The 108,972-nt window shown below is 44.6% G+C and carries 88 protein-coding genes, 4 tRNA genes, 3 rRNA genes and 5 pseudogenes (1 of these 100 running past the window's edge); 72 read left to right on the top strand and 28 right to left on the bottom strand.

Annotation, left to right across the window (positions count from 1 at the left end):
• From ATG66_RS17135 to ATG66_RS17090, 10 genes are all read left to right on the top strand, one after another.
• Positions 1–383, top strand: a 16S ribosomal RNA gene (locus ATG66_RS17135); the annotation flags it as partial.
• A 68-nt stretch (positions 384–451) separates the two neighbouring features.
• Positions 452–528 (top strand) — tRNA-Ile (locus tag ATG66_RS17130).
• A 42-nt stretch (positions 529–570) separates the two neighbouring features.
• A tRNA-Ala gene (locus ATG66_RS17125) sits at positions 571–646 on the top strand.
• A 293-nt stretch (positions 647–939) separates the two neighbouring features.
• Positions 940–3,829, top strand: a 23S ribosomal RNA gene (locus ATG66_RS17120).
• Positions 3,830–3,943: 114 nt separating this feature from the next.
• Positions 3,944–4,060, top strand: a 5S ribosomal RNA gene (gene rrf / locus ATG66_RS17115).
• A 44-nt stretch (positions 4,061–4,104) separates the two neighbouring features.
• Positions 4,105–4,181 (top strand) — tRNA-Asp (locus ATG66_RS17110).
• Positions 4,182–4,216: 35 nt separating this feature from the next.
• Positions 4,217–4,293 (top strand) — tRNA-Trp (locus ATG66_RS17105).
• A gap of 227 nt (positions 4,294–4,520) precedes the next feature.
• A complete protein-coding gene (locus tag ATG66_RS17100) occupies positions 4,521–4,853 on the top strand; it encodes a DUF1904 domain-containing protein (RefSeq protein ID WP_098416423.1) in 333 nt (110 codons plus the stop codon).
• Positions 4,854–4,865: 12 nt separating this feature from the next.
• Positions 4,866–5,702 (top strand): penicillin-insensitive murein endopeptidase, encoded by an 837-nt coding sequence (mepA, locus tag ATG66_RS17095; RefSeq protein WP_098416422.1) that lies wholly within the window; start codon positions 4,866–4,868, stop codon positions 5,700–5,702.
• Between the two features lie 288 nt (positions 5,703–5,990).
• On the top strand, positions 5,991–6,299 hold the full coding sequence (locus ATG66_RS17090) for a hypothetical protein (protein ID WP_098416421.1): 309 nt from the start codon (positions 5,991–5,993) through the stop codon (positions 6,297–6,299).
• 36 nt (positions 6,300–6,335) lie between these two features.
• Here the strand turns inward: ATG66_RS17090 and ATG66_RS17085 are convergent, their stop codons facing one another.
• The 3 genes from ATG66_RS17085 to rdgC form a co-directional block, all read right to left on the bottom strand.
• The gene (locus ATG66_RS17085; RefSeq protein ID WP_098416420.1) at positions 6,336–6,590 is read right to left on the bottom strand and encodes a YfhL family 4Fe-4S dicluster ferredoxin; all 255 of its coding nucleotides are present in this window, start codon (positions 6,588–6,590) and stop codon (positions 6,336–6,338) included.
• A 2-nt stretch (positions 6,591–6,592) separates the two neighbouring features.
• Positions 6,593–7,993 carry a prephenate-dependent tRNA uridine(34) hydroxylase TrhP gene (gene trhP, locus ATG66_RS17080; protein WP_098416419.1) on the bottom strand — a complete coding sequence of 467 codons (1,401 nt, stop codon included), beginning with the start codon at positions 7,991–7,993 and terminating at the stop codon, positions 6,593–6,595.
• Positions 7,994–8,158: 165 nt separating this feature from the next.
• Positions 8,159–9,073 carry a recombination-associated protein RdgC gene (gene rdgC / locus ATG66_RS17075; RefSeq protein ID WP_098416418.1) on the bottom strand — a complete coding sequence of 305 codons (915 nt, stop codon included), beginning with the start codon at positions 9,071–9,073 and terminating at the stop codon, positions 8,159–8,161.
• Positions 9,074–9,297: 224 nt separating this feature from the next.
• Between rdgC and phoB the strand changes: the two genes are divergently transcribed.
• The 3 genes from phoB to ATG66_RS17055 are packed head-to-tail and all read left to right on the top strand — an operon-like array spanning position 9,298 to position 12,285.
• Positions 9,298–9,987: a phosphate regulon transcriptional regulator PhoB gene (phoB, locus tag ATG66_RS17065; RefSeq protein WP_098416417.1), complete on the top strand. Its 690-nt coding sequence runs from the start codon at positions 9,298–9,300 to the stop codon at positions 9,985–9,987.
• 40 nt (positions 9,988–10,027) lie between these two features.
• Complete coding sequence (gene phoR / locus ATG66_RS17060) at positions 10,028–11,326, top strand: phosphate regulon sensor histidine kinase PhoR (RefSeq protein WP_098416416.1); 1,299 nt, start codon at positions 10,028–10,030, stop codon at positions 11,324–11,326.
• Positions 11,326–12,285 (top strand): PstS family phosphate ABC transporter substrate-binding protein, encoded by a 960-nt coding sequence (locus ATG66_RS17055; RefSeq protein WP_098416415.1) that lies wholly within the window; start codon positions 11,326–11,328, stop codon positions 12,283–12,285. Before phoR ends, ATG66_RS17055 begins: the two co-directional genes overlap by 1 nt.
• A 35-nt stretch (positions 12,286–12,320) precedes the next feature.
• On the opposite strand, the gene ppx is transcribed toward ATG66_RS17055, so the two are convergent.
• Together ppx and ppk1 are read right to left on the bottom strand one after the other, a co-directional pair.
• Entirely contained in the window at positions 12,321–13,826 is a 1,506-nt protein-coding gene (gene ppx / locus ATG66_RS17050) for an exopolyphosphatase (protein ID WP_098416414.1), read from the bottom strand.
• Positions 13,810–15,900 carry a polyphosphate kinase 1 gene (gene ppk1 / locus ATG66_RS17045; RefSeq protein ID WP_098416413.1) on the bottom strand — a complete coding sequence of 697 codons (2,091 nt, stop codon included), beginning with the start codon at positions 15,898–15,900 and terminating at the stop codon, positions 13,810–13,812. The genes ppx and ppk1 overlap by 17 nt, the downstream gene beginning before the upstream one ends.
• Positions 15,901–16,108: 208 nt before the next feature.
• Between ppk1 and ATG66_RS17040 the strand changes: the two genes are divergently transcribed.
• From ATG66_RS17040 to phoU, 5 genes and pseudogenes are all read left to right on the top strand, one after another.
• Positions 16,109–18,313, top strand: a complete 2,205-nt coding sequence (locus ATG66_RS17040) for an ABC transporter permease subunit (RefSeq protein WP_098416412.1) — start codon at positions 16,109–16,111, stop codon at positions 18,311–18,313.
• Positions 18,314–18,343: 30 nt separating this feature from the next.
• A pseudogene (locus tag ATG66_RS21215) lies at positions 18,344–18,788 on the top strand (phosphate ABC transporter permease PstA); the annotation flags it as partial.
• A 260-nt stretch (positions 18,789–19,048) separates the two neighbouring features.
• Positions 19,049–20,017: pseudogene (gene pstA, locus ATG66_RS21210) on the top strand (phosphate ABC transporter permease PstA); the annotation flags it as partial.
• Positions 20,018–20,019: 2 nt separating this feature from the next.
• Positions 20,020–20,838, top strand: coding sequence for a phosphate ABC transporter ATP-binding protein PstB (gene pstB, locus ATG66_RS17030; RefSeq protein ID WP_098416410.1), 819 nt, complete (start codon positions 20,020–20,022; stop codon positions 20,836–20,838).
• 30 nt (positions 20,839–20,868) lie between these two features.
• Positions 20,869–21,567, top strand: coding sequence for a phosphate signaling complex protein PhoU (gene phoU, locus ATG66_RS17025; protein ID WP_098416409.1), 699 nt, complete (start codon positions 20,869–20,871; stop codon positions 21,565–21,567).
• Positions 21,568–21,631: 64 nt separating this feature from the next.
• On the opposite strand, the gene ppk2 is transcribed toward phoU, so the two are convergent.
• From ppk2 to ATG66_RS17010, 3 genes are all read right to left on the bottom strand, one after another.
• Positions 21,632–22,408, bottom strand: coding sequence for a polyphosphate kinase 2 (gene ppk2 / locus ATG66_RS17020; RefSeq protein WP_098416408.1), 777 nt, complete (start codon positions 22,406–22,408; stop codon positions 21,632–21,634).
• Positions 22,409–22,478: 70 nt separating this feature from the next.
• The gene (locus tag ATG66_RS17015) at positions 22,479–23,222 is read right to left on the bottom strand and encodes a copper homeostasis protein CutC (protein ID WP_098416407.1); all 744 of its coding nucleotides are present in this window, start codon (positions 23,220–23,222) and stop codon (positions 22,479–22,481) included.
• Between the two features lie 282 nt (positions 23,223–23,504).
• The gene (locus ATG66_RS17010) at positions 23,505–24,116 is read right to left on the bottom strand and encodes a peroxiredoxin C (RefSeq protein ID WP_098416406.1); all 612 of its coding nucleotides are present in this window, start codon (positions 24,114–24,116) and stop codon (positions 23,505–23,507) included.
• A 199-nt stretch (positions 24,117–24,315) separates the two neighbouring features.
• On the opposite strand from ATG66_RS17010, the gene ATG66_RS17005 reads away from it, so the two are divergent.
• The 3 genes from ATG66_RS17005 (at position 24,316) to aceA (ending at position 28,882) form a co-directional block, all read left to right on the top strand.
• Positions 24,316–25,221, top strand: coding sequence for a hydrogen peroxide-inducible genes activator (locus ATG66_RS17005; RefSeq protein WP_098416405.1), 906 nt, complete (start codon positions 24,316–24,318; stop codon positions 25,219–25,221).
• A 603-nt stretch (positions 25,222–25,824) separates the two neighbouring features.
• On the top strand, positions 25,825–27,453 hold the full coding sequence (gene aceB / locus ATG66_RS16995) for a malate synthase A (protein ID WP_179885713.1): 1,629 nt from the start codon (positions 25,825–25,827) through the stop codon (positions 27,451–27,453).
• A gap of 121 nt (positions 27,454–27,574) precedes the next feature.
• Complete coding sequence (gene aceA, locus ATG66_RS16990; protein ID WP_098416402.1) at positions 27,575–28,882, top strand: isocitrate lyase; 1,308 nt, start codon at positions 27,575–27,577, stop codon at positions 28,880–28,882.
• Positions 28,883–29,012: 130 nt separating this feature from the next.
• Here aceA and ATG66_RS16985 read toward each other — a convergent pair whose 3' ends face one another.
• Complete coding sequence (locus ATG66_RS16985) at positions 29,013–29,462, bottom strand: CBS domain-containing protein (RefSeq protein WP_098416401.1); 450 nt, start codon at positions 29,460–29,462, stop codon at positions 29,013–29,015.
• 319 nt (positions 29,463–29,781) lie between these two features.
• Here ATG66_RS16985 and ATG66_RS16980 point away from each other — a divergent pair, with 319 nt between their 5' ends.
• From ATG66_RS16980 to secF, 6 genes are all read left to right on the top strand, one after another.
• Positions 29,782–30,954, top strand: a complete 1,173-nt coding sequence (locus tag ATG66_RS16980; RefSeq protein WP_098416400.1) for a trypsin-like serine protease — start codon at positions 29,782–29,784, stop codon at positions 30,952–30,954.
• Between the two features lie 233 nt (positions 30,955–31,187).
• Complete coding sequence (gene queA / locus ATG66_RS16975) at positions 31,188–32,240, top strand: tRNA preQ1(34) S-adenosylmethionine ribosyltransferase-isomerase QueA (RefSeq protein WP_098416399.1); 1,053 nt, start codon at positions 31,188–31,190, stop codon at positions 32,238–32,240.
• A gap of 150 nt (positions 32,241–32,390) precedes the next feature.
• Positions 32,391–33,524 (top strand): tRNA guanosine(34) transglycosylase Tgt, encoded by a 1,134-nt coding sequence (tgt, locus tag ATG66_RS16970; RefSeq protein WP_098416398.1) that lies wholly within the window; start codon positions 32,391–32,393, stop codon positions 33,522–33,524.
• Positions 33,525–33,690: 166 nt separating this feature from the next.
• Complete coding sequence (gene yajC, locus ATG66_RS16965) at positions 33,691–34,020, top strand: preprotein translocase subunit YajC (protein WP_098416397.1); 330 nt, start codon at positions 33,691–33,693, stop codon at positions 34,018–34,020.
• A 21-nt stretch (positions 34,021–34,041) separates the two neighbouring features.
• Positions 34,042–35,898, top strand: a complete 1,857-nt coding sequence (gene secD / locus ATG66_RS16960; protein ID WP_098416396.1) for a protein translocase subunit SecD — start codon at positions 34,042–34,044, stop codon at positions 35,896–35,898.
• Positions 35,899–35,912: 14 nt separating this feature from the next.
• Entirely contained in the window at positions 35,913–36,860 is a 948-nt protein-coding gene (secF, locus tag ATG66_RS16955) for a protein translocase subunit SecF (protein WP_098416395.1), read from the top strand.
• Positions 36,861–37,146: 286 nt separating this feature from the next.
• On the opposite strand, the gene suhB is transcribed toward secF, so the two are convergent.
• A complete protein-coding gene (gene suhB / locus ATG66_RS16950) occupies positions 37,147–37,950 on the bottom strand; it encodes an inositol-1-monophosphatase (RefSeq protein WP_098416445.1) in 804 nt (267 codons plus the stop codon).
• Between the two features lie 231 nt (positions 37,951–38,181).
• Between suhB and trmJ the strand changes: the two genes are divergently transcribed.
• The 20 genes from trmJ (at position 38,182) to ATG66_RS16850 (ending at position 56,892) form a co-directional block, all read left to right on the top strand.
• Entirely contained in the window at positions 38,182–38,910 is a 729-nt protein-coding gene (gene trmJ, locus ATG66_RS16945) for a tRNA (cytosine(32)/uridine(32)-2'-O)-methyltransferase TrmJ (RefSeq protein WP_098416394.1), read from the top strand.
• A gap of 114 nt (positions 38,911–39,024) precedes the next feature.
• Complete coding sequence (gene iscR, locus ATG66_RS16940; protein WP_098416393.1) at positions 39,025–39,531, top strand: Fe-S cluster assembly transcriptional regulator IscR; 507 nt, start codon at positions 39,025–39,027, stop codon at positions 39,529–39,531.
• A gap of 28 nt (positions 39,532–39,559) precedes the next feature.
• A complete protein-coding gene (locus ATG66_RS16935) occupies positions 39,560–40,774 on the top strand; it encodes an IscS subfamily cysteine desulfurase (protein WP_098416392.1) in 1,215 nt (404 codons plus the stop codon).
• Between the two features lie 38 nt (positions 40,775–40,812).
• On the top strand, positions 40,813–41,196 hold the full coding sequence (iscU, locus tag ATG66_RS16930) for a Fe-S cluster assembly scaffold IscU (RefSeq protein ID WP_098416391.1): 384 nt from the start codon (positions 40,813–40,815) through the stop codon (positions 41,194–41,196).
• A gap of 71 nt (positions 41,197–41,267) precedes the next feature.
• Positions 41,268–41,591, top strand: a complete 324-nt coding sequence (iscA, locus tag ATG66_RS16925; RefSeq protein WP_098416390.1) for an iron-sulfur cluster assembly protein IscA — start codon at positions 41,268–41,270, stop codon at positions 41,589–41,591.
• A gap of 55 nt (positions 41,592–41,646) precedes the next feature.
• On the top strand, positions 41,647–42,162 hold the full coding sequence (gene hscB / locus ATG66_RS16920) for a co-chaperone HscB (RefSeq protein ID WP_098416389.1): 516 nt from the start codon (positions 41,647–41,649) through the stop codon (positions 42,160–42,162).
• Between the two features lie 21 nt (positions 42,163–42,183).
• Entirely contained in the window at positions 42,184–44,037 is a 1,854-nt protein-coding gene (hscA, locus tag ATG66_RS16915; RefSeq protein ID WP_098416388.1) for a Fe-S protein assembly chaperone HscA, read from the top strand.
• Positions 44,038–44,050: 13 nt separating this feature from the next.
• Entirely contained in the window at positions 44,051–44,389 is a 339-nt protein-coding gene (gene fdx / locus ATG66_RS16910; protein WP_098416387.1) for an ISC system 2Fe-2S type ferredoxin, read from the top strand.
• Positions 44,390–44,434: 45 nt separating this feature from the next.
• Entirely contained in the window at positions 44,435–44,629 is a 195-nt protein-coding gene (gene iscX / locus ATG66_RS16905; RefSeq protein WP_098416386.1) for a Fe-S cluster assembly protein IscX, read from the top strand.
• Positions 44,630–44,790: 161 nt separating this feature from the next.
• Positions 44,791–46,089 carry an aminopeptidase PepB gene (gene pepB / locus ATG66_RS16900; protein ID WP_098416385.1) on the top strand — a complete coding sequence of 433 codons (1,299 nt, stop codon included), beginning with the start codon at positions 44,791–44,793 and terminating at the stop codon, positions 46,087–46,089.
• A gap of 93 nt (positions 46,090–46,182) precedes the next feature.
• Positions 46,183–46,608 (top strand): nucleoside-diphosphate kinase, encoded by a 426-nt coding sequence (gene ndk / locus ATG66_RS16895; RefSeq protein ID WP_098416384.1) that lies wholly within the window; start codon positions 46,183–46,185, stop codon positions 46,606–46,608.
• A 246-nt stretch (positions 46,609–46,854) separates the two neighbouring features.
• Entirely contained in the window at positions 46,855–47,982 is a 1,128-nt protein-coding gene (locus tag ATG66_RS16890) for a bifunctional tRNA (adenosine(37)-C2)-methyltransferase TrmG/ribosomal RNA large subunit methyltransferase RlmN (RefSeq protein ID WP_098416383.1), read from the top strand.
• A gap of 435 nt (positions 47,983–48,417) precedes the next feature.
• Entirely contained in the window at positions 48,418–49,368 is a 951-nt protein-coding gene (gene rodZ, locus ATG66_RS16885; RefSeq protein WP_098416382.1) for a cytoskeleton protein RodZ, read from the top strand.
• 6 nt (positions 49,369–49,374) lie between these two features.
• Positions 49,375–50,493 (top strand): flavodoxin-dependent (E)-4-hydroxy-3-methylbut-2-enyl-diphosphate synthase, encoded by a 1,119-nt coding sequence (gene ispG / locus ATG66_RS16880; protein WP_098416381.1) that lies wholly within the window; start codon positions 49,375–49,377, stop codon positions 50,491–50,493.
• A gap of 26 nt (positions 50,494–50,519) precedes the next feature.
• Positions 50,520–51,788 (top strand): histidine--tRNA ligase, encoded by a 1,269-nt coding sequence (gene hisS / locus ATG66_RS16875; protein ID WP_098416380.1) that lies wholly within the window; start codon positions 50,520–50,522, stop codon positions 51,786–51,788.
• A gap of 127 nt (positions 51,789–51,915) precedes the next feature.
• Positions 51,916–52,530 (top strand): YfgM family protein, encoded by a 615-nt coding sequence (locus ATG66_RS16870; RefSeq protein WP_098416379.1) that lies wholly within the window; start codon positions 51,916–51,918, stop codon positions 52,528–52,530.
• Between the two features lie 12 nt (positions 52,531–52,542).
• Positions 52,543–53,703, top strand: coding sequence for an outer membrane protein assembly factor BamB (gene bamB, locus ATG66_RS16865; protein WP_098416378.1), 1,161 nt, complete (start codon positions 52,543–52,545; stop codon positions 53,701–53,703).
• Between the two features lie 167 nt (positions 53,704–53,870).
• Positions 53,871–55,367: a ribosome biogenesis GTPase Der gene (gene der, locus ATG66_RS16860; RefSeq protein ID WP_098416377.1), complete on the top strand. Its 1,497-nt coding sequence runs from the start codon at positions 53,871–53,873 to the stop codon at positions 55,365–55,367.
• A 52-nt stretch (positions 55,368–55,419) separates the two neighbouring features.
• Positions 55,420–56,304, top strand: a complete 885-nt coding sequence (locus ATG66_RS16855; RefSeq protein WP_179885711.1) for an alanyl-tRNA editing protein — start codon at positions 55,420–55,422, stop codon at positions 56,302–56,304.
• Positions 56,305–56,667: 363 nt separating this feature from the next.
• Positions 56,668–56,892 carry a zinc ribbon domain-containing protein gene (locus ATG66_RS16850; RefSeq protein WP_098416376.1) on the top strand — a complete coding sequence of 75 codons (225 nt, stop codon included), beginning with the start codon at positions 56,668–56,670 and terminating at the stop codon, positions 56,890–56,892.
• A gap of 11 nt (positions 56,893–56,903) precedes the next feature.
• Here ATG66_RS16850 and xseA read toward each other — a convergent pair whose 3' ends face one another.
• Complete coding sequence (gene xseA / locus ATG66_RS16845; protein WP_098416375.1) at positions 56,904–58,235, bottom strand: exodeoxyribonuclease VII large subunit; 1,332 nt, start codon at positions 58,233–58,235, stop codon at positions 56,904–56,906.
• A 233-nt stretch (positions 58,236–58,468) separates the two neighbouring features.
• Between xseA and guaB the strand changes: the two genes are divergently transcribed.
• The 5 genes from guaB (at position 58,469) to ATG66_RS16820 (ending at position 65,940) form a co-directional block, all read left to right on the top strand.
• Positions 58,469–59,935: an IMP dehydrogenase gene (gene guaB, locus ATG66_RS16840; protein WP_098416374.1), complete on the top strand. Its 1,467-nt coding sequence runs from the start codon at positions 58,469–58,471 to the stop codon at positions 59,933–59,935.
• A gap of 105 nt (positions 59,936–60,040) precedes the next feature.
• Entirely contained in the window at positions 60,041–61,594 is a 1,554-nt protein-coding gene (gene guaA, locus ATG66_RS16835; RefSeq protein ID WP_098416373.1) for a glutamine-hydrolyzing GMP synthase, read from the top strand.
• A gap of 162 nt (positions 61,595–61,756) precedes the next feature.
• Positions 61,757–63,280 (top strand): Na+/H+ antiporter NhaC family protein, encoded by a 1,524-nt coding sequence (locus ATG66_RS16830; RefSeq protein WP_098416372.1) that lies wholly within the window; start codon positions 61,757–61,759, stop codon positions 63,278–63,280.
• Positions 63,281–63,482: 202 nt separating this feature from the next.
• On the top strand, positions 63,483–65,165 hold the full coding sequence (locus ATG66_RS16825; RefSeq protein ID WP_098416371.1) for a chitinase: 1,683 nt from the start codon (positions 63,483–63,485) through the stop codon (positions 65,163–65,165).
• A gap of 181 nt (positions 65,166–65,346) precedes the next feature.
• Entirely contained in the window at positions 65,347–65,940 is a 594-nt protein-coding gene (locus tag ATG66_RS16820; protein ID WP_098416370.1) for an acetate uptake transporter, read from the top strand.
• Positions 65,941–66,035: 95 nt separating this feature from the next.
• Here ATG66_RS16820 and ATG66_RS16815 read toward each other — a convergent pair whose 3' ends face one another.
• Positions 66,036–67,583 (bottom strand): alanine/glycine:cation symporter family protein, encoded by a 1,548-nt coding sequence (locus tag ATG66_RS16815; RefSeq protein ID WP_098416369.1) that lies wholly within the window; start codon positions 67,581–67,583, stop codon positions 66,036–66,038.
• A gap of 306 nt (positions 67,584–67,889) precedes the next feature.
• Complete coding sequence (locus tag ATG66_RS16810) at positions 67,890–69,146, bottom strand: D-amino acid dehydrogenase (RefSeq protein ID WP_098416368.1); 1,257 nt, start codon at positions 69,144–69,146, stop codon at positions 67,890–67,892.
• Positions 69,147–69,253: 107 nt separating this feature from the next.
• Between ATG66_RS16810 and ATG66_RS16805 the strand changes: the two genes are divergently transcribed.
• From ATG66_RS16805 to ATG66_RS16790, 4 genes and pseudogenes are all read left to right on the top strand, one after another.
• On the top strand, positions 69,254–70,165 hold the full coding sequence (locus tag ATG66_RS16805; protein WP_098416367.1) for a LysR substrate-binding domain-containing protein: 912 nt from the start codon (positions 69,254–69,256) through the stop codon (positions 70,163–70,165).
• Between the two features lie 153 nt (positions 70,166–70,318).
• Positions 70,319–71,587 (top strand): O-acetylhomoserine aminocarboxypropyltransferase/cysteine synthase family protein, encoded by a 1,269-nt coding sequence (locus tag ATG66_RS16800; protein WP_098416366.1) that lies wholly within the window; start codon positions 70,319–70,321, stop codon positions 71,585–71,587.
• A 195-nt stretch (positions 71,588–71,782) separates the two neighbouring features.
• Positions 71,783–73,114 (top strand): aspartate aminotransferase family protein, encoded by a 1,332-nt coding sequence (locus tag ATG66_RS16795; protein WP_098416365.1) that lies wholly within the window; start codon positions 71,783–71,785, stop codon positions 73,112–73,114.
• Positions 73,105–73,982 (top strand): annotated as a pseudogene (locus tag ATG66_RS16790) (3-keto-5-aminohexanoate cleavage protein). Before ATG66_RS16795 ends, ATG66_RS16790 begins: the two are co-directional and overlap by 10 nt.
• Before the next feature lie 43 nt (positions 73,983–74,025).
• Here ATG66_RS16790 and ATG66_RS16785 read toward each other — a convergent pair.
• The 5 genes from ATG66_RS16785 to ATG66_RS16765 form a co-directional block, all read right to left on the bottom strand.
• Complete coding sequence (locus ATG66_RS16785) at positions 74,026–75,393, bottom strand: Na+/H+ antiporter NhaC family protein (protein WP_179885710.1); 1,368 nt, start codon at positions 75,391–75,393, stop codon at positions 74,026–74,028.
• A 161-nt stretch (positions 75,394–75,554) separates the two neighbouring features.
• Positions 75,555–76,148, bottom strand: coding sequence for a DedA family protein (locus ATG66_RS16780; RefSeq protein WP_179885716.1), 594 nt, complete (start codon positions 76,146–76,148; stop codon positions 75,555–75,557).
• Between the two features lie 205 nt (positions 76,149–76,353).
• Positions 76,354–77,886, bottom strand: a complete 1,533-nt coding sequence (locus tag ATG66_RS16775) for a bifunctional GNAT family N-acetyltransferase/carbon-nitrogen hydrolase family protein (protein ID WP_098416362.1) — start codon at positions 77,884–77,886, stop codon at positions 76,354–76,356.
• Between the two features lie 108 nt (positions 77,887–77,994).
• Positions 77,995–78,894, bottom strand: coding sequence for a LysR family transcriptional regulator (locus tag ATG66_RS16770; protein ID WP_098416361.1), 900 nt, complete (start codon positions 78,892–78,894; stop codon positions 77,995–77,997).
• 636 nt (positions 78,895–79,530) lie between these two features.
• Positions 79,531–80,511, bottom strand: a complete 981-nt coding sequence (locus ATG66_RS16765) for a hypothetical protein (RefSeq protein WP_098416360.1) — start codon at positions 80,509–80,511, stop codon at positions 79,531–79,533.
• Between the two features lie 390 nt (positions 80,512–80,901).
• On the opposite strand from ATG66_RS16765, the gene ATG66_RS16760 reads away from it, so the two are divergent.
• Both ATG66_RS16760 and ATG66_RS16755 read left to right on the top strand, forming a co-directional pair.
• Positions 80,902–81,570 (top strand): inovirus Gp2 family protein, encoded by a 669-nt coding sequence (locus ATG66_RS16760; RefSeq protein ID WP_179885709.1) that lies wholly within the window; start codon positions 80,902–80,904, stop codon positions 81,568–81,570.
• Between the two features lie 145 nt (positions 81,571–81,715).
• A complete protein-coding gene (locus ATG66_RS16755; RefSeq protein WP_095661319.1) occupies positions 81,716–82,918 on the top strand; it encodes an IS256 family transposase in 1,203 nt (400 codons plus the stop codon).
• Between the two features lie 60 nt (positions 82,919–82,978).
• Here the strand turns inward: ATG66_RS16755 and ATG66_RS16750 are convergent, their stop codons facing one another.
• The 4 genes from ATG66_RS16750 to radC form a co-directional block, all read right to left on the bottom strand.
• Positions 82,979–84,139: a hypothetical protein gene (locus ATG66_RS16750; RefSeq protein ID WP_098416358.1), complete on the bottom strand. Its 1,161-nt coding sequence runs from the start codon at positions 84,137–84,139 to the stop codon at positions 82,979–82,981.
• Between the two features lie 29 nt (positions 84,140–84,168).
• Positions 84,169–84,960 carry a helix-turn-helix transcriptional regulator gene (locus ATG66_RS16745; RefSeq protein WP_098416443.1) on the bottom strand — a complete coding sequence of 264 codons (792 nt, stop codon included), beginning with the start codon at positions 84,958–84,960 and terminating at the stop codon, positions 84,169–84,171.
• Between the two features lie 113 nt (positions 84,961–85,073).
• The gene (locus tag ATG66_RS16740; protein WP_179885708.1) at positions 85,074–85,505 is read right to left on the bottom strand and encodes a DUF2787 domain-containing protein; all 432 of its coding nucleotides are present in this window, start codon (positions 85,503–85,505) and stop codon (positions 85,074–85,076) included.
• Positions 85,502–85,975 (bottom strand): RadC family protein, encoded by a 474-nt coding sequence (gene radC, locus ATG66_RS16735; protein WP_098416356.1) that lies wholly within the window; start codon positions 85,973–85,975, stop codon positions 85,502–85,504. The genes ATG66_RS16740 and radC overlap by 4 nt, the downstream gene beginning before the upstream one ends.
• A 133-nt stretch (positions 85,976–86,108) precedes the next feature.
• Here radC and ATG66_RS16730 point away from each other — a divergent pair, with 133 nt between their 5' ends.
• The 3 genes and pseudogenes from ATG66_RS16730 to ATG66_RS16720 all read left to right on the top strand — a co-directional run bounded on the left by ATG66_RS16730 (position 86,109) and on the right by ATG66_RS16720 (position 88,035).
• Positions 86,109–86,285 carry an AlpA family transcriptional regulator gene (locus ATG66_RS16730; protein WP_098416355.1) on the top strand — a complete coding sequence of 59 codons (177 nt, stop codon included), beginning with the start codon at positions 86,109–86,111 and terminating at the stop codon, positions 86,283–86,285.
• Between the two features lie 144 nt (positions 86,286–86,429).
• Positions 86,430–86,645 carry a hypothetical protein gene (locus tag ATG66_RS16725; RefSeq protein ID WP_098416354.1) on the top strand — a complete coding sequence of 72 codons (216 nt, stop codon included), beginning with the start codon at positions 86,430–86,432 and terminating at the stop codon, positions 86,643–86,645.
• Between the two features lie 372 nt (positions 86,646–87,017).
• Positions 87,018–88,035, top strand: a pseudogene (locus ATG66_RS16720) (IS110 family transposase).
• Between the two features lie 179 nt (positions 88,036–88,214).
• Here the strand turns inward: ATG66_RS16720 and ATG66_RS16715 are convergent.
• Positions 88,215–89,429, bottom strand: a pseudogene (locus ATG66_RS16715) (IS3 family transposase).
• Positions 89,430–89,795: 366 nt separating this feature from the next.
• Complete coding sequence (locus ATG66_RS16710; protein ID WP_179885707.1) at positions 89,796–90,410, bottom strand: LysR family substrate-binding domain-containing protein; 615 nt, start codon at positions 90,408–90,410, stop codon at positions 89,796–89,798.
• 565 nt (positions 90,411–90,975) lie between these two features.
• Between ATG66_RS16710 and ATG66_RS16705 the strand changes: the two genes are divergently transcribed.
• The 4 genes from ATG66_RS16705 to ATG66_RS16690 all read left to right on the top strand — a co-directional run bounded on the left by ATG66_RS16705 (position 90,976) and on the right by ATG66_RS16690 (position 97,126).
• Positions 90,976–92,025: a TRAP transporter substrate-binding protein gene (locus tag ATG66_RS16705; protein WP_098416351.1), complete on the top strand. Its 1,050-nt coding sequence runs from the start codon at positions 90,976–90,978 to the stop codon at positions 92,023–92,025.
• Between the two features lie 222 nt (positions 92,026–92,247).
• On the top strand, positions 92,248–94,254 hold the full coding sequence (locus ATG66_RS16700) for an alpha-glucosidase (protein WP_098416350.1): 2,007 nt from the start codon (positions 92,248–92,250) through the stop codon (positions 94,252–94,254).
• Positions 94,255–94,347: 93 nt separating this feature from the next.
• Positions 94,348–95,970: a dihydroxyacetone kinase subunit DhaK gene (locus tag ATG66_RS16695; RefSeq protein WP_098416349.1), complete on the top strand. Its 1,623-nt coding sequence runs from the start codon at positions 94,348–94,350 to the stop codon at positions 95,968–95,970.
• Positions 95,971–96,040: 70 nt separating this feature from the next.
• Positions 96,041–97,126, top strand: a complete 1,086-nt coding sequence (locus ATG66_RS16690) for a glycerol dehydrogenase (protein ID WP_098416348.1) — start codon at positions 96,041–96,043, stop codon at positions 97,124–97,126.
• A gap of 64 nt (positions 97,127–97,190) precedes the next feature.
• Here ATG66_RS16690 and ATG66_RS16685 read toward each other — a convergent pair whose 3' ends face one another.
• Positions 97,191–97,943 (bottom strand): hypothetical protein, encoded by a 753-nt coding sequence (locus ATG66_RS16685; RefSeq protein WP_098416347.1) that lies wholly within the window; start codon positions 97,941–97,943, stop codon positions 97,191–97,193.
• Positions 97,944–98,243: 300 nt separating this feature from the next.
• A complete protein-coding gene (locus ATG66_RS16680; RefSeq protein ID WP_098416346.1) occupies positions 98,244–98,984 on the bottom strand; it encodes a sulfite exporter TauE/SafE family protein in 741 nt (246 codons plus the stop codon).
• Between the two features lie 250 nt (positions 98,985–99,234).
• Between ATG66_RS16680 and hpfG the strand changes: the two genes are divergently transcribed.
• From hpfG to ATG66_RS16665, 3 genes are all read left to right on the top strand, one after another.
• Positions 99,235–101,766 carry a (2S)-3-sulfopropanediol dehydratase gene (gene hpfG / locus ATG66_RS16675; RefSeq protein ID WP_098416345.1) on the top strand — a complete coding sequence of 844 codons (2,532 nt, stop codon included), beginning with the start codon at positions 99,235–99,237 and terminating at the stop codon, positions 101,764–101,766.
• A 70-nt stretch (positions 101,767–101,836) separates the two neighbouring features.
• Complete coding sequence (gene hpfH / locus ATG66_RS16670; RefSeq protein WP_257145764.1) at positions 101,837–102,832, top strand: (2S)-3-sulfopropanediol dehydratase activating enzyme; 996 nt, start codon at positions 101,837–101,839, stop codon at positions 102,830–102,832.
• Positions 102,829–103,890 (top strand): aldose epimerase family protein, encoded by a 1,062-nt coding sequence (locus ATG66_RS16665; RefSeq protein ID WP_098416343.1) that lies wholly within the window; start codon positions 102,829–102,831, stop codon positions 103,888–103,890. Before hpfH ends, ATG66_RS16665 begins: the two co-directional genes overlap by 4 nt.
• Positions 103,891–103,972: 82 nt before the next feature.
• Here the strand turns inward: ATG66_RS16665 and ATG66_RS16660 are convergent, their stop codons facing one another.
• The gene (locus ATG66_RS16660; protein ID WP_098416342.1) at positions 103,973–104,731 is read right to left on the bottom strand and encodes a DeoR/GlpR family DNA-binding transcription regulator; all 759 of its coding nucleotides are present in this window, start codon (positions 104,729–104,731) and stop codon (positions 103,973–103,975) included.
• A gap of 24 nt (positions 104,732–104,755) precedes the next feature.
• Positions 104,756–105,637, bottom strand: a complete 882-nt coding sequence (locus tag ATG66_RS16655) for a PfkB family carbohydrate kinase (RefSeq protein ID WP_098416341.1) — start codon at positions 105,635–105,637, stop codon at positions 104,756–104,758.
• 115 nt (positions 105,638–105,752) lie between these two features.
• Here ATG66_RS16655 and yihU point away from each other — a divergent pair, with 115 nt between their 5' ends.
• The 4 genes from yihU to ATG66_RS16635 form a co-directional block, all read left to right on the top strand.
• A complete protein-coding gene (gene yihU / locus ATG66_RS16650) occupies positions 105,753–106,745 on the top strand; it encodes a sulfolactaldehyde 3-reductase (RefSeq protein WP_257145763.1) in 993 nt (330 codons plus the stop codon).
• A gap of 514 nt (positions 106,746–107,259) precedes the next feature.
• On the top strand, positions 107,260–108,123 hold the full coding sequence (locus ATG66_RS16645; protein WP_098416339.1) for a class II fructose-bisphosphate aldolase: 864 nt from the start codon (positions 107,260–107,262) through the stop codon (positions 108,121–108,123).
• Positions 108,124–108,197: 74 nt separating this feature from the next.
• Positions 108,198–108,818, top strand: a complete 621-nt coding sequence (locus ATG66_RS16640) for a TRAP transporter small permease (protein ID WP_098416338.1) — start codon at positions 108,198–108,200, stop codon at positions 108,816–108,818.
• A 12-nt stretch (positions 108,819–108,830) separates the two neighbouring features.
• Positions 108,831–108,972, top strand: partial view of a TRAP transporter large permease gene (locus ATG66_RS16635; RefSeq protein ID WP_098416337.1) — the start only. The gene runs 1,148 nt beyond the window's last position; the window shows 142 of its 1,290 coding nt (coding positions 1–142); its start codon is at positions 108,831–108,833; the stop codon falls past the right edge of the window.

Genomic DNA, 108,972 nt, shown 5'->3' with positions numbered 1-108,972 from the left:
GCCGGTGATAAACCGGAGGAAGGTGGGGACGACGTCAAGTCATCATGGCCCTTACGAGTAGGGCTACACACGTGCTACAATGGCGCATACAGAGGGCGGCGAGCCAGCGATGGTGAGCGAATCCCAAAAAGTGCGTCGTAGTCCGGATTGGAGTCTGCAACTCGACTCCATGAAGTCGGAATCGCTAGTAATCGTGGATCAGAATGCCACGGTGAATACGTTCCCGGGCCTTGTACACACCGCCCGTCACACCATGGGAGTGGGCTGCAAAAGAAGTAGGTAGTTTAACCTTCGGGGGGACGCTTACCACTTTGTGGTTCATGACTGGGGTGAAGTCGTAACAAGGTAGCGCTAGGGGAACCTGGCGCTGGATCACCTCCTTATACGAAAGATTATTGCGATGAGTGTTCACACAGATTGATACGGTTTATAAAGTTTAAGAGACGATACTGGGTCTGTAGCTCAGGTGGTTAGAGCGTTCGCCTGATAAGCGAGAGGTCGGTGGTTCGAGTCCACTCAGACCCACCAATTTCCTTCCCAGAAAATTGGCATACAGTATCGACACCTGATGGGGCTATAGCTCAGCTGGGAGAGCGCCTGCCTTGCACGCAGGAGGTCTGCGGTTCGATCCCGCATAGCTCCACCATCTTTAAGCGCATTCAATGAGTGTGTTTAAACATGGTTTTCATCAGAAAACTTTGCTCTTTAACAATTTGGAAAGCTGACTGATAACAACAACGTTGTTATCAAATAAAGTTCTCAATGTTTATCGTAAAGATAAACACCAAAACAACACATTCAAGTGTTCTTGGGAATGTCACTATTGCAGTGATTATTCGAAATTGAGTCCGGCAAAATCGAAATGTCTCTCGCTCATTCAAATAATGAGAGACAACTTTGGTGATTTGAACATCAACTCGAAACTCCTTCGGGTTGTATGGTTAAGTGACTAAGCGTACACGGTGGATGCCTTGGCAGTCAGAGGCGATGAAGGACGTATTAACTTGCGATAAGCCCAGATTAGGCAGTAAAAGCCACTTGAGTCTGGGATTTCCGAATGGGGAAACCCACTTACATAAGTAAGTATCGCTATGTGAATACATAGCATAGCGAGGCGAACCGGGGGAACTGAAACATCTAAGTACCCCGAGGAAAAGAAATCAACCGAGATTCCGAAAGTAGCGGCGAGCGAAATTGGACTAGCCCTTAAGCTTTATAGGCGTCAGGTGAACAAGCTGGAAAGCTTGGCGATACAGGGTGATAGCCCCGTAACTGACGACGCATATGCAGTGAAATCGAGTAGGGCGGGACACGTGATATCCTGTCTGAATATGGGGGGACCATCCTCCAAGGCTAAATACTACTGACTGACCGATAGTGAACCAGTACCGTGAGGGAAAGGCGAAAAGAACCCCTGTGAGGGGAGTGAAATAGAACCTGAAACCGTGTACGTACAAGCAGTAGGAGCACCTTCGTGGTGTGACTGCGTACCTTTTGTATAATGGGTCAGCGACTTATATTCAGTGGCAAGGTTAACCATCTAGGGGAGCCGTAGCGAAAGCGAGTGTTAACTGCGCGACTTAGTCTCTGGATATAGACCCGAAACCAGGTGATCTAGCCATGGGCAGGTTGAAGATTGAGTAACATCAATTGGAGGACCGAACCGACTAATGTTGAAAAATTAGCGGATGACTTGTGGCTAGGGGTGAAAGGCCAATCAAACCTGGAGATAGCTGGTTCTCCCCGAAAGCTATTTAGGTAGCGCCTCGGACGAATACTACTGGGGGTAGAGCACTGTTAAGGCTAGGGGGTCATCCCGACTTACCAACCCTTTGCAAACTCCGAATACCAGTAAGTACTATCCGGGAGACACACGGCGGGTGCTAACGTCCGTCGTGGAGAGGGAAACAACCCAGACCGCCAGCTAAGGTCCCAAATTACTACTAAGTGGGAAACGATGTGGGAAGGCTCAGACAGCCAGGATGTTGGCTTAGAAGCAGCCATCATTTAAAGAAAGCGTAATAGCTCACTGGTCGAGTCGGCCTGCGCGGAAGATGTAACGGGGCTAAGTAGTAAACCGAAGCTGCGGCAATACTCTTTGAGTATTGGGTAGGGGAGCGTTCTGTAAGCGGTTGAAGGTGTGCCGTAAGGCATGCTGGACGTATCAGAAGTGCGAATGCTGACATGAGTAACGATAATGGGGGTGAAAAACCTCCACGCCGGAAGACCAAGGGTTCCTGTCCAACGTTAATCGGGGCAGGGTGAGTCGACCCCTAAGGCGAGGCCGAAAGGCGTAGTCGATGGGAAACGGGTTAATATTCCCGTACTCAATCAAATTGCGATGGGGGGACGGAGAAGGCTAGGTGGGCCTGGCGACGGTTGTCCAGGTTCAAGTGCGTAGGCTGAAGAGTTAGGTAAATCCGGCTCTTTTTAAGGCTGAGACACGACGTCGAGCATCTACGGATGTGAAGTCATTGATGCCATGCTTCCAGGAAAAGCCTCTAAGCTTCAGATTTGATGGAATCGTACCCCAAACCGACACAGGTGGTCGGGTAGAGAATACCAAGGCGCTTGAGAGAACTCGGGTGAAGGAACTAGGCAAAATGGTACCGTAACTTCGGGAGAAGGTACGCTCTTGGCGGTGAAGTCCCTTGCGGATGGAGCTACTAGGAGTCGCAGATACCAGGTGGCTGCAACTGTTTATTAAAAACACAGCACTGTGCAAAATCGTAAGATGACGTATACGGTGTGACGCCTGCCCGGTGCCGGAAGGTTAATTGATGGGGTTAGACTTCGGTCGACGCTCTTGATCGAAGCCCCGGTAAACGGCGGCCGTAACTATAACGGTCCTAAGGTAGCGAAATTCCTTGTCGGGTAAGTTCCGACCTGCACGAATGGCGTAATGATGGCCACGCTGTCTCCACCCGAGACTCAGTGAAATTGAAATCGCTGTGAAGATGCAGTGTACCCGCGGCTAGACGGAAAGACCCCGTGAACCTTTACTACAGCTTGGCACTGAACATTGACCCTACATGTGTAGGATAGGTGGGAGCCTTTGAAGCACGTACGCCAGTATGTGTGGAGGCAACCTTGAAATACCACCCTTGTAGTGTTGATGTTCTAACTTAGCCCCCTCATCGGGGGTGAGGACAGTGCCTGGTGGGTAGTTTGACTGGGGCGGTCTCCTCCCAAAGCGTAACGGAGGAGCACGAAGGTGGGCTAAACACGGTTGGACATCGTGTGGTTAGTGCAATGGCATAAGCCCGCTTGACTGCGAGAATGACAATTCGAGCAGGTGCGAAAGCAGGTCATAGTGATCCGGTGGTTCTGAATGGAAGGGCCATCGCTCAACGGATAAAAGGTACTCCGGGGATAACAGGCTGATACCGCCCAAGAGTTCATATCGACGGCGGTGTTTGGCACCTCGATGTCGGCTCATCACATCCTGGGGCTGAAGTCGGTCCCAAGGGTATGGCTGTTCGCCATTTAAAGTGGTACGCGAGCTGGGTTTAGAACGTCGTGAGACAGTTCGGTCCCTATCTGCCGTGGGCGTTGGAGAATTGAAAGGGGCTGCTCCTAGTACGAGAGGACCGGAGTGGACGAACCTCTGGTGTTCGGGTTGTGTCGCCAGACGCATTGCCCGGTAGCTAAGTTCGGGATCGATAACCGCTGAAAGCATCTAAGCGGGAAGCGAGCCTTGAGATGAGTTCTCCCTGATACTTTAAGTATCCTAAAGGGTTGTCGTAGACTACGACGTTGATAGGCAGGGTGTGTAAGTGCTGCGAGGCATTGAGCTAACCTGTACTAATTGCCCGTGAGGCTTAACCATACAACACCCAAGGGGTTTTGATGGACTCAATACAAGAAAACTTGATTGTGTTAAGAACTGAAACAGCTTTCCAGATTATTAATTACTGCGTTGGCGGTAGTTAAAAAGAATTTGCTTGGCGACCATAGCGTTTTGGCCCCACCTGACTTCCATGCCGAACTCAGAAGTGAAACGAAATAGCGCCGATGGTAGTGTGGGGTTTCCCCATGTGAGAGTAGGACATCGCCAGGCTTTACATTATGGACATTCGTTTTTACAACGGGTGATACCACTGCGGAGTGGTAGTTCAGTTGGTTAGAATACCGGCCTGTCACGCCGGGGGTCGCGGGTTCGAGTCCCGTCCACTCCGCCATTTATTTGAGAGTCGTCTCGTTAAATACGTACTAAAGGGGTGTAGCTCCAATTGGCAGAGCAGCGGATTCCAAATCCGCGTGTTGGGAGTTCGAATCTCTCCACCCCTGCCATATTTAGAGCCTCAGCAGAAATGCTGAGGCTTTTTTGTATTTATCAAATTTACTTTAACTTCCTCATTTTTAAATCATGTCAGACTCAATTTTTCTAGAAAAACTCCTGAGTATTTAAATTCAACGTTGTTGGATTCAGCCTAGTTGCCGCTTTAAGTGGCGTAGATGATTACAGGTTAAGTTCCTGTTATCATCATGCTTTAATGCTAACAATTAGGAATAAGTTTATGCCACATTTTAGATTGCGTGCTGTAGAGCCACAAACTGTTCAAGCACTATCAAAACCACTCACGGATGAACTTTTGTCTTTAATGGATTGCCCACGTGAAGATTTTACTTTTGAGTATATCTACACTACGTTTTTCAGTGAAGATGAGGTAAGTGCTGCATACCCTTTTATAGAAGTGCTTTGGTTTGACCGTGGTCAGGAAGCACAAGATAAAGTCGCTAAGATCATTACACAACAAGTTCGCGGTATCGAGGGTGCTGATATTGATGTAGCGGTTATCTTTTCAGCTCTGTCTCCTAAAGCTTATTATGATAACGGTGAGCATTACTAAAGGTTAAGAGTTATGAAGCTGAGTTTCGTTTTATCTTTAGTTTTATGTTTCTCAGCTCCTATCCATGCAACTCCTTGGGAACAGGTCTCAGTCCCTACCCAAAACTCATCCTCCTCTATTGGCAGTTATGCGAATGGCTGTTTAGATGGGGCATTATCTCTCCCTCTTGATGGCGTCGGTTATCAAGTTTTGCGCCATAAAGCGAAACGCTACTATGGGCATCCTAATACGATAAGATTTCTTGAAAAGCTAGCACTTAAAGCTCATCAAGAGCTAAATACTACGCTACTGATTGGGGACTTATCTTTACCTCGTGGCGGACGTTTCTCTTCTGGTCACAAAAGTCATCAAACTGGTTTGGATATAGATATATGGCTACGGCTTGCTGATGAGCCGCTCTCTGATACTGAATTACGATTTCTTAAACCTATGAGTGTAGTGGATCTCAAGGGCTACGTGATATTAGATAACTACTGGGAAGGTCGACATTTTGAACTGATTCGCTACGCCTCACAAAGTGAAGATGTTGCACGGATATTTGTTCACCCCGTGATCAAAGAGAAACTTTGTGCGCAGGAAACGGGGAATAATCGGTCATGGTTACGTAAAGTGCGTCCTTGGTGGGGGCATCATTACCATTTTCATGTGAGATTATCTTGTCCTAACTCTAGCCGTTATTGTGTTGATCAAGCTCCTCCTCCTTCTGGCGATGGGTGTGGATTTGAATTGGCGAGCTGGAAACCTAAAGTTATACCTCAATCTAAGACTTCTTCTAGGAAAACAGTTTCTAAACCAAAACGTGTAAAAGAAATTCCGCCGCAATGCCAACCTATTATCAACGCGAATTGAATTTGAGTATCTCTTTTATGAAACTGGAGAAACATCATACTTTTGTCTACAGTGAATAATACTAATACAAAAACTAATCTAATTGGTTCGGTGGCATGCTTATAGAAATCTAAAATACACAGAGTTGCATTTATTCATAGGTCGCAATGACACCGTTATAATAGCCCTTTCATCACAATACTCTGATTTCTTAACAATATGGCTGTCAGTTGGTCAAAAAAGAGAAATAACAACGCAGACGAGGGTAGTTGTATTTACCTGCCGAAAGAGTAAATCAAGGATAAAACCATGACTATGATTTGTGCAAAAGAGTTTGCAGAGTGGTTAAGACACAGATTCAGCAGTGAAACTAAAGGGGTATTGTTGACTCGGGTAGATGTGAACCACCTGACAGGACGTCAGCGTCTTGATCCGGGCTTTATTAATGATGTGCATTACGAACTGATGCAACACGGCATGGCTTTTGTTACGGATACGTGCCGAGAAAATTTTTATTTAGTACCAGTATCTCAGGCTGAAAACTGGCGGGATAGGTTGGAATATCACTTCGAAAAAGAGTTGTTCTGTAATATCTACCCTATTGAAAAATCAGGTTGAAAAAAGGTTCAACTTTGAAAGTTGAACCTTTTCTTTTTATGCGAACCCTTGAATAATTACGAATTTCTCAAGTAATTGCTCTTCTGTTTCAACATTGTTTGGATCGGTGATAATGCATTTTGTAATTGGGCAAACGGATTGGCAGGTTGGCTTTTCGTAATGTCCCTTACACTCTGTACATAGAGCTGGGTCAATCTCGAAAATGCTCTCTCCCATGCTGATTGCCCCATTGGGGCATTCGGGGTCGCACATGTCGCAGTTAATGCATTTGTCAGTAATGAGCAAAGCCATGATTACTTACCAGTCGGGTTACGGGTGTCCTGACCAACATTAAGGTTACGCATTAACAAGCCGTATTCTAAGTTCATATCTTCTGGAACTGGGATGAAGACAAAGTGACCGTTACCTTTTGCATCTTCAACTGGCTCAGACTTGCGGTTTTCCATTGCTTCCAGAGTGAACACAACGTTACCTTTAGGTGTCATCAACTCAAGACTGTCACCTACCAAGAATTTGTTCTTCACTTCTACTTCTGCCATGTCACCACGGCGTTTACCAGTGAACTCACCAACGAACTGCTGTGCATCTGATACAGAATAGCCGTAATCGTAGTTTTGATACGTGTCATGCGTATGGCGACGTAAGAAGCCCTCGGTGTAGCCACGATGAGCCAAGCTCTCTAATGTGCTCATTAGGCTTTCATCAAACGGGCGACCTGCCACTGCGTCGTCGATTGCTTTACGGTAAACTTGAGCGGTACGAGCACAGTAATAGAACGACTTTGTACGACCTTCGATTTTTAATGAGTGAACACCCATCTTCGTTAGACGTTCAACATGTTGAATCGCACGTAAATCTTTCGAGTTCATGATGTAAGTGCCATGCTCATCTTCGTACGCTGCCATTTTTTCGTCTGGACGGTGCGCTTCAGAAAGCAGAACGACTTCATCAGTTGGTTTACCACGACCAATCGTGGTTTCAGGGCGTTCGTCTTGTACTTCGACAGGTTGAGCTTCAGACGGGTCAAATTTCTCAACGATATCACCAGCGTCGTTTTCTTTGCCTTCTTCCACTTTGTATTCCCAACGGCATGCGTTAGTGCAAGTGCCTTGGTTAGGATCACGTTTGTTGATGTAACCAGAAAGTAGGCAACGACCAGAGTAAGCCATGCATAGTGCGCCGTGAACGAACACTTCCAGTTCAGTTTCAGGACAATGCTCACGGATTTCTTCAATTTCTTCTAGAGAAAGCTCACGAGAAACGATCACACGCTCCACACCATTGGCAGCCCAGAATTTTACGGTCGCCCAATTCACTGCGTTTGCTTGTACAGAAAGGTGAATTGGCATTTCTGGGAAAGCTTCACGAACCATCATGATTAGACCTGGATCTGACATAATCAGTGCGTCAGGGCCCATTTCTACGATTGGTTTTAGATCGCGGATGAAGGTTTTTAGCTTCGAATTGTGTGGTTGGATGTTACATACCACATACAGCTTTTTGCCTAGAGCATGCGCTTCATCGATACCGATTTTTAGGTTTTCGTGGTTAAACTCATTGTTACGTACACGAAGGCTGTAGCGAGGTTGACCAGCGTAAACCGCATCTGCGCCGTAGGCAAATGCGTAACGCATATTTTTAAGGCTACCTGCTGGAGACAGTAGCTCTGGTACGAATGCTTTCTCAGTTGTCATTGCTCAATTCTCTTTTATCTGATCACAAGTCAGGCCAATTCCACCTTATGGAAATGGGGCGCAAATTTTACGTCAAAATGTGAACTGTGACTAGGAGTATTGTGCTTTAGATGTAAAAACGCCCTCATAAAAAGTGAGGGCGTTATGGTTGACCTTTATACAAGATTAAGCGTTAGGCTTCGGTAAGCCGCCTAGTGCATCATACAGGTTGGGTAGGAAAGCACTGAACTCACCACACATTAGAGAGAAGTCTGCATCAAATCGAGCGGCTTGATCTTCACGTGGGATATCGTCGTTTTGATCTTTCAATTCATCAGAGAATTTTAGACGCTTAATACCCGCATCTTCTGTCATGATGAACTCGATACGATCTTGCCAATTAAGCGCAAGCTTCGTGACGACTTTATCTGCCGCGATATGGTTGCGGATTTCATCTGTGGTCAGCTCTTGCTTCTTACAACGAATCACGCCACCTTCTTCAAGCACGGATTTTAGCTCAGCTTCGTCCATCATGGTGATGCCTTGAGGTGTGTTGCCCGTTTTCACCCACTCGGTTAGCGTCGTTTCAATCGCTACTTCTGGAATGGCAGGAACAACAGGCAAGCTACCCATGGTTTTACGAAGTAGTGCTAATACGTCTTCTGCTTTTTTGTAGCTGCTTGCGTCAACAAGAATGAAACCTTCTTGTGGCATGATCAATACGTGCGTATGGCTACTGCGACTGAAAGCGCGAGGGAGCAAATCCATCACGATGTCATCTTTGAGGTTATCTTTCTCTTTTTTCTTAAGAGGACGACCTTCTTGTTCTTCCATTGCTTCCACTTTTGCATTCAAAGACTCTTTGATCACGGATGCTGGCAGCATTTTTTCTTCTTTCTTGGCACAAATCAGAATGCGGTTTTCTGATACGTGAGTCATCATGTCGCCATGTCTACCCATTGCACTGACCCAGCCAAACTTTTGTTTATCTTGGCTGCCACACGGGGTGAATCGGAACTCAGCCAACTGAGTTTCTAGTTGTTCGGCGTTAAAAGTAACCTCGCGGTTAACGCGGTATACCAGACAGTTTTTAAACCACATAAATCTTCTCTAGGCTTGATGACAAGGAACTAATCATAGGGAATTTTTGTGCTGATGTCTTAATAGAAATGAAAAATATCCGAATGAAGTTCAAAAGAAAGTTATATGAAAATTTGTTTTCAAAGGTCACAAAAGTGTCATAATTGATAGTGATAATGCTGATGCATAGAGGGGCGCTTTGTCTCTTAAATTCATTAGCTCAACGAACATAAGGTTGCTCAATTATGTCTAGAAGGATTCTGGTTGTTGAAGACGAAGATCCGATTCGTGAAATGCTCTGCTTCGTACTTGAACAGAAAGGTTACCAAGCGGTAGAAGCGGCAGATTACGATACTGCAGTAACCAAACTGACTGAACCCTTCCCTGATTTAGTGTTACTGGATTGGATGTTACCTGGCGGTAGTGGTATTAACTTCATCAAGCATATGAAACGTGAAGAATTGACGCGCAACATTCCGGTTGTGATGCTGACCGCTCGTGGTGAAGAAGAAGATAAAGTGCGTGGTTTAGAGGTTGGTGCGGATGATTACATTACTAAGCCTTTCTCTCCGAAAGAGCTCGTTGCTCGCTTAAAAGCAGTGATTCGCCGCGTAACGCCTACCGCACTGGAAGACGTGATTGATGTGAAGGGCTTAAAACTGGACCCAGTATCACACCGTGTTACGGTTAATGATGAGCCATTAGATATGGGGCCGACAGAATTCAAAATGCTGCACTTTTTCATGACGCATCAAGAACGCGTGTATAGCCGAGAGCAGCTATTAAATAACGTATGGGGTACAAACGTGTACGTTGAAGACCGTACCGTTGATGTTCATATTCGTCGACTGCGTAAAGCATTGGAAGCCGCAGGCCATGATAAGTTGATCCAAACCGTTCGCGGTGCTGGATACCGCTTCTCAGCAAGGGCATAACACTTTACGCAGCTTATCTATACCATTTCTGGAGTTATGAGTGGTTGAAAGATTAACTTGGAAAAAGCTGGTTTGGGAGCTGGCTTTTTTTTACACCCCTTGGGTAATAGTAGGGTGGATATTTGGTTATATGCCGTGGTTGCTTTTAGCTGCCACGGCATTACAGCTTGCGTGGCATTTACATAACCAAGTGCGTCTGTCCTCTTGGTTGTGGGATGAAAAGCGCCTTACACCGCCCTCAGGTAGCGGCAACTGGGAGTCTTTGTTTAATGGTCTGTATCGCTTACAGCAGCGTCAGCGTCGTAAACGTAAAGAGCTGACTAATTTAATTCGCCGATTTAGAAATGGTGCAGAGTCTCTGCCTGATGCGGTGGTGGTTTTTCGTGCTGAAGGGAATATAGTTTGGTGCAACAAGCTGGCTCAGTATTTATTGGGTTTCCACTGGCCAGAAGACTCAGGTCAGCCAATATCAAATCTTATTCGAACGCCTGACTTCATTAAATACCTCAATAAGCAAGATTTCTCAGAACCATTAGAAATGCGCTCACCACTTAATGTGGAACGTATGTTGGAGTTACGTATTGTGCCTTACACCGAAGGTGAGCATTTGATGGTGGTGCGTGATGTGAGTCAGTTAAAAAAACTGGAAGGCATGCGTCGTAACTTCTTCGCTAACGTTTCCCATGAATTACGTACTCCTATGACGGTTCTGCAAGGGTACTTAGAAATGACGGAAGACCCTGACATGGTTGTGGGTCCTATGTGGAGTAAAGCTCATAGTGTGATGACAGAGCAGCTCAACCGTATGAACAGTTTAGTGAACCAGTTACTAACCTTATCTAAAATTGAAGCGGCGCCAATGCATGAGCTTGAAGAAGTGGTGAATGTGCCCGCAATGTTAGAAGTGTTAGAAAAGGAAGCGGTCAGTTTAAGTGGTGATAACCATCATAAGTTGAACTTTGATGTTGATGCGAGTTTACGTGTGTTAGGGGATGACGATCAGTTACGGAGTGCTATCTCTAATCTCGTTTATAACGCTGTCAAATACACACCGCCGGGAGCGAATATTAACGTGCGTTGGTATCAGACAGAACAAGGAGCGTGTCTAGAAGTTGAAGATAGTGGTGACGGTATTGAGCCACAACACCTCCATCGTCTAACCGAGCGTTTTTATCGCGTAGATAAAGCAAGGTCACGCGATACAGGTGGCAGTGGACTTGGACTGGCGATTGTGAAACACGCGTTGACTCACCATGATTCTCATTTGGACATTCACAGCGAAGTTGGGGTAGGAAGTAAGTTCTCTTTCGTATTACCAAGCCGTTTGGTGGTTAAATAATGATATTCCAAGCAAGTAAAGCGTTAGGTTTGATTGCACTTGTGTGGTCAAGTGTTACTGCTGCTGAGGGGAAGCCGCTACCGAATTATCACAAAACGACAGGTATTGTCGGAAACTTATTGTCGGTAGGCTCTGATACGCTCGCCGGCATGACAACCTTATGGGTTGAAGAGTTTAAATCTATTTATCCAAATATTAATGCTCAGGTTCAGGCTTCTGGCTCCTCGACGGCTCCTCCCGCATTAACCGAGCAAACCGCTCAGTTTGGCCCCATGAGTCGTCCTATGCGTTTAAGAGAAATCGAAGCGTTTGAACGTCAACATGGTTATAAACCAACGGCACTGCGCGTAGCGATTGATGCTATTGGCATTTTTGTTCATCAAGACAACCCCATCAAAGGCATTAATTTCAGTCAGTTAGATGCGTTGTTTTCTGCCACATTACGCTGTGGAGAAAGTCAGTTTATTACCAATTGGCAGCAGTTAGGGCTGCAGCCCCAATGGGCGAAGCGCAATGTACAGTTGTTTGGCCGTAATTCGGTTTCCGGTACTTACGGTTATTTCAAAAGTAATGCATTGTGTGGCGGCGATTTCAAAACTCGCGTTAATGAGCAGCCAGGCTCGGCGTCGGTTGTGCAAGCCGTGGCTTCAACCATTAGTGGAGTCGGGTATTCAGGTGTTGGTTATCGAGTGGCGGGCGTCCGGTTGATCCCTGTGGCGAAAGTGGGCACTGATTATGTGACGTCAACTCGTGAAAATATTATTAGTGGTAAGTACCCACTGTCACGTTACCTCTATGTATATGTAAATAAACACCCTAACTACCCATTAACGCCCATTGAGGCTGAGTTTATTCGCTTTATCTTCTCCGCTCAGGGTCAAGCCTTGGTTGAGAAAGACGGTTATGTGCCAATTACGGCTGATTTTGCAGCAAAAGAGTTAAAAAAAGTCGGCTTATAAGTCGACTTTTTGTTTTAGAATGCGTGTAGAGATTATCAAAATGTGAGTGTCCACTTCGCGCTTTCCCACCGCTCTTGCTCTTCCTGTAAATCGGCATGCAGTAATTTATTATTTTCTAGCCACGCGCTATCTGTACATGTGAGTATCCACTTATCGTCTTTGATTGCCAACGTGATGTCCGGTAGCGGATCGTCATTACGTTGTCCATTGAGTAAGATCGAAAGTCGCAATATTTTGATGAGGCTTATCACGTCATCCTGTTTATATAGGTTAAAGTTTGCTAACTCTTGAAGCTTAAGTGCTTTACGTTGGAAGCGAGCTAACGTTGCCAGTACTAATTGCTGCTCGCGGTTAAACCCTTGCAGCGTAGAATGTAAAAGAATATAAAAAGAATGACGGTGGAAGCTACGCAAGTTGATACTCAGCCCCACTTCATGAAGCAATGCTGCCCATTCTAATAGGTCAAATAACTCACTTTTTTTCTTAATGCCAAGTGCTGAGCGAACCTGACATAGCATCTCGCGCGCGTGCCCTTTAACACGAGCAGCATGCTCTAAATCGACGCGGTGTTTCTCGGCTAAGTTCTCAGTGGTACGCATACGGATATCGGAGCGAGCAAAGCGTTCTTCCATTTCATACAGTAACCCTTCACGAAGAGCCCCGTCAGAGAAGAACATCTGCTCGATGCACAGCGCTTTGAAAATAGCAGCCAAAATAGCCACACCAGCAGCAAAAACAGGTTTACGTTCTTCAGTGAGTCCGATGAGTTGAATGTCTTCAATTGAGTCAAAATTGCACAGGGCTTCAATCAGAATATTCAGTCGTTTGGTGGTGATCAGACCATCTTCAAAACCTAATCCGATTAGTACCTCTTGAATGGCTTTGATAGTTCCTGATGAACCGAGTGCGATATCCCAACCTTTTTTACGGTACTTACTCGCGATAGACTCTAATTTTTGCTCCGTGGCTAACATCGCTTTATTAAAGTTTTTGCCAGAAAGTTTACCGTTTTTAAAGAACTGCTCCGTAAAACTCACACAGCCCATCTGCTTGCTATTGAGAAGTTCAGGCTCAAACTCTTGACCAATGATCATCTCAGTGCTGCCGCCGCCGATATCCACCACCAGCTTGGAGTTTGACTCTACTTGAGTATGCGCCACGCCTAGATAAATAAGGCGGGCCTCTTCTTCTCCAGAGATGATTTCAATGGGAAAGGGCATGACTTCTTTGGCCCGTTCTATAAACAAATGTGCATTATTGGCGCGTCTTAATGTGTGTGTGGCGGCGATACGAACGTTTGACTCGTCAAAGCCTTGTAAACGCTCGGCGAACATCGCTAAGCAGTCTAGCGCGCGTTCCATCGCGGCATGACTTAGGTTTAATTCACTATCAAGGCCTGAAGCCAAGCGCACGCGTTGCTTGTGGCGGCTTATCAGTTGTAAATCACTACCTACTACTTTGGCGACGACCATATGAAAACTGTTAGAACCGAGGTCTATTGCGGCAATATGGCGTGTATCTTGTTCAAGCATTTGAGACATCTGACTTTTGTTTTCTAGTTTGCTTTTCTATATTTTTAAGATAGTCGTAGATAGCGACTTGTGAACGAACTTTCTTACGATTACCTCTCGGAACATAGGTGTTGCTCATTTCTTTATCGACGAAACGAGCCTTTACTGTATCGATAAAATGGATATTGATTATATCAATAATTCTCTGTTTCAAACGTGGATCACGAATTGGAGCGGCGACTTCTATACGATGATCGATATTTCGTGTCATCCAATCGGCGGATGAAATATAAACTTGTGGATCACCGTCATTATGCGTGATCACAACGCGCGGATGCTCTAAAAAGCGATCCACAATGCTGATGATCCGAATGTTATCGCTTATTCCTTCAATACCCGGCACCAGTGAACACATACCGCGAATGATCATCTTTATCTTCACACCAGCGTTACTCGCCCCATAAAGCTTGTTGACAATGCCTTTATCGACCAAGTTATTTACTTTGAGCGTTAGGCTGGCTTTTTTACCAAGCTTAGCATTGGCTATCTCTCCATCAATAAGGCGATAAAGTTGAGTGCGAGAGTTTCGTGGTGACACAATAAGATGATGAAACTTCACTGGGCGATATGGGTTTTCAATGTAATCAAATACGTTACGCACTTCATTCGTGATCTCTTGAACGGCGGTTAATAGCGTAAAGTCGGTGTAGATCCGCGCGGTTTTTTCATGAAAGTTACCGGTGCCAATATGGGCATAACGAATGATCTCTCCGTCTTCCCGTCGGCTTATCATCAATAATTTAGAATGAATTTTGAGCCCCGGCGCTCCAAATACCACATGTACCCCAGCGTCAGTGAGCAGTTTTGACCATTCAATGTTTGCTTCTTCATCAAATCGAGCTTGCAGTTCAACCACCACCGTCACCTTTTTTCCGTTGTGAACCGCATCAATCAGTGAATGCATTAAACGAGAGTCTTTTGCTACGCGATAAATATTGATTTTGATACCCAATACTTTAGGGTCAAAGGAGGCCTGACGAACCAGTTCACTGATATGGTCAAAGGTGTGGTAGGGATAATACAGCAGAATATCTTTAGCCTTAATGGCATCAAAGCTGTTGGCGTACCCTTCAAAGTCGGCGCACTGCATCGGAGGAAGCGGTTTATTTTCAAGATAATCTCGTCCAACATTAGGGAACGCAATAAAATCTTTAAAGTTGTGGTAACGGCCACCAGGAATGAGGTTATCGTAGTTTGAAATATTGAGTTTATTGCAGAGAAATTCCAACATTTGAGGTGGCATATCACGTTCGTATACAAAGCGAACGGGTTTAGCGGTGAGCCGCTGATTGACGCCTACTGACATTTGCTCTAACAAGCTGTATTCTATCTCGTTACGTAGGTCGTACTCAGCATCACGGGTCATTTTCATGGCATAACCAGCCAATTCATCGTAATCGAAAAAGCCTTTAAACAACTCATCCAAACAGTGACGGATAATATTATCAAGTAAGATAATGGTTTTGCGACGCTTCCCTTTTGGTTCTGGTACCATGACAAAGCGTGGCAAGTGATCGGTCGGGATTTCGATGAGAGCATATTGATAATGGTCTTCTTTACGTAATTCAACCGCGATGTAAGCATATTCATCTTTAAGAAACTGAAGAACGTCAATTTCATCTTTCATCAGAAGTGGCGTAATGTGAGGCATGACTTTTTTACGGAAGTATTTGGTGATCCACTTTTGTTGCGATTCATCCAGTTGCTGCTCGTTAACTAAGAAAATGCGCCGCCGTGCCATTTCTCGAATCAAGTCACTGTAAAGTTCGTCAAATCGTTCGTTCAGTCTCAACGCTTTCGACTGCATCTTGGTTAACAAACGTTTGGAACTGTCGCTTCCGCCATGTTCTTGGCTGATTAATATCCGGCGCTTCACGTCAGCAAAGCGAACTTTGTAGAACTCATCTAAATTGTTGGAAAAGATCCCGAGAAAACGAATACGTTCAATTAAAGGGACGGTTTTGTCAGCGGCTTCTTGTAATACTCGTTCATTGAAAGACAACCAACTAAGTTCTTTTTCGATATATAGTTTTTCTGCGCTCATAACCTACCTAGCCAAAAGTGAAGTAATACGTACTCATCATGGAGGGAAAATCGATGAGTGAGAACATTATGAGATTTTCATTACAGATTTATTTCATACAACACACGACATAGGAGTTGTATTCTTTTCAGGTGTTTAATGTGATCTGTAATATAATTGTCACCTTAACGACATATTCTAATACTAAGTAACAAAGGTAGAGAGATAAATGGCACAAGCCGAATTTTCATTGCAGGAAAAAGATAAGAAGCGATTAATTAAAGATCGTGTATTTCGACTTGCAGTGACATCCGGTGGAGTGGGCGTTCTGGCTGCGCTTATTTTGATCTTCGTTTATCTCGCCATCGTGATCATACCTCTTTTTTCTGATGCAGAGATTGAAACGAATCATAAGGTTCGCACTACTCAGGTGGGAGAGCCGCTGGCTATCTCGGTTGACGATTACGCTCAACTCGCCTTTGTGCTAACCCAAAGTGGCGAAATTCAATACTTTTCGATGGATGATCCGGCTAAACCAGCGATATATACACAAGAAATTGTGAAAGAGCCGATGGCTTTTTCTCAGCCCGTACCAGGGGCGAGTTGGTATGGATTTGTGGACGTCAAAGGGAAAGCACATCTTTTCAAGCCTGAGTTTAACGCTAGGTTAAGAGAGAATACGCGCCCACCTGAGGTTATTGAGCTCAACAGCTCAATGGACTTGGTTTTAAGCCATCCCCATGACCCAGTAATTGATTTTGTGTTCGCTGCTTCAAGCCCCTTTCCTACCATTGTTTGGCAAACGCAACGTGGTGAAATCAAAGCGCGCTGGCAAGAGTCCTCATCTTTGGATCATCCACCGACAACGGTGAACTTTACGTTTTCATCCGGTTTTGATGCTCCGCAGCAAATGTTACTCACACCAGACGGACAAACACTGTACTTACGCGATGGCTCTGAGTTGATCGTGTTGAAGAAAGCCGCACGCAAGTTTGCTGTGCGTGAAGTGGTCGACCTCACTCAAGGCGATAAAAAGCATTCCGTTCGAACAATAGACCTACTAGCTGGCGCTTACTCGCTCTTGGTGACACACAATGATGGCAGTGTGTCGCAATGGTTTGATACGTTGCAAAATGAGAAACGTACGTTAACCCAGATTCGTGACTTTAAGTTGGCGTCTGAGCTGAAGTATTTATTACCTGATTCTCACCGCAAAGGATTTTACAGTTTCTATACTAATGGCACGCTACAAAGCCATTATACCACCAGTGAAAAGCTTGTGCTGTTTGAGCGAGCATATAACCAAGCGCCCGCAATGGCGGCAATGTCGAATAATGAACGCTACTTAATTACTTGGCAAAATAACGAATTAAATGTGGCACTTGTTGATAACGCTTACCCAGAAATCTCATTGTCTTCTTTATGGCAAGAGGTGTGGTACGAGGGTTACCCAGAGCCTGAGTTTGTTTGGCAATCCACTTCTGCAAGTGACGACTTTGAAGCTAAGTTTAGCCTCATTCCAATTGCCTTCGGCACCATTAAAGCGGCGATGTTTGCCATGTTGTTCTCTGTACCACTTGCCGTATTTGGTGCCATTTACACGGCATACTTTATGTCGCAACGAATGCGGCGCATCGTTAAACCGTCGATTGAATTGATGGAAGCATTGCCGACCGTGATAATTGGTTTTCTTGCGGGGCTATGGTTTGCGCCTATTGTCGAAGATCACCTGATCACTATTTTTGTGATGTTATTTGCTTTACCGCTGGGCACCATCTTGGTGGGAGGCCTCTGGGCCTTAATTCCTCAACCTTTACGCAACCGCCTGCCAAATGGTTGGCATGCGTTAGTGTTGATGCCAGTTATATTGTTGCTCACTGGTATTGGAGTGTGGGTTTCGCCCACCATTGAACAAACATTCTTTGGCGGTGACATGCGCTTGTTCCTAACAGAACAGGGGATTGGTTATGATCAGCGTAATGCATTAGTCGTTGGTTTGGCCATGGGGTTTGCTGTGATCCCGACGATTTTTACCATTGCAGAAGATGCGATTTTTTCAGTGCCGAAGCATCTCTCTGATGGCTCTTTAGCGCTTGGAGCAACCCCGTGGCAAACGTTGATTTACGTGGTATTACTCACCGCAAGTCCAGGGATCTTTTCGGCTATCATGATGGGGTTAGGTCGCGCTGTCGGTGAAACCATGATTGTGTTAATGGCCACGGGCAATACCCCACTAATGGACTGGAACATTTTAGAAGGATTGCGCAGTTTGTCTGCGACCATCGCGGTGGAATTGCCTGAGTCGGAAGTCGGAAGTTCACATTATCGATTATTGTTCCTAGCGGCGCTAATCTTGTTTGTGTTTACTTTTGCCGTCAACGCATTGGCTGAGTGGGTTCGCCAGAGGTTAAGAGATAAATACCGTGCGTTGTAATAATGGTTTGAACAAAGAGCGAGTAATAACGTGTTAAATTGGATTCGTTCTGGCGCCCCTTGGATATGGTTAACAGGAGGCACTGTGAGTATCAGCTTACTCTCCGTGTTAGGCCTGTTATTACTGATTGGTTGGAAAGGCCTGACCTATTTTTGGCCCACGCCACTCTATCAATGGAATGTTGCTGCCCTGACGTCAGTGCAAGGCGAGGTGTTGCATGAAAATACCATCTTGATTGGTCAAGTGTATGAACGCAGTTTTGTCCCTAAGGGTTACTTACCTAAAAGTGCCGCCCAACAGCTAGAGGACGATGAAGATTTCGCCACGCGGCTGAACATCAAAATCGCAAACCGAGAATTATACCCAGCGGATTTTATCTCTGTCCTGCAAATGCAACTGGACGAGCCAACGATGCCCAAAGAATGGGCGGTGATCGAGCGAAGTAGCGGTGGTTATTTTTTCGGTCAGCTGGTGGCGTTTCAGGATGGAGACAAGCTATACACAAGCGATATTCAAGCGGTTTTAAACAAGAAACTTGATGATGCAGAAACGCTGCGCCATGAAATTGATTCGCTGGTCGTCGATAAGCTCAAAGGACTTGGCTGGAAGTTAGAGCAATTGCGGTTAGAAAAACGTAAGCACGAGTTGAATGGTACCCTGACCGAAGATTTTTTAGCGCAAAATCTGACGCAAAAAGAGCAAGTAGAACAAGCGCTCGCGACGCTGGATTTACAACTTGATGGCTTAAGATTGCAGCTATCGGGTTATGCGTTAATCGTGGAAGACATGACCGGCTCTCAGGTATCTATCCCACTCGAAGACATTTTGGACTATTGGTACCCAAACCAAATGTCCTTACTGGATAAGGTCATGCATTGGGGGAAACAAGTCTGGAAGTTTCTTTCGGAAGACCCAAGAGAGTCCAATTCGGAAGGCGGGGTTTTTCCCGCGATATTTGGTACGGTATTCCTAGTACTGATCATGTCGATCATTGTGATGCCGCTTGGCGTGATCGCCGCTATTTATTTACACGAATATGCGAAGAATAACACCCTAACCAGAGTGATCCGTATTGCGGTGATTAACTTGGCGGGCGTTCCGTCGATTGTTTATGGCGTGTTTGGTTTGGGCTTTTTTGTCTATACGATTGGCGGCTCGATTGACAATGTGTTTTATGCAGAGAAGCTGCCCGCGCCAACATTTGGCACTCCGGGCTTACTGTGGTCTGCATTAACGCTCGCGGTGTTGACACTTCCGGTGGTGATTGTCACCACAGAAGAAGGTTTAACACGTATTCCAAGCTCGGTACGTCATGGCTCTTTAGCGCTTGGCGCGACCCAATTTGAAACACTGTGGCGTGTGATTTTACCGATGGCAACACCAGCCATTATCACGGGGTTAATTCTTGCGATTGCCCGCGCGGCGGGAGAAGTGGCGCCATTGATGCTGGTGGGAGTCGTGAAGCTAGCCTCAAGCTTACCAGTCGATGGTCAGTTTCCTTACGTGCATTTGGATAGAAAATTCATGCACTTAGGTTTTCATATTTACGATGTTGGGTTTCAAACCTCGAATATTGAAGCGGCTCGTCCACTGGTGTACGCCACTTCTTTTTTACTCGTGACGGTCATTGTCGGGCTAAACTTAACAGCAATCAGTATTCGTAATAACTTACGCGAAAAATACAGAACGTTAGGACAAGATTAAGTATGTTTAATTTTGATAATACATTAGCTTATGAACCACCATTGGATGTCCATAATCTAACCGATGAACAAACGGCAATCTCGATAGAGAATCTTAATCTGTTCTACGCTCAGACGCAGGCATTGCACGATATTTCAATGCGTATCCCCAAAGGGCGAGTCACTGCATTTATCGGTCCATCAGGGTGTGGTAAATCGACGTTATTGCGCTGTATTAACCGTATGAATGATTTAGTCGAAGGGTGTCGGGTGTCCGGAAAAGTACGCTTGCATGGTAAGAATGTTTATAACTCGAATGTTGATGTGGCGACATTAAGACGAAGAGTCGGGATGGTATTCCAGCGGCCAAACCCATTTCCTAAGTCAATTTATGAGAACGTAGTGTATGGCTTACGCTTACAAGGTGTGAAAAACAGCCGAAGTTTAGATGACGCCGTAGAGCGTTCTTTGCGCTCGGCTGCATTGTGGGATGAAGTCAAAGATCGCTTACACGAGAATGCGTTTGGTTTATCGGGCGGTCAGCAACAACGCTTGGTGATCGCGCGTGCAGTGGCGATTGAGCCAGAAGTTCTGTTATTGGATGAGCCGACATCAGCATTGGATCCAATATCAACTTTAACGATTGAAGAACTTATCAATGAGCTTAAGACTCAATATACTGTGGTGATCGTTACCCATAACATGCAACAAGCCGCAAGGGTCAGTGATCACACAGCATTTATTCATATGGGGAAGCTGATTGAATACTCGGATGCAGATTCGATCTTCACCTCGCCAATGAAGAAAAAAACTGAAGATTACATTACGGGTCGTTACGGTTAAGCCGCGACCAAACACGGAATAAGGAAAACCATGCACTTTGGACGTCACATTTCAGGACAATTTAACGTAGAGCTAGAATCGATTCGGACCCATGTTTTAACCATGGGCGGCTTGGTGGAGCAGCAGCTATCGTATGCTATTCAGGCCTTGCACAAAGAAGATGTCGAGTTAGCGCGTAAGGTTGTGCGTGAGGATCACAAAGTGAATGCGATGGAAGTATCGATAGACGACGCTTGTACCCGCATTATCGCTAAGCGTCAGCCTACAGCAAAAGATTTACGCCTGATCATGGCCATCATCAAAACCATTACTGATCTTGAGCGCATTGGGGATGTTGCGACCCGTATTGCGTACGTTGCAATCGAAAGCCAGTCATCCAAAGAGCGTCAGTTCCAAGTATCACTTGAACCGCTTTGCCATCAGGCGATTCAGATGCTACATCAAGTTTTAGATGCATTTGCACGTATGGATGTTGAAGCTGCGGCCAAGGTACACAAGCTAGACGACAAATTAGATGCAGAGTATGAAGCGGTGATTCGTCAGTTGATGACTTACATGATGGAAGACCCTAAGAATATTCCAAATATTCTTCAAGTTATGTGGTCGGCGCGCGCAATAGAGCGAGTGGGTGATCGTTGCCAAAACATTTGTGAGTACATCATCTATTTTGTCAAAGGTAAGGATGTCAGACACCTCGGCGATCAAAGCATTGATGACGTGTTAAAATAAACGAAGTTGAAGCCAAGCAAAAGACCAGTTTGATGCTGATCTTTTTTGTTTTTAAAACCGAGAGCTAATATTTATCTGGAACAAAAGTCTGATCGTCGACAGGCACCCTTACGTAGCCTTTTTTACTCAGCTTCGGTAACTCAATGGGCGGGTACTCAAGCGCTTGGTAATCAATTTGGTTGAGTAGATGACTGATGCAATTCAAGCGAGCTTTCTTCTTCGAATCTGAGGGGACTACCCACCAAGGACAACTCTTTGTGTCGGTGTAGGCGAACATCTTATCTTTCGCCTCGGAATACTCTATCCAGCGGTGACGCGATTCTAAATCCATAGGGCTGAACTTCCAACGTTTAATAGGAGTATTAATTCGGCCTAGAAAGCGTTTTTCTTGTTCTTCGTCGGAGACAGAAAACCAGTATTTGATAAGAATAATGCCAGAGCGTTGCAGCATACTCTCGAACTCAGGACACGTTTTCAGAAACTCTTCGTATTCATCAGGAGTGCAAAAACCCATGACTTTTTCGACTCCTGCGCGGTTGTACCAGCTGCGATCAAATAAGACGATTTCACCTGCAGATGGCAAGTGCGCCACGTAGCGCTGAAAGTACCACTGCGTTTTTTCTTTTTCCGTCGGTGCTGGCAGTGCTACGACGCGACAAACACGCGGGTTGAGCTTTTCAGTAATGCGCTTTATCACTCCGCCTTTGCCAGCGGCGTCGCGACCTTCGAATAGAACCACTACTTTTAATTTTTTGTGTTTGACCCACTCTTGAAGCTTAACGAGCTCAATCTGCAGTTTTTTGAGTTCTTTCTCGTATTCCTTTTTCTTTAACTTCGACATGTACCTTTCCTTACTCCTTGATAAATAATATGTTAGCTCTCAAAAACAGTGTGCGTGAGGTTATGGTTGCCTATTTGAGAGCGGCGACGACGTCGGCAATGGCTTGTGTACTTGTGATGGGGATTAAAAAATCATCGACATCAGTTGCGCCCATTTTGCTTTGTTCAGCAACAAAGTTCATTTTACTCGGTCGAGTCATTTTCCCTGACAAATGGATTTCTGGAACTTGAGTGGTGTCTACTAACGCACGAACGTTATTTGCATTAACGCCAGCCCCCGCCATGATAGCGATACGACCTTGTGCTTGGCTGACTAACGCTTGCAGTTCATCAATTCCTTGTAGTGCCGAAGGGGCGAGTCCTGAAGTGAGAATGCGTTCGCAGCCCAAACTGATGATCTCTTCCAATGCTGATTGAGCGTTTCGACATTGGTCAAAGGCACGATGGAACGTCACCCCCAGTCCTAATTCCTGTGCAAATTCGCACAGTGCTTTTGAAAACGGTATATGAATATCACCTTCTTGGGAGAGTACACCAAGAACCACGCCGTCTAAGCCTGCTTGGTGAGCGGCTTCAATGTCCCAACGCATCATGTCTATTTCTTCTTCGCGATATAAGAAGTCGCCTTGACGCGGACGAATCATGGCATAAATAGGAACGGTGGAAAGCTTGGCGGCTTGCTGCATAAAGCCATAACTCGGAGTTAAGCCGCCTAAAGCAAGCGAGGAGCAAAGCTCAATACGAGTTGCGCCACTAGCAATGGCGTAGTGCAGAGATTCAATATTATCGATACAGACTTCTATATGGGTAACCACGTTGATTCATCTCGCTAATGTTACAAGTAAGTGTTATGGCTAAGATATTAGCAGGGCTAGTAAGCAGAATCTGTATGGAGAGCAGAGAAATAGAGGTAAATTTTACGCCTAGGCGTTACCTCATTTTTGAGATTTTATTCGAGATAAAAGAAAGCCCATAGCAAGGGCTCTGGGCTTTGATAGGACTTTACTTAGACTGATTGGCGTTTGCGGTTTTCCGCTATAACTTTTTGTTTTATATGCATCCAACCATGACACCCGTTGAGCTAGGGTGAAGGTCTATTATTTTTTGCCTAGGTCTGATGCGTGTTCAGATAGGAACGCTGCAACACCTTTTGGAGATGCGTCCATACCTGCTTTACCTTCTTCCCATTGTGCCGGACATACTTCGCCGTGCTTCTGGTGGAAGTTAAGCGCGTCAACCATGCGTAGCATTTCGTCGATGTTACGGCCTAGTGGTAGGTCGTTAACTACTTGGTGACGTACAAGGCCTTCTTCGTCGATTAGGAAAGAACCACGGAAAGCAACGCCTGCTTCTGGGTGCTCAACGTCGTAAGCTTTACAGATTTCGTGCTTAACGTCAGCAACGAGTGGGTACTTAACTTGACCGATACCGCCATCTTCGATAGCAGTGTTACGCCATGCGTTGTGAGAGAACTGAGAGTCGATAGAAACACCGATCACTTCAACACCTTTAGCTTGGAAATCAGCCAGACGGTTGTCGAATGCGATTAGCTCAGATGGGCAAACGAAAGTGAAATCTAGTGGGTAGAAGAATACGACTGCTTTCTTACCTTTAGTGAACTCTGCAAAGTTGAAGTTTTCAACGATTTCACCGTTACCTAGAACAGCTGCTGCAGTAAAGTCAGGGGCTTGACGACCTACTAGTACCATTTTTTTGCTCCTAAAAAGTATGGTTAGTTCCAAACCGAATTTAGTTGTGTCGGTTTGGTCCGTGTTTGTACGAGACAAACTATAGTACAGATTGTAGTATAGAAAAAAGCGAAATAAATAGATTGAGTTAATCGAAAAAAGCGATAAAACCAAAACTATTATCTCGATCACTGGAACGACGGTATATACAAACAAAATTATGAATAAATGGCCCAGTTTGAAGCAGTTGCACTATTTAGTCACGCTGCATGAAACACGACATTTTAGCGATGCCGCAGAGCGTTGTTTTGTCAGTCAGTCAACTTTAAGTAAAGGTATTCAGAACCTAGAAGAATTGATTGGTTGCCCTTTATATGAAAAGAAAGACAAGAAGAGCCCATTAGTTTTTACCCAAACGGGTGAAATGGTGGTCAAGCAAGGACGCGAGTTATTAGCGAAAGGGCAAGATTTGGTTGAGCTTGGACGCATGTGCCAAGGCGACGAAATGCAAGGGCAGTTAAAAGTGGGATGCATTCCTACGATTGCCCCGTTTTTATTATGTGATCTTGTGCAAGAAATAAACTACCGTTTCCCGCAGCTGAACCTTTTATTAAGAGAAGACACGACGACTAATCTACTGCAAGCGCTCAGACATGGAGAGTTAGATGTGCTCATTTTAGCGCTGCCTGTCGAAATTGATGGTATGGAAAGTCGAGTGGTGGGTAAAGATCCATTTCGGATGGTCATTAGTGCAAATCAAGCTCAATCGGTGCCTGTGCCGATTCGTTACGCTGATTTACCTGACGAATCCGTCTTTTTACTAGAGAAAGAGCATTGCTTAACGGAACACGCGGTATCAGCGTGTAAATTGACGGACAAGGAAAAAATCAATCCGTTTACGGCGACCAGTCTTCATACCTTAGTGCAGATGGTGGCGAATGGCTTAGGGACAACGTTTATTCCTCAAATGGCTATCGATCATGGTTTGCTGCACAATCAGAATTTAGTGGTGATTGATCCCCCAGGGAAACAAGCCTATCGCGAAATTGGCTTAGTTTGGCGCCCGAGTTCATCGCGAACGAAAACATTTAGTCAACTTGCAGAAGTCGTTTCTGAACTACTTTAGCTATTAGTATTAGCTAACACTCTTCCTATATTCCTTCAAAAGTGCACTGTTTTTAGTGCGCTTCTTAGCATTTTATGCTGTTGGTGAACTTTAACTTGTAAAATTTCACAGCTCTTCTTTGATGAAGTTTTCATAAAATAGTGAAATTTCACAATGTTAACTTTACACAATGCCTCATGTGTCTTGTTTAATCCTTGTCTGAATTCATCACGCTAGCCCTTACGAATAAAGGTGTTTCTTTGTGAGTTCATATTCATACGCTCGTTTGAATTGAGAAAGCGAATTTAAAATTAACGTAATTTAATTACGTAATAACATACAAAAAGAGGAGTCTCGATAGCGGTTTTTATCATGCGAATAAAACTTTGAATTTTCTGTTTTGTTGGTGTTGGGGGTTTCGCTAACCTCTGTGTTGATATAGCTTATTTAAAGGCAGATAAGACTTATGTCTAGATTGTAAATGCACTTAAGATTATGCAATCTATCGGCATAGCTAAATGAGTTGAACACAAAGTTGAAGGATGTGATTTGTTGTTCGTAACTTACAAATGTAGCTTTAGGTTGGCAGCCTAAGATTGATAAGCACGTTAAGGATGAATGATTATGCTTGCTCAGACAGAACAAAAAACACAACCATTACCACAGGCCCAAGCGATACTTGAAGTGACCGGAGTTGTAGCGCCTGAACATCAAGTTATTTTCCCTGTTGAAGCCCAAACCTTTTTATCTCTACTGTGTGAAAAATTTGCTAGACGTGTCGAACCGTTGCTAGAAGCACGAGAAGAGAAGCAAGCACGTATCGACGCTGGTGAGTTGCCAGACTTTTTACCTGAGACCCAAGACATTCGTGAAGGGAGTTGGAAGATCCTAGGGATTCCGCCAGATCTGCAAGATCGCAGGGTGGAAATTACAGGCCCGACAGATCGCAAGATGGTGATTAACGCACTGAATGCGAATGTGAAAGTATTCATGGCAGACTTCGAAGATTCAATGTCACCAGCCTGGAGTAAAGTGCTTGATGGACAAGTGAACTTGCGTGATGCCGTTAATGGCGCCATAAGCTACACCAATCCTGGCAATGGCAAGCATTATCAGCTGGAAGACGATCCAGCGGTGTTGATCTGCCGTGTTCGCGGCCTTCATTTAAAAGAAAAACACGTTACGTGGCACGGTCAGATCATTCCAGGGGCGCTGTTTGATTTCGCTCTTTATTTTTATAATAACTACAAAGCGTTACTGGAAAAAAACAGCGGTCCATATTTTTACATTCCTAAACTTCAGTCGCACCATGAAGCCAAATGGTGGAGCGAAGTTTTCCATTTCACGGAAGATTATTTTGGTCTTGATACCGGTACGATCAAAGCCACGGTTCTTATCGAAACGCTACCGGCCGTATTCGAAATGGATGAGATTTTGTTCTCGCTTAAAGAGCACATTGTTGGATTGAACTGCGGTCGCTGGGATTACATCTTTAGTTATATCAAAACACTGAAAAAACATTCAGACCGTGTGCTGCCAGATCGTCAAGTCGTGACCATGGATAAGCCGTTCTTAAATGCTTACTCGCGATTACTGGTGCGTACTTGTCATAAGCGTGGTGCCTTTGCGATGGGAGGAATGGCCGCCTTTATCCCATCCAAAGATCCGCAAGAGAATCAAAAAGTATTAGATAAGATCCAGACCGACAAGTTATTAGAAGCAAACAACGGCCATGATGGTACGTGGGTAGCACACCCTGGCTTGGCAGATATTGCAATGGAAGTGTTTAGTGCAGTACTTGGCGAACGCACTAATCAATTAGATGTGAGTCGCTCAGAGGATGCCGCTATCACCGCAGCTGAATTACTCGAGCCATGTGAAGGCGAGCGCACCGAGACAGGCATGCGCCACAATATTCGTGTTGCGCTGCAATACATCGAAGCTTGGATTTCAGGAAATGGTTGTGTGCCGATTTATGGTTTGATGGAAGACGCAGCAACGGCAGAAATATCACGCGCTTCGATTTGGCAATGGATTCAGCATGGTAAATCGCTCGACAACGGTCAACAAGTTACCAAAGCCTTGTTTGAAACCTACTTAAAAGAAGAAATTGAAGTCGTCAAACAAGAAGTTGGAGAAGAGCGTTATCAAGCAGGTCGCTTTGAAGAAGCAGCGCAATTAATGGCGAAGCTAACTACTAGCGACGAACTGACCAACTTCTTAACCATTCCAGGTTATGACTACCTAGACTAGAAATTTCGATAGTAATACTCATCATAACGTGAAGAACTTTCAAGGCAGAGAGGGATGTACTGCCTGAGAACGGAAACTCAACGCACGCAAAAAAGTGCAAATTATAAAGAGGGATAGACCAATGACATTGACTCGCCGCCAACAAATTGAAGCTCTGGAAAAAGACTGGGCAACCAACCCACGCTGGAAAAACGTTAAACGTACTTATACGGCTGAAGAAGTAGTAGAACTGCGTGGTTCGATGATACCAGCAAACACAATTGCACAACGTGGTGCCGATAAGTTGTGGTCACTGGTCAACGGCAGTGCGAAAAAAGGTTACGTAAACTGCCTAGGTGCATTAACAGGTGGTCAAGCGGTTCAACAAGCGAAGGCTGGCATCGAAGCGATTTACTTATCCGGCTGGCAAGTTGCTGCGGATAACAATACCGCTTCAACTATGTACCCTGACCAATCTCTGTACCCAGTAGACTCTGTTCCGTCTGTGGTTAAGCGTATCAACAACTCTTTCCGTCGTGCTGACCAAATCCAGTGGTCTGCAGGTAAATCTCCTGAAGAGGGCGGCATCGATTATTTCTTACCTATCGTTGCCGATGCGGAAGCTGGCTTTGGCGGTGTGCTCAATGCTTACGAGCTCATGAAGTCGATGATTGAAGCGGGAGCCGCAGGTGTCCACTTTGAAGATCAACTTGCGTCTGTTAAAAAGTGTGGTCACATGGGCGGTAAGGTATTGGTTCCAACACAAGAGGCGGTGCAAAAACTGGTTGCGGCTCGTTTGGCAGCCGACGTAGCGGGCACTACAACGCTCGTTATCGCTCGCACCGACGCGAACGCAGCAGATCTGATCACGTCAGACTGTGACCCTTACGACAAAGACTTTATTGAAGGTGAGCGCACGGCAGAAGGTTTTTACCGCGTACGTGCTGGCATTGACCAAGCAATTTCTCGCGGCTTAGCGTACGCGCCATATGCCGATCTCATATGGTGTGAGACGGCAACACCTTGTCTCGAAGAGGCACGTAAATTCGCAGAAGCGATACATGCAGAGTACCCTGATCAATTACTGGCGTATAACTGCTCACCATCGTTTAACTGGGAAAAAAACTTGGATGCAGAGACCATTGCTAAGTTCCAGCAGGAATTGGCAAACATGGGTTATAAGTATCAGTTCATTACGCTAGCAGGTATTCACAACATGTGGTTCAACATGTTTGAATTGGCACACGCTTATGCTCAAGGTGAAGGCATGCGTCATTACGTTGAAAAAGTTCAACGCCCTGAATTCCAAGCGGCCAATAAAGGTTACACTTTCGTGGCGCACCAGCAGGAAGTGGGGACGGGGTACTTCGACAAAATGACTAACACCATCCAAGGTGGTCAGTCTTCCGTTACTGCATTAACGGGGTCTACTGAAGAAGACCAGTTCTAATTAACATCGACCCCCTTTCTTAACCAGCGTCAGTAATGACATTTGAGCGGCAACTCAGCCGCTCTTTTTTGGTTTTTTCTCGTGTGTTTTTCTTAAACTATCCCAGAAAACTGATTCACTGCGTTCGGTCTTATTCTTCGGGTTCGATTTCTTCCGGCTCCACTTCTTCTTGCAGTTCTAACAAGTTAATCGCAATCGTCACAAAGTCGCTATCGGTGATAATCCCCACTAACCGACCTTTAGTTACTATTGGTAAACAGCCCACTTTATGTTTTTGCATATAAATGGCGCTCTCTTTGAGTCCTGCGATGGGGTCGGCAGTCATGATGTTGGTGTGCATCATTTCGTAGAGAGGGGTATCTAGAGTAAAAGATTGTTCTGCCTCATCTGGGTGCAAGCTGGATTCTTGAGCTGCAAGAATGTCGCGTTGAGTCACCAAGCCTTGTAAATGATTATTGGCATCAACAACCGGAATATGTCGAATATCGAGCGCGTCCATCATGCTTTTTGCATCATGTAAAGTATGCGTGCGTAACAAGGTATGAGGGTTGCGTGTCATCATGTCTTCTACCTTGATCATAGAGACCTCCAGCGGCATTGTTCTTTATTTAAATATAGAGAATATTTCACCGTATATCTGGGAGCTAACTCGTTTTTCATCAATTAAATAGTTTAATACGATGGCATGTCTTTTTTACGGCGCCATAATCGACAATTTATACTTTTGTTAATTTAAAAGCAGCTGTTTTGTGTGCGAGGCAGTTGGCACTTTTTATGGGTAATAAATGAGCCTAAAAATTTAATCCAATGAATTGAATCGCACATTTTTACTTGCTTGATTCTCCTCGTTAAGCCTCTAGACGAAGATATAATTAGGCTTACTAGATCTGAAGATAACTATGTACAAGAAATTAATCGCGATAGCAGTCGTGGCATTCAGTGTGCAATCAGCACAGGCAATTATATTGGGTACAGAAGAGACCGATCCGGTGGATCGTGTGACATTGCGAGTTAGTAACATGGCTGATTTCCCATCGTGTGGCGGAACCATGTTAGCTGAGCAATGGGTACTAACAGCGGCCCATTGTGTTGTGATGGGCGAGGGAACCAATGAAGCAAGCTACTATGTGACAGCGCCGGGCGAACTGTCGATCACGGCGAACGTTTATGATTTGAACGCTGCAAGTCTAGATAACTTTTATGCGGTTTCTCATGTTGTGGTTCATCCCGATTACACCCGTATTTCTAAAGCCAAAACCGATAGCAATGGTAACGTCCAATCGATTCAAACTGGCTTAGATTCAGATATTGCACTTTTATATTTAACGCGCCCAGTTGCAAATGCCAGATTTGCTGAATTAGCCACAAAGGTCGAGATGGAAAGCATTGAAGCACGTCTTGCTGCTGATTGGAACGACAATGACTTGACCAATCAGCGTGTAGATAACGTGCAAGTCTTTGGGTGGGGAACAACCAAGCCTGACGCATCAGAATCATCTAATACGTTAAAAACGACCATCAGTAGTTTTCTTCCTATCGACAAATGTTATGAGCGTTTAGAAATTGGCAGTCGTTTCCCAGGGGTTATTAATTCGCGTGAAAATCAAACTAAGATTTGTACCCTGCCTACTAAGAACCAAGTGCTTGAACCGGACAGCAATACTCAATATGGTAACTCCGCATGTAAAGGCGATAGTGGAGGTCCGCTCTTGGATGTTGCTACGGGCAAACAGATTGGTATTGTTAGCGGCGCGCCTTTAATTCTGCCAACATGTGGCTCACTGACCATCCCAAGTTTTTATACCAAAGTGAGCCATTATTATGGTTGGGTGCAGTCTTATATTAAGGCTGATGTTCCGCCGAGTGATTATATCATTGAACCAAACTTCATTAGAGATGCCAATCAGGGAAGCGATGAAAGCGATGAAAGCGATGGTGGAGGGGGCTGTTACGATGGCATTGCCACCAACAACTGCAACTTCTCGGGCTCAGAAGACGATGGTGGTAGTATCGGTGTTTGGTTGTTGGGGTTATTAGCCACTCTGGGGTGGTTGCGTAGACGCGATAGCTAGATTCACCTCAGTGTTAAGAAAAACGAAAAGCAGCGAACTTCGCTGCTTTTTTGTTTGTATATATTCTGAACATTTCACGTTTTATTACACTCTTAATAAAAGCTTTTACAGTCAATGTTGGGGGATTAGCTTGCTATTGCAGCATGTAAACATATACTAGTCTGCTGCGAAAAACTCGTCGCAATTTTATTGTCGCTTTAGACGTAATTTTATCAATATATAAGACAAGTAGCATGCAAGTATCAGATTTCCACTTCGACCTTCCAGATGAACTTATCGCTCGTTACCCTCAACCAGAGCGTACCGCGAGTCGACTATTGCTACTGGATGGCAACACCGGAGAAATAATGGATGGCACGTTTACCGATGTACTAGACCAAGTTCAACCCGGTGACCTAGTGGTTTTCAATAATACCCGTGTTATTCCTGCACGTATGTTTGGCCGTAAGGAATCGGGCGGCAAGCTAGAAGTGCTGGTGGAGCGGATGCTTGATGAAAAAAGTATCCTTGCGCATGTTCGCTGCTCTAAATCACCCAAGCCAGGTAGCACTATTCTTGTGGGCGAGAACGATGAATATTCAGCCGAAATGGTGGCGCGTCATGATGCTCTATTTGAGCTGAAATTCAATTCTGATAAGACGGTTCTAGAGATTTTGGAAGAAATCGGCCACATGCCATTACCTCCATATATCGATCGCCCAGATGAAGACTCAGATAAAGAGCGTTATCAAACGGTTTATAACCAAAAACCAGGCGCCGTAGCCGCGCCGACAGCAGGTTTGCACTTTGATGATGTTCTACTTGAGCAGATCAAAGCCAAAGGGGCTGAGTTTGCTTACGTGACGCTGCACGTTGGTGCGGGTACATTCCAGCCAGTAAAAGTAGAAAACATCAACGATCACCATATGCACGCTGAGTACGTAGAAGTACCGCAAGAAGTCGTCGAAGCAATTAAAACGACGAAAGCACGAGGTGGTCGCATTATTGCTGTTGGTACGACATCGGTACGCTCACTTGAAAGCGCTGCACAAGATGCATTGAAGAAAGGCACCGAGCTCGTGCCATTTTTTGGTGATACCGAAATCTTTATTTTCCCAGGTTACGAATACCAGTTGGTGGATTGCTTGATCACTAACTTTCACCTACCAGAATCAACATTGATCATGTTGGTGAGTGCATTTGCAGGTTATGAGAACACCATGAATGCTTATAAGCATGCGGTAGAAAACAAATATCGCTTTTTCTCATATGGTGATTCAATGTTCATCAAGAAGAAAACGATTTAGTAAAAAATAAGATTTACGAGTGCTAGCAGTAAGCTAGGAAATAGAGCAGAACCTCTGCTTTGTCTCTCGCAAGGAAAAGCGACCGCTCCTTAAAGTAGGGTAGAGCCCTAAACACTCAGTCAGACTGTTTCTCTGACACCCGGAGGCATCGTGAAATTAAAATTTGATCTTAAGAAGAAAAACGGCAATGCGCGTCGTGGTCAATTGACCTTTGAGCGTGGCACTGTTCAAACTCCTGCGTTTATGCCAGTTGGTACTTACGGTACGGTTAAAGGCATGACCCCTGAAGAAGTGAAAGGCACGGGTGCGGAAATCCTGTTAGGTAACACGTTTCACCTTTGGCTGCGTCCAGGTCAAGAAGTCATGAAAATGCACGGCGACCTGCACGATTTCATGAACTGGCATGGTCCTATTCTTACTGATTCAGGCGGTTTCCAAGTATTCAGCCTTGGTAAGATGCGTACTATTACCGAGCAAGGCGTTCATTTCCGTAATCCGGTAAATGGTGACAAGATTTTCATGGACGCAGAAAAGTCGATGGAAATTCAAAAAGACCTCGGTTCTGACATCGTCATGATTTTTGACGAGTGTACGCCATACCCAGCGACACACGATGAAGCGAAGAAATCGATGGAGATGTCGTTACGTTGGGCACAGCGCTCACGTGATCACTTCGAGAAGCTAGAAAACCCGAACAACCTGTTTGGTATTGTTCAAGGTGGTGTTTACGAAGATCTACGTGATGTGTCGGTAAAAGGTCTAACGGAAATCGGTTTTGACGGTTACGCGGTTGGTGGTTTGGCAGTCGGCGAACCTAAAGAAGACATGCACCGTATTCTTGAGCACACTTGTCCGCAGCTTCCAGAAGACAAGCCTCGCTACCTAATGGGCGTGGGTAAACCAGAAGACTTGGTTGAAGGTGTTCGCCGCGGTATCGACATGTTTGACTGTGTCATGCCAACGCGTAACGCGCGTAATGGTCACCTGTTTGTGACTGGTGGTGTGATCAAGATCCGTAATGCGAAACATAAAACGGATACAACGCCTCTCGATCCACACTGTGACTGTTACACTTGTCAAAACTACAGCAAGTCGTACCTTCATCACCTAGAACGTTGTAATGAAATCCTAGGTGCGCGCCTGAACACAATCCATAATCTGCGTTACTACCAGCGTTTGATGGAAAGCATTCGTCAGGCGATTGATGAAGACCGTTTCGATGAGTTTGTACAAGAGTTTTATGCACGCCGTGACCGCGAAGTGCCACCACTAAGCAAAGCTTAAAAGAATTAAAGCCTTTGGCATGTCGCCAGAGGCTTTTGCGAATGAAGTAGGCTAACGTAAGTTATTTTTGAGAGAGTGATCTCTATTCATTACTTTCAAACTTGAATCTAGAATGCGAAAGCCCAACTTGTTGGATTATTAAATAAAATATAATGAGGATGTTTTAATGTTTATTTCTCAGGCTCACGCAGCAGCAGAAGGCGCGCCAGCAGGCGGCGGTTTTGAAATGCTTATCATGCTTGGCATGTTCGCAGTGATCTTTTACTTCATGATTTACCGCCCACAAGCAAAACGTGTTAAAGAGCACAAGAGCCTTATGGCTTCTATGGGTAAAGGCGACGAAGTTTTAACCAGCGGTGGTCTGGTGGGTAAAATCACTAAGATTGCTGAAGATAATGACTACATTTCAATTGAGCTTAACGCGAACAATGAAGTCGTCATCAAGAAAGACTTCATCACTGCAGTGTTACCAAAAGGTACGCTTAAGTCTCTATAAAACAGCTAAAGGATCCTCGCTGTGCTAAACCGTTATCCATTATGGAAGTATTTGATGGTATTTTTTGCCATCATCACCGCTGCGTTATACGCACTTCCAAATATCTACGGTGAAGATCCGGCTATTCAAGTTACAGGGGCGCGTGGCGCCTCTGTAGATATGTCAACGCTGGATGCTGTCACTACTGCTCTTGATAAAGAGCAACTCTCTCACAAGTCCATTGCTCTCGAAAATGGATCAATTCTTGTTCGTTTTAACGACACTGACACTCAAATCAGTGCTCGTGATGTCATCAGCGAAGCGCTTGGCAAAGACACAATTGTTGCACTTAACCTTGCCCCTTCTACGCCAGACTGGTTAGAAGCAATTGGCGCGTCACCATTGAAATTAGGTCTTGACCTTCGTGGTGGTGTTCACTTCTTAATGGAAGTGGATATGGATGCGGCGATGGAAAAACTGGTCGGTCAACAAGAAGAAGCTTTCCGTAGTGAACTTCGCGAAGCGAAAATTCGTTACCGAGCGATTCGTCCTTCTGGCAAAGAAGCAGTAGAAGTGCTGTTGCGTAATGAAGAACAATTGGCTGAAGCTAAGCGTACGCTAGAAACGAATCATCCAGACATGAACTTTGTCGAATCTGATTCAAATGGGCGTTACGCTCTTACTGCGACCTTTACCGAGCAACGTTTGCAAGAGATCCGTAACTACGCGGTAGAGCAAAACATTACGATTTTGCGCAACCGTGTAAACGAACTGGGGGTTGCAGAACCACTGGTTCAACGTCAAGGTGCAAGCCGAATCGTGGTTGAACTTCCTGGTGTGCAGGACACGGCCCGTGCGAAAGAAATTCTGGGTGCCACGGCAACGCTAGAATTCCGCGAAGTCGATGACAAAGCCGATTTATCGGCTGCGGCGAATGGGCGTGCCCCTGCTGGCAGTGAAATCAAAATGGATCGCGATGGTCGCCCTGTCGTACTTAAGAAACGTGTTATTCTGGGTGGTCAAAGCATCACTGATGCAAGCTCGAGTGTCGATGAGTATGGTCGTCCACAGGTTAATATCTCGCTAGACAGTGAAGGTGGTAACAAGATGTCTGCGTTCTCTAAAAAGAACATTGGTAAGCTAATGGCTACCGTGTTTGCAGAGTACAAAGACAGCGATCGTCGTACGCCAGAAGGTAAAGTCATTCTTGATAAGTATGAAGAAGTCATTAACCAAGCGACGATTCAATCGGCTCTTGGGCGTAACTTCCGTATTACAGGTATCGACTCGGCTGCTGAAGCGCATAATCTCGCACTCCTACTGCGTGCTGGTGCCCTTATTGCGCCTATCTCTATCGTTGAAGAGCGCACCATAGGTCCATCGATGGGTCAGCAAAACATCGATATGGGGATCATGGCGATGATTTGGGGGATGGCTGCGGTAATGCTCTTTACCTTGCTGTACTACCGTGGTTTCGGCCTGATTGCCAACATTGCTCTAATGGCGAACTTAGTGCTCATCATTGGTGTGATGTCGATGATTCCAGGGGCGACTATGACGTTGCCAGGGATTGCTGGGATTGTATTGACGGTCGGTATGGCGGTCGATGCGAACGTACTGATATTTGAGCGGATCCGTGAAGAGCTTCGAGATGGACGCAGTCCACAGCAAGCGATTCACCAAGGTTACGCGAACGCATTCAGCACGATTGCTGACGCGAACATTACAACCCTTATCACGGCGATTATCCTATTCGCGGTAGGTACAGGTGCAGTAAAAGGTTTTGCGGTAACACTATCAATCGGTATCTTAACGTCAATGTTCACCGCCATCATAGGTACACGTTGTATCGTGAACCTAATGTACGGCGGCAAACGCGTTGATAAATTGTCGATCTAAGGCTGGGAATTAATATGTTTCAAATTCTAAAAGCGGAGAAGACGATCGGCTTTATGCGTTGGTCGAAAGTGGCGTTCATTTTCTCAATCTTGATGATAGCGACCTCCATTTTTACTTTGTCAGCTAAAGGGTTGAACTTTGGGTTGGACTTCACGGGCGGTACGCTGATTGAAGTAGGTTTTGAAAAACCTGCAAATCTGGAAAAAATTCGTACCGGCCTAAACTCAAAAGGCTTTGGCGATGCGACGGTACAGAATTTTGGTAGCTCGCGTGAAGTGATGGTTCGTCTTCGTCCACGAGACGACGTTTCTGGTGAAATGCTGGGCAACCAAATCATTGGTGCAATCAAAGACAGTACGGGCGAAAGCGTAGAAATGCGCCGTATTGAGTTCGTGGGTCCAAATGTCGGTGATGAGCTAACTGAAGCTGGTGGTCTTGCGATCCTTGTTTCTCTGATCTGTATCCTGATTTATGTATCAATGCGATTCGAATGGCGTTTAGCGGCTGGTGCGGTAATGGCACTGGGGCACGATATCATCATCACGTTAGGTGTATTTTCGTTATTGCAGATCGAAGTTGACCTAACCATCGTGGCGGCGCTACTCACGGTTGTGGGGTACTCGCTCAACGATACCATTGTGGTATTTGACCGTATCCGGGAGAACTTCCGCAAGATGCGTAAAGGTGAGCCTGCTGATATCATGGACGCCTCCATCACACAGACATTGAGCCGTACCTTGATTACCTCGGGTACAACGTTGTTTGTGGTGATCGCACTGTTCATGCAGGGGGGGGCGATGATTCACGGCTTCGCAACCGCACTTCTACTCGGTATCACGGTTGGTACTTATTCTTCTATTTATGTTGCATCAGCATTGGCTCTAAAACTGGGCATCCAGAAAGAGCATTTGATGCCACCACAAGTAGAGAAAGAAGGGGCAGAATTCGACGAGATGCCATAAGGCTAACTGAGAATATAAAACGAAAAACCGCTGAGCAATCAGCGGTTTTTTTTCATTTCTGGGTTATCACGTACAGAGCTTAATTAAAAATAATAAAGGTCTTTACCTAACCAGTGTAAATGCTCGCTCATAGCGTGGAAACATTAAGTATTCTTCTTACGTTTTACGTTATTTCTGCTCACTCATTTATTTGATAGGTATAACAAGGTTTGTGGAGAGTGAAATTGTGTAAGACACAAAAAAGCCCTGCTCATTGAGCAGGGCTTTTAAAATGGACTAAATATTCTTACTTAAGGAGTGCGCTGTTGCCATTTTCGCGAATGTGTTTAAGGATAGATTTTGTACCACGAGCGCTTGAAGCAACAATATTTCCAGACTTCATGTACTCGGTACCGCCAGCAAAGTCCGTTAGGATTGCACCTGCTTCACGAGCGATAAGTTCACCCGCGGCCATATCCCATGGCTTTAGACCGAGTTCAAAGTAACCATCGACACGACCAGCAGCAACATAACATAGGTCAAGAGCAGCAGAACCGCTGCGACGGAAGTCAGCACATTCTGTGAATAGCGCACCAATGATCTTGATGAAAGATTCAGAGTGTTGCTTCTGTTTGAATGGGAAACCTGTTGCTAGAATTGTACCTTGAAGGTCTTTTAGCGGAGTAACGCGGATACGTGCGCTGTTTAGCTGCGCACCAGCGCCACGTTGGGCGGTAAACAGCTCGTTTTGCATTGGATCGTATACACAGGCAACTTCAGTTTTGCCCTTGATGCGAACTGCAATAGAAACTGCGAAATGTGGATAGCCTTTAACAAAGTTATTTGTACCATCCAGAGGGTCGATGATCCATTGTACGTCTTGATCTTTACCTTCGATAAGACCTTGCTCTTCAGCAATGATACCGTGCTCTGGGTAAGATTGCTTGATAGTATCAATGATGATGTATTCTGCTTCTTTATCTACATTAGTGACAAAGTCATTAGTGCCTTTCAGTGAAGATTCTACTTTATCTGTGTTTTCTAATGATTTAGCAATATGATTGCCTGCTTTTCGCGCAGCGCGAATAGCAATGTTTAGCATTGGATGCATACGATTTTCCCAACGGATGTTAAAGAACAATTTAAAGCGGCGGCGAGTATACCAGAGATCAGTCAAAAGGGAAGTGGTTGTTTTTTGTTCTAAGTTGTTCAGTGTCATGTTATTGACCGAGTCGCACGCCACAACAATGACTAAGAATGATAGCAGAGGCCTGCTTCACTCTAGGGTGTGTTAAAAAATTATGGTAATATCCTGCGGTTTTAATTTAGGTAGCAAACACAGATGTTGGATCAAGTAAAAGTCGTACTCGTCGGAACTTCTCATTCAGGCAACATTGGTTCGGCTGCACGAGCGATGAAAGTCATGGGATTAAGTCAACTGGTATTGGTTGATCCTCAGTGTGAAGTGGATGAACAAACCCTCGCTTTGGCTGCTGGCGCCGCTGATATTGCACAAAATGCTCAGGTGGTCAGCACGCTAGAGGCCGCCATTGAAGATTGTAGTCTCGTTGTGGGCTCAAGTGCGCGTTCACGTACTTTAGAGTGGCCAATGCTTGAACCACGTGAGTGTGGAGAAAAGTTTGCTGTAGAAGGTCAAAAACATCCAGTTGCCCTCGTGTTTGGTCGTGAAAGAACGGGGTTAACAAACGAAGAGTTACAAAAGTGCCATTATCATGTTTGCATTCCTGCAAACCCAGAATATAGCTCGCTCAACTTAGCAATGGCCGTTCAAACGCTGAGCTACGAAATTCGCGTTGCGCACTTAAACCTTGAGCAGAGCCAGTTCGCCTTAAATGAATCAGAAGAGTACCCACGCCATAAAGAACTTGAGATGTTCTTCGAGCACCTTGAAAAGGTGATGGTGGAAACCCAATTCATTAACAAAGACCAGCCAGGGCAAGTGATGAACAAGCTTCGTCGTTTATACTCACGAGCAAGACCAGAAGCTCAGGAGCTGAACATTCTTCGTGGCATTTTGACCTCGATTGAAAAAACTTTGAACAAACAATAACCACTTTAGGTGTAAGGATGAATACCTGAGTAAAATGGTCAAATAAATACTTGACCATTTTACTCAGGTATGGAAAAATCTTAACCATTACAAACCATGTGGATACGGTGTGGTATGAAACTTACATCTAAAGGAAGATATGCGGTGACAGCCATGCTGGATGTGGCACTGCATTCGCAACAAAACCCTGTGCCTCTTGCTGATATTTCAGAACGTCAGGGTATCTCGCTCTCTTACCTAGAGCAGTTATTTTCAAAATTGCGCAAAGCAGGTCTGGTCTCCAGCGTTCGTGGTCCTGGTGGTGGTTACCGACTTGGTGCCGACGCAAATAGCATCGCTATTGGTACCGTGATTGCAGCCGTTGATGAGTCAGTTGACGCAACCAAATGCCAAGGTAAAGGAGATTGCCAAGGTGGGACCCGTTGCTTAACTCATACATTATGGCGTGACTTAAGCTCTCGCATTGGTGACTTCTTGAATAACATCACTCTTGGAGAGTTGATGAGAGACAATGAAGTCCTAGAAATTTCAGACCGTCAGAACATTGATCTGGTGGTAACCCATGGGCTATCAAACAAAAATACAACCGCCGCGCCCATCGGTGTAAACGTCCGCTCTTAGCGGTCAGCTTTTTACATTGGAGTAGAGAATGAAACTGCCTATTTATCTTGATTATTCCGCTACATGTCCAGTTGATCCACGTGTCGCTGAAAAAATGGTTCAGTACATGACAATGGATGGTACATTTGGCAACCCAGCGTCACGTTCGCATCGTTATGGCTGGCAGGCAGAAGAAGCGGTCGATACTGCTCGTGAGCAAATTGCTGACCTTCTAAATGCAGATCCTCGCGAAATCGTATTTACATCGGGTGCGACAGAGTCTGACAACCTTGCGATTAAAGGTGCAGCGCACTTTTACTCTAAAAAGGGTAAGCACGTTATTACATGTAAAACCGAGCATAAAGCGGTTCTTGACCCATGTCGTCAATTAGAACGTGAAGGCTTTGATGTGACGTACCTAGAGCCAGAGTCAAATGGCCTGATCGACCTTGAAAAGCTAAAAGCCGCGATGCGTGAAGATACCGTGCTGGTATCTATCATGCACGTAAACAACGAGATTGGCGTGGTACAAGACATCACTTCGATTGGTGAGCTATGTCGTGCACATAAAATTGTATTCCACGTTGATGCTGCACAATCTGCAGGTAAGTTGCCAATCGATGTTCAAGAGATGAAGGTTGACCTAATCTCACTGTCTGCACACAAAGCTTACGGGCCTAAAGGTATTGGCGCACTTTACGTACGTCGTAAGCCTCGTATTCGCCTTGAAGCGCAAATGCACGGTGGTGGTCACGAGCGTGGTTTCCGCTCTGGCACACTAGCAACTCACCAAATCGTGGGTATGGGTGAAGCATTCCGTATCGCAAAAGAAGATATGCAGAAAGACTACGACCACGCGCTAGCGCTTCGTAATCGTCTTTTTAACGGTGTGAAAGATTTGGAAGCGGTAACGGTAAACGGCGATTTTGAGCAGCGTGTTCCACATAACTTAAATATCAGCTTTGCTTTCGTAGAAGGTGAGTCACTACTGATGTCGTTAAAAGATCTCGCGGTCTCTTCTGGTAGTGCTTGTACTTCTGCAAGTCTAGAGCCTTCTTACGTTCTTCGTGCCCTTGGTATGGATGACGAGCTGGCTCATAGCTCGGTTCGTTTCTCATTCGGTCGTTTTACAACTGAAGAAGAAATTGATTACGCAATTGAACAAATCCGCGTTGCAGTCACTAAGCTACGCGACATGTCTCCTCTATGGGATATGTACAAAGAAGGGATTGATTTGAGCACAGTTGAATGGGCACATCATTAATCTCAGGGATTAGAATAGAGGATTCGAGGTAATTTATTATGGCATATAGCGAAAAAGTAATTGATCACTACGAGAACCCACGTAACGTTGGTTCATTTGACAAAGAAGATCTATCAGTAGGTAGCGGCATGGTTGGCGCTCCTGCTTGTGGTGACGTAATGAAACTGCAAATCAAGGTGACATCGGAAGGTATCATTGAAGATGCAAAGTTCAAAACGTACGGGTGTGGTAGTGCAATCGCATCAAGCTCACTAGTCACAGAGTGGGTTAAAGGTAAGTCAGTTGACGAAGCCGCAGCAATCAAGAACTCGGAAATTGCTGAAGAGCTAGAGCTTCCACCAGTGAAAGTTCACTGTTCAATTCTTGCTGAAGATGCAATCAAAGCAGCGGTTGCAGACTACAAGAAAAAACACCAAGAATAATTATTTCGTAATATAATGGGGGCTTTCAGCGCTCCCATTCCAATCGTAATTTAGACAGACTAAGGTGCAGTATGGCCATCACAATGACAGAATCAGCGGCAAGTCGCATAAAAGCATTCCTAGATAACCGAGGTAAAGGTATCGGTTTACGTCTTGGAGTGAAGACGACTGGTTGCTCGGGCATGGCGTATGTACTTGAGTTTGTTGATGAGCTAAAAAAGGAAGATGAAGTTTTTGAACTCTCTGGAGTAAAAATTATCATCGACCCAAAGAGCCTAGTGTACTTGGACGGTACAGAATTGGATTACGTGAAGGAAGGGTTGAATGAAGGATTCGAGTTCAACAACCCTAACGCGAAAAGTGAATGTGGTTGTGGTGAAAGCTTCAACGTCTAATTGCTTGTCCTTCTGGGCAAACGAGTCCGGAAGGCTTTACTAGGACCCGATCTTAATGAATCACTTTGAATTATTTGGGCTACCAAGTCAGTTTAATCTGGATGGTGGCCTTCTTTCTTCTCAGTTCCGAGAATTACAAAAACGTTTCCACCCGGATAATTTTGCTTCGGGCTCTGAGCGTGATCGTTTAATGGCGGTACAGAAAGCGGCGCAGATTAACGATGCGTATCAAGTCCTTAAAAATCCTATTTCTCGTGCCGAGTATATTCTGGCAGAACAGGGAATGGAAATCCGCGGTGAACAGCAAACAATGCAAGATCCAATGTTCCTTTTGGAGCAGATGGAATTACGTGAAGAGCTGGAAGACATTGCTGGCAGTTCTGAGCCTGAATCAGCGCTTTTTGACTTCGATGTAAAGGTCAGCAAAATGTATAAACAGCATTTGGTAAGTGTCGAGCAAGAACTGGATCAAGGTCAATGGCCAGAGGCTGCAGACCGAGTTCGTAAGCTGAAATTTATTGCCAAACTAAAGAACGAAATTGAACTAGTTGAAGACAAACTTCTCAGCTAGTTAGCGTGACAAGGACCAATCATGGCACTACTTCAAATCGCAGAACCGGGCCAAAGCTCGGCACCTCATGAGCACAAGTTAGCAGCGGGTATCGACTTAGGTACCACCAACTCCTTGGTTGCTTCCGTACGCAGCGGTGATGCAACTCCTCTGGCGGACGAGCAAGGCCGTACCATTTTACCGTCAGTCGTAAATTATACGGAAGATTCTTCGACGGTCGGTTACGAAGCGAAAGCCAAAGCAGAATTTGAACCAGAAAACACCATCATCTCGGTAAAACGCTTGATCGGCCGTTCATTACAAGATATTCAATCTCGTTACTCTTCGCTTCCTTACCGATTTAAAGAGAGCGAAAACGGTCTTCCGATTATACAAACGCCTCAAGGTGATAAGAATCCGATTGAAGTCTCGGCTGATATTCTAACAGTGCTTGGTAAGCGCGCCGAAGAGACATTGGGTGGTGAGTTAACGGGTGTGGTTATTACTGTTCCTGCCTACTTCGATGATGCGCAACGTGCCGGTACTAAAGATGCGGCCAAATTGGCGGGCCTACATGTACTTCGTTTGTTAAATGAGCCAACGGCTGCAGCAATCGCTTATGGTCTGGATTCAGGTCAAGAAGGTGTCATCGCGGTGTATGATCTAGGTGGTGGTACATTTGATATCTCAATTTTACGCCTGTCAAAAGGTGTATTTGAAGTATTAGCGACGGGCGGTGACTCCGCATTAGGTGGTGACGATTTTGATCATCTTTTAGCGGATTATCTTATGGCGCGAGCAGGACTTGAAGGTCCACTTTCAGCGGAACAAAACCGCACACTACTCAATATTGCCACCGCCACTAAGATAGCGTTTTCTGAGCAAGACAGCGTTGACGTTGATGTGTTCGGTTGGAAAGGTGCTGTGACTCGTGAGCAATTTGACGATTTAATCCGTCCACTGGTTAAAAAGACTTTGATGTCTTGTCGTCGGGCTCTGAAGGACGCGGATGTAAACGCAGATGAAGTGCTTGAAGTTGTGATGGTTGGCGGTTCTACACGTACTTTATTAGTTCGTGACATGATCGGCGAGTTCTTTGGTCGTACTCCACTAACCAGCATTAATCCAGACGAAGTTGTTGCGATTGGAGCTGGCATCCAAGCCGATATATTGGCGGGTAACAAGCCAGACTCAGAAATGTTGTTATTGGATGTTATTCCATTGTCACTCGGCATTGAAACAATGGGCGGATTAGTTGAGAAAATTATTCCTCGTAATACCACTATTCCAGTTGCTCGCGCCCAAGAGTTTACTACCTTCAAAGATGGTCAAACGGCAATGAGCGTACACATTGTGCAAGGTGAGCGTGAAATGGTGGATGATTGCCGTTCTTTAGCTCGCTTTTCGTTAAAAGGTATCCCCCCAATGGCGGCTGGTGCTGCCCACATTCGTGTGACCTATCAGGTGGATGCAGATGGTCTGCTTTCTGTTGAGGCAATGGAAAAGAGCACTGGTGTACAGTCAGAAATTCAAGTAAAACCTTCTTATGGTTTAAGTGACAACGAAGTCGCGGATATGCTGCGTGATTCAATGACGCACGCGAAAGAAGACATGCAAGCTCGTGCACTTGCTGAGCAGCGTGTAGAAGCGGATCGCGTTATTGAAGGGTTGGTTGCAGCGATGCAGGCTGACGGCGATGAGCTGCTGTCAGAGCAAGAAAAACAAACATTAGTAAAAGTGATTGAAGCGTTAATTGAGCTCCGTAATGGTGAAGATGCTGATGCGATTGAGCAAGGCATCAAAGATACCGATAAAGCGAGCCAAAACTTTGCATCACGCCGTATGGATAAATCGATTCGAGCTGCCTTGTCAGGTCAATCAGTAGACGATATATAAGAGATAAGTAGTTATGCCTAAGATTATTGTATTACCACACGATGATTTGTGCCCAGAAGGTGCCGTGTTGGAAGCAAACACTGGTGAAACCGTTCTAGACGTCGCACTAAAAAACGGTATCGGTATTGAGCATGCATGTGAAAAATCCTGTGCGTGTACTACCTGTCATGTGATCATTCGTGAAGGCTTCGACTCATTAGAAGAGAGTGAAGAACTGGAAGACGACATGTTAGATAAAGCATGGGGACTTGAGCCAGAATCACGTCTTGGCTGTCAGGCTAAAATTGTGGATGAAGACTTGGTGGTTGAGATTCCAAAATACACGCTAAACCACGCCTCAGAAGATCATTAAAACTATCCCCCGTAAATAAAGGGAAAGAAATAAGGAAGATGAGCAATGAAATGGACAGATTCTCGCGATATCGCGATTGAGCTTTGTGACAAGTTTCCCGATGTGGATCCGAAAACCGTACGTTTTACCGATCTTCATCAATGGATCATGGAGTTGGATGAGTTTGAGGATGACCCAAATCATAGTAACGAGAAGATCCTGGAAGCCGTTATCATGTGCTGGATGGATGAAGCAGATTAAGACTGTAAAACATAGCCTAGTTAACAATTCTTACTAAAAAAAGCGGACCTTAAGGTCCGCTTTTTTATCAAATTGACATTTTTATCCTACATAATGCTAACATCCGTGAGTTATCAAAAAGAAGCAGCGTAGGCAACGCCGCTATAAGACAAGGAGAAACCATGTCTACACAGATGTCTGTATTTATTAGTCAGGAATCGGCCGCACCACACTGGGGTGAAAAAGCACTGCTTTCATTTGCTGAAAACGGCGCCACCATCCACCTAGGAGAAGGACACGATCTTGGTGCAATTCAACGTGCCGCTCGTCAACTAGATGGCCAAGGAATTCACTCTATTTTACTTTCTGGATCTCACTGGGATTTAGAGAGTGTTTGGGCTTTCTACCAAGGTTACCGCAATCCCAAAAAACATGGTTTAGTCGAGTGGACAGCACTGCCTGAAGAAGATCAAGTAGAACTGCAAGCGCGTATTACCGCGACGGATTTTACCCGCGATATCATTAACAAAACCGCAGAAGAAGTCGCGCCTCGCCAACTGGCGGCCATGGCTGCGGAGTTCATCAAATCTATCGCACCTCAAGGCACCGTAACGGCTCGTATCGTCAAAGATAAAGATCTACTTTCAGAAGGTTGGGAAGGTATTTACGCCGTTGGTCGCGGCTCTGAGCGCACTTCTGCCATGCTGCAACTGGACTACAACCCAACCGGCGATGAAAATGCGCCGGTATTTGCTTGTTTAGTGGGTAAGGGGATTACATTTGACTCTGGTGGTTACAGCTTGAAGCCCTCCCAATTTATGAGTTCGATGAAAGCGGATATGGGCGGATCAGGCACGATTACAGGTGGTCTTGGTCTGGCTATTTTGCGTGGTTTGAATCAGCGCGTGAAACTGATTCTGTGCTGTGCTGAGAATATGGTGTCAGGTCGCGCGCTCAAGCTGGGTGATATTATCACTTACAAAAACGGTAAAACCGTTGAAATCATGAACACGGATGCTGAAGGACGTTTAGTTCTTGCTGACGGCCTGCTCTACGCAAGTGAGCAAGAACCTGAGCTGATCATTGATTGTGCAACACTGACGGGGGCAGCGAAGAATGCGTTGGGCAACGATTACCACGCGCTATTGAGCTTTGATGATGAGCTATCTCATCAGGCATTAACGGCAGCGAATCAAGAGAAAGAAGGTTTATGGCCTTTACCACTGGCTGACTTCCATCGAGGCATGTTGCCGTCAAACTTTGCGGATCTATCCAACATCAGCTCTGGTGATTACTCACCGGGTGCAAGTACTGCGGCGGCTTTCTTGTCTTACTTCGTTGAAGATTACAAAAAAGGCTGGTTGCACTTTGACTGTGCTGGTACATATCGCAAATCTGCATCAGATAAATGGGCGGCAGGAGCTACAGGTATGGGCGTACGCACATTGGCTCGCCTATTAAATGAGCAAGCAGGTAAATAATACTAGTGACAGTGATCATGGTTTGAGCGCTGCCATAGTCCAATTAGTCACTTTGATAAACAACCATTATTACAAGTATAGAAAGGAAACTTTATGGCTCTAGAAAGAACGTTTTCAATTGTTAAGCCTGACGCAGTGGAGCGAAACCTAATTGGTGAAATCTACGATCGTATTGAGAAAGCTGGTCTACGAATTGTTGCTGCAAAAATGGTTCATCTGACTGAAGAGCAGGCGAGCGGTTTTTATGCAGAACATGAAGGTAAAGAGTTTTTCCCACCATTAAGAGAATTCATGACCTCGGGCCCTATCATGGTTCAGGTATTGGAAGGTGAAAATGCTATTGCCCGTTACCGTGAATTGATGGGGAAAACGAACCCAGAAGAAGCAGCATGTGGTACGCTTCGTGCGGATTACGCACTTAGCATGCGCCATAACTCGGTTCATGGCTCCGATAGCCCAGAGTCTGCGGCACGTGAAATTGAGTTTTTCTTCCCAGATTCAGAAGTATACTCTCGTTAATTTAGGCTTGGTTTGCTTCAAATAAACGCTAAGTCTAATCGCTAGAACATAACGTTAAGCCTCGGATATTTTCGGGGCTTTTGTTTATCTAAAAAACGGCTAAAGTTTATCATTATTGCTGTGCAAAAAAACAACCAAAGCAATGTTAATGCCTTAGCAAACTCAGGGTTTTATCCCTCTTGTTGTCGCTGCCTAAAGGCTGTACAATTCGCGCCCTTATTCTTGTTTCAGTCATTGAGAGGCAACATGACCACTGAAAAAATTAATCTACTCGACTTTGATCGCAAAGGTATGCGTCAGCTTTTCGCAGAAGAACTCGGCGAGAAAGCGTTCCGTGCCGATCAAGTTATGAAGTGGATCTACCATTTCGGTGTCGATGACTTCGAAAAAATGACGAACATTAACAAGAAGCTGCGTGAAAAGCTTTTGCACAAGTGTGAAATCAAAGCGCCTGTTGTGTCTGAGGCTCAGCACTCCTCTGATGGTACCATCAAATGGGCCATGAACGTTGGTGACCAGGATGTAGAAACGGTTTACATCCCTGAAGATGATCGCGCAACACTGTGTGTTTCTTCTCAAGTCGGTTGTGCATTGGCATGTAAATTTTGTTCAACCGCACAACAGGGTTTTAACCGCAACCTCAAAGTGTCTGAAATCATTGGTCAAGTTTGGCGTGCTGCTCGTGAAATTGGTCTCGAAAAAGAAACTGGTCGCCGTCCGATTACTAACGTAGTAATGATGGGAATGGGTGAGCCGCTTCTTAACATGAAAAACCTAATACCAGCGCTAGAACTCATGCTTGATGATCTAGGCTTTGGTCTTTCTAAGCGCCGTGTAACGGTATCAACTTCAGGTGTGGTGTCTGGCCTTGATCAGATGACGGGAAAAATTGACGTTGCATTAGCAATTTCACTGCATGCACCAAACGATCAGCTACGTAGCGAAATCATGCCGATTAATGATCGTTGGGATATTCAAGACTTCTTAGCATCTGTGCGTCGTTACATCGCTTCTTCGAATGCAAACCGTGGCAAAGTCACTGTAGAATACGTATTGCTTGATCATGTGAACGACGATATGGATCATGCTCGCGAGTTAGCCGAGCTAATGAAAGATACCCCATGTAAGATTAACTTGATTCCTTTCAACCCGTACCCTGGCTCTCCTTATCAGAAACCAAGCAACTCACGCATTGACCGTTTTCAGAAAACGTTGATGCAGTATGAACACACGGTAACGGTACGAAAGACTCGTGGGGATGATATTGATGCTGCATGTGGTCAATTGGTTGGCGATGTTATTGACCGGACCAAGCGGACATCAATGCTAAAAGCATCACGTGGTGCCGATACCATTGAAGTCAAAGCAGTATAAAACGGCATCAGTTTATAGATAGCCAGAGCCATTTGCTCTGGCTATTTTGTATGTTGAAAGTGTAATTCAATCCAAAATGGGTGTTATAACCAAGAAACTTGAGGTGATTTGGCTATAATTTCGATTTCCTGTGTCAAAGTTTGGACAAAAGCTTGAGCTATCTGTTAGTTTGAGTGGAAAGGTTTTTTGTCTTCGTTAGACATTCGCTTATTATAGGCATGATATTGACGTTGACACCGACAATTCTCAGCATTTTCTCACATACGCTTTGCTGATTTTTCGCAAACGAGTATTCACACTCAGATCGCTGAGAGTTTCTTAAACATATTATTTTGGTTAACACATTTAGGCTAACTATCGTTCAGTAGGGCTTAAGAACAACAACGAAAACAAATAACCGCGTTAGCCATTAAAGCAGATTAAAATACCGCCATTATGACAGAACACGAAAATACGAATGAAGCGCCACTTTCTCTTGAAGCTGGCACACTACTGAAAAACAAACGCGAATCTCTAGGTATGAGCCAAAAGCAAATTGCTGATCGCTTGAGGCTTCGCGTTTCTGTTATTGAAGATATTGAAAATAATCGTTTTGAATCTCAACAAGTTGCGACGTTTACACGGGGTTACTTGCGCTCTTACGCAAAGGTGGTTGGTCTTGATGAAAAAATGATCTTGACGGTTTTAGAACAAACCACAGATATACCGCCAAAAGAGCAAGAAATTGAAATGCAGAGCTTTTCTCGTAAAACCAAACAAGAGCAGCACAATAGCCGTATCATGCTACTGACGTGGGTGATCGGGATTATCATTATCGGTATTTCTGCGGCTTGGTGGTGGCAAAACCAACAAGAGAATAGCTTGACTAAAGAAGTCACGGAATCAAGCGTTGAATCGCCTCAGCCTACCGTCCAAGAGCTGGCTGATATCGATTTAATGACCGCAAAAGAGTTAATTGCAAACTCGCCTGAAGACGTTACTTTAACAAATGACGAAGTTGTTGAAACGCAGACGACGTTAGTGGGACAGCAAACGGATATATTGGCAACAAAAACTGAAGAAACAGCAGACTTAGATTCCGAACAATCAGTGGCAGTCATTGAAACTGAGAAAGAGGAACAGCCTGCGCCATTAGTGCCTGAAGGCATGACACTTCTTACCATGAAATTTAAAGCGGACTGTTGGATTCAAGTGAAAGACACCGATGGCAAAACGCTGGTAAGTGGTACTCATAAACCAGGACAAGATGTAGAACTTGCCGGAAAAGCGCCGTTCAACGTAATACTGGGCGCACCGGAAGGGGTTACAATGACATTTGCAAGTGAACCTGTCGACCTTTCTGGGTATACTTCCGGCAAAGTAGCTAGATTCACTCTACCGTTATAAAGAATTATGCAACACGAATCTCCAATTATTCGTCGTAAATCGACGCGTATCTATGTGGGTGATGTGCCAATTGGTGATGGTGCACCAATTGCAGTACAGTCTATGACTAACACTCGCACGACTGATGTAGAAGCGACAGTCGCACAAATCCGAGCACTAGAAAAAGTCGGCGCCGATATCGTTCGCGTCTCTGTTCCTACAATGGATGCCGCTGAAGCTTTTAAGCTTATTAAACAGCAAGTATCTGTGCCCTTGGTGGCTGATATTCACTTCGATTACCGTATAGCACTTAAAGTGGCAGAGTATGGTGTCGATTGCCTGCGTATTAACCCTGGCAACATTGGCAATGAGGAGCGTATTCGCTCTGTGGTCGATTGTGCTCGCGACAAAAACATCCCAATTCGCATTGGTGTTAATGGTGGCTCTTTAGAAAAAGATCTACAAATGAAATACGGCGAGCCGACGCCAGAAGCGTTGGTTGAGTCGGCAATGCGTCATGTGGATCATTTGGACCGCCTTAACTTTGATCAGTTTAAAGTGAGTGTAAAAGCCTCTGATGTATTCTTAGCGGTGGACTCTTATCGTTTACTAGCGAAGCAGATTGATCAGCCTCTGCATCTAGGTATCACTGAAGCGGGTGGCGCACGAGCGGGTGCTGTAAAATCATCCGTTGGTCTAGGCATGTTATTGGCAGAAGGTATCGGCGATACACTGCGCATCTCTTTGGCTGCCGATCCAGTTGAAGAGATCAAAGTGGGTTTCGATATTCTTAAATCTCTGCGCATTCGCTCACGTGGCATCAACTTTATTGCTTGCCCGAGCTGTTCACGTCAAGAATTTGATGTGATAGGCACCGTAAATGCACTTGAAGAACGGCTAGAAGACATCATTACACCGATGGATGTGTCTATCATCGGTTGTGTGGTCAATGGGCCTGGTGAAGCTGAGGTTTCCCATTTAGGGCTTGCAGGTAGCAATAAGAAGAGTGCGTTTTATGAAGACGGCAAACGTCAGAAAGAGCGCTTTGATAACAACAATCTTGTTGATCAGCTAGAAGCTAAGATCCGTGCAAAAGCATCTGTAATGGATAGCGAAAATCGCATCGAAGTGAAAGTACAAGATTAATCTCAACGATAATTACGGTAAGTATTGTGGCAAAAACAATTCAAGCAATTCGAGGTATGAACGACTGCCTCCCAACTCAGTCGCCACTGTGGCAGAAACTAGAAAACACAGTAAAAAATGTAGTTAGCGCATACGGTTATAACGAAGTGCGCATGCCAATCGTTGAGATGACACACCTATTTAGCCGCGCCATTGGTGAAGTGACCGATGTGGTTGAAAAAGAGATGTATACCTTCGAAGATCGCAATGGTGACAGCCTAACTCTTCGTCCAGAAGGGACGGCGGGTTGTGTGCGAGCTGGGATTGAAAACGGGTTACTTTACAACCAAGAACAACGTTTGTGGTACATGGGCCCTATGTTCCGTCATGAACGTCCGCAAAAAGGACGTTACCGTCAGTTCCACCAATGTGGCGTGGAAGTGTTTGGCCTCAACGGTCCAGACGTTGACGCAGAACTTATTATGATGACGGCACGTCTGTGGCGCGAGTTAGGCATTGAGAAACATGTGCGCCTCGAACTGAACTCAATTGGCTCGCTAGAAGCACGAACGAACTACCGTACAGCACTGATCGAATTCCTAGAGCAGCATATGGATATTCTGGATGATGATTGTAAACGCCGTATGCATACCAATCCGTTGCGTGTTCTTGATACTAAAAACCCAGACGTACAAGCGATTTTAGGTGATGCTCCCCGCCTTTCTGACCACTTAGATGAAGAATCTAAGCAACATTTTACCGGTCTGTGTGAACTTCTTGATGCAGCAGGCATCGAATACACAGTCAACGAGCGTCTTGTTCGTGGCTTGGACTACTACAACCGCACGGTATTTGAGTGGATCACTGAGAGCCTAGGTGCTCAAGGCACAGTATGTGGTGGTGGTCGTTACGACGGTCTTGTAGAGCAATTAGGGGGTAAACCAACACCAGCAGTTGGCTTTGCCATGGGCTTAGAGCGTCTAGTACTGATGTTAGAAACGTTGGAACTGACAGATGTTCGTCGCAGTGTTGACGTGTACGTAGTAACAGCAGGCGAAGGCACCATGATGGCAGGAATGAAGCTAGCAGAACAGCTTCGTGAGTCTATCCCAGGCGTTCGTGTGATGAATCACTTCGGTGGCGGTAACTTCAAGAAACAGTTTAAACGCGCAGACAAGGTTGGTGCTGTTGTAGCATTGGTTCTGGGCGAAAACGAAGTGGCGGATAATACCGTAGTACTGAAAGACTTGGCTGGTGGTGAGCAAGAAACTTACAATCAGGCCGAAGTTGCCGAAAAGATCGCAGCATTAATTTAAGGCTTTTAGTAAGCTAGCAAAAATTACATCCTAGTTCGTAAACTAAGGCTCCCAAATGTGGAGCCTTTAAGCGAAATAGGAACAATGGCGGTTAAGCTGCCATTTACATGTTTTAAGAGGACAGGAAGTGGAACTTTACGATACTGAAGAACAACAAGTTGAAGCGATTAAAGACTGGTGGAAGGAAAATGGTAAAGCCGTCATCATCGGTGCAGTTGTTGGCTTAGGTGGCCTATTTGGCTGGCGTTATTACCAGGATTCTGTGATTCAGGCGAGTGAAACCGCTTCTCAAAGCTATACGACAGCAATGAACGCGTTGCAAGAGAAGGGGGTTGATGCGCAAGCAGACGTCCAATCTTTTATCGAGTCAAGCGAAGCGAAAGAATATTCAGTATTGGCTGCCTTGCAATTAGCGAAAGCACAGGTTGAGGCGCAAGACCTCTCAGCTGCGCTTGAGCAACTCAAATGGGCTCAAAGTAATACACAAGATGTAGCGCTATCGCCACTTATCAGCTACCGAATTGCTCGTATTGAAACTGAAATGGGTAACTTTGACGCCGCAAATGCAACGTTAGGTAAAGTAACAGATCCTGCGTGGAACGGTCGTGTTGCTGAACTTCGCGGGGATATTGCACTTCGCCAAGACGATCAAGATGCCGCTTACGCAGCGTACACGGAAGCGCAGCAAGCAGCAGACGCAAGCCCAACGCTACAAATGAAATTGGACGATTTGGCGAAATAAGGACCGTATTAAATGAAAAGAGTCTTTAAGAAAGCCTTGTTAGGGGCGTTAACAATGGGAATGCTTGCCGGGTGTGCTGGTGAAAAAGATACCATTGTTATGGCCCCATTGCCTCAGGTAGAGAGTGAATTTACACCTAATAGTAAATGGAGTACATCGATTGGTGATGGTGTTGACCATTACTTCTCTAAACTATCTCCAGTATTTGCGAATGACACCTTATTCGTCGCAAGTCGTGATGGTCAAGTTAAAGCTCTGGATCCTGAAAACGGCAAGCCATATTGGCATGTGAATCTAAAAGAAGACGTGATTGCGCGTCTTTCTGGTGGTATCACGGCCGCTTACGGATACCTTTACATTGGCTCAGAGAATGGTGAGGCCATTTCTCTTGATCAAGAAACGGGTGAAGTAGTATGGCGAGTGAAAGTTGCTGGTGAAGTTCTGGCTAAGCCTGTGGCTGACTCTAATTTGATCATGGTCAATACCAGCCGAGGTATGTTGATAGCACTTGATAAGGACACTGGTGAGCAGCGTTGGGCGCTAAGCACCGAGGTGCCAAACCTTACCTTGCGTGGTGATAGCACGCCGACTGCGATTGGCGGTGGTGTTTTCTGGGGAACAGCGAACGGTCGACTAGCGGCAGCAATTGTTGAGCGTGGGCAGCTGATTTGGCAACAGCCAGTTGGCACACCAAAAGGTGCAACGGAGATTGATCGCCTAGTGGATGTCGACTCTTCTCCTATCGTTCTTGGCGGTACTCTTTTTACCATCGGTTACAACGGCCAGTTGATGGCGATCGATCTGCGCTCTGCAAATCCACTCTGGAAGCGTAATTATTCATCAGCGACTGATATTGCAACCGATGGTAGCCGTATTTTCGTTATTACTGAAAAAGATCATCTTGTCGCAGTTGACTCCCGCAGCGGTACAGAATTGTGGAAAAATAGTTTACTTGAGCATCGTCAGTTAACGGCGCCGGTCATTGTTGGTAATTATCTTGTCGTCGGTGACTCGCTTGGCTATTTACACTGGATGGACCGCTCGACCGGTGAATTCGTCGCACAGCAGTTTGTCGATGATAGCGGTTTTGCTGTTGGTCCAACGTTATTATCCGATGGTTATGTGATTATTACTCGCAACGGCGATGTAAAGAAACTAACCATTAACGAATAATAACGTGATATAATTCACATTCGGCTCCTGGTTGGTGACAGCTAGGAGCCGTTTTGTTGTTTGAATTTATTAACCCTGACGTGGTTATAGGTAAAGAGCTGGTTTGAGCTGGCATCGAGCAAGTCGTTACCTATAACTACAGAAGAAAGATTATTGTAGAGGTTGTTATGGTACCTGTTGTTGCTCTAGTAGGGCGTCCGAACGTAGGTAAATCTACACTATTTAACCGATTGACACGTACCCGTGACGCGTTGGTCGCGGATTTTCCAGGCCTAACGCGAGACCGTAAATATGGCCAGGCGAGACTTGGTGAAGAGCACGAATTTATTGTGATCGATACTGGTGGTATTGATGGAACAGAAGAAGGCGTGGAAACAAAAATGGCAGCACAGTCGTTAGCCGCTATTGATGAAGCTGATGTTGTGTTGTTTCTTGTTGACGGCCGTGCAGGTCTGACCCCTTCGGATGCCGCGATCGCGGCGCACCTACGTAAAGCCGAAAAACCAGCAATGCTGGTGGTAAATAAAATTGATGGTATTGATGCAGATGCGGCTTGTGCTGACTTTTGGCAATTGGGCGTAGAAGATATGTACCAAATTGCTGCGGCTCATGGTCGTGGTGTAACCGCATTGCTTGAGCGAGCGTTGTCTCCATTTTTCGATGATTTGCTAACCAGTGAATCTGAAGAAGGTGCAATTGAAGATCTGACAGAATTTGAAGATGCTGAAATTGAACCAGAAGAATACACAGAAGAAGAGGCCGAGCAAGAGTTTCAACGTCTTCAAGATCAGCCGATAAAGTTAGCTATCATCGGTCGTCCAAACGTGGGTAAATCGACGTTGACGAACCGTATCTTAGGTGAAGAGCGTGTGGTTGTGTACGATATGCCAGGCACCACGCGTGATTCAATTTATATCCCGATGGAACGTGATGGCCGTGAATATGTATTAATTGATACCGCAGGTGTTCGTCGCCGTGGCCGCATCAATGAAACGGTTGAGAAGTTCTCCGTTGTTAAAACTTTGAAAGCGGTAGAAGATGCGAACGTCGTGCTATTAGTTGTTGATGCACGCGAAAACATTTCAGATCAAGACTTGAGCTTACTAGGTTTCGCTCTGAATGCTGGTCGCTCAATTGTTATCGCTGTTAATAAGTGGGATGGCTTAGATAGTGAAGTGAAAGAAAATGTGAAGAAAGAGCTAGACCGTCGTCTAGGCTTTGTTGACTTTGCACGTATTCACTTTATTTCAGCATTACATGGTACTGGTGTTGGGCACTTGTTCGAGTCTATTCAAGAGGCATATAAGTCTGCGACGACTCGCGTTGGTACCTCAGTTCTGACGCGTATCATGAAGATGGCAGTGGATGATCACCAACCACCTATGGTTCGCGGTCGCCGTATTAAACTAAAATACGCACACGCAGGTGGTTACAACCCACCGATCGTGGTAATTCACGGTAACATGGTTCGTGAATTACCAGATTCGTATAAACGCTATCTGATGAACTACTTCCGTAAATCTCTGGAAATAATGGGGACACCGATTCGCATTAACTTCCACAACAGCGACAACCCATACGAGAACCGTACGAACAAGCTTACGCTGTCTCAAGAACGTAAACGCAAGCGTATGATGTCTGCGGTGAAAAACCGCAACAAGTAATTGAACTCAAATACCCAAGTCTCTACTTGGGTATTTTTTTATATAAGAAGTAATGACAAACATGACTATCAAAGCAACAAAAATCCGTTTTTGTCACCAAACCTGGCATTTAGAAGTACAAGTACAACTTGTTAAATCGACAAATGATGTGACTTATATCGTTTCTGATCTAACCCCTTTTCATCCTGTTAGCCATATTTGGCCTGATCACCCAGCAGATAAAGGTTTTTTAAAAGCCAATGGTCTTACTTATGAAGTGATGGACTGCCAAGTTGGCGCTATTGAAGTTGCGACAGGGGAGCTCTATGTGTGCTCGTCTATTCCGGTAAAACGAGATGCACACGACTGGACGTTTGTCGTCGTGCATGTGTTAGCTCACACTGACTTGGTTAAGGTTGGTGATAGCATTGAGTTAGAAGTTGATAAAGAGCACCAACAGGCACTCAGTCGAGGTCATAGTGCGGGACACCTCGCTTACTTGGCTTTAAATAAAGTATTAGCGGAAGACTACTGGCGAAAGGACGCAGACCGTAAAGATCCTCACGGTCACTATGATTTTAATAGCTACGCGCAAGTCAGCAGTTTTGTCACACCGGATAAATGTCTAGATACGTATCGTTTAGGTAAAACACTCCGTAAAAGAGGGTTAAACAGTGCAAATATGCTAGAGGACCTTCAAGATATCACGCTGAAGGTGAATGTCCAACTTCATAACTGGCTTCAGCGTGATGAGGCGATTGTTATAGACTGTCATGGTGATAACTTGACGGATTCACGTTATTGGAAGTGTGACTTAGGGGAAGACGAAATTGCTGTCATCCCTTGTGGTGGCACGCATTCAAGCCATTTGAAGGCGTTTGGTTCTATTCAGGTAAGGTTAGTTGAACTCGACTCTCAAACGATTGAAATGCACACCGATGTAAAGGCTCTCTTGTAGGGAATGGATCTTTTTATAAAGTTCTAAAAAGTATTGATTTAAAATTAGTTAATAGACATTAATATTGCTTTAAATCGAAATGCAGAATATGTAACTTATGCTTTCGGTGAGTGGTTATATAAATATTCTTTTAATAGGTGATCGCTGATCAAAGAGTAAATATCAGATGATCAGAACAGGATCTTTTTGAATCGAAACTATGGATGGTAACCAAAGCCAGCTAGAGCGGTGGTGACGTTCAACGTGGAAAATACGATACTCAAATCGCTTCAAGGTGTAGGGTTAGAGTACTCGTGCTGAACCACAGATTGTGTGGTTATTTAGGTATAGAATAGAAGCACAAATAAACTGATGGAAAGTGATATGCAGCAGAATGTTTGCCCGACTTGTAACGTCGAATTGGAATGGACAGGCCAATACTACTGTAGCCAGTGTGAGTCAGGCTTCAAAAAAGTAGGATTTTGCCCCGATTGTGAAGCAGAATTAGAGAAGCTACAAGCCTGTGGAGCCGCCAGTTATTTTTGCAATACATGCAGTGAACTCAAATCAAAATCGCGTGTTTGGTTTGAGTTCCAGAAAATCAATTAACTAAAATCGGATTAGTTAACCGTAGAGCGAATTTCGCCTTCGGCTAAACGGGTGATTAATACCTCACTCGCTTTTACATCTGAAGCTTGAGTGACCACCTTACCTTGCTCTGTTTGAGTGATCGAGTAGCCGCGCTTTAATGTGGCCAGCGGACTGACGGTATCCAGTTTTTCTGCGGCCATCGCAAGTTGATGGCGCATTGTCAGTAACTTGCGATCCATAGCATCCATCAGCTTTTGCTCAACACGCTCTAATTTGGACTTCTGCTCGCCAAGGCGTGTTACAGGAGAATTCAATTGCAGCCGGTAATGTCGACGCTCGACGCTCTGTTGGCGCAAAGCAATAAAACGACGCATTGCTCGCTGTAAGCGCATGTCTAACTCATCTAACTGTTGCGTCTGACGTTGCAAGCGGTAGCTTGGGTGCTGTCGCTCTAAACGGTGCATTAATTGCGCAGATTGCTGCTTTTGTTGTGCTAGGTAGTAACGCATCGCGCTTGCTAACTTATGTTGGCGAGTAACTAAAGCTTGATCTTTGTGGCTGTTGTCACGGCTGACTAGCTCAGCGGCTGCTGATGGGGTAGGCGCGCGTACATCGGCGACAAAATCGGCTATTGTCACGTCTACTTCATGTCCAACGGCGCTAATAATAGGAATTTGGCTTGCTGCAATCGTGCGAGCTAATATCTCGTTGTTAAAACACCATAAATCTTCTAATGAACCGCCCCCGCGGCCCATAATTAGCACATCACATTCATCACGGCTGTTGGCGCGACCAATCGCTTGTGCAATTTGAATGGCAGCTTCTTCACCTTGCACCACTGTCGGGTAAATCACAACGGGTAGGGAAGGATCACGGCGTTTCAATACGTCTAAGATGTCGTAAAGCGCGGCACCAGTTTTCGAGGTGATCACACCAACTCGTTTTGGATGCTCAGGCAAAAGCTGTTTATTGGTTTGCGCGAACAACCCTTCTGCAGCAAGCTTCATTTTCAGCTCTTCAAACTCTTGCTGAAGACGGCCATCACCTTCCGGTTGCATGCTTTCGATGATCAATTGGTAGTCACCGCGAGGCTCATAAAGAGACAGGCGAGCTTTTACTAGGACTTGATTACCATTTACAGGTTTGAAAGTCACACGGCGATTGTTACCACGGAACATGGCACATTTAACTTGAGCGCGAGAATCTTTAAGAGTGAGGTACCAGTGACCAGAGACAGGAGCTGAAAAGTTGGATATCTCTCCGACGAGCCAAACGATCCCCATTTCGTTTTCAAGGAGTAAACGAACTTCTGCGTTGAGACGAGAAACAGTAAAGATGTTTTGATTGGTCTTGGAGAGCACAGCTAATCTCTTAGACGTGAATATGGAAATTAGCCGCAATATAATACATAGCAAGGGGGTGATTGCAAGAAAAAAAAGTAAAAAATTTGTGGTCAAGCGATTGCGTTAAACGTATAATCCCTCCGCAATATCTAATCCAAATGTAATTGGTTACTTAAAACTAGTTACCCTCATTATGCGAAACGATGAGATTGGATTGTTCTTTTTACTCCTCTAATTGTGAGATATTGCAAATGCTAAGAATTGCCAAAGAAGCGCTGACATTCGATGACGTACTCCTGGTGCCAGCACACTCCACCGTTCTCCCAAACACAGCTGATCTTCGCACTCAGCTGACGAAAAATATCACCCTGAATATTCCGATGATTTCTGCGTCGATGGATACTGTGACGGAAGCCCGTCTAGCTATCGCACTTGCGCAGGAAGGTGGCATTGGCTTTATCCATAAGAACATGTCTATCGAGCAGCAAGCTGCCGAAGTTCGTAAAGTAAAGAAATTCGAAGCTGGTATGGTGACTGATGCGGTAACGGTCAATCCAGATGCAACGATTGCGGATGTTGTCGCACTAACCGAGAAACATGGCTTTGCAGGCTTCCCTGTCGTGACTGAAAGCCATGAGCTTGTCGGTATCATTACTGGCCGTGATGTTCGTTTTGTGACAGACCTTTCTAAGAAAGTCTCTTCAGTAATGACGCCAAAAGAAAAACTGGCGGCAATTAAAGAAGGTGCAACACGTGAAGAAGTGCAAGAGAAAATGCACGAAGCTCGCGTGGAGAAAGTGCTGGTTGTGAACGATGAGTTTCAATTGACCGGTATGATCACGGCAAAAGACTTCCATAAAGCGGAACGTAAACCAAATTCATGTAAAGATGAACGTGGTCGTCTACGTGTTGGTGCAGCCGTTGGTGCTGGAGCTGGTAACGAAGAACGAGTAGCCGCATTAGTTGAAGCGGGCGTTGACGTACTACTGATTGACTCTTCACACGGTCACTCTGAAGGTGTTCTAACTCGAATTCGTGAAACTCGCGCCGCGTACCCAGATTTAGACATCATCGGGGGTAATGTTGCTACGGGGGCTGGTGCTAAAGCCCTAATTGAAGCTGGCGTAAGCGCCGTGAAAGTGGGTATCGGTCCTGGTTCTATCTGTACGACTCGTATTGTAACTGGGGTTGGTGTTCCTCAAATTACGGCAATTGCCGATGCAACAGAAGTGGCGAACGAGTACGGCATTCCTGTGATTGCAGATGGTGGTATTCGCTTCTCTGGTGATATCTGTAAAGCAATTGTTGCAGGCGCATCTTGTGTAATGGTCGGTTCTATGTTTGCAGGAACAGAAGAGTCACCGGGCGAAGTCATTCTTTATAATGGTCGTTCTTACAAAGCTTACCGTGGAATGGGATCACTTGGTGCCATGTCACAAGGTTCTTCAGACCGTTATTTTCAGTCTGATAATGCCGCAGACAAGCTGGTACCAGAAGGCATTGAAGGCCGTATCGCACACAAAGGTCGTCTAAAAGAGATCGTACATCAACAAATGGGTGGTCTACGTTCAAGCATGGGGTTAACCGGCAGTGCAACAATCGAAGATATGCGCACTAAAGCAGAGTTCGTTCGTATCTCTGGTGCGGGTATGCAGGAGTCTCATGTACACGACGTTCAAATTACCAAGGAAGCGCCAAACTACCGTTTAGGCAACTAGCTAATAATAGCTTTACGTAAACGGTTGCTTTTTTCTTGAAGCATTAATAAGAGGCGAGTACACTCGCCTCTGTTTTAATCACTTAGCTTATAAAGACTGCTCAAAATGACTAAAAATATTCATGACCAACGTATTCTTATCTTGGACTTCGGTTCCCAATACACACAGTTAGTCGCTCGTCGCGTACGTGAAATCGGCGTTTACTGTGAACTGTGGAGCTGGGACGTCGAAGAAGCGGATATTCGTGAATTCAATCCAGACGGTATTATTCTCTCTGGTGGTCCTGAAAGTGTGACGGAAGAAAACTCTCCACGCGCTCCTCAATATGTATTTGACTCTGGCGTTCCTTTACTTGGCGTATGTTACGGCATGCAAACCATGGCGGAACAGTTGGGCGGGAAAGTAGCAGGCTCTAACGAACGTGAGTTCGGCTACGCTCAAGTTAAAGTTTCTACTGAATGTGCGCTATTTAAAGATCTTGAAGCAACTCAAGATGTTTGGATGAGCCACGGTGATAAAGTTGTAGAAATCCCTGTTGATTTTGAACAAGTAGGTAACACAGAAACTTGTCCGTTTGCTGCGATGGCGAACGAAGAGAAGAAATACTACGGGGTTCAATTCCATCCAGAAGTCACGCACACCAAACAAGGTTTACAGATGCTAGAGAACTTTGTTCTTGGCGTATGTGGCTGTGAGCGTTTGTGGACATCTGAGTCTATTATCGAAGATGCTATCGCTCGTATTAAAGATCAAGTCGGTGACGATGAAGTTGTCCTAGGTCTATCTGGCGGTGTTGATTCTTCGGTCGTCGCCATGCTGGTTCACCGTGCAATCGGTGACAAATTAACGTGTGTATTCGTTGATAACGGCTTACTTCGTCTCAACGAAGGTCAGCAAGTTATGGAAATGTTTGGTGATAAATTTGGCCTAAACATCATCAAAGTTGACGCTGAAGAGCGTTTCTTAGAAGCGCTGAAAGGCAAATCGGATCCTGAAGAAAAACGTAAGGCAATTGGTCATATTTTCGTTGATGTGTTCGATGAAGAGTCTAAGAAGTTAGCCAATGCGAAGTGGTTGGCTCAAGGCACAATCTACCCTGATGTTATCGAGTCAGCAGCCTCTAAAACGGGTAAAGCGCACGTGATTAAATCACACCACAACGTGGGCGGTCTTCCTGAAGAGATGCAAATGGGTCTTGTTGAACCACTACGTGAGTTGTTTAAGGATGAAGTGCGTAAGATTGGCCTTGAGTTAGGTCTGCCATACAACATGCTTTACCGCCACCCATTCCCAGGGCCTGGTCTAGGGGTTCGTGTTCTTGGTGAAATCAAGAAAGAGTACTGTGACTTGCTGCGTCGTGCAGACGCTATCTTTATTGAAGAGCTTCACGCCGCAGACTTGTATAACAAGGTTTCTCAAGCATTCACCGTATTCTTACCTGTTCGTTCTGTTGGTGTGATGGGCGATGGTCGTAAGTACGACTGGGTTGTATCACTGCGCGCGGTAGAAACGATCGACTTCATGACGGCACATTGGGCACATCTGCCATACGACTTCTTGGGTAAGGTTTCTAACCGTATCATCAACGAAGTTGAAGGTATTTCACGCGTTGTTTACGACATTTCTGGCAAACCGCCAGCGACTATCGAGTGGGAATAATTTACACTCGATTGTTCAATTTATAAAAACCAGCCTTCGGGCTGGTTTTTTTGTGCTTAAAAATAGTGAAGGGGTATTTTACTTTTTTATTGAGAGATATATACATACGTTAAAATTAGATATATATTCACTTTAAGTGTTTATATATCTAAAGGTGTTGCTATGGAACAGGCTGAAGTTACCTCTCTTATTCCCATCCTTATCACTCTTTTTTTTGCTCTTACTACGAGAAATGTGGTCGTTGGTTTATTTGCTGGCGTGGTCAGCGGTGTAGCCATGCTTGAAGGCACATTTATCGAGACAGGGTTGCTCGACTCGTTTAGTGCATTAATGAAAAGCTATCTTTTACCTCAGTTAACCGATAGCTATAACGCGGGTGTGATCCTTTTATTGGTCTTTATTGGTGGCTTTGTCGCGCTGATGGAAAAGTCGGGTGGTGGGGTAGCTTTTGCTAAAAAGGTGACTCAATGGGTCGCGAGCAAATGCCAAGCTCAGTTATCCGCATGGTTTGGTGGTGTGGTGATCTTTTTCTCCGACCTTGGTACACCATTGATTGTTGGCCCGGTTTTCCGTCCTTTATTTGATAAGCTGAAAGTGTCACGTCAAAAATTAGCGTTTATTATCGACTCTACTTCTTCACCGGTCGCAATTTTAATCCCTTTTATTGGGTGGGGGGTGTATATCATGGGACTGATTCAAAAAGAGTTTACGGCGCTTGAGATCAGTATGAGTGATTGGGATGCGTTTATCGGTGCCATTCCTTATCAGTTCTACGCATTCTTAGCGATTGCAATTGTTCCGATTATCTCTTTCTTCAAACTGGACTTTGGCCCAATGGCAAAAGCAGAACAGTTAGCTGAGCAAGGCTCTGATTTTGGAAAAGTTCAGGAAACGATGAATGTTTTTACGCATAAAAATTCAAAATCCAGTTTTGTGTGGGCTCCTTTGTTAGTGATGTTGGTTGTGCTGTGCACCATTCTCATCCCGCATGGTTTCCCTTTACAAAAAGTAGCGGGTTCAACGTTTCGTGCCGCGCTTTCCTCTGCTTATTTCTTTGCCGCATTAACTTTGATTATGCTGATGGCATTTTACGGAGTAAGAAAGCTGTCTGATGGTATCCACGTATACCTCAAGGGGATGTCAAATATGATGTCGGTTGCGGTTATCTTGGTGTTGGCTTGGGCTCTGAGTTCTGTAGGTAAAGAGTTAGGTGCAGCTGCTTATATTGCAGAGCAAGCTCAGTCAGGTTTCCCTTATTGGTTATTACCTGCGGTTGCCTTTTTATTGGCCGGTGTTATTTCTTTTGCTACAGGATCTTCTTGGGGAACTTTTGCGATCATGATGCCGTTAGTGATCCCAACTGCAGTTGCAATAGATGCACCAATGTTGGTTTGCATTGGCGCAGTCCTATCAGGCGGCTTGTTTGGTGACCATTGCTCGCCTATCTCTGAAACCACGATTCTTTCTTCAACGGGGGCGGGCTGCGAGCAGTACGAACATTTCCGCACCCAGTTGCCTTACGCACTGTTGAATGGAGTGATCGCGTTAGGGTGTTTTCTTCTGGCTGGGATATCAGCGTCGCCAGTGATTGTACTTGCGGCGATTGTTATTCAATGTACGATTTATTTTACGTTGTCTAAACAAAAACAAACCGATCGGTTAGATTCGGTTTCTGCAAAACAATAGAGTAAAAAATACATCAGACGGAGGCGAAAAATCCTCCGCTTTTCTTTGAGTAAAGGTAACACTTTTCTTGTGAAAAATGTGTGTAAGGACTTATTTCCTCATTTTGTCTCGCAGAATGAGCCCACTCCGCACAGTGTTTTGTGCATATGATCCACTATGTGTCTAGCTATCCCTTATATATCGTCAACACTGGAGACTAGACATGTTTGCACTCAAACATCTTCCTATTGCATTAAGTTGTGTCCTAGCGGCGCAAGCGAACGCAAGTATGAATATCCAACCTGATCCGCAAAACCCAAATGGCTACGTCATTGCTCGTGGTGATATTCAGGTTGCAGAGCAGAGTAAGACCTCTGATCCTATGTATGCGACTTGGTCACAAGCCCTAGAAACGCGGCCCAATTCTGTGGTTGAGGCCATTTTTCTAGGTGCGGTAACCAACCCAATAAACGTTAAACGTGTTGAGCGTGTGTTCCCTGAGGGAGAATGGAACTTCCTTACCCAAATGGCGGCGCCAGAATACACTTATACGCGTTTCCTACGAGCAATCGGTAAGTTCCCTGCATTTTGTGGCGAGTATACCGATGGGCGCGATTCTGATGCGATTTGTAAAAAGTCGATCGTGACGGCGTTTGCTCACTTTGCTCAGGAAACCGGTGGTCATATTTCGATTGATAACGTCTCGGACAACCCACTTGGTTTGGAGGAGTGGCAACAAGCGTTGGTTCATGTACGTGAAATGGGCTGGTCAGAAGGTCAAGAGGGTTACACCACCGGTTGTGGCCAGAACGATTGGCAGAACAAGCGTTGGCCGTGTGAGCCAGGACAGGGTTATTTTGGGCGTGGTGCTAAACAACTGTCTTACCACTTTAACTATGGTGCGTTTTCTGAAGTGATGTTTGATGGCGATGCGTCTGTATTGCTGAAAAACCCAGGCTTGGTTGCGGATTCATGGTTGAACTTGGCGTCGGCAATTTGGTTTTTCCTAACCCCACAAGCGCCTAAACCAGCAATGCTCCATGTGATTGACCGTACTTGGGTTCCTTCACAACGTGAACTTGATGCAGGCATTGGCTACGGCTTCGGAACCACAATTAACGTGATCAATGGTGGCATTGAATGTGGTGAGCAAAACAAAGATAAAGGTCAGCCTGTTAACCGTATCCGTTATTGGGAAGGTTTGGCTGCACACTACCAAATCCCAATCGAAGCCGATGAAACGAACACCTGTTGGCAGCAAACGCCTTACGGCAGCCTAAACCTAAATGGTGCGACAGACGTTCTGTACACGAACTGGGATGGTAACTGGAAGTACTATTCAGATCGCCCAGGCGGCCACTCGTTTGAATGTGAACTGGTTGGTTTCCAAACGGCATACTCGGCGCTGGTGGCTGGGGATTACGAAAAGTGTGTGACTAACTTCTACCAATCTCATGCAGGGTGGCCAGAAGTTCGCGTGGTTGATAAGTTAGCCCCAGTTGATCCGGTCGATCCACCGGTAGGAGGGGTGGCAGCTTGGGATATTGGCAAAGTGTATAACACTGGTGACCAAGTCTCTTATCAAGGTGCGGTTTACGAAGCGAAATGGTGGTCTCAAGGTAATGAGCCAACACTGGGGGACCCGTGGAAACTGGTTTCTGGTGTGCCTAGCGAACCACCTACAACGGAACCAGAGCCGCCAATCACTGAACCTGAGCCACCGGTAACCAAGCCAGAGCCACCAGTGACAGGCAACTTTATTCAGTGGGAACTGGGGGCGACTCAAGTGGCAAACGGAGAAAAAGTAACATACCAAGGCAAATGCTTTATTGCTAAAAACGGTCCAGGCGTGTGGGAGACGCCAACGCAGAGCAATTGGTTCTGGGATGAGATCGCTTGCCAATGACTGAGCGATAAGTAGCCTAACTCTCTATTAAGACTCTGCTTTTCTAGCGGGGTCTTTTTTTATGCCGAAAGATGATTATTTATGGAATCTAAGTTTCCAATAACGGGTTTTCTCTTTTGCTGGGAGGTCCATTAAAATTCGCGCGCATTTTTTATCAATTTTTTTGAAAAGGTATTTGTACATGTCGACAAAACTGGCTAACCCTGCACCGCTAGGTCTAATGGGTTTCGGTATGACCACTATTCTGCTGAATATCCATAACGCGGGATTTTTCCCAATTGACTCGATGATTCTAGCGATGGGCATCTTTTACGGTGGCCTTAGCCAAGTAATCGTTGGCATCATGTGCTTTAAGCGCGGTGATACTTTCGGTACTACAGCGTTTAGTTCTTACGGTCTATTTTGGCTAACACTGGTCGGTTTAATCGTGATGCCATACATGGGCCTACCTGCAAGCCCTGCAAGTTTTATGGGATGGTATCTAGCACTATGGGGAATTTTCACTGGCTTCATGTTTATTGGCTCTCTGTGCTACCCAACCGCAAAACAAGTGGTATTTGGTTCTCTGACTATCTTGTTCTTTTTGCTTGCAGCGCGTGATTTCACTGGTAGTGAAGTGATCGGGACTATCGCAGGTTTCGAAGGCATCTTCTGTGGTGCTAGTGCGATTTACTTCGCAATGGCGCAAGTACTAAACAACGAGTTTGGTCGTGTTGTTCTACCCGTAGGTAAAGCAAAAGTCGCGCGTAAAGTTGAAGTCGTAGCGACAGCTTAATACGGAATAAATAACAGAAAGGGGATTAACCTATGGTTAATCCCCTTTTTTATACCCCAACAGGGCCACTGCTTTTTCTTATTGTTAAGGTAGTGCTAGGTTGACGGTTGCTCTATCGTATCCGTCGTACCGCTGTCTGCCGTTGGCGCTTTGCCGGTTTTACGCGTGTATTTCTCTTCCCAGTAATCCGCGCCTTTGATGCCCAGAGCAACAGGGTTAAAGGTAAAGTCGGTTACACCGCGTTTTTGTTGTTCTTCATAATCGCTCAGTGCTTTTAGTGCTGGCTTAGACATGAAGAAGATGATCAGGATACCGACAATGTTCAACCATGCCATTAAACCAACGCCGACGTCACCCATTGCCCAAGCTAAGTTAGCCGTTTTTACCGTTCCATAGAATACCGATGAAATGATCACCACTTTTAGAATGAACATCAATCCATTAACTTTGAACGTACGACGAATGTAAGCAATGTTGGTTTCTGCAATATAGTAGTACGCCAAAATCGTCGTAAAGGCGAAGAAGAACAGAGCGATTGCGATGAATGGTTTACCGACACTCGGTAGAGCACTTTCAATTGCCATTTGTGTAAACACAGGGCCATTTGCACCAATATCCGCAGGTAAGTTCTGCACGAGGAAGGTGCCTTCTATCGCACCATTTACGTTGTATGCACCAGTGATAAGAATCATAAATGCCGTTGCTGAACATACAAGTAATGTATCGATGTAGATAGAGAAAGACTGAACAAGACCTTGTTGAGCAGGGTGGTCTACACTTGCTGCGGCGGCTGCGTGCGGGCCTGTACCTTGGCCGGCTTCGTTAGAGTAAACCCCACGTTTTACCCCCCAACCGATGGCCGCACCAAAACCTGCCATCGGTGTGAACGCGTCACCGAGGATCATGCCGAAGATGCGTGGAACTTCACCGATATTAAGAAGAATGATGACAAATGCCGTGATGATGTAAGCCAGAGCCATGAATGGCACAACGATTTGAGTAAAGCTGGCAATACGTTTTACACCACCAAAGATGATGAAAGCGAGAATAATACAGACAACCGTACCAGTGAAAATTTTAGCAAAACTGAAAGTACCAATAGCGGTTTCAATCATGTCACCGGAACCAAATGCAGCTTCTACCGCGTTGCCGATACTGTTCGACTGAACGCCCGGCAGTAGAACCCCACATGCAAAGATGGTTGCGATAGCAAAGATCCAAGCGTACCATTTTTGACCCATCGCTTTTTCAATGTAATAAGCAGGGCCACCACGGAATTCGCCTTCGTCTTCTTCTTTATAAATTTGTGCGAGAGTTGATTCTGCATAGGCAGTTGCTGCGCCAAAGAAGGCAACAACCCACATCCAAAATACGGCACCAGGGCCACCAAAACCGATGGCAGCGGCTACGCCGGCAATGTTACCTGTACCAACACGGCCAGATAATGAAACGGCCAGCGCCTGAAATGATGATATTCCCTTTGTTGAACTCTTTCCTGATAGCAACAAGCGCCACATTTCAAAGAAGTGACGAATTTGCACAAAACGAGTCATGATTGAATAGAATAAGCCTGCCCCAAGGCACAAGTAGATCAGAGCTGGACTCCAGATAATTCCATTCAAAAAATCAACTAATGACTGCATGAGTATTTTCCCTGTTAGTTGTGTTTATGGTTATTTTTCACCCAAAACATTACCCTTTATGTAATGCAATTGTTAACTTTTTTGGCTAGAAATCCTTGGTATCGTGATGCTGAACACAGAATAACTAGATGTTGTTAAAATTTGGTTCCTACTGCTTATTCGTCATTTTTAAGTCGTAAGATTTGTGTTTGATTAAATATGCAGCACGGTTTCATTGAAGTGTGCTGCCGTTTAGGTGAGTTAAAAATGCCAATTGTTATGCGCTTTGTGGAGTAATTAACTGTTGCTTTTGGTTCAATTTCGCGTTTAAGCATAGCGGTACAAGTTGAGTGCAGCGTTATCCATTACTTTTATTTTTTCTCCTTTCATGATGCTTGCCAAAAGTTGACCTGAGCCACAAGCCATGGTCCATCCTAGTGTGCCGTGGCCAGTATTAGTAAAAAGGTTACTGTAAGGGGTGGCACCGATGATAGGAGTGCCGTCGGGCGTCATTGGTCTAAATCCACTCCAAAACTCTGCTTGGCTGAAGTCTCCGCCGCGAGGGAAAAGATCACGGATAACCATTTCTATGGTGTCTTTTCTCTTTTGTGGGAGAGAAGCGTCGAATCCGGCGAGCTCTGCTGTCCCTGCTACACGAATTCTGTCATCAAAGCGGGTCATGGCGACTTTATAGGTCTCATCCATCACCGTGGAACGAGGAGCCCATTGTGCGTCTTTGAGAGGAATAGTGAGTGAATATCCTTTAACAGGGTAAACCGGGATATCAATCTCGAGCTGTTTGAGCAGTGGCGTAGAATAGCTGCCAGAGGCGATAACAAATTGGTCTGCTTTGAATAACCCTCGGTTCGTTTGGACACCTATGACCTTTTTGCCTGCCGTAACCCAATTGCTCACTTCGGTATCAAACTCGAATCTGACGCCGTGGTTCTTTGCGAGCTCAGTCAGTTGTTGGCAAAACTGATAACAGTCCCCCGTTTCGTCATCGGGAAGATGCAAGCCACCGACTAATTTGTCTTTCATTAGAGCCAGTCCAGGCTCTTGTTCAATGCAGCGTTCTACGTCCATCAGCTCAAATCGGGTTCCGCTCTGCTGCAGAAGCTGCATGTCTTTTTCTATCGCATCGAGTTGTTGAGGGTTGCGGAATAATTGCAGTGTCCCAAACTGGCGACCTTGATATTCAATGGCATGCTCTTGACGTAATTGTTCTAGGCACTGACGGCTGTGATTCGCAATGGAAAGCATGCGGGCTTTGTTAATCTGATAGCGCGGCAGGTTACAGTTCGCCACCATCTTACTCGCCCAACGGATCATCTCTGCATTGATAGATGGTTTGATTTTGAGTGGCGCGTGCTCTTCCATTAACCACTTGATGGCTTTAACAGGAATACCAGGTGCAGCCCAAGGGGAAGAATAGCCATAAGAGATTTGCCCTGCATTGGCGAAACTTGTTTCCATTGCGCTGCTGGGTTGGCGATCAATAACGGTGACTTGATAGCCTGCTTGAGATAAATACCAAGCAGAAGTTAAGCCGATAACGCCGCTGCCTACTACGATGACTTCCATTGATGTACTCCACACATTTATCAGTAGTGGTTAGTTTCTTTTCTTTACCTTTTGTTAACAATCGATATAAATTACATACAGCATTTAGAAAAACTATAGGCTTAAGGATGAGAGGTAATCGGATAAGTGGCTTATGGCTGTTTACTCAAGTGGCGGAGCATCAGACTTTTACTGGTGCTGCGAGGTTCTTACACCTTACGACCGGAGCGGTTAGCCAGCAAATTATTCAGTTAGAAGCGTCGTTAGGTTTTACTTTGTTTGAACGGCATTCTCGCGGTATTCGTTTAACCGCAAAAGGCGGTCAATTGCACCAAGCGACGCAGTTTCATTTTTCAGAGTTAAGTAAACTGCTTGATGAGTTGAAAGCTGAAAAGCACACCAATGAAATTCGTTTAAAGCTCACCCCTTCTTTCGCTTTCAAATGGTTGGTTCCGAAATTAGAGAGTTTTCATCACGATAATCCAGATATCCAAGTACAAATTTTTGCGGAAGGGGCCTTGGTAAATAGTGAACGAAAAGACTATGACGTCGCTATTGACTACGGGCTTCATCCATACCGAGACAGCAATGCAGAATTGATCCTCGATGAACAATTGCTGCCCGTGATGAGCCCAAAATACCTTGAGGATCATCGGTGGCTAAAAGCCCCTTTGAATGGTCAAAAAGGGTTAATGTCGTCAGAGCAGTGGCAGAAGGCGACGTTACTCCACGATGCGATGCCGTGGGAAAAAGCGACGCGTGACTATGAGTGGTTGTATTGGGCATCCAATATGGGGGTAGACTTGAAAACCGATGTCGGACACTTTTTCAACCGAACCGATATGGCGATGTCAGCAGCAGAAGCAGGGGTTGGCATTGCGATGGCAAGACTGGCGCTCCTCGACGATGAGTTGACGACGCAGCGTTTGGTTTCACCATTTGAGCCGATTCCGGCCAATGCTGGGTATTATTTGATCATGAACACCCGTACTCATGCTACGGAAACGTTTCGAACTTGGCTGTTGCAACAATTGGGCTAGCATTTTATCTCTCTGTGAGTTATTCCTGTGTTCTTGGCTGAGAAAAACGGCAATATAACGTGATACCTCAAATAACACTGAGATACGATCACTAGAGCACCTCAGTGTGATTTTAGGGTGTGACTTAAATTAGACAAACATGCAGGGAAGAACATGAAAGACGAAACGCTGTCGATCCATTACGGCTACGAAACGGATCCAACCACCAAATCTGTTGCTACTCCAATTTATCAAACGGTCGCTTATGAATTTGAGAACGCCCAACACGGCGCTGATCTCTTCAACCTCGAAGTTCCAGGGAATATTTATACTCGCATCATGAACCCCACTAACGATGTACTTGAAAAGCGCATGGCCGCTTTAGAGGGAGGCATCGCGGGGTTGGTCGTCAGCGCAGGGAGCGCTGCGATTAACTATGCGATCCTGACACTGGCGCAAGCAGGCGATAACATCGTCTCTACACCGCAGCTTTATGGTGGCACTTATACCTTGTTCGCTCACATGCTGCCAAATCAAGGCATTCAGGTGAAGTTTGCTAAAGACGATAAGCCAGAAAGCTTGGCGGAACTGATTGATGAGAATACCAAAGCGGTGTATTGCGAGAGCATTGGTAATCCTGCCGGGAATATCATTGATCTAGAACGCGTGGCCGAGCTTGCTCATGCGCAAGGTGTCCCTGTGATTGTGGATAATACCGTTGCAACGCCAGTGTTGTGTAAACCGATTGAATTTGGCGCCGATATCGTAGTGCACTCGCTAACAAAATACGTTGGTGGTCACGGCACAACACTTGGCGGCGTGATAGTCGATTCTGGCAAGTTCCCTTGGGCGCTACACAAAGAACGCTTCCCAGTATTCAACCAACCCGAGCCTTCTTACCATGGGGTGGTGTATACCGAAGCGTTTGGTGAAGCCGCGTTTATCGGGCGCGCGCGAACCGTACCACTGCGTAATACAGGCTCGGCTTTATCGCCAATGAACGCGTTTATGCTGATGCAAGGATTAGAAACGCTCTCGCTACGGATGGAGCGCCATACCGAGAACGCACTCAAAGTCGCTGAATTTTTGGAACAACATGACAAAGTGAGTTGGGTCAGCTACGCCGGATTACCAAGTTCAAAACACTTCCCGCTCGCAGAGAAATACATGAAAGGTAAGCCTTCGGCGATTTTGTCGTTTGGTTTGAAAGACGGTTATGAAGCGGGGGTGCGTTTTTATGATGCACTAACAATATTTAAACGCTTGGTGAATATTGGTGATGCGAAGTCACTGGCTTGTCACCCAGCGTCGACGACTCACCGTCAGTTGAGTGAAGCGGAACAAAAGCAAGCAGGAGTGTCACCTGAGATGATCCGTTTATCCGTCGGTATTGAACATATCGATGATATCTTGGCGGATTTAGAGCAAGCGCTAAACGCGTAAAATAACGCTGATATAATGCTTTTGGGTTCCCATAAGCCAGCCTAGTAAAAGGCTGGCCTTATTGTATTTTTAATGATTTATTTCTTTTGGGTTGTGGTATGACAAAAGCTCATATGGGGTGAGTTTTATTCTCTTGTTCTTGCTGCCTTTACTCCTGATGATGTGGATGAATGTTGAACAGAAGAAGGGACTCAGATGTCGAATGTTTTTCATCGTCATTGTCACAACACACTACCAACTATCGACTATGGAGAAGGGGTTTACCTGTTTGATAAGCAAGGTAAGCCGTATCTCGATGCTTGTGGTGGCGCTGCGGTATCAAACCTTGGTCATAGCCATCGAGCCGTTAAGCAAGCCATGTTGGATCAAATTGAGCGCGTGCCGTTTGCCCATACTGGCTTTTTTACTAGTGAGAGTAGTGAGCGATTGGCGGAGCTGATTTGTCAGCACATGTCACCGCAATTTAATCACGTTTATTTAGTAAGTGGTGGCTCGGAGGCTATGGAATCGGCACTAAAAATGGCGCGTCAGTATTTTGTGGAAGCCGGAAAACCAGAGAAAAGTCAGTTTATTGCTCGGCGACAGAGTTATCACGGTAATACGCTCGGTGCTTTGGCGGTGGGAGGGAATGAGTGGCGACGTGAACCTTTCAAACCCATTTTGGCCCCCAGCCATCATATCGCACCTTGTTACGCCTATCGTCATCAGCAGCATCATGAGTCAGAGTTGGAGTACTCACTGCGCGCGGCAAATGAGTTAGAAGCGAAAATTCTCGAGTTAGGTGCAGAGAAAGTTATGGCCTTTGTGGTGGAGCCTATTGTGGGGGCGACGGCAGGTGCGGTGCCGGCAACTCAAGGTTACCTTACCCGTATTCGTGAGATCTGCGATCAATATGAGGTGTTGCTTATCATGGACGAAGTGATGTGCGGCGTGGGTCGAAGTGGGCGTTTTTTTGCTTTTGAACAAGAAGGTGCGGAACCAGACCTTGTCTGTTTGGCGAAAGGGCTCGGTGCGGGGTATCAACCTATCGGTGCCGTAGTCGTGAATGACAACGTTTACCAAGCGATTGAAACCGGCAGTGGTTTTTTCCAACATGGACATACCTTTATGGCGCATCCCGTCGCTTGCGCGGCAGCGGTGGCGACAATTGAAACCATTTTCCAGGAAGACTTATTAGCCTCGGTTAATCAACAAGGGGCTCTTTTGCATAATGAGTTAATGGCAGCGTTGTCTCACTTGCCGTATATCGGAGATATCCGTGGGAAAGGATTATTTTTAGGTATTGAGTTAGTCGCGGATAAAGAGACCAAAGCACCGTTAAACAAAGCAACATTGGCAGATAAACGCATCAAACAGCAAGCGATGAAAAATGGACTCATGTGCTATCCAATGGGCGGCACGATTGACGGGATAAACGGGCATCATATTTTGCTTGCTCCCCCTTTCATTATCCAGCCGCAACAGATTGACGAGCTAGTGGACAAATTAGCAGATACGTTAAACGAGGTCGCAAAAACATGGACGTAGAAAGAACGTTTACGAGGGAGCCGATCGCGCTTATCGTTGCGCCAAACGGTGCAAGGAAGAGTAAACAAGATCACGTTAACTTACCGATGACAATTGACGAGTTAGTTGCTGAAGCGATAGCGTGCCAAACGGCAGGGGCTGCCATGATCCATCTGCATGCCAGAGACGCCACATGATCCATCTGCATGCCAGAGACGCCAATGGATGCCATTCATTAGACATTGCAGAGAACATGGCGATATACCAAGCCGTGAAAGAAGCGGTAGGAGAGGCGATGCTCGTCCAGCTCACCACCGAAGCGGTCGGCATATATACCCGACAACAACAAATGGCAGTCGTTAAAGCGCTGAGGCCGGAAGCGGCTTCTTTTGCTTTGAGGGAATTGATCCCCGATAGTGGGTACGAAAATGAAGGAAGCGCCTTTTTTTACTGGGTGGCAGAGCAAAACATCCTGAGTCAAATCATTCTCTACGATCAGGCTGATATTGAACGCTATTTCTCACTGCGTGATCGAGGCGTATTACCAATACATAATCAGCATGCGTTGGTGGTGTTAGGTCGTTATCAGCACGCACAACAATCGTGTCCATGGGATTTAAGAGGCTTGAGTTTGGAGCGTTTTATGGAACAAAAGGTGCGATGTGCGGTTTGTGCTTTCGGTGCGAAAGAGCAAGATTGTTTGACCAGTGCGATGTTATTGGGGCTAGATGTTAGAGTCGGGTTTGAAAACAATCATAGTGATGCAAGCGGCAAGTTGGCTCGGAGCAATGCTGCGCAAGTTGAAGCGTTAAGTAAGATAAGTCAACATTTGAACATTCCGTTACACAATGCCCACTCATGGCATAACGCCTTACAAGTCACGAGATAGAAATAGAAAAAGGCACCAATGGCGCCTTTTATTGTTTTTTTCGTTAACTTTCTGGCTGTATTACCGACTGTCGCGCTGGGTGTGTAACGAATACGGCGATCACGGCTGTAATTGCCAATGCAAAACAGTAATAAGAGTTGGCAACCACTTCGAGTGGAGACAAATTAAATACTGAGCCGAGTAACAGTACTTGAGCACCGTATGGTAAAACACCTTGAACCACGCACGAAAAAATATCCAACAAACTTGCCGAGCGACGAGGAGAGATATTGTTCTCTTCTGCTAACTGACGCGCAACACTGCCCGATACAATGATAGCCACGGTATTGTTAGCCGTACAGCCATTAACCATCGAAACCAGACCAGCAATGCCCAGTTCACTTGCACGGCTGTTTGCGTGCTTAGAGTGGCGAGAGCCAAATGTGTGGATCAGGTTGCTGATTAAATTGGTCAAAAATGCAAGGCCGCCTTGACGACGCATGAGTTCACTCAGGCCACCAATCAGCATCGAGAGTAGGAAAATCTCCTGCATATTACCAAAGCCGGTGTATACGTCTTGCGCTAAGTTAGTCAGCCCATAATCATCAATCGACGCTAAGCTCACACTACCAGCTAACAAAATACCGATAGACAGCACAACAAATACATTTACGCCAGATACCGCCAAAATCAAAATAGTCACGTATGGCAGCACTTTCAGCCATTCAATGGCGCCAGTCTCAGGTACTTGGGTTGCGGTACTGTTGAAAGCAAAAATAACAATAGCGACCATTGCCGCAGGCAAGGCAATACGAATGTTTTCTTTAAACTTATCTTTCATCTCACAGCCCTGAGAGCGAGTCGACGCGATGGTCGTATCAGAGATAATCGACAGGTTGTCACCAAACATCGCCCCACTTAGTACGACACCAGCTGTTAATGGCAAGCTCATGCCAGCAGACTCTGCAATCCCCAAGGCTACAGGAGCGACGGCCGCAATGGTTCCCATTGAGGTTCCCATAGCGGTGGCGATGAAAGCCGAGATCAGAAAGACTCCCGGTAAGATCATGCTTGTCGGGATGGCAGATAAGCCGAGGTTTACCGTTGCATCTACGCCCCCAGAGGCTTTTGCCACGGCGGCAAATGCGCCAGCAAGCAAGTAAATCATACACATAGCGATAATATCTTGATGACCTACGCCACGCATAAAGTGTTCAATAGAGCGGTTGAGCTTATCTTTACTTAGAAGAAAGGCAACGATGATTGCAGGCAATACCGCGATTGGAGCGGGCAACTGATAGAACGCAAATTCAACGCCCTGAAGAGACAAGTAGGTACCTACACCAATAAAAAGCGCAAGAAAGACAATAAGAGGGATCAGTGCTACCGCAGAAGGTGTGATTGTTTTAGCTGTGTGCTGGGAACCGGACATGTAAACAACAATATTAATAATAAGAGAGAAGAGCAGACTAATCTCACATTTATATATTGTCAACGTCTGGACGTCTAAATGGCTGTTGATTTTTTTCCTGACGAGAAAGAGAAAAAAGCTCGTGTCACATATCCAATTGATACCACGAGCTTTTATGTTGGCTAACGTGATTGCGTCGATTTGGCTTTTTTGCGCTTGATGACCCCGAAGAGCATCCACATAAACAGGATTGCAGCGAGTGCCCAAACAAGATATTTGTGCTCGGTATACAGGTTGCTAAGTAAGCTAAGGTGTTCGAAGGCATAGTTGGTAAACAAACTGAATACCAACACCCAGACTGTTGCTGCGAGTGCATTGCCGATTAAGAACTCTTTACGTGGCATCTTAGCAATGCCACAGGCAAGGGGTATAAATTGCTTCATGCCTTCAATAAAGCGACTTACCACCAAACATGTTGGCCCGTATTTTTGGATAGAGAGTTGAAGCGTCTGCATTTTTGGCCCAGAAATGTAGCCCTTTTTATCCAGCCAACCTTCAAAGTAGTAACCGATTAGGTAGCCACAGGTATTGCCCAAAAAGCAGCTCAACCAAGATACCATCATCACCATACTTAAGCTCATGACCTGTTCTGAAGAAAGGAGCGATGCTGCGATCATCAGAGACTGTCCTGGCATTGGAATGCCTACCCCCTCAAGAAAGATACTGACGATAAGCGCAAGATAGCCATATTGCTCCAGCAAAGGCTTCATGGACATGAGTAGATCGTTGATATGTTCCAAAAGCTTTCCCCTAATGAAGGCGAAACGAAGATGGAGTGATACTCCGATTGTATTATCCGGTCAATTGTTGTTTCTCAAAAGCACGGAAACTGACATTGTTTAATAATTCTGGCTAACTTTACGTCGAAGATAAAGAACCCTCGCCAGCCATCGCAGGTGAAAAGCTAACGAGGTGTTGCCATTATTCTTTTGCTTTGGTGAATGCACCATACAAATCGAGGCGGCGATGACGTAAGTTGGTCACTGAGCCTTCGGTATTAAGTTGCTTCAACTTAGTTAGGTCAACGTCGGCAAAGATGATCATCTCAGTGTTGGCGCTGGCTTCTGTTAGCGTTGAGTCGTGTGGGAAATAGATATCGGAAGGCGAGAATACTGCCGATTGTGCGTATTGAATGTCCACGTTATCCACACGAGGTAGGTTCCCAACACTGCCGCCAATTGCAACGTAACATTCGTTTTCGATAGCGCGCGATTGAGAGCAGATGCGTACTCTTTGATAGCCGTTTTTGGTGTCTGTCCAGAAGGGGACAAACACAATTTGTGCGCCTTGTTCGGCCAACATTCTGCCCAATTCTGGAAACTCGCTGTCGTAGCAAATAAGAATACCGACTTTCCCTGCATCCGTTTCAAATACTTGAACGTGATCTCCGCCGTCAATCACCCAATCTCTTTGCTCATGTGGTGTGATGTGGATTTTATACTGTGCGTTGATTTGACCATCACGCTGCAGTAAGTAAGCGACGTTATAGAGTTTGCCGTCTTCGATAACTGGCATACTGCCCGCAATAATATTGATGTTGTAAGTCACCGCCATTTGCGAGAAACGATGTTTTATCTCTTCGGTAAAGCTCGCTAAAAAGCGAATCGCTTCTACTGAGTTTTTATCATTTTTTAATCCCATTAGTGGGGCATTAAAGAACTCTGGAAACAGAGCAAAATCCGCTTTGTAGTTAGCAAGAGAGGAGATAAAAAACTCGGCTTGATCCAATAAATCTTCCAAATCATTCATCGCACGCATTTGCCATTGCACAACACCGATGCGGATCAACGTTTTTTCTACGTCGTGTACCGACTGAATATCTTCTTCGTAGAAAAAGTTATCCCATTCCAATAACGTTGCGTAGCCTTCAGAGGCGCTGTCTTCTGGTAAGTAACCACGCATAATGCGTTTAACATCGAAATCGTTGGCGAGTTGGAAAGATAAGATTGGGTCGTGCAGTTCTCGGCGCTTAACTTTATTGATGTATTCCGCGACGCTCAACTCATCTGAGTGATTATGGTAATTCGGAATACGACCGCCAGTTAATATTGCTTTGAAATTTTTGCTTCGACACAATTCTTTACGTGCATCATACAAGCGACGTCCTAAGCGAAGGCCTCGGTAATCTGGATGAACAAACACATCTAAGCCATACATCGCGTCACCCGTGACTTGATTTTGGATAACGTTATTTTCAGTAATGATGTCGGTGTATAAGTGAGGAAGTGAAAAACGATTGTAATTTACTTTTATTGTTAATGCTGCACCGATAATCTTGCCATTATCTTCGATACAGATCTGACCATCAGGAAACTGATGAATAAGATCCATAATTGTCAGACGGGGCCATGAGCCACCCACATCTGGAAAAACCAGGTCCATTAGTTCTGCGAGCTCAGGGTAGTCGGTTGGCTCAATGGTACGTAAAGAGAGCTTGGGCGAATTGGTGTCCATATCTTTCAATCCATTTATCCTTTTCAAACAATATTAATGAGAATGCCATAAATTTGAACATACATACACTAATAGCAATTTTGAGCTGCTGTGACTCATACAAATAAGTTAAGCGGAAGCACTGGTATGACTCAGCTTGCTTTTTAACCATTCGTGAAACATCACCACTTTGTTGGCGGATAAGCGATAGTTTGGAATCATCACGTAATAGCCATAACCACTTTCTAATGAAAGGTTGAGAATATGCTGAATATCTCCCCGCTGAATCGAATATCGCGCCATAAAGTCTGGCAGTAGCGCGAAGCCTTTTGTCATTCTGACCGCCTCACAAGCTAAATAAAAATGTTCAAATCCCACAGCGTGATAAGTGATTGGGTTATCCAAAGAGTGGGTGAGTTTGAATTGTTCCCATAATTGAGGGCGAGTGGTTTGAGGAATTAATGGATAATGGTTGATCGCTTGCTTCGTTTTTAATGTAGGGAGAGAGGCGTCGCCCACCAAAAGTAATATTTCCTTACACAGAAGTTGGCTGTATTCATAATGAGTCGACAAAGGAAGGCATCGGACATGTAGATCACTTTCACCGTGAAGGTTTCTGAGTACGCTATCTCCGGTATGAATTTTTACCCGAACATTGGGGTACCGCTGGTGGAAGTCATTAATATGCGGCACCAACCACAAACTCGCAAATGAAGGTGTAACATCTACTACCAGCAGCTCTTGCTCGGTGCCTGATTGAATCAGATTAGCGGTGGCATGCTGTATTAGCCCTAACGCTTCAGTAACTTCTGGTAGGTAACGCTGCCCTTCTTCCGTTAATTCAATACCATTTAAGCCTCGCTGAATAAGAGGCAACCCTACCAGTTGCTCTAGGCTAGCGATTTGTTTGCTTACGGCACTTTGCGTCACACACAATGTGTCTGCTGCTTTAGAAAAACTTAAGTGGTTTGCGACCGCGACAAAGGTTCTCAATGCCCGAATAGAAGGGTACTCACTGCCTTTTAACATTACTCATTTCCATTGAATGCTACTTATTGAAAGAGTATAGGATTTAATCGTTGGTGCAAACTTGTAACCCTCGTCCATCAGTGAGCAATCGTTCTTTGTCAGTTGATTAGCGAAAAAGTCTTGCCGTCACTCTACTGTTTCAAGTACCCAAAATTATCTTAGATATGAGTATAGGATAAATCATAGGGTACTAAAACGTGAGAAGCTATGAGGTGTGATGAGGCGGTATGAAACAGAGAGAAGAGTTAATTAGTTGAATTTTCGTAGTTTTAGAGGCAAAAAAAGAGATGCAAAAAAAAAGGCCACCCGAAGGTGGCCTTTTCCAAACGTTTGGTGGGCTGGCGTAAGTTGATCTTGTTATTTAATTGTCTGATTTTATAGTGTTTAATTCGGTTTGATTTTTTGTTTGGTTACTAAGATGGTTACTAAAGTTCATGATGTCAATTCCAAGCTGCAAAAAAGGAGTTATCTTGAAGTCGAGAACGCAAGATATGTCACATTTACTCAACCCTAGTCCTTTATGTTTAAAAGAGGTGCTTTATCTTTCCTTTCTATTTATTAGTAATTAAACTACGTTCTATATTTTATTCTCTATTAGTTATTTACGAGTTGATTGGTTACCAGTTTTATATTATTTTACTTTTTAAATAACTTTTCATGCTCTTGGTCGATGATTTTCTGTAACGTAGTACTGATATTGCTATAGCTATGATTGACAATTTGGTCTAGTTTGTTCTTTGTTTCAGGGAGCATAGTCGTAGAAAAAGAAAGCTTCCCATTATTTCGGTTTTTTTTGCTGCTCCACTTCTTGCTTATTTTTGAAATTACAGCTTGTTGCTCAAGATTAGAACTTAGGAGATCTAAAATCGTTTGAGATATCGCTGTTGGGTCATTGACCGTGCAGTGTTCAAAGATTTTAAGTTGTTTATCTATTTCGTCGACCTTAATTAATTCCTCATAAAAGAATTGACTCTTTCTAAATGATTCATCTTCGTTTTTTGACTTGGTTATGAATCGTTTAAATCTATTATTTGTAAAAACGCGCATCCATTCATCATGTAATTCTCTTAGATAATCATCTATAACGTCAAATAGTAAACACTTATAGTTTATGAAATTAATGACTTGTTCTAGCTTGTTGTTTAAATTATTACTTTTTTTATTGAAGTAATCATTTATTTCTTCGCTAATTATTAAGTTTGATAACTTATTAATGTTATCTTTATTTCTCTTAAAGAACGCAATATCATCCAATATTTCTTTTAGGTAATTAATTTCATGGTTAAAGTTTAGTTGTATATACCCCCAAAGCCAATTAATAGTTCTTGATGATTGGTGTAGATTATTAAGCTTGATATCAAATAAATCAATTATTTTATTCTTTGTACTATTTTGTATTAAAAATGAATTTATTTCGCTGGTGTTTGTTTTTTCATCGTCTGGTAATAGTTCATTGTATCGAATAAATTTATTCTTAAATGTGTTTGAATTATCAACTAACAAGTTGATGGACCGATTTCTTCCTCTGTTAGCGCTAGCTCTCCTTTTAATATAGATAAAATATGTGGCATTAATAATATCGATACTTTGCTTTATTTTTATTTCTTGAATTACCATGAGCCCCTTCAACCTTTATGTGAACATTATGTTACAAAACATGCTGGTTATAATGTAGTTATATGCGGAAGATTGCGCAAGTATTTGCGAGGTTTTTACTCGGAATATGTGATGCTTTATCACAGATGCATAAGTTATTTTCAATAGGTTTACTTGGGTTGTAGAGGTACATGTTACCATTTCCTATGTCCTTAACTTCCGAGTTGATGAACAGTGTAAGCCCTTTCCATTTACTACCTTCACCGAAAGAAACAGTGTCGGTAATGTTTAATATATCACTACTTATCTATACCAGTATTCATATCTACTATATCTCTAAGATAATAACTCATTGAGTATCTACTAAAAAGTAACAGAGAACTCACCTCTATGAACAAGAGGAGAGTTCACATGACAAATCGTAAAAACAAACTAATTAAACAAAAAGAATTCAAAGGAATAAATCTAATTACTAGAGAAAAGGAATTGATAGAGAGCAGAGTAAGAAAAATTTATGAAGTATTAACTCATGCTACTAATTGTTTCCCTAGAACATTTGCATTCAGAGTAGACCTTAGATTTCCGAGTGACTATAAGTTTGAGGAAGAATTTCCTTATATGAAGAAGTTCTTTGGATCTTTAGAAAGTCAAATAGCAGAGGAATTAAAAAGAAGAAAAAGGAGGTTTAGTTCTGTTAGTGAAGAAAGGGTGCGATATATATGGTGTAAAGAAATCGATAAATCAGATAACCCACATTATCATCTAGTGATTTTTCTCAACAAAGATAACTTCCAAAGTTTAGGCGATTTTAAACGTGTAATTAGAGATGAGCGAAAATGTAAGTACTTATACCAAATGTTATTATGTGCTTGGTCACGAGTATTAGGCATTGAACTTGAAGATGCTCATAAGGTTGTATATATACCAGAAAATGCAACTTATAAAGTTCGCTCTTTTGAGGGAGAAGAGGTTGCGGGAAATTATGAATTCACAAGTTTGTTTAATCGTTCTATCTATTTAGCTAAAGCGCGCACTCAAGCAATAGGAGCGCGTAGAAACTTTAGCACGAGTGTTAAGTAATTTGTGTTATTTTTATCATATATTATGACGAGTGTTCATACAGTAATGAATAATGACGTTTTGGGCGTAAAAAAGAAAGGAGCCTAAGCGGTAGTGTTTAGAAATCTGTGTCATTTCAGTATGATATACAAAACAGGAATGACACATGAACAAAGACTTCGATCTAGAACAAGCTATTAAAGCCCTTCAGTCAGGCCAAGACCTGACAGGTAAAGATGGCTTCTTAACTCCGCTCATTAAACAAATCACAGAAGCTGCTTTGAAAGCAGAACTCGAACAGCACCTTGAAGGTGATGAGCAACCTAACCGTAAGAACGGCTCAAGCAAGAAAACGATTAAGTCTTCTGTCGGCACGTTTGAACTGGATACCCCACGCGACCGCTCTGGAACATTTGAACCCCAGTTAGTTAAGAAGAACCAGACTAAATTGACCGATGAGATCGACCGTAAGATCCTATCCATGTTCTCGCTCGGTATGAGCTACCGTGATATCCGTGGTCACGTAGAAGATATGTATGGCATTGATGTCTCTGAGGCCACCATCACAGGTGTTACCGACCGTTTGATACCTGAGCTGAAGGAGTGGCAGCAACGTCCGCTCGATGCACTTTATCCCTTTGTCTGGCTTGATGCCATCCACTATAAAATCAAAGAAGACGGACGCTACGTTAGCAAAGCGATATACACAATATTGGGCTTAGATGTTGAGGGGAAAAAGGAGCTACTCGGTCTTTATCTGTCAGAGTCGGAAGGCGCTAATTACTGGCTCTCCGTGCTAACAGATCTGTATAACCGCGGCGTTGAAGATATCTTGATCGCCTGCGTAGATGGGCTAACAGGCTTCCCAGAAGCGATAGCAACCATCTATCCTGATACAGAAGTTCAGCAATGCATCATTCACCAAATCCGTAACTCTATGAAATATGTTGCCTCTAAGCATCAGAAGGCGTTTATGGCCGACTTGAAGCCAGTCTATCGGGCTGTCAGCAAAGAAGCGGCCGAGATGGAGTTGGATCGTTTGGAAGCCAAATGGGGACAGCAATACCCAATAGTGATTCGTTCCTGGCGGAACAAATGGGCAAATTTATCGGTTTACTTCAAATATCCAGAATACGTCCGAAAGGCTATTTACACGACAAATGCTATTGAAGCCGTACATCGCCAATTCCGTAAACTGACCAAAACTAAGGGTGGGTTCCCAAATGAAAATAGCTTGCTTAAGCTACTGTATGCTGGGATATTGAATGCTTCTAAGAAATGGACAATGCCAATACAGAATTGGAATATGACATTGTCTCAACTGGCGATTCATTTTGAAGGTCGCTTGGATGACGTCTTAGATATTTAGCCAAAATTAGCTGACACAGAATTCTGAACGCCCTCGCCTAAGCCCCTTTCTTTTTATCTATCAGTTATTCTTAACTAAAGTTACACATGCTTTCCATGGAAAGTTAGCTGGTGATGGGGTTACTGTATTAACTGAAATGCAGTCATCAACTGTACCTTCAAAGTTCACATCCTTTAGGCGATACGTAATATCAACTCCAGTATCACGATATTCAATATTTTCGATTTCACCGTGCTGGAATTCACCAATTACTTCGAACGTCATAGGTCGACCTTGGTAATCAATAGTGCTAGCGCCAGCTGGATATACACTCCCGATAGCGTCTTCAGATACACCTACAGAGATACCTGAAGTGTAGTTAAACACAGGTAGGTCTTTGCTAGGCAGTACGCCATCACCATCAACATCAATGAAGTAATCGATGTGTGGGATAGTGAATTCAAGACCGTTCTTAGTGAAGTACTCTTTAGTGTTCTCGTAGGTGTTACCTGCGTATAGGCTAAAGCGGTAGTCGTTAAGTAGGTCTTTCATTTCAGTGAATTCAGATGAGTCAGGGTTAACTAGAACTTTACCGATGTTCTCGATTTCTTGCTCTAGCGCAGTACCTTTGTCCGTTGCCATCTGTAGCGTAGTTGCAGAGATCGCCAGTAGGATAGTACTGGTGTCTTCTGCGTTAGTTAGGTTAGTTTCATAGAAGTTCACACCTTCGCTAGATACTGCATCGTAGTTGTAGATGTCTAGCAGGTTACGAGTTGCCATGTCTACTGCTTCTACGAAATCAACGCCAGCTTCTACCTGCGCCATAACAGACTGCTTCATTACCGCCGTAGCAGTGTTGAAGTTAGCGGCAGAGGTTTCAGACATGTCAACGAAAGCGCTCATTGTCATTTGGTCGTCTGTTGAGCCAGTGATTTCATTGAAGTAGTAACCTTCAGCTTCAAGCTCTGCGTACTTACTACCGAAGCGTTCGTTTACGCTGTAGTTACCAACGTAGTCTTCTATCTGGGTAGTGTGTGTAACACCTGTAGCAACGAACTCGTCATTAAGCTCTTTGATAGTAACAACAGAGCCCGGCTGTAGAGGACCTTTCTGTACAGCACCACTAAATTGATACTGCTGACCAGAATCATTGTTATGTCCATCTGATGAGCTGCCACCACACCCTGTTAAGGCGACAGGTACAGTAAGTGCAGTGGCAAGTAAGGTTTTAGATAGGTTCATTCTATTTCTCCATAATGGGTATAAGAGGGTTATATGGTGTTGAATTCACAGTGAGTGTCAGTCAGATTAAATAGTTGCTGAATGTCCAAAGACAGTAGCGTTGCATCGGTTTGGAGATCGAAGCGAAAGCTCGACATCGTCGATTCATGGATGTTGCTTAGGGAGAGAGTGTTTAGTTTGGTATGCGCGTGTTTACGCCAAACGAGATAAGCGTTTCCGTGATGAAGTACAAGACCGATTGGTTGAACGTTAGTTAGGCGTAGATTGTGGTCACCATCGTTTATCTTTAGTGAGATAAGACGTTGCTGAAGTGTCGCTAGACAAACAATTTGGAATACACCAACGTTAATGTATAGCGGCTCACCGCTTATCGCAGTGTCAGTAACATGCACTTTGGATGACCAATGACTTTGAATTCCTTTTATGTTTTCAGGTGCAATACCTGAGAGAAAGTTATCCAGTAAAGAAGTAAGGCTGTTAGGCAGTTGATGCTTGGTTGACTCGATTAACCAATAGAGCAGCACTGCTTCATGGGCAGTAGTACTCAATGCAAGCGTCTCGGCTTTTTGGTAACCAAAAGGTTTATCGCGATCATCCACCATGACATCAGGAAACATGGCACAAATAGCGGACAGATTACGTTGGACAGTGCGTAAGGAGCGATCTAAACCAAGCGGTGAAAGTTGAGCTTGGATTTGTTTAGCGGTGATTTTCTTATTGTAAGGAATAAGGTTGTAAATCGCCAAGATAAGCTCAAGGTGGTACTGAGTTTGGTTAGGTTGCGTCATGGTAAGCTCAACGAGGTTCGTTCTATTGGGTATGACGATATCAAAAAGGCGCGACAAAGCATGTCGTATCAATATCTTAGGCGAAATCGCTGCGACGAGTTCTATCGCACTTGCGTCATGATGTGTCGTAATGAAGGGGAAGAAGGTCACTTTCCAACGATAGATAAATGGATCTCATCAAAAACGACTTTTGAAAGGTGACGAGCGAACGTTTTCATCCATATCTGCAAAAGATCTAGAACCTCTGGATGATTGAGATTAGCTGAGCCAGTATCCGGTTGGTAACACCAACCATTTGCTAAATGGAAATAAAGCTCAGGCTCTACTGAGTGCGCGCCTTCAAATGGATAAGAAAAGCTAGCAAAGAAGACAACCTGCCAAGGCTCTGAACTTGAAGCGCGTTTAAACTGCACTTCAACAGGATGTATTCCTTGACCATTCCGATAATAGTTCAGTTGACGACAATTCAAGACTAGCCGCTTTGCCTCATCGGATAAGTTGTAACGCGTGAACAATACTTCTAATTGTTGATGAAGTTGAGGTACTAACGAAACGTCACCACAAATCGTACTGATCATAGCCACCCCCTTTCTGCGAACGAGACACTGCTGTCTCCTACAACGATATGGTCAAGCACCCTGACATCCACTAACGCTAAAGCGTCGATGAGCTTGCGTGTGATACGCCTATCCGCTTGAGATGGAGAAGGGTCACCGGAAGGGTGGTTATGCGCCAGAATGACCGCTGCTGCATTTACTTCCAAGACGCTTTTGATGACCTCGCGCGGATAAATGCTGGCGGAATCAATGGTGCCTTTAAAGAGTGATTTAAACTCGATGACACGGTGTTGGTTATCAAGCAGTAGCAGAGCGAAAACCTCGTGCTCCGCGCTGGCTAGTTTGAATCTAACATACTCTTTGGTTGCATCCGGGTTACAAAGGGCATTACCTCGAACGTAGCGGTTAGCGAGGATTGCAGCTGCGCGATCCAAAATCTTGTTTTCTCTGTATTTCAAACCTTTTTGGTAATCAGTATGTGGGGTTGACATAAGTCCTCCAATTGAAATGGTTGATGTATTTCAAGAAGAAGACATATATCTGAAAGTTGCTCATTTCGAAGGTGAGAGCACGTATTTTTTAACTCACGAATGAATCTCATGGATAAATAATGAGGATAAACCCATGAGATTTTTGAAACTGAAAGAAGTAATGGATAAAACTGCACTTAGTCGCTCTGCTATCTATCGAAAAATGAACGATGGTGACTTTCCTCAAACGATCAGCTTAGGTGATAGAGCGGTTGCATGGTTAGAGAGTGAAGTTGACGACTGGATGGAGTCAATGCTCCAAGCCCGTTAACGGTATGAATTAAAAAGATTACAAATATATTTCATCGTAATGTGACTGAGTTCAGCAGATTTGGCTGAGCGAAGCTCATGTAGTGTTTTCGGGGCTGCTAAATGGCAGTCTTCTTTATTCTTTTATCATAAGAGGAAACAAGCGATGTCATGGTATCAAACTACGGGCAAAGTCGTTGCAGGAACGGTAAGTATGGTGACTGTAATTAAAGCCGCACCGGTTTTTGGTTCAATAGGTACGATAACGACGGGAGGCTTCGTCGTGTCAGCAATTGTAGGTGCTTCAGCAGCCTTAATAGATAAAGCTGTAAACCCAGCGAAGTCAGAAACGCCTTTGGTTTCATCTAAAGCCCAAAAATAGGAAATAGTCATCTCATCATTATTAAAAATATACCGTTATCTTTTAGGTAACGGTTTTTATGCTTATGAAGTAAAAAGCTTACTGCTGAAACAGCATGAGATTGGCATATTTTCACTATTCAATACCACTTTATTTTTTGTCCAATATTGAACGTATACATTAAAGAAAAGACTAGCTGTGTCATATTAATGTGTCTCTGTGTGAATGAGTCTTTGGTTAACTAAATTTTGCCCCTTTCCATGCCAGTGATGCTCAATCTCATGAATCACTTACAGGTGGTTTGACTGTAGTGATGTGATGGACGCCTCAGCACTCAAGTTTCGCGGTATCTGCCAAACTTGATGCTGATAGTAAACCTAAAGGGCTGCCATTATGGATATAAAAGTTGTTGGAATTGATTTAGCCAAAAATGTATTTCAGGTTTGTGTTTGTCTTGTAGATCATTCAATTAAGAGTAATCAAAAAGTTAGACGCAATAAGCTACTCGATAAAGTAAGGCAATTTCCTCAAGGAACTTTAATTGCAATGGAAGCATGTGGGACCTCTCACTATTGGGGGAGGAAGTTCAAAGAGTTAGGCTTCGATGTTCAGCTAATTCCAGCCCAACATGTTAAGCCATTTGTCTCAAGCCAAAAGAACGATGCGAATGATGCTCTTGCTATATGTGAAGCAGCTTTTCGACCTAATATCCATAAAGTGCCTATAAAAACGGTAGATCAACAAGATATTAAATCATTACGCTGTGTTCGGGCCCGCTTAGTCCAAAACAGAACGGCGACAGTAAACCAAATTCGCAGTTTAGCAGGTGAATCTGGCGTTATTTTTAGTGTCGGAAGAATAAAACTGCAAGCGTCCCTGATAGATGCTTTAGAAGATGGAAGCAACGATCTTTCGTATACTCTCCGTAGCCTTCTTAAATCTCTATATGATGATTTATGCGCTTTAAATTATCGAATAGAGTGATATTAAAGCTCTTTGTCAAAATCAACCTCGCTACGAAGCACTGCTTTCAATTCCTGGATTTGGGCCATTAGTAACAGCGAGTTTTATTAGTGAGATAGGTTCAGGTCTACAATTCAAAAATGGCAGGCAGTTATCTGCATGGTGCGGATTAGTACCAACTCAATCTAGTTCTGGTAGTAAAATCCGCTTAGGGAGCATCACAAAAAATGGCAGCGCCGATCTGCGTGTGTTACTTATTCATGGCGCGAGAGCTGTAGGGCGTTTTGCCAACAAACGGCAAGATAAACTTGGGCAATGGTTCAACGCTTTAGCTGTCAGACAAGGTAAACATAAAGCTGTGGTCGCACTTGCGAATAAACTAGCTCGTATAGCATGGAAAATATTAACAGGAAGCCATGACTTTGACGTAAACAAAGCCTTTGCATAATAACCTCAAGAAAGTTTACATACACTGATGAATAAACGGTTAACCGTACCTATTGTAACCTGAGTTGACCAAGGCATTAAATGCCGATGTAGTGATTAGGCAATAGGTTTCGGATTTACATCAAGGCGCAGGCGAAAGAGCCTGTAACGACGCCGAATATATGGTAGTGAACCAATCATTCAAAAGTGTTGTAAAAGCTGAGGCGTCCATATATGGTCAACTAAAATTGGCCACGATTTTAGAGTTTTCCAAATATAATCGTTCTCATTCATTGGGCGTTAGGCCACCGTTATACTGATGTGGCCTGAGTTGGCAGTAATATCCGATAATGTAGCGGTTGATCTCTTGTTGAGCCTCAGCGAAGCTACGATAACCCACAGTTGGCACCCATTCCGTCTTCAGACTTCTAAAGAAGCGCTCCATTGGCGCATTATCCCAGCAATTTCCTCTGCGAGATAAACTCTGTTTTATTTGAAAACGCCACAGTAATTGGCGGTATTTACGACTTGTATAGTGACTACCTTGATCGCTATGGAACATGACACCTTTAGGCTTACCACGTGACTCATAAGCCATCGAAAGAGCTTTACCTGTTAACCGAGTATCCGGTGATAAAGACATCGACCAACCAATCACTTTGCGAGCAAAAAGATCGATAACAACCGCTAAATACATCCACCGATTACCTGTCCAAATATACGTAACATCGCCAACCCAGACTTCATTTGGGGCGGTAACAGCAAACTGACGACCTAAGTGACTTGGAATTTCAATATGTTCTTGCGAAGCCTTTCTGTAACGATGCTTTGGTTCTTGGCAACTCACTAAACCAAGAGTTTTCATAAGCTTTTTTGCTTGGTATCGGCTCAGCTTTACGCCCTGATTTGTGACTATATCTGCAATGGTTCTCGCTCCCGCTGAGCCATTGCTTGCGGCGTGAGCCTCGCTAACCAAGCTGCGAAGTTTTACTGTTTCAGCATTAATTACCGTTGGGCGTTTAAACCAATAGTTATAACTACTTCGGTGAACATTGAAGACTTCGCACAATGTTTTTACGCTGTAGCTCTGCTTGAGTTTCTTGATTATCAAGAATTGTTCAGTGAGTCCGACATCAACAGAGCCGTGGCTTTTTTTAGTATTTCATTATGCTCTTCAAGGCGAGCCAACTTCTTTTTCAATTCCCGAATTTCTATTTGCTCAGGGGTCATAGGTGCAGCTTTGGGTGTTTTTCCTTGGCGCTCTTCTCTGAGCTGGCGAACCCACTTATCCATCGTGGACTTGCCCACATTCATGGCTTGGGCTGCTTCAGTCACTGAGTAGTTCTGGTCTAGGACTAACTGCGCTGCTTCTAACTTAAATTCTGCGCTAAATAGTCGTCTTGTACGTTTTGTCATAGTGTCACCTGTTAACTTATGAGGTGATGATATCACCTCTAACTAAGTGACCAAATTCACCGTACCACTACAAGATTACGTATGGATAGCTGGGTAACTTTAATCGGCGTTAGTGGGTAACTTTTACATTGGCGATGGCAACATTGATGGTTTTAACTTTCTTAGTGAAAGTAGGAGTTTGTTAAGGATATCCATTTTGTCGGCTTTTACTAAACGCACTAGTCAACACCAGCTTAATCATAATGTTTGAAGAACTTAGTGCATGACATTCTGACGTGGTGAATGGAGGGAGCATTTGAGTTAGCTGAGCTCGCTGATGACTTTTTCGATAAATGCTCGGCGAACGGGATCTGTAAACTCAGAATTCTACAATAATCCTACAGACCACTCTGCGTCTTCACCAGAGAGTGGGATAAAACGGATCTCTGGCTGGCTGATACGAGCAACACTCGCCGGAATGATGGTGTAACCCAAACGGGCAGATACTAGTGCAAGCACAGTGATAATCTCATCTGCCTCTTCAATCACAACTGGGCGCTGCTGGGCTTCCCACAAGTAAGCGCTGATGTGCTTATTCATTGTCGGGTTTTTATCACGGCTTAAGGCGAGGTAGCTGTGGTGGCTTAGTGATGCCCACAAATTATCTTCATCGATGTTTTCCTTTTCGTGAATGGCGATTACTAGTCGATCAGCAAACAGCGGGATTGCGGTTAGCGGCGGCGTGACAGGTAGTCGATCAAATCCTAGTTGTAGATTACCGACAGTGAGCTCTTCCACCAATTTATGCGATGGGTAATCGTTCAAACTCACATGTACGTTTGGGTGGTCTTGCTTGAACTGAGCAATGTAGTTGGGTGCTTCGTGAAATGACGAGATTCCAAAGCCGATATTTAGGTGCCCGGAGGTCCCTTCCGCAACAAACGCCGCCAAAGTTAAAAACGACTCAAATCCTTTCAATATGCGCTTTGCTTCATTTAGCAAAATTTTCCCCATAGGGTTAATTCTGCGCCATGTCGACCGCGATCAAATAATTCAACATTTAGCGGTTCTTCGAGGCGTTTTATCTTTTCGTTAGCGCAGACTGCGTGATGTATGGGTGTTCCGAGGCTACGCGGAAATTCTTGTCATCGACAAGTTGGCAAAAAGTGCGAAGTAAATCTGTATCCATTCCAGTTTGGAATCAAAAATTGAATTTGTTTCATTATAATTAATCATTTGTCTCTTTTATATTCAATTGCAAATACGGACACTCAAAGGGTGAGATACCGCAAGGTGGCTAAATTATAGGCAAGTAGACCTACGCAGCATGATTTAGCTTCGGTAACTCTCTCAATATGTGTTTGTTGCTTTTTAGATTGTGAACTCGAGAGTTAGCATTAGCAGAAATGGAGTCCCCCAAGTTAAACCGATTAAAGGTTCGACATAAAATCTAACAAACAGATTTAAACAAGATAACTCACGATGAGTTCTCTGACTAACCCCTCGATCTTTGCTCTAACAATACTTTTATAAGAAGGTCGGAACCAATAATGTGGAAGGAAATACTATGAAAAAAACACTAATGAGCCTAGCAACCGTGTCTATTTTTGCTGCCGGTGCGGTCAATGCTGCTGATTACAAGTTAACAGTCCCTCATGTTACGAGTACTGATGGCTACAACCACCAGTCATTGCTAGTGTTCAAAAATTTTGTTGAATCACGCTCGAATGGCCAAATTGAGGTAGATATCTACCCATCAGGGCAGCTTTGTTCGAACGCGAAAGAGTGTATTGCGGGCGTACAAGCAGGCATGTTTGACTACTTCCAAACTACCATTCCTGAACTAGGTAACTTCTGGAAATCAGTGGGTGCCTTTGACCTTCCTTATATGCTACCAAATGACCGTGTCGCAGAGTGTGTTTACGACAACGAGAAATTTATTGGCGATGTTCGTGGAGAACTACTGAAAAAAGCACCAAATGTTCGCTTGATGGCGGTGTCTAACTCTGGTGGTTGGAGAAACATTGCGACGACAAGCAAGCAGGTTAAGAGCCCTAAAGACGTGAAAGGTCTTAAATTGCGTACAGTACCTGCAAAAGTGCAACAAGAGCTAGTGACAGAGCTCGGTGGTGCACCAACGCCTATTGCTTGGCCTGAAGTATATACAGCGCTTTCTACAGGTATGGTGGATGGTACTAAGAACGGTGTTGTAGACATCATCATGAACAAGTTCCACGAAAGCCTTGGTTACATGCTCCTCGATGGTCATGGTTACATGGGGGGCGCTTGGGTATTCAATGACCGTAAATTTAAATCATTCCCAGATGATCTAAAGAAAGTCGTTATTGATGGTATCGCAGCGCAAAACCAATACCTACGTTCATATCCAAAGCATAAAGAATATTCTGCTTATGAAGAGTTCAAGAAAGCAGACGGCGTAATCTACAACCCAAGTGCAGCTGAAAAAGAAGCGTTTAAGGCAGCAGCTGCACCAGTTAAAGATTCGTTCTTGAAGTCAGCTGGAGCTGAAGGTCAGAAATGGCTTGAGCGTTTTGAGAATGAAATCAAAACGTGTGAAGCGAGCATTCAAGCTGACTACGATATTCAGCTTAACTAATTTGCTAGCGCATTTTTTGATATGCAGTAAATCAGGGCGCACTTCCCTAAGGTGCGCCCAAGCCAATCACTTTGGCGTCATGACCAACGTTGAGCAAAAAGTCTAATCAAACAAGGCAAAGCAACATAATCCTCAACATAGTTCTTCGTGATTCTGCCTAAATGCGACTCACATCGTCGATGTGATTGGTATCTTTTTGCCCAAATTTTGGAAGTCGCCCTAATGAAACTCGTCCAAACCCCAAATGGCTTTACGATCAGCCATAAAAACAGAACAGTATTTGAACACTCTGAAAAAAGCCCTGCGTTGTATCTAGGCATTGGTCAAGGCACCTTTGATATGTACCGCGGCAACTTTGATATTACCGATTATGTTTCAGAGCGTTTACCGCTAAAGAAATTCTCAATTTCTGAAAACTCAGACGATGTAGTCGTCATCTTTTCTGTTGATGGCGATGCTGCATTAGAAATGCGTCTGATTGAGACCGCTGAAACTCGTCTAAAAGCCGAGTTTACAGCCCTTGATGATAAGTTTAACCGTTTCTGGATCCGTGTAGCGGCGACAGAAAGCGAAGCTGTTTACGGATGTGGTGAGCAGCTAAGTTACTTAAACCTTCGTGGTAAGAACTTCCCTCTATGGAGTTCAGAACCTGGCGTTGGCCGTAACAAAAACACATACACTACTTGGCAGGCAGACGTAAAAGATAAAGCTGGTGGCGATTACTACACGACTAACTACCCTCAGCCGACGTTTGTGTCAGACAAGAAGTATTTCTGTCATCTAGAGACAACGGCGTACGCTGATTTCGATTTCACACACTCTGAATACCATGAGTTGCAATGTTGGAACATTCCCGAGTACCTACTGCTTGATGCCGAAGAATCATTCCCTGCATTAATGACCAACATAACCGATGTGTTTGGTCGTCAGCCAGCATTGCCTGAGTGGGTCTACAATGGCGTTATTTTAGGCATTCAGGGTGGTACTGAAATCACCTTAGACAAAGTTGCTGCAGCGCGTAAAGCGGGTGTAGAAGTTTCAGGTGTTTGGTGTCAAGACTGGCAAGGCATCAAGATGACTTCGTTCGGTAAGCGTTTGCAGTGGGATTGGAACTGGAGCGCTGATCTTTACCCTGAGCTAGATACGAAAATCCATCAAATGAAAGAGGATGGTGTCCGTTTTCTCGGTTACATCAATCCGTATGTTTTAGAAGACTTCCCTCTATATGAAGAAGCATTCGAAAAAGGTTATCTAGCGACAAAAGAAGACGGCTCAAAATACGTGGTCGACTTTGGTGAGTTTTACTGTGGCGTGGTTGATTTCACTAATCCTGAAGCCTGCGAATGGTACAAAGGCGTAATTCAAACCAACATGATCGACTTTGGCCTCGATGGCTGGATGGGTGACTTTGGTGAGTATCTGCCAACAGACTGCTCGTTACACAACGGCGTCAGCGCTGAAATTGAGCACAACAAATGGCCTTATCGTTGGGCGAAAGTGCAACATGAAGCGATTGCAGAGGCGGGTAAAACTGATGATATTTTGTTCTTCATGCGTGCAGGTGCTACGGGTATGCAACGATACTGTCACGCACTATGGGCTGGCGACCAGTCGGTTATTTGGGAGAAGGACGATGGTCTAGCGTCAGTCATTCCAGCAGCTTTGTCAGCAGGCTTAATGGGCAACGGTATCAGCCATAGTGATATTGGTGGATACACCACACTACACGGTAATACGCGATCGAAAGAGTTGTTCCAGCGCTGGGCTGAAATGGCTGCATTTACTCCTATTATGCGTAGTCATGAAGGTAACCGACCTGATGATAACCATCAGTTTGATACCGATATTGAGACTCTGACTCATCTTGCTCGTATGACGAAGATTTACAAACACCTTAAGCCATATATCAAGTCGGCAGTGGAAGAGAACGCAGCTAAAGGTATCCCAGTGCAGCGCCCGCTGTTCATGCACTACGAGCAGGACTCTGAAGCGTACCAAATTCAATACCAATACTTATTTGGTCGCGACCTATTGGTAGCTCCGGTATACAACCAAGATGAGCAGGTTAAAGAGCTGTACCTGCCTGAAGATGAATGGGTGCACGTATGGAGTGGTGAAACCTTCAATGGCGGTTGGATCAAAGTCGACGCGCCTATTGGTCAGCCTCCGGTGTTCTACCGCAAGCAGTCAAAAGATGCACAGCTATTGGCCGCGATTAAGAGCATCTAGTCCACTTAACTAACTTACCAATAAAACAATAACTTAATGCCTCCAGAAATGGAGGTACTCCCCAAATTCGTTTGAACAAAATCTGGAATAACTATGTCTGATCTAATCCTAAACAGTAAAGAGTCATTTGTAATAGACTCAATTGAAGGCACGCTTTACACCAGTACGCGTGAAAACTTAACCTTCCTCGACTTTGATAATGACATCAAAGTGGTGGCGCGAAGCGACTGGAATAAGGACAAAGTCGCTCTTGTCTGTGGCGGCGGTTCTGGTCATGAACCTGCTCATGCGGGCTTTGTGGGTAAGGGTATGTTAACGGCTGCGGTATGTGGTGACCTGTTTGCAGCACCAAGTGTCGATGCTGTGCTTAATGCTATTTTGCATGTCACTGGTGATGCGGGCTGTTTGGTCATTATCAAGAACTACACAGGCGATCGTTTGAACTTTGGTTTAGCGGTAGAGAAAGCCAAAGAGATGGGTCAAAAGGTAGACCTTATTGTTGTTGGTGATGACATATCTATTCCCGGCAACCCTCAGCCACGTGGTATTGCGGGTACATTGTTGGTACAAAAAGTCGCGGGTTTCGTCGCTGAAAACGGTGGTTCGCTGGAGGAAGTGAAGCAAGCTGCGATTGAAGCTCATGACAAGACGGCGTCAATTGGTGTCGCGTTAACTAGCTGCTCACTTCCAGGTGAAAGCAATGACCGTATCGCGCAAGGAAAAGCAGAGCTAGGCTTGGGCATTCACGGTGAAGCTGGTATCGAGACCATCGATTTGCCTAAGGCAAAAGAGCTCGTCTCAACCATGGTTAGTAAACTAGTAGAAGCCAAGCCAACATATGATAACGCTATTTTACTCAACAACTTAGGGGGCTTGTCACCGATCGAGATGAATATTGTCGCCAAAGAGGTAATGGAATCATTGCTCGGTAAAAAGGCGAAATTCATCGTTAGTGGCGCACTGATGACTGCGATTGATATGAAGGGCTTCTCAATCTCTAGTATCCAACTGACAGACAGCATTAGTGACGCTTTAGTTTCTCCAGTTGAAACGGCGGCTTGGCCTGGTGTTGTTGCTCGCCGCGAAGTTCCAGTCACACAGTGCCAAAACCAGATCGCTAAGAGAGCATTCACACCTTCGCACGATGATGAAACCGCACTTGTGTTAACCAAAGTGTGCCAGTCAATCATCGATATTGAAGCTGAACTAAACCACCTAGATTCGATTGTAGGTGATGGCGATACTGGCTCTACGTTTGCTGCTGGTGCTCGTAAAATTTTGGTTCAACTAGAGGCGAAACAACTTCCTCTGCAAGACAAAGCTAAGCTACTGACCACCATTGCTGACTGTTTAACGTCGGTTATGGGTGGCTCATCAGGCGTATTACTGTCGATTATGTTCACTGCCTCTGGTCGTGATTTTGAACTGAATGGTTCACTGCCTAAAGCACTGCAGACTGGCTTAGGTCAGATGATGGCTTACGGTGGTGCTAAGCCAGGTGATCGCACCATGATCGATGCGCTCTATCCTGCGCTACAGGCTTGGGCTGACAACGGCTTTAACTCGGCTATCGAAGCGGCTAAGGCTGGTGCGGAATCAACCGTCGCTATGACCAGTGCTAAGGCGGGGCGCTCTTCTTACCTAAACAGTGACAGCTTAACAGGCACCAAAGATCCAGGTGCATTTGCTGTAGAAACCGTGTTTAGCCAATTTTAATCCAATTAACGGGTCACCCTAGTAGTGGCCCGGCTCATTACGTGAAACAGAGTTAGAAAAGGACTCCATTATGGACAACATTATTATTTCCCCAAGCAAATACATTCAAGGTGAAGGTTCGCTAGACAACATTGGCAAATATGTGTCTGTGTTTGGTAAAAAGCCGTTAGCCATCGCTGATGATTTCGTTATGGGCTTAGTTCGTGATCGAGCAGAGACCAGTATTGTCGGTGAAGGTCTTCAAGCAAGTTTTGACACTTTCGGTGGCGAATGTTCTCACATTGAAATTGACCGCCTAATCGAGGTGAGTAAGCAGCAGGGTAATGATGTCATTATTGGTATTGGCGGTGGTAAGACGCTTGATACAGCAAAAGCTGTCGCTTATTACTCAAAAGTGCCTGTGGTTATCGTACCAACTATCGCTTCTACTGATGCTCCCACTTCTGCGCTTGCGGTAATTTATACACCAGAAGGTGAGTTCAGTGAGTACCTACTGTTCCCATCAAACCCGAACATGGTCATCATGGATACAGGTATTATTGCAGCTGCACCTGTACGCACGCTTGTTGCAGGTATGGGTGACGCTCTATCAACTTACTTTGAAGCACGCGCAAATGGTTTATCAGGTAAGGCGACTATGGCTGGTGGAGCGCCAACGCGTTCAGCGCAGGCACTCGCAAAACTGTGTTACGAGACTCTAATTGCTGATGGCGTAAAAGCGAAAGCAGCAGCAGAAAATGGTGTCGCAACCAAAGCGGTTGATAACATCATTGAAGCGAACACGTATCTATCGGGTATCGGCTTTGAAAGCTCAGGTCTTGCAGCCGCACATGCTATCCACAATGGCCTTACTAAGCTAGAAGAGTGTCACCATCTATTACACGGCGAGAAAGTGGCGTTTGGTACGTTAACTCAGCTAGTGTTAGAAAATGCTCCTCAAGCAGAAATTGACGAAGTGCTTAACTTCTGTCGATCAGTAGGCTTGCCAACCAACCTTCATCAAATGGGTGTTAAAGAGCTTAACAACGAGAAATTGATGGAAGTGGCCGAAGCCTCTTGCGCTGAAGGCGAAACCATTCATAACATGCCTTTCCCGGTAACTGCTCAGTCAGTTTACGCGGCTATCCTAACCGCGCATAAGCTTGGTTCTGAATAGAAGTAAGTAACAACCTGGAATCATAACTAAAATAAAGCCCTACGATTATGTAGGGCTTTATTTTTTATCTATTCCTCAATGTCGACCTCAATTTTTCTTCATCTGCAGTCATTTCGATTTTACTTCCATCACTGTTAGATACTGTTCCTGAAGTTTTTGACTCGGTTGTAGAAAACTTAATACTCGTGTCTTCATCCTTTAGTACAAGGTTGGAACTATCTTTATTTATTGTCGCGTCGATAGAGTAATCATCAATAAGGAATGAAAAAGCAATATCATCGATGAAGGTAATATAGAGTACTGACCCTAGGTTGAGGACAAAGGGGAGTGAGAAGAACTCTCTGATGGCGGCGTTCGGATCAGTGTTGTAGAGAGCTTCGAAAAGACAAAAGAAAGTTGAGAGTAAGGCGGTAATTAGTGAGATCGCTCCTAAATTGCGCTTGATTTTGTTGTGTTTCTTTACTGCATTATCAGCTATCGGTTGTTGATAATCAGGAAGCAACTTGATTATCCAGGCAACGACCTTCTTCATCATTTTACCCTTTATAGTCGGTCGCTTTAGGATAAAACCAGTGACATTTCTTAACTTCCAGGCGATACAGAAAGAGGTAAATGACAAATACCAGATAATGACAATGACTTCGAAGCCCTGCCAAAGTCGGAACAGGCCGATAGAGGTAAGTCCTAAGCCGCATACAAAGGGTAAGAAAGCAATGATTGAGCCGAGGGGCGATCTCCAAAACTTAGCAGTTATTATATTCCAATAGCGATCAATTACGCCAATGACTTTCTTCCCTTTTTTTATTAGCTCCTGCATTTACTTTGACTCTCCAAATTCAATTCTCATAGTTTAATTGTTATTTTTATCAATTGCTTAAAAACATTCACTTAGTTGACTGGAATGTATAGTTAATACGAATTAGGTGCAACTGTGCTGAGGAAGTCAATTTAAGTCTTAACTTAATTTCCAAGGTATATGTGAGGATTTAAAAAGGCAGTGTCGATTCACACTGCCTTTTTGGCGCATAGACCTTAGATTAAGCTCCAGAGCGACGGTGACTATGTTGGATAAACTGCTATGAGGTAGAGTTATAGGTACGTATGTTATTCTAAATGTCTAAAAACTGACATTTTTGAACACCAGCATACAGCCGAGGAACAGCAAGAAGATGTGGACGATTTTGTGATAGTCAATTTTATACTTCTGCAAGTAGTGGTAGCCGATCATGCCGCCAGCTAAACCTACAGCAAACGCAGGTAGGGCGGAGATAACATGCGAGACGACCGCGTCGGTGATCAAACCTTCATTCCAGAAGCTGATGTTCGCTCCGATCATTTGCAGCATAAAAAAGAAGGCGAGTGTTGATTTAGTTTGATCCGCTGTCCATGGTTGCATTGAGGTATAGGCAATTACTGGTGGTCCCGACTCGCCAACACTTGCTCCTAGCACGCCTGAGGTAAAACCTGCTCCAACCGTGATAGGTACAGAGGTCTTTTTAAACAGAGGCTTAGTAGATATCATCGAATGTAGGCTCGATAGCACAAGTACAATACCCATTGTCAACAGAATGTATTGTGACGGCATGGTTGCAAGCAGTTTTGCACCGACAAAAGAGGCTGGAATTGAACCTGCAAACAAGATCAAACCTGTTTGACGTTGGATAGAGTGTCGCATTTTCCACACTACAGGCAACGTCACTAGCCAACCAAAAATCCCCGCAATAGGAACCGCAGTTTGAGCTTCCACTATCATTGATAGCAGTGGTACGGAGACGAGTGCAGAGCCAAAGCCAGTCAAACCTTGAGTAAACCCGGCTAAAGCTATGATCATCGAAATAAATATTATCGTAGTGTCCATGCGTCTATTTTCTGATCTAATTAAATGAAGGCTCACTATAGACTTATTGAAATTAATTGCCATTGTGCGTGTCACATTTTGTTGTTTTTTGTATTTTTAGTTTCGGTTCGTGACCGTCATCTCGGTTGAGTTTTACCTCTTTCGTATAATAACTACTCATGAATAGGCTTGTTGACGGGTCAGAATGCCAATGCGTCAATTTATGGATTGCGTATCGGCATTTTGATTTCAAATTTTGATGAGGTTAGTGATGGATAATTTCCAAGCACAAAAAGAGAACTTGTATGGGTTAAACGCAAGGCTGCATACAGACGCAAGGGGAATCGAAGAGTTCGATAAAGTGTATGGGCTTGGTTACGAAGTTGGTCATGAAGACTGGTCACCATTCCCGCGCGTGAATAGATTGCGTCAAACGTTTCTTGATAGACCGTATGAAATTGATGTTGAAAGGCTACGCTTGGTTACTGAGTCGTACAAGCGTAGTGAGTCGATGCCGAAAATTCTACAATGTGCTTATGCATTTGAAAACATCCTGCTCAACAGCACCTTGCACGTCTACTCAGATGACTTAATTTTGGGGGAGATAGCCGCTCCTGCTAAAGCGTCACCGATCTACCCAGAGTTTTCAGTCGATTGGATTATTGATGAGATATTAAATTCACCATTTGAAGAGCGTGCTAACGACCAGTTTTACATTCGTAGTGAGCAAGACCGAGCCGAAATTCTTGAGTTGTGTAAATATTGGAAGGGAAAAAGTGCCAATGAGTTTATTACTGCTCACCTTAATGATGACCAAAAGAAAGGGTCACATGTTGGGGAAAAGGTTTTTCAAACTAACAACTATCACTTTGCTGGCATTGGTCACTTTGCGATGGACTTCGAAAAACTAATGACTCTTGGTTATAACGGAGTGTTACAACAAACGACAGAGGCGTTCGCTCAACTGTCTAAACAAGATCCTGACTATAGTGATAAACGTGATTACTACAAAGCGACAATCATAACCCTTGAAGCCGCGGTCAAGTACATCACACGTTACGCACTGCTTGCGGAAGATATGGCATTTTCTGAAACAAATGAAATGCGTAAAAAAGAACTCCAAGCCATTTCTGCCAACTGTTATCAAATTGCAGGCGGAGCTCCTCAAAGTTTCTGGCAAGCGGCTCAGTTGTTCAACTTCGCTGTAACTATGACCCAAATAGAAGGCAATGGTCACTCGATCTCCTACGGGCGTATGGATCAATGGATGTTGCCATTTTATACCCGAGATGTAGTCGAAAATAATGTCTCTAAAGCCTTTGTTCTAGAAGTGCTCGAAGTGCTTTACGTCAAGATGAACAACCCAACTAAGTTAAAAGATAAGGGCACAGTCAAAGTCCGAAATGGTCGTGGCTTTGGAGGGGAGAGTTTAACTATCGGTGGTGTTGATGAGCAGGGCAACGATGCGACTAACGATCTCACCATGCTGATGTTGGAGGCGTCTGTTCACACCCGCATGATGAACCCTTGGGTGTGCTTGCGCATGCACGAAAACACCCCGTACGAACTGAAAATAAAGACCATCGAATGTGTTCGTGCAGGCTATGGGCATCCTAAGCTGTTTAATGACGGTCCAGCAATTAAGGCAATGTTCAGTAAAGGAGTATCTCTTGAAGAAGCGCGCAATTATGCCGTAGTCGGTTGTGTTGAGCCGACCATCCCTGGAAAAGAACATGGATGGTTAGATGCTGGTTATGTAAACACTGCCAAGATGATGGAGATGGTGATCAACGGCGGGCGAGTTTTATCCGGTCCTAATGCGGGAATGCAGTTGGGTCCTGATACCGGTAGTTTAGAAACTTATCGAACATTTGAAGAGGTACTAGAGAGCGTTGATAAACAGTTTGCCTATTGGTGCGATCAATTGTGTAGTTGCCTAAACGTGACGGACAAAATGCATAGAATGATTAAGCCCACACCTTACATTTCTGCCTTCTTCGAAGGCTGCATCGAGTCAGGTAAAGATATGACGTTTGGCGGTGCGAAATACAATGGTACTGCACCACAGGCTGCGGGTATTGCAACGTGTGCCGATTCACTTGCAACCATCAAGAAGTTGATGTTTGATGACCGAAAGTATACGGGTAAGCAATTGCTAGACGCAATAAGAGATAACTGGGATGGTCACCAAAAGCTTTACGCATTGGTGAATAGTTCTAAAATTCCTCATTATGGTAATGATATTGATGAAGTAGATGAACTGTTTGCGTTTATGTTTGAGTGCTACTGCCGCCACATCAAAGGGCGCAAAAACCCGCGTGGGGGTAAATTTAGCCCTGGCGTGTATACCGTTAATGCCAATGTGGGGATGGGGTTATACACCAACGCATCACTCGATGGTCGTAAAAATGGTGAGCCGATTTCAGACAACATGGGACCAGTGCATACAGCGGGGGGATCGCATGATACTCAAGGTCCAACAGCAGTAATTAACTCAGTGACAAAAGTTGATCACAGCTTGGCGACTAACGGAACACTGCTCAACCTTCGTTTCCCGGAAGATGTGGTATCTGGGGTTGAGGGGCGCGATATCTTGGTCAATTTTGTCGATGAGTACATCAATAAACAAGGGATGCATGTCCAGTTCAACATCATGAGCTCAGAGAAGATGCGAGCGGCGCAAAAGAACCCAGAGCTCTACAAAGATATGCTAGTACGTGTGGCCGGCTATAGTGCCTATTTCGTCGAGCTGGGTAAGCCACTACAGGATGACTTGATTCAACGTACCGAACTTAGGTTTTAATGAGGCTTTTCATGGCTTCCACACAGGGTGTTGAAGCCATGAAGGGATGTTTAACAAGTTAGAGGTAAACGTGTCAGATCTAGCCAAGGTTCTCAATATACAACGATTTACGCTGCATGATGGCCCCGGTATTCGTACCGAAATATTTCTAAAAGGTTGTCCGCTACGTTGTGATTGGTGTGGAAACCCCGAAAGCTTCAATCGTCGTATTGAGGTTGGGGTGTTTCAAAACAAATGTATATCCACCGAGCACTGTGGGTCTTGCCAAGATGTCTGCCCAAACAGTGACATGTTGATCTACTCAGATGCTACTTTATCTCAGGTTGATCGCAATTTGTGTAACGGGTGTTTGAACTGTGTAGAAGAGTGCCCTTCAGAGGCGATTAAGCAGTGGGGTCAGCTAATGTCGGTTGATGATTGCATGGCGCTGATTAGAAAAGATCGCGGCTTCTATGACCGCTCTGGCGGTGGCGTAACTATGTCCGGTGGAGAACCTCTGCTACAAAGCTGCTTTGTGCGAGAACTATTTAAGGCTTGTAAGCAGGAGGATATTCATACCTGTTTGGAATCCAGTTTCTATGCTAACTGGAATCGTATTGAACAAGTGCTTCCCTACACGGATTTAGTTATTTCAGATATTAAGCTGATGGATGGTCAAGCTCATAAACGCCACACTGGCGTCGAAAACCGCAAAATACTACGTAACTTAAAACTGCTCGTGGCTGCCGATAAGGATCTAATACTTAGAATCCCTGTTATCCCGACTATCAACGAAGATGACGCCAACATATCAGCCACCGCGGACTTTATTGAGCGTGAGCTGAATGGTCGAGTAAAGGTAGTACAGCTCTTGAGCTTTATGCGTTTAGGCGAGGAGAAATACCAGTCGTTAGGACTTGAGTACAAGATGCGCGATCTCAGTTTCGACCGCCATGAATTTCAACAGCGAGTTGGCAACATTGCCGACTATTTTAATCAACGCGGAATTCGCTGTGTCGTTGGGACAAAGGAGCAAGAAGAAGCCCGACAGACGGAAAAAGATAATAACTATGAGGCAATAACGTGAAACTAAAACAACAGAACTGGGGCGAGGTCGCAGGGCAGTCGACACCTGTACAACTCTTTACCCTCGAAAACAGTCAAGGACTCAGCTTAGCAGTCACAAACTATGGTTGTATTGTAACTTCTCTTGAGGTTCCTGATCGGCAAGGCCAGAGAGCGGATGTAGTGCTTGGTTATGAAAGTCTAGACAAATATCTGCAAGGCCATCCGTTTTTTGGTGCCGTCGCCGGTCGCTATGCGAACCGCATTGAGAATGGATGTTATAAGCTAGATGGTGAGTCATTTGAGTTGGAAACCAATGAGCTGCCAACAGGGCAACACCTGCACGGGGGTAGCAATGGATTCGATAAGTACGTTTGGGATTTCGCTATTGAAGAGCGACAAGACGCGATTTTCATCCACTTTAGCCGAGTGTCGACCGATGGTGAATCTGGTTACGGTGGCAATTTGGTCGTCACGCATTCCGTAGGTTTGGATGAAAGCAACCGAGTTCACTTCAACTTCAAAGCGACCACTGATACGCCTACAGTCGTCAACCTGTGTAACCACAGCTATTACAACTTAGGCGGGCACGATTCAGGAAGCGTCGATGGTCATGACTTAAGACTCTATGCCAACTTCTACACACCTGTTGATGAGAACTCTATTCCTACAGGTGAAATACGTAGCGTTCTTGGATCAGGCCTCGACTTTACCGAGACGAGGCGCATAGCTGACAACAAAACGAGCATGCCCAATGGTGGTTTTGACCACAATCTAGTACTCGATGGCTCTAAGGTTGAAGGGGAGTACAAGTATGCTGCTGAATTGTATGAACCTAATAGCGGTCGTATGATGACGGTATTAACCACCCAGCCTGGTGTCCAGTTTTACAATGGATTTAAGCTATCCAATAAGCACTGGGTTGGTCGCCACGGTGAGCGCTATGAATCTTGTCATGGCATGTGTCTAGAGACCCAACATTTTCCTGATAGCCCGAATAAAGGCCATTTTCCTTCGACGCGTTTGAATCCGGGCGATGTGTACCAAGAGAAGACTATACACCGATTTTCAGTGAAGTGAGCGGTGCCGCTTGTTTTACGCAAAATAAAAACGGCTTGTATAACAAGCCGTTTAAACATCAGAGTATAGAGTATTCGGATTGTTAAGTGCAAATGACTAACTTGGTGTCACCTTGTTTAGCCGCTGCTTCAATAGAAGGGCTTGGCTTTTTATCGGTTAGGAAGTAAGTGACATCTTTGATATTGGCCAAAGTGATCGAACCTTTCGGAATAAACTTGCTAGAGTCCATTGCGACTAATACGTTGCGTGCTGACTTCATCACCGTTTGGGTAATCATTGTCTCATTAAGGTCGTATTCGAGTAGAGTACCATCAACATCAACAGAAGCTGCGCTGGTGACTAGATAATCAAAGCGGAAGTTCGAGATAAAGTCCATTGCTTCAGTGCTAACAATGCCACCGTTGAACGCTTTAATTTTTCCGCTTGGAATCAAAACATCAATAGACTTATTGGTATGCAAAACGCTGGCAACACGAAGGCTATTAGTGATGACTTGCAAATTACTTTTTTTTGCCAAATGACTTGCGATAACTTCAGCGGTTGTACCTATCGTAATAAACACGGTTGAATTATCGGGGATCAAGTCAGCTATTGCTTTACCAATAGCGTGCTTTTGCTCGGTGTCAGATACCTTGCGAACTTCGTAATCAAGGTTGTTCTTAGTCGCAGGAGAACTTGCGCCTCCATGATGACGAATCACCAGCCTGTCATTGTTGAGTTTCTTGATATCGCGCCGAATGGTCTGCGTAGAAACATCAAGCAGTTCTGCAAGTTCTTCTACACTGTAATAGCCTTTGTCGTTAACGAGCTTAATTAGCTTATCTTGTCTGGGATTAGTCACTTCAATCTTTCGCTTTGTTTATTTTTATAGTTTTTGATCGACTTCTAACCTAGTCGGGATTCCTTCTCGACCACCTCTTTTGGTACATTTTAACGCGGCAACCATATTGGAGAAAACAATAGAGTCACGACTTTGTTTAGATTCTGCTACCGCGACCGCTAAAGCGCCATGGAAAACATCACCAGCACCTGTTGTATCTACGACATTTACCTTAATCACTGGCTCGTGGCAAATTTTATCGCCCTCTAACCAATAGCAACCTTTTGAGCCTACAGTAACATAAATTTTACCATCTGTTTGTTTTTGAGCAAGTTTTAAACCTTCAATTGGGTCATTAGTTCCCGTGAATTTCTCTAAACCTGGCGCTGAAAAAGCGACATGATCAGCAAGTTTAACCAGGTCGTCAATCGTGTCGGGGGCAATGTCTGCATCTAAGACAGAAGAAATATTGTATTTTTTTGATTGCTCTAGTGCGTATTTGGCACCTTCAGGCCAGCGAACGTCGGTTAAAATGGTTTCGTATTGAGAAAAGTCGATATGCTGAAGCGATTTTGGGTCACGACTGAGAGATTTGTCTTGGTAGTTAATGATCATCCGTTCACCTTCGTCATCAACTAAAACGGCTGAAAACGCAGATGATGCGTTAGGAATGTGTACCATTTTATCGACATTAACGCCGTAACTACTGAGCTCAGAGAGTAAGGTATCAGCAACGCTATCTTGACCAACTCGGCCGATGAAGTCGACGCTATGACCAAGTCGAGCGACGGCTACCGCAGCTGTAGCAGCAGGGCCTCCACCAACTTCGAAATAATCTTTAGCGACATATTTACCACCTGTTGTGGGTAAGTTATCTACACGTTGAATTCTGTCGAGTACTGTAATGCCTACACATGCGATTGTCATGATTCTTCTCTTTGTTTGTAATCTAGGTTGTTATTCTGCTTAGCTGCAAAGTATGCAGGTCAGTATATTGATAATTTGAACTTTTGATTGGGACTGTAATCACAAAAAAAACAAAATGGACATAAAACAACAAAATGTGACATTTGTATCGGTTGTCGATGAGATTAGTGTTTATATTAGGCGCCAATTAACCATTAATGTGAAGGAATTTGAAATGTCGACGATTGGGTTTATTGGTTTAGGTCAGATGGGTACACCAATGGTACTAAATTTGATCAAAGGTGGTCATTCTTTGAAGGTGTTTGACATCAACAAAGCTGCAGTTGAACAGCTTGTGGAGAACGGTGCGACAGCTTGCAAATCACCGGCGGACGCAGCTATCGATTCAGAGTTTGTCGTTACTATGCTACCGAACGGTGCTTTAGTGAAGAAGGTTATTCTCGATGACGAAGGTGTCCTTTCTACACTAGACAAAAATGCACTATTAATCGATATGTCGACCATTCACCCTCTTGAAACGGATACGTTAATCAAGGAAGTGAGTGATAAAGGCTTTTCTATGATGGAGGCGCCAGTGGGCCGCACCTCCGAACACGCAGTAAAAGGCGAGTTACTTATCATGGCGGGTGGTTCTCCAGAACAAATTGAACGATCACAGCCGTTATTTGATTGCATGGGGAATGAAACGGTTGACTGTGGTGGAGCGGGTAAAGGCATCCGTGTCAAAATCATCAACAACTACATGAGCATTGCTCTTAATGCGTTGTCGGCAGAAGCTGCAACCCTTGCTGAGGCGGTTGGTCTTGAATGGGAAACGGCGATGAAAGTCATGAGCGGAACACCAGCTGGCAAAGGTCATTTCACCACAACTTGGCCGGGTAAAGTTCTTGCTGGTGACTTGTCTCCGGTGTTCATGGTGGACCTTGCGCACAAAGATTTAGGCATTGCTCTTGAGCTCGCAAACCAAGTTAATGTTCCAATGCCATGTGGAGCAGCTTCACGTGAGTTGTACAGTATTACGCGTGCCGCTGGTCGTGGGCGTCAAGACTGGACATCCGTTCTGGAACAACTGCGTGTTACGTCTGGTTTAGAGTCAAAAATTAAGTAATTCACCATGTCACAGCCATTTGAATGGAGATTATTCAACAACAATTGACATTCAGGACTTCGTTTTTCACTCCTAACCTTATGAAGGGAGTGATTTTACAAAACTCTATGTTAACCCTACTTCATTTTCTTTGAAGTAGGGTCTTTTTTATGCGCCAATGAAAACGTCATAGGAAAGGGTTACTTATATAAATGTATTGGGATTGTAATAGTGGTTTCTTTCTATGTATCTGATTTTTATTCTTATTGCATATTCTCTCTGTTGGTTGTATCAGTGCTGAGTAGGGTTTTCGTGTCTACTTACAGCAGTGGAATCTTATTCACTCGATTAATCTAGTACGCATAAACCACACTTTTTATGTGTTTTGTGATCTCGTGTACATTAATGGTAATTTATGTAGTTTTGTGGACATTAAGTGTTATCTAGCTAACAGAAACAGACAAGTTAGATTGGTACTTTATATTAAACGAAACAATAGTCGATTAGACACATTTAACCTTAGGGGATAAGCACAATGCCTTACGTATCAGGTAAAACAATGATTCAAGAAGCGTGGAATAGCGGTTACGCTATTGGCGCTTTTACAGCACATAACCTAGAAACTATCAAAGCAGTTCTATTGGCTGCGGAAGAAGAGCAGTCTCCAATCATGATACAGATTGGTCAAAAAGCGATTAATGAGATGGGAATGAAGCCACTGCGTGATGCTGTGGATTCGTTGATTCAACATCACCAAATTACGGTACCTATCTGTATCCATCTGGATCACAGCCGTAAGTTTGAGCAGTGTATGGAAGCTGCAACTCGTGATTTTCAGTCACTAATGTTTGATGGTTCAGCACTGCCATTTGAAGACAACATCCGTATTACTAAAGCTGTGGTAGAGGTTGCAAATGCGCTTGGTTTAGGTGCAGAGGGTGAGATTGGTAAGATAGGTGGCACAGAAGACGATATTACTGTAGACGAGAAAGATGCCATGATCACAACTGTTAAAGAGGCTCTCGATTTCTCTGAACGCACAGGTGTAGATTACTTAGCTGTATCTATTGGTACTGCCCATGGTGTATACAAAACAACGCCTGAACTGAAGTTTGATCGTTTATCTGAAATTAAAGCTGCGGTGAAGAAGCCTATTGTTCTTCATGGTGGTTCAGGCGTGCCTGATGATCAAGTTGTTGAAGCGGTTAAGCGTGGAGTAGCAAAGATCAATGTAGATACTGAACTTCGCCAAGGTTTTCTCAACGGTGTTCAAGCTCACTGGAAGGAAAACGCAACAGATTACATTCTTGCAGATGTTATGAACACAGGTATTGATTCAATGAAAGAAGTGGTGCAACACAAGATCCGTTTATTCGGCTCTAACGGTAAAGCAAAATAATCATAATAAAGTCACAGATTTTGGTGCTGCATAAGCGGCACCCAATTATTTTCTAATCCAATAATGGTGATTCTATGTTAAGAGCCATCGAAAATGTACTGAACGCGATAACAACGCCGTTATCTAAGGTATTACGTCATGTAGCCGGTATTTTGCTGCTTGTCATGACAGTAATAGTCGTGACGCAAGTCTTATTCCGTTACATACTCAATATCCCACTAAGCTGGACTGATGAATCATCAAGATTTTTGATGATTTATATGACTTATCTATGTTTGCCGTTTGTTTATCTAACAGACAAAAATATCGCCATGACTTTTGTCACCGAGATCTTAGAGAAAAAAGCGCCTAGGTGCTTTTCCTTCCTCACTTTACTGGCGCATATTTCTGCAATTTTGGTGTTCGCTGTGTGGATCAAGTTTGGTTGGAATTTCTTCCAAACAGGTTCAGTAATGGCGGATAGTCTGCCTATTCCTATGTTTTATGTGTACATCATCCCACCTGTAATGATGGGGTTGACCATCCTTTACGCTCTTCAAAAATCTCTCGCATCGATTCGAGGTATATTGGGCGATTTCGAAGACGTGTCTCATACAGCTAAGACAGCTGAACTATTTGAAGCGCCTGCTGCTGAAGAAGCACCGGAGCAAGCGCAAGAGCAAAAGCAGTCATTTGAACCAGAAACTGCGGCTTAAGAGGGTGTTATAATGGTTTCTCCAATTTTCTTACTCTACTTTATGATTCTATTGATCATTGGTGTTCCAGTTTTGTTTACGCTGGGCCTATCACCTATGATCACTCTGTTTCAAAGTGATCAGATGCTGTTTGCCAACATGCTTTATCAGCGTT

Source organism: Vibrio sp. ES.051, from assembly GCF_002563795.1.
In the GTDB taxonomy this organism is placed as follows: Bacteria; Pseudomonadota; Gammaproteobacteria; order Enterobacterales; family Vibrionaceae; genus Vibrio.
The sequence above is the reverse complement of the archived record's forward strand: the minus strand, read 5'-3'. Positions and strand labels throughout refer to the sequence as shown.

Bases quoted from the DNA above. Each gene is read 5' to 3' on its own strand.
- ATG66_RS17100 (WP_098416423.1), top strand. From the start codon at position 4,521: ATGCCACATTTTAGATTGCGTGCTGTAGAGCCACAAACTGTTCAAGCA.
- mepA (WP_098416422.1), top strand. From the start codon at position 4,866: ATGAAGCTGAGTTTCGTTTTATCTTTAGTTTTATGTTTCTCAGCTCCT.
- ATG66_RS17090 (WP_098416421.1), top strand. From the start codon at position 5,991: ATGACTATGATTTGTGCAAAAGAGTTTGCAGAGTGGTTAAGACACAGA.
- ATG66_RS17085 (WP_098416420.1), bottom strand. From the start codon at position 6,590: ATGGCTTTGCTCATTACTGACAAATGCATTAACTGCGACATGTGCGAC.
- trhP (WP_098416419.1), bottom strand. From the start codon at position 7,993: ATGACAACTGAGAAAGCATTCGTACCAGAGCTACTGTCTCCAGCAGGT.
- rdgC (WP_098416418.1), bottom strand. From the start codon at position 9,073: ATGTGGTTTAAAAACTGTCTGGTATACCGCGTTAACCGCGAGGTTACT.
- phoB (WP_098416417.1), top strand. From the start codon at position 9,298: ATGTCTAGAAGGATTCTGGTTGTTGAAGACGAAGATCCGATTCGTGAA.
- ATG66_RS17055 (WP_098416415.1), top strand. From the start codon at position 11,326: ATGATATTCCAAGCAAGTAAAGCGTTAGGTTTGATTGCACTTGTGTGG.
- ppx (WP_098416414.1), bottom strand. From the start codon at position 13,826: ATGTCTCAAATGCTTGAACAAGATACACGCCATATTGCCGCAATAGAC.
- ppk1 (WP_098416413.1), bottom strand. From the start codon at position 15,900: ATGAGCGCAGAAAAACTATATATCGAAAAAGAACTTAGTTGGTTGTCT.
- ATG66_RS17040 (WP_098416412.1), top strand. From the start codon at position 16,109: ATGGCACAAGCCGAATTTTCATTGCAGGAAAAAGATAAGAAGCGATTA.
- pstB (WP_098416410.1), top strand. From the start codon at position 20,020: ATGTTTAATTTTGATAATACATTAGCTTATGAACCACCATTGGATGTC.
- phoU (WP_098416409.1), top strand. From the start codon at position 20,869: ATGCACTTTGGACGTCACATTTCAGGACAATTTAACGTAGAGCTAGAA.
- ppk2 (WP_098416408.1), bottom strand. From the start codon at position 22,408: ATGTCGAAGTTAAAGAAAAAGGAATACGAGAAAGAACTCAAAAAACTG.
- ATG66_RS17010 (WP_098416406.1), bottom strand. From the start codon at position 24,116: ATGGTACTAGTAGGTCGTCAAGCCCCTGACTTTACTGCAGCAGCTGTT.
- ATG66_RS17005 (WP_098416405.1), top strand. From the start codon at position 24,316: ATGAATAAATGGCCCAGTTTGAAGCAGTTGCACTATTTAGTCACGCTG.
- aceB (WP_179885713.1), top strand. From the start codon at position 25,825: ATGCTTGCTCAGACAGAACAAAAAACACAACCATTACCACAGGCCCAA.
- aceA (WP_098416402.1), top strand. From the start codon at position 27,575: ATGACATTGACTCGCCGCCAACAAATTGAAGCTCTGGAAAAAGACTGG.
- ATG66_RS16985 (WP_098416401.1), bottom strand. From the start codon at position 29,462: ATGATCAAGGTAGAAGACATGATGACACGCAACCCTCATACCTTGTTA.
- ATG66_RS16980 (WP_098416400.1), top strand. From the start codon at position 29,782: ATGTACAAGAAATTAATCGCGATAGCAGTCGTGGCATTCAGTGTGCAA.
- queA (WP_098416399.1), top strand. From the start codon at position 31,188: ATGCAAGTATCAGATTTCCACTTCGACCTTCCAGATGAACTTATCGCT.
- yajC (WP_098416397.1), top strand. From the start codon at position 33,691: ATGTTTATTTCTCAGGCTCACGCAGCAGCAGAAGGCGCGCCAGCAGGC.
- secF (WP_098416395.1), top strand. From the start codon at position 35,913: ATGTTTCAAATTCTAAAAGCGGAGAAGACGATCGGCTTTATGCGTTGG.
- suhB (WP_098416445.1), bottom strand. From the start codon at position 37,950: ATGCATCCAATGCTAAACATTGCTATTCGCGCTGCGCGAAAAGCAGGC.
- trmJ (WP_098416394.1), top strand. From the start codon at position 38,182: ATGTTGGATCAAGTAAAAGTCGTACTCGTCGGAACTTCTCATTCAGGC.
- iscR (WP_098416393.1), top strand. From the start codon at position 39,025: ATGAAACTTACATCTAAAGGAAGATATGCGGTGACAGCCATGCTGGAT.
- ATG66_RS16935 (WP_098416392.1), top strand. From the start codon at position 39,560: ATGAAACTGCCTATTTATCTTGATTATTCCGCTACATGTCCAGTTGAT.
- iscU (WP_098416391.1), top strand. From the start codon at position 40,813: ATGGCATATAGCGAAAAAGTAATTGATCACTACGAGAACCCACGTAAC.
- iscA (WP_098416390.1), top strand. From the start codon at position 41,268: ATGGCCATCACAATGACAGAATCAGCGGCAAGTCGCATAAAAGCATTC.
- hscB (WP_098416389.1), top strand. From the start codon at position 41,647: ATGAATCACTTTGAATTATTTGGGCTACCAAGTCAGTTTAATCTGGAT.
- hscA (WP_098416388.1), top strand. From the start codon at position 42,184: ATGGCACTACTTCAAATCGCAGAACCGGGCCAAAGCTCGGCACCTCAT.
- fdx (WP_098416387.1), top strand. From the start codon at position 44,051: ATGCCTAAGATTATTGTATTACCACACGATGATTTGTGCCCAGAAGGT.
- iscX (WP_098416386.1), top strand. From the start codon at position 44,435: ATGAAATGGACAGATTCTCGCGATATCGCGATTGAGCTTTGTGACAAG.
- pepB (WP_098416385.1), top strand. From the start codon at position 44,791: ATGTCTACACAGATGTCTGTATTTATTAGTCAGGAATCGGCCGCACCA.
- ndk (WP_098416384.1), top strand. From the start codon at position 46,183: ATGGCTCTAGAAAGAACGTTTTCAATTGTTAAGCCTGACGCAGTGGAG.
- ATG66_RS16890 (WP_098416383.1), top strand. From the start codon at position 46,855: ATGACCACTGAAAAAATTAATCTACTCGACTTTGATCGCAAAGGTATG.
- rodZ (WP_098416382.1), top strand. From the start codon at position 48,418: ATGACAGAACACGAAAATACGAATGAAGCGCCACTTTCTCTTGAAGCT.
- ispG (WP_098416381.1), top strand. From the start codon at position 49,375: ATGCAACACGAATCTCCAATTATTCGTCGTAAATCGACGCGTATCTAT.
- bamB (WP_098416378.1), top strand. From the start codon at position 52,543: ATGAAAAGAGTCTTTAAGAAAGCCTTGTTAGGGGCGTTAACAATGGGA.
- der (WP_098416377.1), top strand. From the start codon at position 53,871: ATGGTACCTGTTGTTGCTCTAGTAGGGCGTCCGAACGTAGGTAAATCT.
- ATG66_RS16855 (WP_179885711.1), top strand. From the start codon at position 55,420: ATGACAAACATGACTATCAAAGCAACAAAAATCCGTTTTTGTCACCAA.
- ATG66_RS16850 (WP_098416376.1), top strand. From the start codon at position 56,668: ATGCAGCAGAATGTTTGCCCGACTTGTAACGTCGAATTGGAATGGACA.
- guaB (WP_098416374.1), top strand. From the start codon at position 58,469: ATGCTAAGAATTGCCAAAGAAGCGCTGACATTCGATGACGTACTCCTG.
- guaA (WP_098416373.1), top strand. From the start codon at position 60,041: ATGACTAAAAATATTCATGACCAACGTATTCTTATCTTGGACTTCGGT.
- ATG66_RS16830 (WP_098416372.1), top strand. From the start codon at position 61,757: ATGGAACAGGCTGAAGTTACCTCTCTTATTCCCATCCTTATCACTCTT.
- ATG66_RS16825 (WP_098416371.1), top strand. From the start codon at position 63,483: ATGTTTGCACTCAAACATCTTCCTATTGCATTAAGTTGTGTCCTAGCG.
- ATG66_RS16820 (WP_098416370.1), top strand. From the start codon at position 65,347: ATGTCGACAAAACTGGCTAACCCTGCACCGCTAGGTCTAATGGGTTTC.
- ATG66_RS16815 (WP_098416369.1), bottom strand. From the start codon at position 67,583: ATGCAGTCATTAGTTGATTTTTTGAATGGAATTATCTGGAGTCCAGCT.
- ATG66_RS16810 (WP_098416368.1), bottom strand. From the start codon at position 69,146: ATGGAAGTCATCGTAGTAGGCAGCGGCGTTATCGGCTTAACTTCTGCT.
- ATG66_RS16805 (WP_098416367.1), top strand. From the start codon at position 69,254: ATGAGAGGTAATCGGATAAGTGGCTTATGGCTGTTTACTCAAGTGGCG.
- ATG66_RS16800 (WP_098416366.1), top strand. From the start codon at position 70,319: ATGAAAGACGAAACGCTGTCGATCCATTACGGCTACGAAACGGATCCA.
- ATG66_RS16795 (WP_098416365.1), top strand. From the start codon at position 71,783: ATGTCGAATGTTTTTCATCGTCATTGTCACAACACACTACCAACTATC.
- ATG66_RS16785 (WP_179885710.1), bottom strand. From the start codon at position 75,393: ATGTCCGGTTCCCAGCACACAGCTAAAACAATCACACCTTCTGCGGTA.
- ATG66_RS16780 (WP_179885716.1), bottom strand. From the start codon at position 76,148: ATGTCCATGAAGCCTTTGCTGGAGCAATATGGCTATCTTGCGCTTATC.
- ATG66_RS16775 (WP_098416362.1), bottom strand. From the start codon at position 77,886: ATGGACACCAATTCGCCCAAGCTCTCTTTACGTACCATTGAGCCAACC.
- ATG66_RS16770 (WP_098416361.1), bottom strand. From the start codon at position 78,894: ATGTTAAAAGGCAGTGAGTACCCTTCTATTCGGGCATTGAGAACCTTT.
- ATG66_RS16765 (WP_098416360.1), bottom strand. From the start codon at position 80,511: ATGGTAATTCAAGAAATAAAAATAAAGCAAAGTATCGATATTATTAAT.
- ATG66_RS16760 (WP_179885709.1), top strand. From the start codon at position 80,902: ATGACAAATCGTAAAAACAAACTAATTAAACAAAAAGAATTCAAAGGA.
- ATG66_RS16755 (WP_095661319.1), top strand. From the start codon at position 81,716: ATGAACAAAGACTTCGATCTAGAACAAGCTATTAAAGCCCTTCAGTCA.
- ATG66_RS16750 (WP_098416358.1), bottom strand. From the start codon at position 84,139: ATGAACCTATCTAAAACCTTACTTGCCACTGCACTTACTGTACCTGTC.
- ATG66_RS16740 (WP_179885708.1), bottom strand. From the start codon at position 85,505: ATGATCAGTACGATTTGTGGTGACGTTTCGTTAGTACCTCAACTTCAT.
- radC (WP_098416356.1), bottom strand. From the start codon at position 85,975: ATGTCAACCCCACATACTGATTACCAAAAAGGTTTGAAATACAGAGAA.
- ATG66_RS16730 (WP_098416355.1), top strand. From the start codon at position 86,109: ATGAGATTTTTGAAACTGAAAGAAGTAATGGATAAAACTGCACTTAGT.
- ATG66_RS16725 (WP_098416354.1), top strand. From the start codon at position 86,430: ATGTCATGGTATCAAACTACGGGCAAAGTCGTTGCAGGAACGGTAAGT.
- ATG66_RS16705 (WP_098416351.1), top strand. From the start codon at position 90,976: ATGAAAAAAACACTAATGAGCCTAGCAACCGTGTCTATTTTTGCTGCC.
- ATG66_RS16700 (WP_098416350.1), top strand. From the start codon at position 92,248: ATGAAACTCGTCCAAACCCCAAATGGCTTTACGATCAGCCATAAAAAC.
- ATG66_RS16695 (WP_098416349.1), top strand. From the start codon at position 94,348: ATGTCTGATCTAATCCTAAACAGTAAAGAGTCATTTGTAATAGACTCA.
- ATG66_RS16690 (WP_098416348.1), top strand. From the start codon at position 96,041: ATGGACAACATTATTATTTCCCCAAGCAAATACATTCAAGGTGAAGGT.
- ATG66_RS16685 (WP_098416347.1), bottom strand. From the start codon at position 97,943: ATGCAGGAGCTAATAAAAAAAGGGAAGAAAGTCATTGGCGTAATTGAT.
- ATG66_RS16680 (WP_098416346.1), bottom strand. From the start codon at position 98,984: ATGGACACTACGATAATATTTATTTCGATGATCATAGCTTTAGCCGGG.
- hpfG (WP_098416345.1), top strand. From the start codon at position 99,235: ATGGATAATTTCCAAGCACAAAAAGAGAACTTGTATGGGTTAAACGCA.
- ATG66_RS16655 (WP_098416341.1), bottom strand. From the start codon at position 105,637: ATGACAATCGCATGTGTAGGCATTACAGTACTCGACAGAATTCAACGT.
- yihU (WP_257145763.1), top strand. From the start codon at position 105,753: ATGGACATAAAACAACAAAATGTGACATTTGTATCGGTTGTCGATGAG.
- ATG66_RS16645 (WP_098416339.1), top strand. From the start codon at position 107,260: ATGCCTTACGTATCAGGTAAAACAATGATTCAAGAAGCGTGGAATAGC.
- ATG66_RS16640 (WP_098416338.1), top strand. From the start codon at position 108,198: ATGTTAAGAGCCATCGAAAATGTACTGAACGCGATAACAACGCCGTTA.